107 protein-coding genes, 6 tRNA genes, 1 riboswitch and 1 other annotated feature (1 of these 115 running past the window's edge) are annotated in these 115,343 nt (G+C 46.8%); of the genes, 36 read left to right on the top strand and 77 right to left on the bottom strand.

From position 1 onward, the window contains the following. Together AC1DE7_RS00565 and AC1DE7_RS00560 are read left to right on the top strand one after the other, a co-directional pair. A protein-coding gene (locus tag AC1DE7_RS00565) for a DUF2621 domain-containing protein (protein ID WP_036610792.1) crosses the window boundary here: on the top strand, positions 1–57 show its 3' end. 411 nt of this gene lie to the left of the window's left edge; the window shows 57 of its 468 coding nt (coding positions 412–468); its start codon lies beyond the left edge, outside the window; its stop codon occupies positions 55–57. A 159-nt stretch (positions 58–216) separates the two neighbouring features. Then, the gene (locus AC1DE7_RS00560) at positions 217–1,128 is read left to right on the top strand and encodes a TIGR01777 family oxidoreductase (RefSeq protein ID WP_477533527.1); all 912 of its coding nucleotides are present in this window, start codon (positions 217–219) and stop codon (positions 1,126–1,128) included. Positions 1,129–1,140: 12 nt separating this feature from the next. On the opposite strand, the gene AC1DE7_RS00555 is transcribed toward AC1DE7_RS00560, so the two are convergent. The 16 genes from AC1DE7_RS00555 to AC1DE7_RS00480 form a co-directional block, all read right to left on the bottom strand. Beyond that, the gene (locus tag AC1DE7_RS00555; protein ID WP_477533526.1) at positions 1,141–2,868 is read right to left on the bottom strand and encodes a DUF6382 domain-containing protein; all 1,728 of its coding nucleotides are present in this window, start codon (positions 2,866–2,868) and stop codon (positions 1,141–1,143) included. Positions 2,869–2,962: 94 nt separating this feature from the next. Continuing rightward, the gene (locus AC1DE7_RS00550) at positions 2,963–3,478 is read right to left on the bottom strand and encodes an A24 family peptidase (RefSeq protein ID WP_339287114.1); all 516 of its coding nucleotides are present in this window, start codon (positions 3,476–3,478) and stop codon (positions 2,963–2,965) included. A gap of 11 nt (positions 3,479–3,489) precedes the next feature. After that, positions 3,490–4,521 carry a hypothetical protein gene (locus AC1DE7_RS00545; RefSeq protein WP_051447179.1) on the bottom strand — a complete coding sequence of 344 codons (1,032 nt, stop codon included), beginning with the start codon at positions 4,519–4,521 and terminating at the stop codon, positions 3,490–3,492. 29 nt (positions 4,522–4,550) lie between these two features. Continuing rightward, a complete protein-coding gene (locus AC1DE7_RS00540; protein WP_477533525.1) occupies positions 4,551–6,668 on the bottom strand; it encodes a hypothetical protein in 2,118 nt (705 codons plus the stop codon). Positions 6,669–6,759: 91 nt separating this feature from the next. Next, positions 6,760–7,437, bottom strand: coding sequence for a TadE/TadG family type IV pilus assembly protein (locus AC1DE7_RS00535; protein ID WP_282319038.1), 678 nt, complete (start codon positions 7,435–7,437; stop codon positions 6,760–6,762). Further along, complete coding sequence (locus AC1DE7_RS00530; RefSeq protein ID WP_282319039.1) at positions 7,418–7,609, bottom strand: Flp1 family type IVb pilin; 192 nt, start codon at positions 7,607–7,609, stop codon at positions 7,418–7,420. Before AC1DE7_RS00530 ends, AC1DE7_RS00535 begins: the two co-directional genes overlap by 20 nt. 11 nt (positions 7,610–7,620) lie before the next feature. Then, entirely contained in the window at positions 7,621–8,490 is an 870-nt protein-coding gene (locus tag AC1DE7_RS00525; RefSeq protein WP_282319040.1) for a type II secretion system F family protein, read from the bottom strand. A 12-nt stretch (positions 8,491–8,502) separates the two neighbouring features. Continuing rightward, positions 8,503–9,246: a type II secretion system F family protein gene (locus AC1DE7_RS00520; protein ID WP_051153986.1), complete on the bottom strand. Its 744-nt coding sequence runs from the start codon at positions 9,244–9,246 to the stop codon at positions 8,503–8,505. A gap of 40 nt (positions 9,247–9,286) precedes the next feature. Beyond that, a complete protein-coding gene (locus AC1DE7_RS00515; RefSeq protein ID WP_127544236.1) occupies positions 9,287–10,591 on the bottom strand; it encodes a TadA family conjugal transfer-associated ATPase in 1,305 nt (434 codons plus the stop codon). After that, complete coding sequence (locus tag AC1DE7_RS00510; RefSeq protein ID WP_477533524.1) at positions 10,588–11,805, bottom strand: nucleotide-binding protein; 1,218 nt, start codon at positions 11,803–11,805, stop codon at positions 10,588–10,590. The genes AC1DE7_RS00515 and AC1DE7_RS00510 overlap by 4 nt, the downstream gene beginning before the upstream one ends. A 160-nt stretch (positions 11,806–11,965) precedes the next feature. Beyond that, a complete protein-coding gene (locus tag AC1DE7_RS00505) occupies positions 11,966–12,349 on the bottom strand; it encodes a VOC family protein (protein WP_036610809.1) in 384 nt (127 codons plus the stop codon). Positions 12,350–12,559: 210 nt separating this feature from the next. Beyond that, positions 12,560–13,423, bottom strand: coding sequence for a DUF6612 family protein (locus AC1DE7_RS00500; protein ID WP_253506412.1), 864 nt, complete (start codon positions 13,421–13,423; stop codon positions 12,560–12,562). 99 nt (positions 13,424–13,522) lie between these two features. Further along, the gene (locus AC1DE7_RS00495) at positions 13,523–13,945 is read right to left on the bottom strand and encodes a thiol-disulfide oxidoreductase DCC family protein (protein WP_036610812.1); all 423 of its coding nucleotides are present in this window, start codon (positions 13,943–13,945) and stop codon (positions 13,523–13,525) included. Positions 13,946–14,132: 187 nt separating this feature from the next. After that, positions 14,133–14,411 carry a hypothetical protein gene (locus tag AC1DE7_RS00490; protein WP_036610814.1) on the bottom strand — a complete coding sequence of 93 codons (279 nt, stop codon included), beginning with the start codon at positions 14,409–14,411 and terminating at the stop codon, positions 14,133–14,135. A gap of 99 nt (positions 14,412–14,510) precedes the next feature. After that, on the bottom strand, positions 14,511–14,756 hold the full coding sequence (locus AC1DE7_RS00485; protein WP_036610816.1) for a zinc ribbon domain-containing protein: 246 nt from the start codon (positions 14,754–14,756) through the stop codon (positions 14,511–14,513). Positions 14,757–14,966: 210 nt separating this feature from the next. Further along, entirely contained in the window at positions 14,967–15,386 is a 420-nt protein-coding gene (locus AC1DE7_RS00480) for an organic hydroperoxide resistance protein (RefSeq protein ID WP_036610819.1), read from the bottom strand. A 400-nt stretch (positions 15,387–15,786) separates the two neighbouring features. Between AC1DE7_RS00480 and AC1DE7_RS00475 the strand changes: the two genes are divergently transcribed. After that, positions 15,787–17,082: an Nramp family divalent metal transporter gene (locus AC1DE7_RS00475; RefSeq protein WP_036611122.1), complete on the top strand. Its 1,296-nt coding sequence runs from the start codon at positions 15,787–15,789 to the stop codon at positions 17,080–17,082. Positions 17,083–17,186: 104 nt separating this feature from the next. Here AC1DE7_RS00475 and AC1DE7_RS00470 read toward each other — a convergent pair whose 3' ends face one another. Both AC1DE7_RS00470 and AC1DE7_RS00465 read right to left on the bottom strand, forming a co-directional pair. Further along, positions 17,187–17,870 (bottom strand): HAD family hydrolase, encoded by a 684-nt coding sequence (locus AC1DE7_RS00470; protein ID WP_076327258.1) that lies wholly within the window; start codon positions 17,868–17,870, stop codon positions 17,187–17,189. A 174-nt stretch (positions 17,871–18,044) separates the two neighbouring features. Beyond that, a complete protein-coding gene (locus tag AC1DE7_RS00465) occupies positions 18,045–18,440 on the bottom strand; it encodes an HAD family hydrolase (protein WP_017690008.1) in 396 nt (131 codons plus the stop codon). Positions 18,441–18,558: 118 nt separating this feature from the next. Continuing rightward, positions 18,559–18,734: riboswitch (cyclic di-AMP (ydaO/yuaA leader) on the bottom strand. 372 nt (positions 18,735–19,106) lie between these two features. On the opposite strand from AC1DE7_RS00465, the gene AC1DE7_RS00460 reads away from it, so the two are divergent. Beyond that, positions 19,107–19,586, top strand: coding sequence for a glutathione peroxidase (locus AC1DE7_RS00460; protein WP_036610823.1), 480 nt, complete (start codon positions 19,107–19,109; stop codon positions 19,584–19,586). A gap of 147 nt (positions 19,587–19,733) precedes the next feature. On the opposite strand, the gene AC1DE7_RS00455 is transcribed toward AC1DE7_RS00460, so the two are convergent. Beyond that, positions 19,734–19,816: transfer RNA gene (locus tag AC1DE7_RS00455), tRNA-Leu, on the bottom strand. 443 nt (positions 19,817–20,259) lie between these two features. Here AC1DE7_RS00455 and AC1DE7_RS00450 point away from each other — a divergent pair. From AC1DE7_RS00450 to AC1DE7_RS00440, 3 genes are all read left to right on the top strand, one after another. Beyond that, complete coding sequence (locus tag AC1DE7_RS00450; RefSeq protein ID WP_162158974.1) at positions 20,260–20,961, top strand: urease accessory protein UreF; 702 nt, start codon at positions 20,260–20,262, stop codon at positions 20,959–20,961. Between the two features lie 265 nt (positions 20,962–21,226). Next, a complete protein-coding gene (locus tag AC1DE7_RS00445) occupies positions 21,227–21,430 on the top strand; it encodes a hypothetical protein (protein ID WP_017690011.1) in 204 nt (67 codons plus the stop codon). A 27-nt stretch (positions 21,431–21,457) separates the two neighbouring features. Further along, on the top strand, positions 21,458–22,093 hold the full coding sequence (locus tag AC1DE7_RS00440) for a nitrogen regulation protein NR(II) (protein ID WP_253506406.1): 636 nt from the start codon (positions 21,458–21,460) through the stop codon (positions 22,091–22,093). A gap of 30 nt (positions 22,094–22,123) precedes the next feature. Here the strand turns inward: AC1DE7_RS00440 and urtE are convergent, their stop codons facing one another. From urtE to urtA, 5 genes are all read right to left on the bottom strand, one after another. Next, positions 22,124–22,819, bottom strand: coding sequence for an urea ABC transporter ATP-binding subunit UrtE (gene urtE, locus AC1DE7_RS00435; RefSeq protein WP_127544204.1), 696 nt, complete (start codon positions 22,817–22,819; stop codon positions 22,124–22,126). Beyond that, on the bottom strand, positions 22,797–23,606 hold the full coding sequence (urtD, locus tag AC1DE7_RS00430) for an urea ABC transporter ATP-binding protein UrtD (protein ID WP_477533523.1): 810 nt from the start codon (positions 23,604–23,606) through the stop codon (positions 22,797–22,799). Before urtD ends, urtE begins: the two co-directional genes overlap by 23 nt. Next, positions 23,569–24,660 carry an urea ABC transporter permease subunit UrtC gene (gene urtC, locus AC1DE7_RS00425; RefSeq protein ID WP_076319163.1) on the bottom strand — a complete coding sequence of 364 codons (1,092 nt, stop codon included), beginning with the start codon at positions 24,658–24,660 and terminating at the stop codon, positions 23,569–23,571. The genes urtD and urtC overlap by 38 nt, the downstream gene beginning before the upstream one ends. A gap of 21 nt (positions 24,661–24,681) precedes the next feature. Next, complete coding sequence (gene urtB / locus AC1DE7_RS00420) at positions 24,682–25,587, bottom strand: urea ABC transporter permease subunit UrtB (protein ID WP_101314096.1); 906 nt, start codon at positions 25,585–25,587, stop codon at positions 24,682–24,684. Positions 25,588–25,770: 183 nt separating this feature from the next. After that, complete coding sequence (urtA, locus tag AC1DE7_RS00415) at positions 25,771–27,021, bottom strand: urea ABC transporter substrate-binding protein (protein ID WP_282319054.1); 1,251 nt, start codon at positions 27,019–27,021, stop codon at positions 25,771–25,773. Positions 27,022–27,282: 261 nt separating this feature from the next. Between urtA and AC1DE7_RS00410 the strand changes: the two genes are divergently transcribed. The 6 genes from AC1DE7_RS00410 to AC1DE7_RS00385 are packed head-to-tail and all read left to right on the top strand — an operon-like array spanning position 27,283 to position 32,066. Then, positions 27,283–27,585 (top strand): urease subunit gamma, encoded by a 303-nt coding sequence (locus AC1DE7_RS00410; RefSeq protein WP_076209470.1) that lies wholly within the window; start codon positions 27,283–27,285, stop codon positions 27,583–27,585. Positions 27,586–27,602: 17 nt separating this feature from the next. Further along, positions 27,603–27,992: an urease subunit beta gene (locus AC1DE7_RS00405; protein ID WP_036610844.1), complete on the top strand. Its 390-nt coding sequence runs from the start codon at positions 27,603–27,605 to the stop codon at positions 27,990–27,992. Further along, on the top strand, positions 27,989–29,707 hold the full coding sequence (ureC, locus tag AC1DE7_RS00400; RefSeq protein WP_036610857.1) for an urease subunit alpha: 1,719 nt from the start codon (positions 27,989–27,991) through the stop codon (positions 29,705–29,707). Before AC1DE7_RS00405 ends, ureC begins: the two co-directional genes overlap by 4 nt. Before the next feature lie 36 nt (positions 29,708–29,743). Further along, positions 29,744–30,436, top strand: coding sequence for an urease accessory protein UreF (locus tag AC1DE7_RS00395; protein ID WP_477533522.1), 693 nt, complete (start codon positions 29,744–29,746; stop codon positions 30,434–30,436). Positions 30,437–30,469: 33 nt separating this feature from the next. Further along, complete coding sequence (gene ureG / locus AC1DE7_RS00390) at positions 30,470–31,189, top strand: urease accessory protein UreG (protein WP_017690021.1); 720 nt, start codon at positions 30,470–30,472, stop codon at positions 31,187–31,189. Then, positions 31,107–32,066 carry an urease accessory protein UreD gene (locus AC1DE7_RS00385; protein ID WP_155985074.1) on the top strand — a complete coding sequence of 320 codons (960 nt, stop codon included), beginning with the start codon at positions 31,107–31,109 and terminating at the stop codon, positions 32,064–32,066. Before ureG ends, AC1DE7_RS00385 begins: the two co-directional genes overlap by 83 nt. A gap of 108 nt (positions 32,067–32,174) precedes the next feature. Here AC1DE7_RS00385 and AC1DE7_RS00380 read toward each other — a convergent pair whose 3' ends face one another. The 4 genes from AC1DE7_RS00380 to AC1DE7_RS00365 all read right to left on the bottom strand — a co-directional run bounded on the left by AC1DE7_RS00380 (position 32,175) and on the right by AC1DE7_RS00365 (position 33,123). Further along, positions 32,175–32,600, bottom strand: coding sequence for a helix-turn-helix domain-containing protein (locus AC1DE7_RS00380; protein ID WP_036610863.1), 426 nt, complete (start codon positions 32,598–32,600; stop codon positions 32,175–32,177). Between the two features lie 169 nt (positions 32,601–32,769). After that, positions 32,770–32,852, bottom strand: a tRNA-Leu gene (locus tag AC1DE7_RS00375). Positions 32,853–32,869: 17 nt separating this feature from the next. Next, positions 32,870–32,945, bottom strand: a tRNA-Lys gene (locus AC1DE7_RS00370). A gap of 106 nt (positions 32,946–33,051) precedes the next feature. Beyond that, a tRNA-Glu gene (locus AC1DE7_RS00365) sits at positions 33,052–33,123 on the bottom strand. Positions 33,124–33,429: 306 nt separating this feature from the next. On the opposite strand from AC1DE7_RS00365, the gene AC1DE7_RS00360 reads away from it, so the two are divergent. Both AC1DE7_RS00360 and AC1DE7_RS00355 read left to right on the top strand, forming a co-directional pair. Continuing rightward, positions 33,430–34,206 (top strand): DeoR/GlpR family DNA-binding transcription regulator, encoded by a 777-nt coding sequence (locus AC1DE7_RS00360; protein ID WP_017690024.1) that lies wholly within the window; start codon positions 33,430–33,432, stop codon positions 34,204–34,206. A 4-nt stretch (positions 34,207–34,210) separates the two neighbouring features. Then, the gene (locus AC1DE7_RS00355) at positions 34,211–35,107 is read left to right on the top strand and encodes a Cof-type HAD-IIB family hydrolase (RefSeq protein ID WP_338708032.1); all 897 of its coding nucleotides are present in this window, start codon (positions 34,211–34,213) and stop codon (positions 35,105–35,107) included. A gap of 64 nt (positions 35,108–35,171) precedes the next feature. Here AC1DE7_RS00355 and AC1DE7_RS00350 read toward each other — a convergent pair whose 3' ends face one another. Next, a complete protein-coding gene (locus AC1DE7_RS00350; RefSeq protein WP_091033649.1) occupies positions 35,172–35,843 on the bottom strand; it encodes an MgtC/SapB family protein in 672 nt (223 codons plus the stop codon). Positions 35,844–35,936: 93 nt separating this feature from the next. Continuing rightward, positions 35,937–36,596: a flavin reductase family protein gene (locus tag AC1DE7_RS00345; protein WP_477533521.1), complete on the bottom strand. Its 660-nt coding sequence runs from the start codon at positions 36,594–36,596 to the stop codon at positions 35,937–35,939. A gap of 107 nt (positions 36,597–36,703) precedes the next feature. On the opposite strand from AC1DE7_RS00345, the gene AC1DE7_RS00340 reads away from it, so the two are divergent. Further along, entirely contained in the window at positions 36,704–37,402 is a 699-nt protein-coding gene (locus tag AC1DE7_RS00340) for an ArsR/SmtB family transcription factor (protein ID WP_282319061.1), read from the top strand. 222 nt (positions 37,403–37,624) lie between these two features. On the opposite strand, the gene AC1DE7_RS00335 is transcribed toward AC1DE7_RS00340, so the two are convergent. The 5 genes from AC1DE7_RS00335 to AC1DE7_RS00315 form a co-directional block, all read right to left on the bottom strand. Then, positions 37,625–37,713 (bottom strand) — tRNA-Ser (locus AC1DE7_RS00335). A gap of 6 nt (positions 37,714–37,719) precedes the next feature. Further along, positions 37,720–37,795: transfer RNA gene (locus tag AC1DE7_RS00330), tRNA-Asn, on the bottom strand. Positions 37,796–37,885: 90 nt separating this feature from the next. Then, positions 37,886–39,502 (bottom strand): sensor histidine kinase, encoded by a 1,617-nt coding sequence (locus tag AC1DE7_RS00325; RefSeq protein WP_477533520.1) that lies wholly within the window; start codon positions 39,500–39,502, stop codon positions 37,886–37,888. Further along, positions 39,480–40,187, bottom strand: coding sequence for a response regulator transcription factor (locus tag AC1DE7_RS00320; protein ID WP_127551303.1), 708 nt, complete (start codon positions 40,185–40,187; stop codon positions 39,480–39,482). The genes AC1DE7_RS00325 and AC1DE7_RS00320 overlap by 23 nt, the downstream gene beginning before the upstream one ends. 137 nt (positions 40,188–40,324) lie before the next feature. Continuing rightward, complete coding sequence (locus tag AC1DE7_RS00315) at positions 40,325–40,786, bottom strand: SprT family protein (RefSeq protein ID WP_017690031.1); 462 nt, start codon at positions 40,784–40,786, stop codon at positions 40,325–40,327. A gap of 119 nt (positions 40,787–40,905) precedes the next feature. Between AC1DE7_RS00315 and AC1DE7_RS00310 the strand changes: the two genes are divergently transcribed. Both AC1DE7_RS00310 and cmpA read left to right on the top strand, forming a co-directional pair. Next, complete coding sequence (locus AC1DE7_RS00310) at positions 40,906–41,262, top strand: hypothetical protein (RefSeq protein ID WP_047842018.1); 357 nt, start codon at positions 40,906–40,908, stop codon at positions 41,260–41,262. A gap of 182 nt (positions 41,263–41,444) precedes the next feature. After that, positions 41,445–41,588 carry a cortex morphogenetic protein CmpA gene (gene cmpA / locus AC1DE7_RS00305; RefSeq protein WP_017690033.1) on the top strand — a complete coding sequence of 48 codons (144 nt, stop codon included), beginning with the start codon at positions 41,445–41,447 and terminating at the stop codon, positions 41,586–41,588. Positions 41,589–41,768: 180 nt separating this feature from the next. Here the strand turns inward: cmpA and AC1DE7_RS00300 are convergent, their stop codons facing one another. The 6 genes from AC1DE7_RS00300 to AC1DE7_RS00275 form a co-directional block, all read right to left on the bottom strand. Beyond that, positions 41,769–43,991, bottom strand: a complete 2,223-nt coding sequence (locus AC1DE7_RS00300) for a Tex family protein (protein WP_036611182.1) — start codon at positions 43,989–43,991, stop codon at positions 41,769–41,771. A gap of 277 nt (positions 43,992–44,268) precedes the next feature. Then, complete coding sequence (locus tag AC1DE7_RS00295) at positions 44,269–46,458, bottom strand: alpha-galactosidase (protein WP_477533519.1); 2,190 nt, start codon at positions 46,456–46,458, stop codon at positions 44,269–44,271. 234 nt (positions 46,459–46,692) lie between these two features. Beyond that, positions 46,693–47,043, bottom strand: a complete 351-nt coding sequence (locus tag AC1DE7_RS00290; RefSeq protein ID WP_024630714.1) for a type II toxin-antitoxin system PemK/MazF family toxin — start codon at positions 47,041–47,043, stop codon at positions 46,693–46,695. A 3-nt stretch (positions 47,044–47,046) separates the two neighbouring features. Further along, complete coding sequence (locus AC1DE7_RS00285) at positions 47,047–47,328, bottom strand: CopG family ribbon-helix-helix protein (protein ID WP_017690037.1); 282 nt, start codon at positions 47,326–47,328, stop codon at positions 47,047–47,049. A gap of 260 nt (positions 47,329–47,588) precedes the next feature. Then, positions 47,589–48,776 (bottom strand): alanine racemase, encoded by a 1,188-nt coding sequence (alr, locus tag AC1DE7_RS00280; protein WP_477533518.1) that lies wholly within the window; start codon positions 48,774–48,776, stop codon positions 47,589–47,591. A gap of 394 nt (positions 48,777–49,170) precedes the next feature. Beyond that, a complete protein-coding gene (locus tag AC1DE7_RS00275; protein WP_477533517.1) occupies positions 49,171–50,367 on the bottom strand; it encodes an outer membrane lipoprotein-sorting protein in 1,197 nt (398 codons plus the stop codon). 248 nt (positions 50,368–50,615) lie between these two features. Between AC1DE7_RS00275 and AC1DE7_RS00270 the strand changes: the two genes are divergently transcribed. Beyond that, positions 50,616–52,109 (top strand): serine hydrolase, encoded by a 1,494-nt coding sequence (locus AC1DE7_RS00270; protein WP_076319103.1) that lies wholly within the window; start codon positions 50,616–50,618, stop codon positions 52,107–52,109. Positions 52,110–52,352: 243 nt separating this feature from the next. Here AC1DE7_RS00270 and AC1DE7_RS00265 read toward each other — a convergent pair whose 3' ends face one another. Then, positions 52,353–54,236: an ABC transporter substrate-binding protein gene (locus tag AC1DE7_RS00265; RefSeq protein WP_477533516.1), complete on the bottom strand. Its 1,884-nt coding sequence runs from the start codon at positions 54,234–54,236 to the stop codon at positions 52,353–52,355. A 123-nt stretch (positions 54,237–54,359) separates the two neighbouring features. On the opposite strand from AC1DE7_RS00265, the gene AC1DE7_RS00260 reads away from it, so the two are divergent. From AC1DE7_RS00260 to AC1DE7_RS00245, 4 genes are all read left to right on the top strand, one after another. After that, positions 54,360–55,610 (top strand): MDR family MFS transporter, encoded by a 1,251-nt coding sequence (locus tag AC1DE7_RS00260; RefSeq protein ID WP_477533515.1) that lies wholly within the window; start codon positions 54,360–54,362, stop codon positions 55,608–55,610. A 174-nt stretch (positions 55,611–55,784) separates the two neighbouring features. Next, positions 55,785–55,994, top strand: a complete 210-nt coding sequence (locus AC1DE7_RS00255; RefSeq protein ID WP_017690042.1) for a helix-turn-helix transcriptional regulator — start codon at positions 55,785–55,787, stop codon at positions 55,992–55,994. 1 nt (position 55,995) lies between these two features. Next, entirely contained in the window at positions 55,996–56,766 is a 771-nt protein-coding gene (locus AC1DE7_RS00250; RefSeq protein ID WP_076251515.1) for a DUF3169 family protein, read from the top strand. Between the two features lie 50 nt (positions 56,767–56,816). Continuing rightward, a complete protein-coding gene (locus tag AC1DE7_RS00245) occupies positions 56,817–59,024 on the top strand; it encodes a serine hydrolase domain-containing protein (protein ID WP_282319073.1) in 2,208 nt (735 codons plus the stop codon). Between the two features lie 152 nt (positions 59,025–59,176). On the opposite strand, the gene AC1DE7_RS00240 is transcribed toward AC1DE7_RS00245, so the two are convergent. Both AC1DE7_RS00240 and AC1DE7_RS00235 read right to left on the bottom strand, forming a co-directional pair. Then, a complete protein-coding gene (locus AC1DE7_RS00240; RefSeq protein WP_076319099.1) occupies positions 59,177–60,226 on the bottom strand; it encodes a hypothetical protein in 1,050 nt (349 codons plus the stop codon). Continuing rightward, entirely contained in the window at positions 60,226–62,061 is a 1,836-nt protein-coding gene (locus AC1DE7_RS00235; protein ID WP_282319075.1) for an HSP90 family protein, read from the bottom strand. The genes AC1DE7_RS00240 and AC1DE7_RS00235 overlap by 1 nt, the downstream gene beginning before the upstream one ends. Before the next feature lie 445 nt (positions 62,062–62,506). Between AC1DE7_RS00235 and AC1DE7_RS00230 the strand changes: the two genes are divergently transcribed. The 3 genes from AC1DE7_RS00230 (at position 62,507) to AC1DE7_RS00220 (ending at position 65,169) form a co-directional block, all read left to right on the top strand. Continuing rightward, positions 62,507–63,412: an ABC transporter ATP-binding protein gene (locus AC1DE7_RS00230; protein WP_338708022.1), complete on the top strand. Its 906-nt coding sequence runs from the start codon at positions 62,507–62,509 to the stop codon at positions 63,410–63,412. Continuing rightward, complete coding sequence (locus AC1DE7_RS00225) at positions 63,405–64,238, top strand: ABC transporter permease subunit (protein WP_127551326.1); 834 nt, start codon at positions 63,405–63,407, stop codon at positions 64,236–64,238. Before AC1DE7_RS00230 ends, AC1DE7_RS00225 begins: the two co-directional genes overlap by 8 nt. A 136-nt stretch (positions 64,239–64,374) precedes the next feature. Next, the gene (locus tag AC1DE7_RS00220; RefSeq protein WP_253506362.1) at positions 64,375–65,169 is read left to right on the top strand and encodes a MurR/RpiR family transcriptional regulator; all 795 of its coding nucleotides are present in this window, start codon (positions 64,375–64,377) and stop codon (positions 65,167–65,169) included. A 3-nt stretch (positions 65,170–65,172) separates the two neighbouring features. Here the strand turns inward: AC1DE7_RS00220 and AC1DE7_RS00215 are convergent, their stop codons facing one another. Next, positions 65,173–66,159 carry a Gfo/Idh/MocA family protein gene (locus tag AC1DE7_RS00215; RefSeq protein WP_477533881.1) on the bottom strand — a complete coding sequence of 329 codons (987 nt, stop codon included), beginning with the start codon at positions 66,157–66,159 and terminating at the stop codon, positions 65,173–65,175. Positions 66,160–66,438: 279 nt separating this feature from the next. Here AC1DE7_RS00215 and AC1DE7_RS00210 point away from each other — a divergent pair, with 279 nt between their 5' ends. Beyond that, the gene (locus AC1DE7_RS00210) at positions 66,439–67,725 is read left to right on the top strand and encodes a DUF5050 domain-containing protein (RefSeq protein ID WP_477533514.1); all 1,287 of its coding nucleotides are present in this window, start codon (positions 66,439–66,441) and stop codon (positions 67,723–67,725) included. A gap of 186 nt (positions 67,726–67,911) precedes the next feature. After that, a complete protein-coding gene (locus AC1DE7_RS00205; RefSeq protein ID WP_339189125.1) occupies positions 67,912–69,543 on the top strand; it encodes a helix-turn-helix domain-containing protein in 1,632 nt (543 codons plus the stop codon). Between the two features lie 128 nt (positions 69,544–69,671). Here the strand turns inward: AC1DE7_RS00205 and AC1DE7_RS00200 are convergent, their stop codons facing one another. After that, positions 69,672–70,247 (bottom strand): GbsR/MarR family transcriptional regulator, encoded by a 576-nt coding sequence (locus tag AC1DE7_RS00200; RefSeq protein ID WP_282319080.1) that lies wholly within the window; start codon positions 70,245–70,247, stop codon positions 69,672–69,674. Positions 70,248–70,748: 501 nt separating this feature from the next. Here AC1DE7_RS00200 and AC1DE7_RS00195 point away from each other — a divergent pair. Both AC1DE7_RS00195 and AC1DE7_RS00190 read left to right on the top strand, forming a co-directional pair. Further along, a complete protein-coding gene (locus AC1DE7_RS00195) occupies positions 70,749–71,978 on the top strand; it encodes a quaternary amine ABC transporter ATP-binding protein (RefSeq protein WP_074093962.1) in 1,230 nt (409 codons plus the stop codon). Next, positions 71,944–74,532 carry a glycine betaine ABC transporter substrate-binding protein gene (locus AC1DE7_RS00190; RefSeq protein ID WP_477533513.1) on the top strand — a complete coding sequence of 863 codons (2,589 nt, stop codon included), beginning with the start codon at positions 71,944–71,946 and terminating at the stop codon, positions 74,530–74,532. The genes AC1DE7_RS00195 and AC1DE7_RS00190 overlap by 35 nt, the downstream gene beginning before the upstream one ends. 253 nt (positions 74,533–74,785) lie before the next feature. On the opposite strand, the gene AC1DE7_RS00185 is transcribed toward AC1DE7_RS00190, so the two are convergent. The 6 genes from AC1DE7_RS00185 to rhaD form a co-directional block, all read right to left on the bottom strand. After that, positions 74,786–74,998 carry an immunity 17 family protein gene (locus AC1DE7_RS00185; RefSeq protein ID WP_047842001.1) on the bottom strand — a complete coding sequence of 71 codons (213 nt, stop codon included), beginning with the start codon at positions 74,996–74,998 and terminating at the stop codon, positions 74,786–74,788. 587 nt (positions 74,999–75,585) lie between these two features. Then, complete coding sequence (locus AC1DE7_RS00180) at positions 75,586–76,944, bottom strand: ABC transporter substrate-binding protein (RefSeq protein WP_477533512.1); 1,359 nt, start codon at positions 76,942–76,944, stop codon at positions 75,586–75,588. 378 nt (positions 76,945–77,322) lie between these two features. Beyond that, the gene (locus tag AC1DE7_RS00175; protein ID WP_336759487.1) at positions 77,323–78,144 is read right to left on the bottom strand and encodes a carbohydrate ABC transporter permease; all 822 of its coding nucleotides are present in this window, start codon (positions 78,142–78,144) and stop codon (positions 77,323–77,325) included. Further along, on the bottom strand, positions 78,141–79,103 hold the full coding sequence (locus AC1DE7_RS00170) for a carbohydrate ABC transporter permease (protein ID WP_076327280.1): 963 nt from the start codon (positions 79,101–79,103) through the stop codon (positions 78,141–78,143). Before AC1DE7_RS00170 ends, AC1DE7_RS00175 begins: the two co-directional genes overlap by 4 nt. Positions 79,104–79,446: 343 nt before the next feature. Next, the gene (locus tag AC1DE7_RS00165; RefSeq protein ID WP_282319086.1) at positions 79,447–81,264 is read right to left on the bottom strand and encodes an APC family permease; all 1,818 of its coding nucleotides are present in this window, start codon (positions 81,262–81,264) and stop codon (positions 79,447–79,449) included. Positions 81,265–81,525: 261 nt separating this feature from the next. Then, a complete protein-coding gene (gene rhaD, locus AC1DE7_RS00160) occupies positions 81,526–82,371 on the bottom strand; it encodes a rhamnulose-1-phosphate aldolase (protein WP_477533511.1) in 846 nt (281 codons plus the stop codon). A 438-nt stretch (positions 82,372–82,809) separates the two neighbouring features. Between rhaD and AC1DE7_RS00155 the strand changes: the two genes are divergently transcribed. Then, positions 82,810–83,160, top strand: a complete 351-nt coding sequence (locus tag AC1DE7_RS00155; RefSeq protein ID WP_076251498.1) for a hypothetical protein — start codon at positions 82,810–82,812, stop codon at positions 83,158–83,160. A 53-nt stretch (positions 83,161–83,213) separates the two neighbouring features. Here the strand turns inward: AC1DE7_RS00155 and AC1DE7_RS00150 are convergent, their stop codons facing one another. From AC1DE7_RS00150 to AC1DE7_RS00125, 6 genes are all read right to left on the bottom strand, one after another. Continuing rightward, a complete protein-coding gene (locus tag AC1DE7_RS00150) occupies positions 83,214–83,732 on the bottom strand; it encodes a GNAT family N-acetyltransferase (RefSeq protein ID WP_164783422.1) in 519 nt (172 codons plus the stop codon). Positions 83,733–83,912: 180 nt separating this feature from the next. Next, positions 83,913–84,200 carry a hypothetical protein gene (locus tag AC1DE7_RS00145; RefSeq protein WP_036611237.1) on the bottom strand — a complete coding sequence of 96 codons (288 nt, stop codon included), beginning with the start codon at positions 84,198–84,200 and terminating at the stop codon, positions 83,913–83,915. Between the two features lie 190 nt (positions 84,201–84,390). Beyond that, the gene (locus AC1DE7_RS00140; RefSeq protein ID WP_477533510.1) at positions 84,391–84,879 is read right to left on the bottom strand and encodes a DinB family protein; all 489 of its coding nucleotides are present in this window, start codon (positions 84,877–84,879) and stop codon (positions 84,391–84,393) included. Positions 84,880–84,906: 27 nt separating this feature from the next. Next, positions 84,907–85,842 (bottom strand): helix-turn-helix domain-containing protein, encoded by a 936-nt coding sequence (locus tag AC1DE7_RS00135; RefSeq protein WP_477533509.1) that lies wholly within the window; start codon positions 85,840–85,842, stop codon positions 84,907–84,909. Between the two features lie 256 nt (positions 85,843–86,098). Next, positions 86,099–87,265, bottom strand: coding sequence for a hypothetical protein (locus AC1DE7_RS00130; RefSeq protein WP_036611242.1), 1,167 nt, complete (start codon positions 87,263–87,265; stop codon positions 86,099–86,101). A gap of 61 nt (positions 87,266–87,326) precedes the next feature. Further along, positions 87,327–88,547, bottom strand: a complete 1,221-nt coding sequence (locus AC1DE7_RS00125) for a metal-dependent hydrolase family protein (RefSeq protein ID WP_036611244.1) — start codon at positions 88,545–88,547, stop codon at positions 87,327–87,329. Between the two features lie 496 nt (positions 88,548–89,043). Between AC1DE7_RS00125 and AC1DE7_RS00120 the strand changes: the two genes are divergently transcribed. Next, positions 89,044–91,098: a helix-turn-helix domain-containing protein gene (locus tag AC1DE7_RS00120; RefSeq protein ID WP_477533508.1), complete on the top strand. Its 2,055-nt coding sequence runs from the start codon at positions 89,044–89,046 to the stop codon at positions 91,096–91,098. Between the two features lie 5 nt (positions 91,099–91,103). Here AC1DE7_RS00120 and AC1DE7_RS00115 read toward each other — a convergent pair whose 3' ends face one another. Further along, positions 91,104–91,970 carry a helix-turn-helix transcriptional regulator gene (locus AC1DE7_RS00115; protein ID WP_477533507.1) on the bottom strand — a complete coding sequence of 289 codons (867 nt, stop codon included), beginning with the start codon at positions 91,968–91,970 and terminating at the stop codon, positions 91,104–91,106. 93 nt (positions 91,971–92,063) lie between these two features. On the opposite strand from AC1DE7_RS00115, the gene lacZ reads away from it, so the two are divergent. Next, the gene (gene lacZ / locus AC1DE7_RS00110) at positions 92,064–95,183 is read left to right on the top strand and encodes a beta-galactosidase, LacZ type (protein ID WP_477533506.1); all 3,120 of its coding nucleotides are present in this window, start codon (positions 92,064–92,066) and stop codon (positions 95,181–95,183) included. 94 nt (positions 95,184–95,277) lie between these two features. Further along, positions 95,278–96,066 carry a hypothetical protein gene (locus AC1DE7_RS00105; protein ID WP_477533505.1) on the top strand — a complete coding sequence of 263 codons (789 nt, stop codon included), beginning with the start codon at positions 95,278–95,280 and terminating at the stop codon, positions 96,064–96,066. Between the two features lie 282 nt (positions 96,067–96,348). Here AC1DE7_RS00105 and AC1DE7_RS00100 read toward each other — a convergent pair whose 3' ends face one another. From AC1DE7_RS00100 to AC1DE7_RS00050, 11 genes are all read right to left on the bottom strand, one after another. Further along, complete coding sequence (locus tag AC1DE7_RS00100) at positions 96,349–96,696, bottom strand: hypothetical protein (protein ID WP_477533504.1); 348 nt, start codon at positions 96,694–96,696, stop codon at positions 96,349–96,351. 87 nt (positions 96,697–96,783) lie between these two features. Beyond that, entirely contained in the window at positions 96,784–97,836 is a 1,053-nt protein-coding gene (locus tag AC1DE7_RS00095) for a flavin-containing monooxygenase (RefSeq protein WP_477533503.1), read from the bottom strand. A gap of 219 nt (positions 97,837–98,055) precedes the next feature. After that, positions 98,056–98,292: a hypothetical protein gene (locus AC1DE7_RS00090; protein ID WP_017690072.1), complete on the bottom strand. Its 237-nt coding sequence runs from the start codon at positions 98,290–98,292 to the stop codon at positions 98,056–98,058. A 122-nt stretch (positions 98,293–98,414) separates the two neighbouring features. Further along, the gene (locus AC1DE7_RS00085; RefSeq protein WP_477533502.1) at positions 98,415–98,855 is read right to left on the bottom strand and encodes a hypothetical protein; all 441 of its coding nucleotides are present in this window, start codon (positions 98,853–98,855) and stop codon (positions 98,415–98,417) included. Between the two features lie 198 nt (positions 98,856–99,053). Beyond that, on the bottom strand, positions 99,054–100,688 hold the full coding sequence (groL, locus tag AC1DE7_RS00080) for a chaperonin GroEL (RefSeq protein WP_036611259.1): 1,635 nt from the start codon (positions 100,686–100,688) through the stop codon (positions 99,054–99,056). A gap of 73 nt (positions 100,689–100,761) precedes the next feature. After that, entirely contained in the window at positions 100,762–101,043 is a 282-nt protein-coding gene (groES, locus tag AC1DE7_RS00075) for a co-chaperone GroES (protein WP_017690077.1), read from the bottom strand. A gap of 400 nt (positions 101,044–101,443) precedes the next feature. Then, positions 101,444–102,226, bottom strand: coding sequence for a twin-arginine translocase subunit TatC (tatC, locus tag AC1DE7_RS00070; protein ID WP_017690078.1), 783 nt, complete (start codon positions 102,224–102,226; stop codon positions 101,444–101,446). A gap of 78 nt (positions 102,227–102,304) precedes the next feature. Continuing rightward, entirely contained in the window at positions 102,305–102,553 is a 249-nt protein-coding gene (gene tatA, locus AC1DE7_RS00065) for a twin-arginine translocase TatA/TatE family subunit (RefSeq protein WP_036668966.1), read from the bottom strand. Positions 102,554–102,767: 214 nt separating this feature from the next. Then, positions 102,768–103,253, bottom strand: a complete 486-nt coding sequence (locus tag AC1DE7_RS00060; RefSeq protein ID WP_017690080.1) for a MogA/MoaB family molybdenum cofactor biosynthesis protein — start codon at positions 103,251–103,253, stop codon at positions 102,768–102,770. Positions 103,254–103,290: 37 nt separating this feature from the next. Then, the gene (gene moaC, locus AC1DE7_RS00055; RefSeq protein ID WP_288993406.1) at positions 103,291–103,782 is read right to left on the bottom strand and encodes a cyclic pyranopterin monophosphate synthase MoaC; all 492 of its coding nucleotides are present in this window, start codon (positions 103,780–103,782) and stop codon (positions 103,291–103,293) included. A 27-nt stretch (positions 103,783–103,809) separates the two neighbouring features. Further along, positions 103,810–104,448 carry a 5-formyltetrahydrofolate cyclo-ligase gene (locus AC1DE7_RS00050; RefSeq protein ID WP_076327290.1) on the bottom strand — a complete coding sequence of 213 codons (639 nt, stop codon included), beginning with the start codon at positions 104,446–104,448 and terminating at the stop codon, positions 103,810–103,812. 279 nt (positions 104,449–104,727) lie between these two features. Here AC1DE7_RS00050 and AC1DE7_RS00045 point away from each other — a divergent pair, with 279 nt between their 5' ends. Further along, positions 104,728–106,686, top strand: a complete 1,959-nt coding sequence (locus tag AC1DE7_RS00045; protein WP_477533501.1) for an ABC-F family ATP-binding cassette domain-containing protein — start codon at positions 104,728–104,730, stop codon at positions 106,684–106,686. A 651-nt stretch (positions 106,687–107,337) separates the two neighbouring features. Here AC1DE7_RS00045 and AC1DE7_RS00040 read toward each other — a convergent pair. The 7 genes from AC1DE7_RS00040 to AC1DE7_RS00010 all read right to left on the bottom strand — a co-directional run bounded on the left by AC1DE7_RS00040 (position 107,338) and on the right by AC1DE7_RS00010 (position 114,041). Next, positions 107,338–108,897 (bottom strand): 2-isopropylmalate synthase, encoded by a 1,560-nt coding sequence (locus AC1DE7_RS00040; RefSeq protein ID WP_036668956.1) that lies wholly within the window; start codon positions 108,895–108,897, stop codon positions 107,338–107,340. A gap of 334 nt (positions 108,898–109,231) precedes the next feature. Then, positions 109,232–109,567 (bottom strand) — a binding site (T-box leader). A gap of 708 nt (positions 109,568–110,275) precedes the next feature. Beyond that, complete coding sequence (gene tsaD / locus AC1DE7_RS00035) at positions 110,276–111,331, bottom strand: tRNA (adenosine(37)-N6)-threonylcarbamoyltransferase complex transferase subunit TsaD (protein ID WP_036611272.1); 1,056 nt, start codon at positions 111,329–111,331, stop codon at positions 110,276–110,278. Continuing rightward, complete coding sequence (gene rimI / locus AC1DE7_RS00030) at positions 111,328–111,849, bottom strand: ribosomal protein S18-alanine N-acetyltransferase (protein WP_036668955.1); 522 nt, start codon at positions 111,847–111,849, stop codon at positions 111,328–111,330. Before rimI ends, tsaD begins: the two co-directional genes overlap by 4 nt. An 18-nt stretch (positions 111,850–111,867) precedes the next feature. Beyond that, positions 111,868–112,716 (bottom strand): tRNA (adenosine(37)-N6)-threonylcarbamoyltransferase complex dimerization subunit type 1 TsaB, encoded by an 849-nt coding sequence (gene tsaB, locus AC1DE7_RS00025; RefSeq protein WP_036611559.1) that lies wholly within the window; start codon positions 112,714–112,716, stop codon positions 111,868–111,870. Positions 112,717–112,718: 2 nt separating this feature from the next. Next, positions 112,719–113,201: a tRNA (adenosine(37)-N6)-threonylcarbamoyltransferase complex ATPase subunit type 1 TsaE gene (gene tsaE / locus AC1DE7_RS00020; protein WP_477533500.1), complete on the bottom strand. Its 483-nt coding sequence runs from the start codon at positions 113,199–113,201 to the stop codon at positions 112,719–112,721. A gap of 266 nt (positions 113,202–113,467) precedes the next feature. Beyond that, positions 113,468–113,644 carry an H-type small acid-soluble spore protein gene (locus tag AC1DE7_RS00015; protein WP_026081228.1) on the bottom strand — a complete coding sequence of 59 codons (177 nt, stop codon included), beginning with the start codon at positions 113,642–113,644 and terminating at the stop codon, positions 113,468–113,470. Between the two features lie 4 nt (positions 113,645–113,648). Next, a complete protein-coding gene (locus tag AC1DE7_RS00010) occupies positions 113,649–114,041 on the bottom strand; it encodes a hypothetical protein (protein ID WP_218034884.1) in 393 nt (130 codons plus the stop codon). Positions 114,042–114,201: 160 nt separating this feature from the next. Between AC1DE7_RS00010 and ku the strand changes: the two genes are divergently transcribed. Continuing rightward, positions 114,202–115,116 carry a non-homologous end joining protein Ku gene (gene ku / locus AC1DE7_RS00005; RefSeq protein WP_076251464.1) on the top strand — a complete coding sequence of 305 codons (915 nt, stop codon included), beginning with the start codon at positions 114,202–114,204 and terminating at the stop codon, positions 115,114–115,116. The last annotated feature ends 227 nt before the right edge of the window (positions 115,117–115,343 follow it).

Raw genomic sequence — 115,343 nt, 5'->3', positions numbered from 1 at the left:
AAATTTTTGGAGAAAAACAAAATCGATTATTCCCCTTATCAACATTTGATTAAATAAAATAAAAGATGAGTTAAGTGGCATATAGATTTGGTTAATTAGATACAGATATGCTCCGTCAGGTAAGTTGTTCCCAACAGGCATTGCTTACCGTACGGGGCTGTTTGTCGATCCAACGGTATGTATCAGCGCAGTGAAAATACAGAGAGGATGTTTGATATGAAAATTGCCATTTGTGGGGGTACCGGATTTGTGGGAGGAGCACTTGTAGATTACTGGCTGCAAGCCGGGCACCATGTGAAAGTTATTACACGAAAACTGCCTGACTTGCATAATCCAAGTAAAAATCTTACATATATATCGTGGGAACAAGTCGAAGAACAACCTCACTTGCTGGAAGGTACGGACGCTCTCGTTAACCTTGCCGGAGAAACACTGAATCAACGTTGGACAACCAAGGCGAAGCTGGAAATTGTTGAATCCAGAGTCACGACCGTAGCGCGGGTAGCCCGATTGGTGGAATCCCTGGAACAAAAGCCGGAAGTCGTCGTTCAGGCTTCTGCCATGGCCATCTATGGAACCTCTCCTAACGAAACCTTTGACGAGAGCAGTCCGCAAAAATCAATGAATTTCCCGTCCCGGGTCTCGGAACAATGGGAAGTTGCTGCAGATGCAATCAAAAATGTAAGACTCGTTAAAATCCGGGTAAGTCTGGTTCTTGGACATAAAAGAGGTGCTTTTCCATTGATGAAACTTCCTTATATGCTGGGTGTTGGTGGCAAGATCGGCAGTGGCAAGCAATGGACTAGCTGGATTCACATTATGGATATCGTAAGACTCATTGATTTTAGCATTCAAAATAAACAAGTGTCAGGTCCGGTCAATGCTTCCTCACCGAACCCTGTTACCAATGATGAATTCGGTCGTACGGTCGGTAAAGTGTATCATCGCCCTCACTGGTTCCCCGTACCCAGCTTCCTGATTAAAACTTTGGTCGGAGAACTATCCGTTGTCGTGCTTCAGGGGCAGAGAGTCATTCCGCAAAAAGCTCTCGACCACGGATTCCAGTTCACCTTCCCAACCTTAACCCAGGCACTGGAAGATCTGAAACACCGCGGCTTATCTGACTGATTGAACTATGCCTTATCCAACCGACCGATAAGTGTAAACAGATTCTGCAAGTGTAAATGTGTCTCCATCCGCCAATGGATACTCCTTATACGGAGCAAGAATATTGCCCTGAAGAATGGTTCCATTGACGGAACCCAGATCCTTAATCACATAGCCCGATTTGTTCCGGCTCAATTCCACATGAGCACGGGACACCCCGGTCGCTGTGTCCACCCACTGAACCATGTCTGCTGATCTTCCGATGACGAAAGATGCTCCTTGCACATCCATCCGTTCATGTTGCTCACTGCTTCCCGATCTTCGTTCAAGATAATAAGACGCCATCACCGGGCCTGCCCCTGTAACATTACTTCCACTCAGATTCTGCAAATTCACGGTTGCCTCTGCAACTGCATCCTGTCGAATTAGCTCTGAAGTTGAAGCTACCGTTTCCACATGGCGTTGAACGAACGGTGGTTCGGAGTGTTCAGATGCCATATGCAAATTTTGAAAACGGGAATGCTCGCTACCACCTTCTGAGGCGGATGCAACCGTTTGGTTTATGCGTTCCACTGGCCTTTCAGCTGCATTCCAGCGCCAACTCTCCTGAAATTGCTCCTCTTCATCATCCGTCTGCTTACCTTTGTTCTTACCTAAATTGAATGAAAAAGACCGCTTATTCTCTGAGGCATTATGAGGGCTTCCCTTACGCTTCCAAGTCCATCCTGCTGCACCAAGCAAGCCAAGGCTGAGTACCATGCACAGGATCATCTGTGTCTGTCCCGGTTGCTCCATGTAAATAAATCTCCATACCACTGCCATGGCAACCATGCAGCCCAGTATGATATAAGTTACTTTGGAAGATCCGGGCTTCTCCTCCACTTCCATATCAACACGCTCTAGCGAATCATACGAGTTACTTCCTTTCTTATCCATACCGTTTGAACTCTCTAATGGAACTTGCTCAGGTGAACGCCTGCCTGGAAAGGTTCGAGATCTCACCGGAATGTCTTCAACCTCGAATTCACTTGTTTTCTGCGGCTGACGGAAATTTAGTTGCGGCCCCACAGGAGCATTTTGAACGGGAGCACCAAGTTGATATGGCCGAGAAGTACCAGTGGCTAGCCTGCTATCTCGCTCAGAAATCGACGAATGAAGATCACCTCTTGAATCATTGGGTGTGTCCAAAGTTCTGGACGAGAGAAATGCTGCGCCTCCTCCATTCTCTTGCTCGTCAGCGTATAACTCCAGCAGAAGCTCGCGCAACTGTCTGATATCCCAGCGTTCGTTGTCACATAACTGCAGAACACGCTGAATGCCTTCTCCCTGCAGTTCCTGTACATGTGCCATCAGCCTGATCACTAGCTCACGGAATTGCTGAGGCGTTGGATCAACTTCAACTGTATCCATGATTGGAACATATACTATCCCAAGCTCACCCTGTTCGAATGAACCGTTAATGAACAAAGACTCTTCCTGGATCAATAATTTACGAGGCTCCAACATATACTGTCGGCATTCCGTGAAGGCATCGGCTAGTTGGAACAACAAACCATACAGAACACGCAATTTGATTTTGCTTGACTTTAACATCTGAGATAACATCTTGTACCCTGATATGTCGTACTGCAAAGTTACATTTCGATCGACTTCCCGAATATGAACAGGAAGAAGTCGCGGAATCTGATTGGAGGACAACATCCCCATCTGTACACGGCTCAATTCCTCCATCCGTAACCCGTCTGCTTTCTCCAAAACCATGAAAGCCCCACCATTACGAATAAAATCTCTCGTTAGTCCATACATGCCAATCCTCTCTTTCCATTGTTATTCTCAAATTTCTCTACTCCTTCACTTAAGGGAAAAGTCCTGAGACAAGGACCGTGATAAACCCGGGCAATACGGCCAGCATAAACGGAAACTTCAATGTCTTCTCTTTGTTTACCAGCTTGAGCGAACCGAGCATAAAAAAACCTGCAAGACTACCTGCCATGCCTCGAATTCTCTTCGCTGAATCTTTACGGAATAGAAGTATCACTAGACCAATTGCGCCCGCGTACAAAACGGAGTAAATAATGACATGCATGCCAAAAGCAAGTCCCGTCCATGCGCCAATCCCACCAAACAATTTCACATCTCCTGCCCCTACGGCTCCAATCGCATACATCAGAAACAAAATGCCAAAACCTGCTGCAAATCCAGCGGCTGAAAACAAGAAACCATCCCAACCTCCCCATATGATATGGGCCAATACGCCAGCAACAGTCACGGGTAAAGTCAATCGATTTGGAATTTTCATTGAACGAATATCTGTAATAAAAGCTGCAATGACGTATATGCCACAGGCAATATAAAACCACTCCACCTCCATCATTCCCTTCCTTATTTTCTGGAGGCCACGGTAAACGTAGTCTCCGTCTTGGCACCGTCCCCTGTCTCGACAACAAAACTCCATGTTCCTTCTGTTGTCCGAGTACCAACAAACCAATTCCATTCAATAATTCCATTCTCATCTGCGGTGGCCCAGCCGATGTGCTTCGCAGAACTTTCACCTGACTTGTAAAATATCGTTAAGTTGGCTGTCGCTCCTGGTTCTACCTTCACCTTGATCGTTGCATTGTTGCCTATGTATGCCGGGTCAGGCTTCGACAGTACCGTTGCTGAACCCGCAGTATCCCCGTCTCCTGCGCTGCCATCTGATCCTTCTCCGGTATCTCCAATCCATACCCGTTCTGCCGCAGCAGCCTGAATCCGAAGTGGTTTACTGAGAAAGGGGACTTTTATAGGCAATTCATAACTCAGTTCAAGTCGGAAGTATGGATTTGTTTTGTTTTTGAGATCTGGTATCGAAATACCATTCACATGAACACGTTCCATATTAAGCAGCGTTGGCTCGATAAAAGGTTGAAGCAGCGGTTTTACCGTGGGATCAAGTACGGTTTCCAAGACGGATGTTTTGATCTCCTGTAGTGGCTGTTCACCACTGGCGGCCGCTGAACGTACCCAATCACTTAAAGGCTCGGGTAGAGAAGAAGCATAACCTTCTGCCCATTCCGTCAGTGATAACTCTGGTATCTTCCAGCCCCCTCCTGAACCTTCTCCGCCGGCAGAATCAGAAGGTGTGAATGCAAGGGATACGGGATATATTTTCGTTGACAATTGCTTCACCGCTTCACCCGCCGTGCTCTGTAACGCTGTGGAGATTAGAGTCATTTGCACTATGAAGATGAGAAACATGATAAAGAATAGAAAGACAGGTAACACCAGTGAAGCTTCCAGAACCATGCTACCCTGTTCCTTTTTTGGAGAACATATCTGCTTTTTGAGAGACTTCAAACGCTGCAATCTGATTATTCGTGTTAAACGAATCTGCTTTTGTGCGCTTTCTTTTTCATAATGTTGCTGCTTATCCATAATCCCTCCACCGAAACGATCCTAATTATTCAATAGGAATAATCCGCCTTCCGCTCAATGAAAAATCGCCCATCTTCAACCTGATCCTCACTACCCATAACTGCACCTATGCTTTTAACCACCCCTGGTAAAAACCACAGCTTGATGCTACTACGCATGTTACCCGAAGCATACGTCTGTTTCTCATCTGGATTCACACCGGTATTCAATCGAATTAGCGCCAGCATTCTGGACATTTTGCGTTCATTGTTGCTATGCATCAATAGGAACAATCGGAGATGGTCCCTGTACGTCAGTTTGACTTTGATATACTTGGACAATTCCACACTGCCCTCTTTTGCTAGTTTCACCATATCCGCGATGGCGTTTGTAATCCCATATAAGATTGCCGCCGATAAAACCAGAAGTGGATTCCCAAGCTTGCTGTGCTCAATTAACCCTTCTGCCGTCCGAATAGCCAGCCGCATACCAAATATCTCCGCATATGCCGCAGCGATGTTACCCGAAGGATTATGAAACCCGTAGACGATATACTCCAGTTCCTGATTCTCCAGTTTGAAAACATCACCAGCATCTCCACTACCTTCAGTCCAGGTAAATAACTGACCAAAATCCATGGAGTTGAAATAGGCTAAAGCATATTCATTCTGAAACAATTCGTCGCCAAGACTGTCCAGCAGACCGGACATCCCGCCAAACAAACTGTCCATCCCCTTCATGGCATCGCCACCAGAGTCATAGGGATCTCCAGCAATCTCTGCCTTTTTGGCTTCCTCACGACTAGCCTCGTTAAAAGCAATATTAGCGTTGTAATATTCCTCCAACTGTTTGAAAGCGTCCATGGAACCCGAGCTTCCATTCTGAATCTGCGACAAGATTCGTTTGACTTCCTTCAATTTCCCTTTGGATTCTTTGTCATTTGCTTTGCGCTGGGCATCCGACCCACGACCACTCTCCAGCTGCTGTTTACTCTGTTGGATGAGATTGGCAGGACCGCTACGTACATAGGTGTCCATATATCGTTCCGTAACCTGACTTGCCTGTCTGACCGTCGGTTTAATCGGAACACCGCTCATGGCCATGACACTGCGAAGCTGTGTATTCAATTCCATGTTGTCTCTTCTGACGTTAGAGAAGTCCGAATTCTGGGAAACAACCCGTGCCTTCAATTGATCAAATAGGCTATCTGCCCTCACAAGCTCCGAAGCAAGAGAACGTGTGCTTTTAGCTTCACTGCCTGATCCAGTAGATGCAGGACTCGTCCCAGGCAAATTCGAGTTGCCGACGTTGTCATAGCTCGCATTCTGCGAACGGTTCTCCCCCTCCGCGATCACAAGTTTCATTTCCTCATTGATCTTGCGCGCTTCTTCGATTTTGGACTGTGCTTTCTCCAGCTTCGTTTGATGGGCCTGTAACGCGGGCTGTATGATCATGCTGATGCCTGTCACCACATTACCAACACCAGTCCGATAACGAGCCAGTTCCAATATGTATTGTTGCTCTCTGAACGGCAGCCCCTCATCCGCCTGTTTCTTGTTCAGATAATCTGCATAACGTGCAGCTGCCTCGGCAGCTGTCTCTGGTGTATCTTCCAGCATCTCTTCATAGATGGCCGGTGAAGGCGGGTCCATGATCAACTTCGGAAGATTCTTCAGTTTCTCCGCGGATTCCGTCTGATTAGCAATGGCTTCATCCAGTAATTCTTCACGTTTGTCATATAACTTCTGTAATTTTTTCAGCAAGTCTACCGTGTGTGCAGCTTCCTTCATCTCGTCTGATATCGGTTTGAACCGATTGATCACTTCAAGGGTAAAATCAACCGGAGCCCGATACTTCATATCCTCCTGAATCTGGCGATTAAATATATCGTATCCGCCCAGTTCACGCTCCATGCTCAGCGAAGTTGTATCCCACTGGATATCCAGAATGGGAAATCCATCTTTTACAGCTGAAGGCTTCACGCTATCATTCAACACTTTAGCCATAATTGCATCCCCACCGCTGTCCCCATACCCGAATAAACCATACTCCCGGAGTGATGTGTCATAGGCTGACATGACGGATCTCATCGCAGCATGAGTCATGCGTTCGGTCTGCACCTTGAATGCCGCTATACGAGCGTAATCAATAAATATTGCGACAAACATATAAACTCCGGCCAATATTAATATTAAAAAAAGGGTTACGGCCCCCGACTCACCGTCTTTTTTTCTAAACAGCTCCGCCCTCCTCCTTTTCTCACTTTTTGCTTTTGCCAAAATGCTGCACAACCTGTCCGGCTTCTGCCGCTGTACTGGTCGCCGCACCGCCTTTCCCTTTAAACTTGGCTGCATAATACCGGATTAAATCTACCGTTCGAATGAATTCAACCGGTTCAACCACTGCGGACGATCCTTGAGTGAGGACACGGTTACCTGAATCGAACAAAAAAGAAGGAAGAGGCAAAGATATTACTTGTTCCAGCTTGGTTGTTACTTTCCGCTGAATCAGAGAATTCTGATACTCAATCGTTCCTTTCATAGCTGAGGGCATATGTTGCACCGCTTGTGCTAATTTCTGTTCCGAGAGATTGCCACCTTCACCACCAGGTATAGAGACGCTAACCTGATTATCCGCTCCCGCCCAACCAAACAGTGCTCCAAGCATACGATCGTCCGTCAGTCTCCAGTACAGATTGTCATGTTCTCCAACACCATATTCACCTGTCATCGCCTGTTTGTGGCTGTTGTCCCAGCTATAGGCTGAACGTTCGGAAGCCGCATAAGCATGTTGATTCAGGAATGTCTTTTGATACATGTACATGGTAAAGAAGAGCAACAACACAAGAATAAACAGCACGACAGGGAAGATCAGGGAGGCTTCAACGGTGAAGCTCCCTTCTTCCTTTTTCAGCCTGTTAACCCGGGAAAAAATCATTACTTTTTGTGTCCACCTTGTTAAGAAGACCCGTTACTATGCGTTCAATTTCCTTCCTGAATAACAGCGCAATAATGATAATAACCCCGATAATCAGAATCAGCTCCAACGTGCCGAGTCCGTCCTCTTCTTTCCAAAATGCGCTTACCTTGTTTTTTAACACTTCCATCATCCCAATTCCTCCTACATATTCATCATCATAAAAGCAGGTGCCCCGATCATGACCACAATCGTAAAAAAGATTAGTACCATCGGAAACACCAGTTTGGAAGAAGCCTGTTCTCCCTTCGACCGACTAACAGCCTTGCGTTTCTCCCACAACACATGTGACAGATCCCGCAGCGCCAATACAAAGTCACCTCCCCCACGCCGGAAATTCAGCAGTACCGTCGTCGTGAAAATCGTCACTTCCTGCACGCCACAGCGGCGGCTGAACTGTTCAAATGATTGTTGAAATGAGTAACCATTATTCCAATCTCCCACGGTCTTTCTGAGTTCGTTGTACAGCGGATGATCCCGTTCTCCCTGGCTTGTCACACAGTGAACGATGGCACGCTGAACGGTCTCCCCAGCGCCTACCAGCAGAACAATTCGATTCAATAGCTCGGGCAGCTCCATGAGGATGTCCTGATCTCTTCGTTGGACCTTGGTATTGAGGTCTTTATAGAGTGCAAAAGGTAACGCGATACCCAACGCAAGTCCACCTACCATGCCTCCAATGCCCATATCTCCAACGAGTGTTAACAGACAACCTATCAGCAACATGAGCCACGTATAGGTCAGCATTTCAGCACAATAGAGCATCGTTTTCTCCCCACTGTGCTGTATGCCATACATTTTCTGAATGGCATGTTGCATTCGAAACATGAGCACAGGCAATCTGCGTCCAATCTCGAACTTGTCCAATAGAAACAGGAAAGGTCCATGCAATTTCTTCAGTCGTAATCCTTCCATATCCAGCTTGCGCAGATGCCGGTAGGTCTGTCCCCGGGTTCGATCCAGCACCAGCCATCCCGCTCCGAGCATCCCTGCGACTATAACGGGAAGCAGCATCGTTTCAGCTCCTTATACTTTGATATCCATAATTCGAGTAACCCACAGATAACAGCAGGCCAGTACTGCCAATGCACCACTAGAGATGAGGTACCCCATCCCGCTATATAACGGCTCCATAAAGTCCTTGGCGGTCAGATTGAGGAATATCAGAAAAATAAATGGAGCGGCAAACATCACCTTTGATTCGAACTTTTTCTGCGATACCGCGACCATAATATCCTGCTGAATGTCCAGCTTCTCACCAATCACCGCAGAGGTACGACGCACAACCTCAACCAGATCCCCGCCAGTTCGTTTGCACGTAATGAACACATCTGCAAAGTTCGTAATATCTTCAATCTGCGCCCGATCCGAAAAATCCTGTAGTGCCTCTTCGATTGGTTGTCCATACTCCATCCGTGTCCGCAATATCGTGAACTCACGAATCAGATCGGTATCCGCTTCCGGGTTCAACATCCGCAGATCCTCTACGGATTCCTTGAATCCATTTTCCACCGATTTTCCTGCTGCCAGTGCCGAAGATAATGCATATAATGCTTGCTTAAAATGTAAACTGAGTGTCATTCTTTTTCGTTCCAACAGCACTTTAGTCCAATGTTTTGGTACCCATATGCAACCCGCAGCCAGGATCGCTCCAGCCAACCAGTGATGGTAGAACAGAATTCCGATGCCAAAAAACAGCAGACCACTAATCAGCATACAGACCATTCGTTGTCTCCGGGAAAGCGTATATACGGTGTAATCCGTCAACATCTGTCTGGCTTCACCCAACAGTAATCACCTTCCAATGGCTTTAATTCACGTTGTTATCTGATGAATCTATATCAACACTATATTGTTCTATGTATTCATCCAGCCATTCCCCGAGCCCAGCCATCTGAATTTTATCCACCTGATTCAACCTTCCAACCTGTACTAACCCGCCAATAATTTTGCCTTCACGCTCTTCTTGTTCCTGGAAACGAAACAGTGGATTCAGCATAACCTCACCGTCCTGCATGCCAATCACTTCACTAATCTCTGTCACCCGCCGTGAGCGGTCTCGTAGCCGGGACAGATGTACAAAAATATCGATTGCTGAACTAATCTGCTGCCTTACAACCGCAATAGGAAGATCGGCACCGCTAAGCACCATCGTTTCGAGTCTGCTAATCATGTCCGAGATGGTATTCGCGTGCCCTGTAGACAAAGATCCATCATGGCCAGTGTTCATGGCCTGTAACATATCCAGCGCTTCTGCGCCCCTGACTTCCCCAATCACAATCCGGTTCGGACGCATCCGTAAGGAAGATTTGATCAGATCCCGAATAGATATCTGTCCCTTGCCTTCGGTGTTTGCATTCCGCGTTTCCAGCGATACCAGATTGGGTACCGTAACAATCTGTAACTCAGCCGAATCCTCAATGGTAATAATCCGCTCATCGGCAGGGATGAACTGTGATAATGCGTTCAGAAAGGTCGTTTTTCCCGATCCGGTCCCGCCTCCAATGAAGATGTTGTATTTGCTCCTTACCAACTGCTGCAATAATTCTGCCGCTTCTTCATGCAGGGCTCCCTTTTCAATCAGATCGGACATCTTCATCGGTTCACTGGGAAATTTACGAATCGTCATCGTGGGGCCTTTCAAGGCAATAGGAGGCAACACGATATTGACCCGCGAACCATCCTTTAAACGGGCATCTACGATTGGAGAAGACTCATTCACAATCCGGTTTACCCCGGACACAATCATCTGGATGATATCCTCGAGCCGTTCCCTTGACTCAAATTCAAGGGTGATCTGGCTGACTTCACCTTCCTGCTCCACAAAAATCTCCTTGTGACTATTGATCATAATTTCCGTAATATCGGGATGATCCACAAGTGGCTGCAAAATATCCAATCCACGAAAGGAGTCAAATAATCGCTGTACCAGCGTATGACGCTCTCCTGAGGTCAGATCATCCAGCTTCGGGTCAGTAAGAACTTTGCGTTCTATCCCCTGCCACAGTTCATCATCTCCTGCGGAAGAGGTTAAATCGAGGCCAGCCCTGACTTCCCTGCGCATCATCTGAAACTGTTCTTCACGATCCAGTATTCTATTGGATGAATCCGTCATAGTGCCCACCGATCCTGCTTCTGAATTCGTCCCGTCTGCTTCAATTCTTCTTCGCCATCTTGTACCAGCATGGCACATAATCTCTTCACTTCACGTTGGAAGATCGGAGAACTAAGCATGACTTCCTCCTGACTGAGTTGCTTCCAAGAAGGAATATAGGGCAACACTGCATCCAGATGCAGATCAGGGCGTGGGAGTACATTGACGACATTGTCCCGATATTTGTTAACCACAAAGCGTGAACGCTCGAGCATACTTTCGTACAAATCTGGCTTCGTACGCTCAGCATGCTGTAACCATTGTCCCCATCGATGCATGGCAGATATATCATCCTCAACCAACCAGACAAATGCATCTGTTGCATCCAGCACCCCTTCACTGCGCCCATCCCAACCGGAATCCCCATCCAGAATCAGCACGTCATACTGTCCACAATCCGTTAAATAACGAAGCAGATTCGACGTATCCTCACGAGTCATTTGCAACAGTTCTTTCCGATTCGATAATGGCCAGAACACATCGGATTTCAGCGCTTCATGCCGGACCACATATCCGTCTACGCCCTTCGATTGTACCTGTAACTGCTTGCCGGATTCCTTCCTGCCCACCTTCAGATCGTATAACAAGCGGGACAATCCCGTCTCCGCATCCGGGTGGCGCTGCCCACTTCTAGTTAGTCCCTTTTCCAGAAACGGGAGCGTGCTGTCCAGCGTCTCCAGATTAAGATAAAGAACAGCATATCCTGCAAGTCCCAATTGCTTCGCCATATGCAAGGCCACTGCCGTTTTGCCACTTCCACCCGAAGCGGATACTACACCGATGGAGAGAGTCTCTTGCCCCGGATGGTGAACCTTCTTACGGCGTGGCTGCCGGCAAGCATGCATCACAGCATCCAGCAAAGCAGGCAAGGGTTGATATTTCATCAGCCGCTTGGCCTCATCCACCTCTTCCATCCCTTCACTAAGCATTAGCCAAGGTACACCTGATACTTCTCCCCCGTTATTCAGCCAGTCATTCAGAAACTCCGGTTCCGCAATAACCAGATCCGGTAATTCTCGACCTTCTTGCTCTTTCATGTGATCCTTGAACGAATCCCCTTGGGAGAATGCTGTGAAACGCACATGAAGACCAGCCGAATTTCCCTGTACATAATCAATCCAAGCGCTAATGTAATCCCTATCCTTTGAAACCAGAACAACCTTCAGTACAATCAATTTCTCCTTCCCTCCCTGTCAAAAAGCACAAAAAAGCACCGTCCAATAACCGCATGAATATGCAGTATATGGACGGTGCTTCCGTCACGTGCTATGAATGTATGGATAATATAGCATACAATTTCTGGGGGAGCAAGGGATTTATTCTAACCCTTTTTCCTTAAGAGTTGTACGGTGAATCGAACTCAATAATGTTACGGTCCGGATCAAGTACAAAAATCTGCGCGAATCCAGCTACACTGTCAGGTCTCGCTTCATACTCAATTCCCTGCTGCTCCAGCCAGGCTATAGTCTCTGAATAACTGGTGACCCAGATCGCAAAGTGACCGTCTGTAGTATCAATCCCAGCCTCACGTAACGTGTGACCCTCCGGATGCTGAAGCAGATGAAGCTGCTGGCTGCCGATAGCGTACCATGTACCCGTGGAGCGGAAGGCTGGACGTTCAATCTCCTGCATGCCTAATAACCCCGAGTAGAACTTCTTCGCGATTTCCAGATCACGTACAGCCAGACTAACATGGTGGATGTGTGCATATTCAATCATCTTTTATATCCCCCTCTCTACTTCAATATGACTATACTATAACACCTTGAACCCTGACCATAATCTCCGCTAAACAGAAAAACACCCCTGATTCTAATCCGGTAAACCTCTCGGCTCACACAGATCTAGTTCAGAGGTGCTCTGCAAACGGCATACATTGATGCTTGCTTACCGCATTAAATCATCTTCAGCACATTTGGCATAACCAAATTATTTAGCGCTATCCAATGCTTCTTGTGGAATCTTGATCTCTTCCACTTGATCGTGGTTAGAAAATGTACTGTTCATCTTCATGTCCATCGTCATTTTCTGTCCATTCTGTTCCATCTCCATGACCATGTTTACATCCGTACCTGCAGGCAGATAGGTTTCCTTGTTAATCATATATTTCATCTTCATGCTTGTAATATTCATTTGTTCAAGCATCGCTTGGGTCTGGGCATTCGATCCGTTTTGCTCCATCACGGCTTTGGCCAGTTCCTTTACGTTATCACCGGATACGTCAGCGTTAATCACATAATTGTCGCCTTCTTCGGTCACTTCAGTATCTTCTTCAATCTTTTTGAATTGCTCCAATTCACCTTCGGGATTCATGCTTGCTTTCATCTGCTCCACCAATTCTTTGGTTTGAGCTTCAGGAATTTTAACCCATTGTTCTCCCACTTGTGAATAGATCATATCTGAAGTGATGTATTGCTTTACATTCTGCGCTTCCTGCCCAGACATTTCCATTTTCATCTCTTGGTAGATCATCATTGGATCTTTGATGATATCCATTTTGAGCGATGTTTTAACCTGTTGATCCTGTGACTGTTCACCAGCATCCAGTTTCAGATTCTGATCAATGTTTGCTTCAGTTGTGAAGCTTTTCATTTCTTTGGTTGCTGCATTCGTTTTGGTAATCAACTCATCCAGGGTAGGGATCTTTGTTTCCTGCTCCGCAGGTGTATTACCCTCATTAGATGTTTCATTGTTGGTCGCTGGCGGCGTTGCCGTGTTGTCTGTGTCGTTTCCGCATGCTGCCAAGCTTACTGCTAATAATGCCCCGATAATTAATGTAGTCCACTTCTTCAAGTTGTTTTCCTCCCAAAATAGATATGATCTGTAGTCATTACCCAATTATTTCCGCTATTAATCATCAAATTTGGATACAATGTGTCGCACGAGACTTTTTCACAGAAATCGATCTTTGATCTCCGGTGTAGGCAACATACACGCTTCATCCTTGCCAAACCAGCGATAACGGTTGCGAGCAACCCAGTTATAGACTGCATTACGAATAAATTTCGGTATGATGATGAACACATATAACAACGGATAAGGAAACTTTAGACCCTTAGCCAATCGCAGTGCGGCGGTTGAACGTGTATAGTATTTTCCATTTTCAATCAGAACAAAGGTGTCCATACTGTCTGTCGACAAATTTCCCTTCGCCAGCAGTTCCTTGGCTACATCCGATTGAAGCGATGCAAAATGATATTTTCCTTCCGGGTCACGCTTGATAATCCATTTGGTTAAGCCCTGGCAGAAGTGACAGACACCATCCACCAGTACGATCGGATGTCCCTGATGCACATCTGTTTGATTTGCTGTCATATTGGCTGCCTCCTATTGTTGCGGTTAGAGTAACTTACCCAATCTGGGCCATCTTGTTCACTAATTCTAAATTTATTTCTAGAGGTAGTTCAAAAAGAATGAACACCGCTCTTTTTGAACACGCATTAATGGGAAATAAAAGAAAAAGAGCGCAGGCATTGTGCCCACGCTCGTATCTGTCCGACAATTACTCCGTAACTGCCTTTTCCATCCATTGGTCATCGATCATCTGTTGATGCAGGTCACTTGCCCACTGGTCCATACATTTGCAAATGAAATCTTTGCGACATACTGGACAAGGGGTTTTCTGCAGACGGCTGATATTGGTCATCTTCCATTCCGGGGAACGGGTGTAGAATACACGGCATTTTGTACCGTCTACCAAATTCATTTTGAATTCATACAATCCGTCTTCCTTGTTACCATAAGCTAATTCTAAATCTGCAATACGCGGTCTATAAGACATGGATATCACCTGTTTAATTCAAATTTGGTTCATGCAATGACACTACTCAGTACTAAGTTATATTAAAGAAAATTCAGATCAATGTCAACTCGCGCATGTCTACCCGCCAAACAGAATATCCAGAATCGTCCCTACCTGTCCCTGTTTTTTCCCTTTCAAGACATCCGGATCAAATACTTCAACATACCCGCAGGAAGCACAAGCCACGAACAAGTAGTGATTATGCTGTATATCAAACATCTTACTCAGGCCTGCTCCTGACATGGAAACTTCCTTAATGTTACAATCCGTACCCCTGCATTTTGTGCACACAAATCGCCGCTCGATCATCTCTTCAATACTCATCTTCGTTCCCCCTTTATGGAATGTGTAGCATGAAGTGAGAGTGCAATTATGTAAAATAGTACGCGATCTGGCATCTAATCTCCTGCATCATGTCCTTATATGATAATCAACACAAAACCCTGCCGATTGCCAGCAGGGCTTTGTAGTCGAACATCAGGTATCTGGGATACCCTGCTCTATATGTTCCCTTTACTTACCAGGAGTCAAATCTTAAACTACGTTTAATACAACATCAATGTTGCCGCGTGTTGCTTTGGAATATGGACAGAAATCATGCGCCTTGCGGGCCAGTTCCTCTGCTTGACTGTGATCTACACCAGGCATGCTAACGTCCAGACGAACAGACAGCTGGAAACCGTCATCCGCAGGGTCTTTACCAATGGATACGTTACTTGTAACGACCACATCCTCCAATTTCACACCTGCTTTGCGTGCTACATTGGCAAGGGCACTTTCATAACATGCTCCATATCCAGCGGCAAAAAGTTGCTCAGGGTTAGTACCTTCACCACCGGAGCCACCAAGCTCTTTTGGCATTTTCAGATCATGCTTAAGCACGCCATCCGAAGAAGTCACCGAACCTGTACGTCCACCTTTAACTGTCGCTACTGCTGTATATAAAGCTTCCATTCAGAATCTCTCCCTTATCCATATAGTTTTTTACTGCCTTCCTTTCAATTTAAACTTCTGGCTCATTTTGAAACGCAATTTTGTATCTTTATCAGCTTTTACAACTTTATTATTTTCATGCATTTCAATGCCATGGCTGTATTTTCCCTAAGGTTGGGTAATATACGAAGGGGCATATTCAAGCTACAACCGAAATTTTGTGCTGATACATAAAAGTTGCACTAGACAAAAATAATTGAAGGAGTACAATGTAACAATAAACATAAAAATTTAGATATATCATGAGCGGTTTGTACCGCATCAATATCTCCAAATCAATAATTCAAAGTCAGGTGATTATCGTATGAGTAAAAAAAATCCGTTCAACGCTCCTTCAAGAGAATCATTGTCTACTGCGGGCATGACCCCTTCCCTTGGAGAAGCACATAGTTCCATGAAAGTTCCGCAGAATGCTGCATGGTGGAAGAAATTCCTCGCCTTTGTAGGCCCAGGATACCTTGTTGCCGTAGGTTACATGGACCCGGGGAACTGGGCAACAGATATCGCAGGCGGCTCGCAGTTCGGGTATACCTTGTTATCCGTTATCCTGTTATCGAACCTGATGGCCGTTGTCCTTCAGTCGCTGGCTGGCAAGCTCGGTATCGTCACTGGACGGGATCTGGCTCAAGCCTGTCGTGAACGATTTAGCATGCCTGTTGTTATGATGTTATGGATTCTGTGTGAGCTTGCCATTGCAGCTACCGATCTGGCTGAAGTCATTGGTTCTGCCATCGCATTAAAACTGTTATTTAACATCCCCATGTTATACGGCGTTATCATCACCGCAGTTGATGTACTCCTGATTCTTGTTCTGCAAAACAAAGGCTTCCGCGCTTTGGAAACTCTCGTCATTGTGCTGATGGCAACCATCGCCCTCTGCTTCGGGATTGATCTGTTTCTGGCAAAACCGGATATGGGCGGTGTTCTCCATGGTTTTGTACCAAATGTTGAGATTCTGCAAAACCCGGCCATGCTCTATATTGCCATTGGTATTATCGGAGCAACCGTGATGCCGCATAATCTGTACCTGCATTCTTCCATTGTGCAGACCCGTCAGATCGAACAGACACCACAGGGCAAAAAAGAAGCCATTCGGTACTCGACCATGGATTCTACGATTGCGCTGACACTGGCCCTGTTCATCAATGCAGCCATCCTGATTGTATCTGCTGCTGTATTCCACAGTGCTGGTATGACGCAGGTTGCTGAGATCGCTGATGCCTATCATCTGCTGACACCTCTATTAGGTACTACGGTTGCAAGTATTCTGTTCGGTGTGGCGCTGTTAGCATCAGGTCAGAACTCTACCCTTACAGGTACACTCGCTGGACAGATCGTTATGGAAGGTTTCCTGAACATTCGAATTCCGGCTTGGCTGCGCAGACTGGTCACACGTCTGATCGCCATCATCCCGGCGGTAATTGTGACAGCCATTGCAGGAGAACATGGCACAGAAGAACTGCTCATTTTGAGCCAGGTCGTGCTGTCGCTTCAATTGCCCTTTGCTGTAATTCCCCTGGTGATGTTCACAAGTGATAAAAAAAGCATGGGTGCATTCGCCAACAAATTGTGGCTCAAAATCATCTCATGGGTCATTGCCGCGATTATCGTTGTGCTGAATGTATATCTGATCATTCAGACGATCCGGTTGTTCTAATCTCATTTTAATTGGCTAAATACTAAAAGGCTGATCAACTCCGGTATGCTATACCCAAGTTGATCAGCCTTTATTGTTGCAATCCAATAAACAACCATCTGAATCTAATCCTGATTTGGCATCAGTAACGGCAGGAGTTGATCCAATGAATCAACAGTCCAATCCGCACGTTGGTCATCCGATAGCTCTGGCTGGAATCTTCCGTAACCCTGCATAATTCGAATCGTACGCATGCCCAGCTTCCGAGCAGGTATAATGTCGTTATCGATCCGATCTCCGATCATGACGGCTTCCTCCGGTTCACAACCGGCCTGCTTCAAGGCCACAGCGTATAACTCAGGGTCTGGCTTGGACACTCCTTCTTCAGCTGAACATGCCAGAACATCAACATACTTCCGCAAGCCGTAACTCTCCAGTCTCTCTTCCGTTCCAGGACTCTGATTGGCAATAATGCCAATGCGATAATGCCGTGACAACTGCTGAAGAACAAAATCTGCTGAAGGAAAAGGACGTTCAAGATCTTTTTGAAACTTCAGCTTGTCCTGAATCTGTTTCTGATGCCCCTCGTCTTCAACAAATGTGCGAATTGCCACTCTCATAGGCCATTGCTCATATTTTCGGTAACAGTTCGCGAACAGTTCGCGTACCGCCTCAATCTTCACCGGATACCCCAAAGCACAAGCTTCACGGACAAACTGTCCGATAATATCATCAACCGGCTCCCATTCATCCACCAGCGTATCTCCAACATCAAAAAACAACCATTTCAATCCACCTACATCCGGCACGCCAATTCCTCCTTGTAAGCATAAAAAAGAAGACTCACCATCCTGCATGAGTCTCCTCAAACTTCCGTTTATCGATGAATCAATTTCATAATACCTTGAGTAAATTCTGAAATTGATTCTAATACATTCAATTATAACAGGCACCTTACACCTGAGCAATCACAAGCTATGGCATTAACCATTGAGGAGAAAGCCAACTTCCCCATTGAGCGAATATACAATTCGGTCTGCGCCCATGCCCCGATAGATGCCCTTAGGATGACTCTGCTCCGTAATGACGCACAGGGATTTCGATGTCCATGAACGGCAGATCTGTAAATAACGACAGGTCAGATTCAGGCTGTTCTCGAAAATAAACACGTTGCCTACGCTGCCCTGCGGCAAAAACCATTTTTGAGCTGCAGCCGTATTCATGCGAATGACATGTTCTACTCCGATTCTACGGAGTCTTCGCTCTTCCCCTGCACTGTTGGTTAGAACGGCAAACGGCATTTTTTTGTACATCAGCAATTTGATAAATTTACGTCCTGCTTCATTTGGAGCAGTCACTAAGATCATCTCAGTATCCATCATTCGTTCCTCCCTTGGCGTGAAAAGACAACAAAAAAGAAGCGTGGGGGACCAAGGCCTCCCGAACGCTTCTTAAATAACCCATGGCGAAAACACCATGAACCAGCGTACGGCTTGTTGCCTCTCCCTTTAACGCTTACGAGGTTAGCTGACGGATTCGGGCGCGAGAGTCGCCCTATTTCCGGCTGTCACCGGAAAATTCACCCCATGAATGCCCACTGTCCTGGACAGCGCATTCCGTTGGTTCCCCCGTTTCCCATTCATTAATGAATGGAAACTCAGCGATTAAAACATCGTTCGTATATCTTAAGGATAAGATCGAGCGATATTATCGTTTGTTTCGTTTTTCAAGTACATTTTAGTTTAAATTGAAATTACGTTATGAATCATACACCCGTGCCATGTCGGTGTAAAGTCCGCCCAGATCACCAAATCGGCAGATTTTTGCCAATTCCTATCCATAATAACGCTTACAACAAAGTTATACTCTATCTATCTCTTCAAGGCTATCTAATTCTCACTCTGGCGTAAATCACTTCGCAATTCATTCACGTATTCTGCACAACTTGCCTGTTTTGATTCTTTTAACACCATATTAGTTTTGCAATATTTAATTGCAACCAATATAATAGAAGATATAAGAGTAAATAAATGGAGGCGATTTAGATGACAGTCTACGATTACAAAGTGAATACCCTTCGCGGTCAAGAAGTTGAAATGTCCGACTACCGTGACAAAGTGCTCCTGATTGTGAATACGGCAAGCTCATGCGGCCTTACCCCTCAATTCAAAGGTCTGCAAGAATTGCAAGACAAGTTTCAAGATGCTCCATTTGAAGTGCTTGGTTTCCCAAGCAACCAGTTTGCACAGGAAAAAGGATCTTCCGACGATATTGCCGAGTTCTGTCAGATGAATTATGGCGTGAGCTTCCCCATGTTTGAGAAAATTGATGTGAACGGTTCAAGCGCCCACCCTCTTTTCCAACACCTTAGCACAGAGGCTCCTGGCCTGCTCGGCTCCAAAGCAATCAAATGGAATTTCACCAAATTCCTCGTGGATCAGAACGGACAGGTCATTAAACGTTATGCTCCCAAAACAACACCGGACAAGATTGAAGAAGATATCAAGAACTTACTTCAAAAATAATACACAGGCCACCCGTAGCCGGAAGGTAGAGCAACATTCCTCCGGTAATGGATGGCCTTTTTTCAACCCAGATGTCATACTGTTCGAAAAAGACAAAAAAAAGAAGCTTCCCATTAATGGAAAGCTTCTTTTTAATCGTTCATATGATGCGGTCGAGAGGACTCGAACCTCCACGGGCATACGCCCACTACCCCCTCAAGATAGCGTGTCTGCCATTCCACCACGACCGCATGTCGTAAATAATCGGCAACAGAATTGATTATACCGGATTCAGAACTAAAAGTAAAGTATTTTTTAATACTTCTTTTTCAGCTAGGCATTTTCATCAAAAATCGCATAATCTCGTCATCTTTACCCATGAACTGCATATGATTAGATTTGATCCCCTCTTTTTCGGTAAGAGCCGATCTTGTTGATTCATTTATATATAGTCCTTCCTTATATATAGTCCTCCATGAACTTCACCACATAAATAACACAATAAGTTATATAAAATAACACAAATATTAAATTCCAGATTTAATCCATTAATTTCACGGATACTATTGACAAAAAGCGGACATTTATGGGATGATAACTATCATATAATTCGGATTTTTAAACATAAAGCAAACAAAAAGGAATATAAATGTCACTTTAAGTGACATTTAACGAACACAGGAGGCGAATGATTGTGAACCGTGGGAATAAGCTGCTCGATTATGTCAAACTGCTTGATTCCTCTATTCAGGTTGGAGGGTTCACCCATTCCTTCGGCATGGATATCCATATCAGGGAGGGTACCATTCGTAATGCTGAAGATCTCGAATCATTCATGCGTTGTCAGTTGCATCCGAGCATCGTTCGTCTTGAAGGTATGGCCATCAAAGGCATCTATACCGCAGCAGATCACAAGGATACATGGCGGATAGCTCTGATCGACAAGCTTGTCCATGTTCAGCGAACCCCTGGAGATCTCAGAGAACAAGCTGCCGCCATGGGTAAACGATTGATCAGACTCGCACGCGCTCTGCACCCCTGGATTGAATTCAGCCAGCTCGAACAGATCTTTGCCAAATATGATTCGGTTGGCTGCCTCTCCACTGTTCACGCCTGGATTAACCACCACCTCGACATCCCGGTCGAGGAGGCGGTCCTTGGTTACCTGCATTCAGCCATGAATGCCTGCATAACCGAAGCCTCCAAAGTCATTCCCCTGAACAACGATACAACCAAGGATCTGATGGTCCGCCTGGCCACAGATCTGGAGAATGAATGGAAGACCGTCAGCGCCTCGGCTGCGGATGGACTGGCACAGCCAACCTCGATGTCCATGAAATCGTTTTTCCCCAGTTTCCATATGCTTGGAGCTGGACTTCATGCCTACAGGGCCTAATCCTCTTCCTCCTCATATCTACTACCCTTCATTCAGACAAACTAAAAACACGCGGCAACCTCCTTGCCGACGTGTTTTTTGTCATTTTATTTGTTTTATTTTCGCATTTACGCCATTTATGATCACAAAATACACTTTTTTCCGTCTTTTTTAATTGTTAGATGACGAATTTACGTATATAATGAAACATACAGCTCGCATTTCTATATATTCTACATGAAGAAAGGGCGGCTGAATACTACATTCTAACCAGGGGTGAACCCTTTTGAACAAGAAAAAACCAGTTACTCCGTTCGGATGGGCCATCAAACGACGGCTAACCGAACTTCAAGTGGACCAGAAGACCTTTTGTGAACAGCATGGCATCCCACCCTATCGTTTATCCAATCTCATTCACGGCACACGCAAAGCAACCCGATTCAGGCACCTGGTCGCTGATATTTTGGACATTCCAGATGAACTGAGATAAGATTTCTGCCAAAGGAGGGTCTCATCCATGAGACATGTTACATCCGATCTGGAGAGGCTATCGTTCCAGTCCATACGTCACCAGCTCATCATCGTTGATGACAATTGGATTATCCAAAGTTGTAACCGTGCCTGGCAACAGGGACTCGGTCAATGCTCACCAAACCCGGATATACACAGTAGTCATAGACATTACCTGCATCTGACGGAAGCCTGGGCAAAACGAGGCAAGAACGCTAACATGGCACTTGTCGCACAGAATTTGAAAGAACGCGGAATACCCTTTAATCGAAATCATACATATGACATCTGCGTGTATACTGTATACAACGAAAAGAGGTGGTTTCGTGTAGAACTCACCCCTCTATCTTATGCAAATTCAATTCTGGATACCGATCTCGCTTTAATTGCACACATGGATATTACCGAACAAAGAAAGACAGAACACCAATTGAAGAAGGCATTGTCTGAAGTGCGCACATTGCGCGGACTGTTGCCTATTTGCGCCGTCTGCAAACAAATCAAGGACGAAGAGGAACACTGGAACTCCGTTGAGAGTTATCTGGAGAAGCATACCCACGCCGAATTCACCCATGACATCTGTCCGGAATGCATCCGGCGGTTATATCCGAAATACTCGAATATCCTGGACAAGCGTTCCTGAAACCTCTCTCCACTCGCCGACTAACTACAACTATACGGAGAGATGATGTTCAAACTGCGACATATCCAGTTCTTGCGGTGTCCCATGCAGGGTTATGGTTCCTTTGTCCATGATATAGATGTAATCTGCGGCACTTCGTACAAAATCAATACTCTGCTCTACCAGCAGAACCGAGAGGTTCCCCTTTGCCTTGAGCTGCAAAATAACCTGCCGAATGTCCTCCACGATAGAAGGCTGGATGCCTTCTGTCGGCTCATCCAGTAGCAACAACCCCGGACGCGAAGCCAATGCCCGGGCGAATGCCAACTGTTGCTGCTGTCCACCACTCAGATCCCCGCCCTGCCGTCCATACATCGTAGCAAGCACTGGGAACATCGCCAGTACATCCTCCGGGAACGTTTTTACTCCCGGTGCACTTGTCTCCAGACCGAGCAATAAGTTTTCTTTCACCGTAAGCTGCGGGAAAATCTCCCGCCCCTGCGGTACATAACCAATCCCTGCCCTTGCCCGCTTGGCTGAGTCCAAGGTGGATAACTCCTGATTTTGCCACTGAATACTGCCCTTGCGTGATTTGAGCAACCCCATTAATGTTTTCATCAACGTTGTTTTCCCTACACCGTTACGACCCATCAGACACACCACCTGTCCGGGCTGTACATCCAGGTTCACACCACGAAGCACATTGCTTTCCCCGTAGCCGGATTCAATTCGTTGCAACGACAGCATGGTCATCCCTCCTTTTGCCCAGATACACTTCTGCCACTTTCGGGTCTGCCTGTACCTCCGCCATCGTACCTTCCTTCAGTAGTTTCCCTTCATGCATCACCGTTACCTTGGCTGCGAACTCTCGCACAAACTCCATATCATGCTCCACCACCACAACCGAGCGTTCACGCGCAATCTCTTGCAGAAGTCGCCCGGTCTTGTGTGTTTCTTCATCCGTCATGCCTGCGGCTGGTTCGTCCAGCAACAACACCCGTGGCTCCTGCAGAAGCAACATGCCAATCTCCAGCCACTGCTTCTCCCCATGTGATAACGCTCCTGCACGAGCATCAACGCGGTCTTGCAGACCAATCTGGAGGGTAACATGCTCCATGGCAGCACTCATTTTCCCATATCGACGAATACCGATGGCTTGCAAAGGGGAACGGCGAGTCTCCGCCGCCAGCGTCAGATTCTCCTGCACCGTCAGACCTGCAAAGATCGATGGCGCCTGGAATTTTCGTCCCACACCTTTGCGAACAATCTGGTGCTCCTTCAGTCGTGTTAATTCTGTGCCATCCGCCATCTTCACCGAGCCGGACACGGGTTTTGTTTTGCCACATATCACATCCAGCATCGTTGTTTTCCCTGCACCATTGGGTCCGATTAAAAAATGCAGGTCATGTTCATGCAACTTCAGGTTCATGCCTTTGACAGCAACGAACCCACCAAAAGCCACCGTAATATCCTCGGCTACCAACACCGCTGATTCTTCAGTAGACTTTAGGTTTTTCCCGAGTGACTTGGACATGCGCACTCTCTCCTCTCCGCTTCAGCAAGCGAACGACATGACGATATACACCTACAATACCGTTTGGCATGAACAAAACTACCGTTACAAAGAGCCCACCAATGACAAACAGCCACCCTTCAGGGTAAGCCTCGCTTATGCCTGTTTTGGCTGCATTCAGCACCACTGCTCCGATGACCGCTCCAATAAGCGTACCGCGACCACCCAATGCAACCCACAGGACCATCTCAATGGAGGGTACAATCCCCATCATCGATGGCGAGATAATACCCACCTGAAGAACAAACAACATGCCCGCGATGCCTGCAAGCGCACCGGAAAAAGCAAAAGCCAGCGTTTTATATCCTGCCGGATCATATCCGAGGAATCGCACCCGATTCTCTCCATCACGCGCAGCTTCGAGCACTTGGCCGAACCGACTGTTCACCATTCGACGACAGAGCACATACGCGATCACCAGAACAGCAAGCGTTATATAGTAGAGAGCAATCGTCGTTCCAGCGGAATGAAGTGTAAAACCAAAGATCGAATTATATCCGGTGATGCCATTTGTCCCACCCGTCCATTCCTGTTTACCAACAAAGAGTGTTACCATAATAAGAACCAAAGCTTGAGTCAGGATGGTAAAATAAACACCGGTGATCCGGTTGCGGAACGTAAACCACCCCAGAGCAAAGGCAAGCAATGCTGGAAGGGCTATCCCCAATAACAGCGCCACCGGGAAAGAGCGAAATGGTTCCCAGAACCACGGCAGACCACTGAGACCACTCCATCCCATGAAGTCAGGAAGCGTTGCTCCACTAGCCTGAAGCTTCAGATACATCGCCATCGCGTACCCACCCAGACCAAAGAACACCCCATGCCCAAGACTTAGCACACCCCCATATCCCCAGATCAGATCGAGACCGATGGCCAGGATTGCTAGCGCCAAAAACTTGGCTAACAGACTCAGACGAAACTCCGTGGAGATTAGTGGAGCAAGACACATCATGATCAGTACAACCGCCCAGATGATTCTCATTTTCAGACTGCCAGTCTTGAGTAATGCCGACATGAACTAACCCCCTTTTTCACGTTAATCGAGACTCCGTGTGCGCATCGCGACCAATCCGCGTGGTTTCCATTGCAGGAAAGCAACGATACATACAAACACAAGCACCTTGCCAATGGAGGCCGAGGTATAGGTTTCGAACAGCGTGTTGAACATACCAATCCCCAATGCACCACACACGGTTCCAACCAATTTCCCAACGCCACCCAGAACAACGACCATGAACGCATCCACAATATAATACGTACCAAGCGAAGGACCAATCGGACCAATGAGCGTTAATGCACAGCCAGCAATTCCGGCAATGCCCGAACCAATCGCAAAGGTCATGCCATCCACCCGCCGGGTCGAAATCCCAAGACACCCCGCCATGCTCCGATTCTGCATCACAGCCCTCATTCGTCTTCCGGAAGATGTTCGATAGATATAGAGATACATACACAGCAGCACCACCGCAACCAGTGCGATAATGAAAATTCGTTTATACGGAAATACAATACCATCCGAGATCGCCAATCCCCCATTGAGCCAAGCCGGACTGGATACTCCCACGTTTGGCGCTCCGAATATCGTACGGGCCAGTTGTTGCAGCATCATGCCTACACCCCATGTCGCAAGCAGACTATCAAGCGGCCTGCCATACAGATGCCTGATCAGAACCACTTCAAGCAACCAGCCAATTAGAGCCGCTACAATGAACGCAATCGGCAGAGCCACAACAAAATAGGCACCAAACCACGTTGCTGGAGCATAGGACATGAACAGATTTTGTGTTACATATGTTGCATATGCACCGATCATGATCAGTTCACCGTGAGCCATATTGATGACATTCATCAGCCCAAACGTTACTGCAAGCCCCAATGCAATCAACAACAGAATTGAACTGATACTCAGACCATTGAACATCTGCAGGATAAACATATCCATCGCTATCCCCTCCTCCATACCGTGACTCTCGATATTTCACATGAATTCAATTAGCGGCAGTAACATTTTTTAACATCACAGTAACGCTTTACCGCGATACGGTAAGAGGATGTGTTGTCACACCCTCGTTTATGTTTCGGCTGCTTTGAAGCGAGTTGCCTGTTTTATTGCGAGGTTTCTATGTTATTTAGCGCTGAGGGTTGCTCCCCATTCATACGTTTTCAGATAAGGGTCCGGCTTGACAGGCTCACCAGAATTCCACAATTCCTTGAACTGCCCATCCTCCTGCACCTCACCGATCCGTACGGTTTTGTAGATATGCTGATTCTCTCCATCCACGGTTACCTTACCTTCCGGGGCATCAAACTCCAGACCCTTGGCAGCTGCCTTCACCTTCTCCACGTCGGTTGATCCTGCTTTTTCCACCGCCGCCTTCCAGAGATAAACCGCCACATATCCCGCTTCAATCGGATCAGCTGTCACTCGATCAGCACCGTATTTTTCTTTATACTTGGCAACAAATGTTGCATTCTCAGGTGTATCCGTTGTCTGATAATAATTCCACGAAGCCAGATGCCCCTTCAATACGTCTGCGCCAATACCACGGATTTCTTCCTCCGCCACACTTACCGAGAGGGTCGTCATCTGATCCGAGGAGATTCCGGCATCCTTCAATTGTTTGAAGAAGGCCACATTGCTATCTCCGTTCAGCGTATTGTATACAATATCCGGCTTCGCAGCTTTGATTTTGCTAATGATGGTACTGTAATCGGTATGGCCCAGCGGTGTGTATTCTTCACCCACTACTTGGCCGCCTTCTGCTGCGAGTTGTGCCTTAATGACCTGATTGGCCGTTTTTGGGAATACATAATCTGAACCGAGCAGATAAAATGTCTTGCCCCTGTTCTCCAGTAACCAGGTTACGGATGGAACGATCTGCTGATTGGTTGTTGCTCCTGTATAAAAAATATTTGGCGACGATTCCAATCCCTCATATTGCACCGGGTAAAATAATAGACCTTTATTCTGTTCAAACACCGGGAGCATAGCCTTCCGACTTGCAGAGGTCCATCCACCAAATACAGCAGCGACCTTATCCTGTTGCAGTAACTTTCCAGCCTTCTCCGCAAAAGTAGGCCAATCCGAAGCGCCATCCTCAATTACAGGCTCAATCTGTTTACCCAAAACTCCGCCCGCGGCGTTAATCTCTTCAATGGCAAGCATCTCCGCATCTTTAACAGATACTTCACTGATCGCCATCGTTCCGCTGAGAGAGTGAAGAATGCCAACTTTAATCGGTTCACCGGATGCAGCCGGCTCTCCTGTACCACCTGAACCCGAAGCTTCAGGCGGCGCAGTGCCCTCCACACATCCTGTCATCACAATGACCGCACCCAGCAAAATACTCCATAACTTGACCGACCTCTTCTTCAATAGCCTACACTCCCTTTTTTTAGTCTATTGACGAACATTAAGGTCATTTGCGTCCGAAATGTTCGTTGATCCAAATTATGGAGGGTTCCTCTCTCCATGTCAATATAGCTTACATAATTTTTTTTCATGCCTACTCGTTTCATGCATACTGCTAATATGCCTTGAAGCTTATTGACAAAGGATTCACCCTGTGTGAGTATATTTAACATACAATATGATCCATGAACATATCAGACATTATAAGCGAAAGGTCGGATTGCCTTGCACTGGACTGAGCAGGAAAAGGAAAAACTCCTGATTACCGTGGCCGCTAACCTCGCCCGTGAACGAAGAGCACGCGGACTCAAGTTGAATGTTCCCGAAGCCATCGCCTTGTTGACCTCCGAACTGATGGAACGAGCACGGGATGGAATGAGTGTTGCCGAATTAATGAGATACGGAGGCACCATCCTGACACGTGAAGACTGTATGGATGGTGTTCCCGATATGATTCCTGAAGTACAGGTAGAAGCCACATTTCCTGACGGTACAAAACTGGTTACTGTACATGAACCTATACGCTGAGAAAGGCAGGAGAAAACATGATTCCTGGTGAATACCGTTTGAAGCCAGATGACGACATCATCTGTCATCCGGATCGTTTAACCCTACGACTCCTTGTCCTTAACCGCGGCGACCGCCCCGTCCAAGTCGGCTCTCACGTTCACTTCTATGAAGTTAATGCAGCACTGGACTTTGATCGCACGTCAGCTTTTGGACATCGCCTGCACATTCCGGCAGGCACCGCAGTTCGCTTCGAACCCGGTGAAGAGAAACCTGTTGAACTCACGACCTTTGGCGGCAAACGCCAGATTCACGGGTTCAACGGATTAACCGAAGGCTCTGCGGATCAAGCCCCCGATCCAGTGAAACTGGAGGCATTCCTGAAGACGTTCTCCCCTCCCATACAAGATGGAGGTGAACCCTCATGAAACGAATGAGCCGTGAACAATACGCGTCCATGTTTGGACCAACAACCGGCGATGCCGTAAGACTTGCGGATACCGAACTATGGGCAGAGATTGAACATGATTATGCCGTATATGGAGATGAGAGCAAGTTTGGGGGCGGCAAGGTTATCCGCGATGGGATGGGCCAGTCTACTACTGCTCTGCGAAGCGACGGCACCCCTGATACTGTCATCACCAACGCTATCATTATCGATCATTGGGGCATTGTAAAAGCGGATATCGGCATTCGAGATGGTCACATCTGCGCCATTGGCAAATCCGGCAACCCGGATACAATGGATGGTGTTCATCCCGCACTGGTCATCGGTGCTTCCACCGAAATCATCGCTGGTGAAGGCATGATTGTAACCGCTGGCGGCATTGATACCCATATTCATTTCATCTGCCCACAGCAGATTCAGACTGCGTTATCCTCCGGGGTCACGACCATGATCGGCGGGGGAACAGGACCAGCAACAGGAACCAAAGCCACCACCTGCACACCAGGAGCCTGGCACATCCACCGGATGCTGGAGTCCGCAGAAGCTTTTCCCATGAACATCGGTTACCTTGGCAAAGGCAACAGTTCCAGTACCGCACCTTTAATTGAACAGATTGAAGCTGGGGTAATCGGCCTGAAGCTACATGAAGATTGGGGCACTACCCCGAGCGCTATCGACGCTTGTCTGACTGCCGCCGGGGAACATGATGTTCAAGTGGCTATCCATACCGATACATTGAACGAAACCGGATTTCTCGAAAACACCTTGGCTGCAATCAACGGCCGGACGATCCACACGTACCATACGGAAGGCGCTGGTGGCGGACACGCACCGGATATTATCCGGGCCGCTGGGGAGTCCTACGTTATCCCCTCATCAACCAACCCAACACGACCGTACACACGCAACACTGTAGAAGAGCATCTCGATATGTTGATGGTGTGTCATCACCTGGACCCTTCCATCCCGGAAGATGTCGCTTTTGCGGATTCGCGGATTCGTCCCGAAACAATCGCAGCCGAAGACATTTTGCATGATCTTGGCGTGTTCAGCATCATCAGTTCCGATTCTCAAGCCATGGGCCGAGTGGGCGAAGTCATTATCCGCACCTGGCAGACAGCCGACAAAATGAAAAAACAGCGCGGCAAACTTGAGCTCAACCCGAATTCTCCCTCCGATAACGATCGGATCAAGCGATATGTCGCCAAGTACACTATCAATCCAGCTATCGCTCACGGAATCGGTCACCTCGTCGGTTCGGTGGAAGTTGGCAAGCTGGCAGATCTAATCATATGGAAACCGGCTTACTTCGGTGTTAAACCCGAGATTGTCATTAAGGGTGGCATGATCACATTTGCCCAGATGGGTGATCCCAATGCGTCCATCCCGACACCTCAGCCGGTATTTGGCAGACCGATGTTCGGAGCCTATGGTAGCGCCATTGCCAGCGGATCGATCACCTTTGTCTCCCAAGCCGCAGCAGAAGCAGGGATCAAAGAGTCATTGGGCCTGAAAAAGCGGGTTGAACCCGTTAAAGGCTGTCGCTCAGTCAGCAAAAAAGACATGATTCATAACGACGTCACCCCTGTCATTGAAGTCGATCCTGAAACCTACGAGGTACGCGCCGACGGCGAGCTACTCACCTGTGAACCCGCAGACGAGTTGCCTATGGCACAGCGGTACTTTATGTTCTGATAGGAATACGGATTAGCTGATAAGGGGGCACTCATGATGAACAGTGGCACGAAGCTACTCCGTTATGTTCAGCTGCTGGATTCGGCCCTGCCCATCGGTGGTTTCTCCCATTCCTTCGGTCTGGAAGCTTACACGCATGATGGCACCGTGCAAAATACCGCGCAGCTTGAACAGTTTATTCGCAGCCAGCTTCATTCCAGTCTTGTACGACTAGATGGTCTTGCCATCAAAGGCGTCTATCAGGCGATAAAACAGCAAGATGCCGCTCTACTTGCCCTGTATGACAAACGTGTCCACGCCCAGCGCTCCCCTCGGGAACTCAGGGAAAGCGGCCACAAGATGGGAAAACGACTGCTCAAGCTGGCCCGTTCACTCTATCCATGGATGGACTTTTCCCTAATTGATGAGGCTATCCGGGAACATGGCGCGTATTGCGGCATCACGACCATTCACGGTTATATTAACTATCAATTGGAGATTGAATTGGATGAAGCCGTTACCGGGCATCTGTATACCTCAGTGAACGCTTATGTGAACAGCGCACTTCGCCTGCTGCCCATCGGACAAACCGAAGCGCAGATGTTGATTCAGAAACTGCTTGATGATATCGAAGCGGAATGGGCTCTCATGCGGGACAATGACCCGGAAGATATGCACAGCTTCGGAATCGCCCAGGAAATCTACGCCATGCGGCATGAGACCTTACCCGCGCGGCTGTTTATGTCTTAACATCAACTTTTATATAACCAAGGAGGAATTGTTATGTGTGGAGGAGCTAATCATACGCATCATCCGGAGTGGGAACGTAAGGCATTTGATCGGAGTCGTCCGATGCGAATTGGAATTGGTGGACCGGTAGGTTCAGGTAAAACAGCCCTTGTGGAGAAGCTGTCCAAGGCACTACGTACACGTTATAGCCTTGCTGTCATCACGAATGACATTTATACCAAGGAAGATGCCGAAATCTTGCTGCGTCAGAATGCACTGGCACCAGAGCGTATTATTGGCGTCGAGACAGGCGGATGCCCGCACACGGCTATTCGTGAGGATGCCTCCATGAATTTCGAAGCAGTTGACGAGTTGATTGAACGCTTCCCGGATCTGCAACTGATCTTCATCGAGAGCGGCGGCGACAATCTCTCCGCTGCATTCAGTCCGGAACTGGCTGATGTGTTCATCTACATTATCGACGTTGCTCAAGGAGAGAAACTCCCCCGCAAAGGCGGTCCCGGCATAACGCGTTCAGATCTGCTGTTAATCAACAAAACCGACCTCGCCCCTTACGTTGGTGCAAGCCTGGAAGTTATGAAAAATGATACCGAACGGGTACGCGAAGGCCGCCCTTATGTCATGTCTAATCTAATGAGCGGTGAAGGTGTATCCGAGATTGTCCACTGGCTTGAACATCAATATATGGATGACGATGCTTCCGCTGCACATCTGCATTCACACAGCCATGAACATGGCACTCACTCGCATTAATTCATCTTCTGTCCCCACGGGAACAGAGATAAATGGGAATGAAAGTGCAGGTGCGCCCGTCACACGCCGCAGCGAGCTTCGGGCCACCTTTGCCTTTCAAGGCGACCGGACTGTCATGACTGATCGTTATTACAGCGCACCACTCCGGTTTAGCCGATCCTTTCGACCTCCCGGAGGAGGAACCGAATTATGTGTGTACACGTCAGACGTCTCGCCTGGAGTCCTTAACGGGGATCTTTATCATTCCGAGTGGGAATTAGGCGAAGGCACCCATGTCATGCTGAGCAGCACATCTGCTACCAGACTTCATCCTACACCTTCCATTCCCTCATCCGTTAATCATCACTTTCGGTTGGGAAAAGGGGCCACGCTGGAATACTTCCCTGAATGCGTCATTCCCTTCAAGGGAAGTTCTTCTTCGCTCACTGTAACCTTTGAGCTGGAAGAACAGGCAATCCTGGCCTATGCAGATATCTGGTCTGCCGGACGGATTCATCGGGGAGAAGCGTTCCAATTCGAGCGTTACCGCAGCTTGACGGAGATATGGCAAGGTGAACAACTGGCTGTCTGGGATCGATTCGGACTCGAACCGGATACCGATGATCCCAAACACTCAGCGTCTCTCCTTCACTACACACATACCGCTGCGTTATGGATGATTGCCCCAGGTCTTGGTACTGCGGAGTTGGAGCAAGTCAGATCTGCGCTGCCACCAGATGGGCGAATGCTCGCAGGTGCAAGTTTGCTGGCAACCGGAGGCATCGGCGTACGACTCCTTGGCATGGCAGCTTGGGAACTTCAGGAGCAGTGTCTTCAGATCTGGAACACACTCCGCCCACATCTGCTGGGCAAAGAAACTCTTGTCTTTCGTAAATAAGGGCATCAAGCATAGTTAACACCAAAAAACCTCTGAACTGTCTCCGAGTGTGTTCGGATTAGTCCAGAGGTTTTTGTACATTCAGTCTATGGATGTTGCTCATATCACTTACGCTTCGTTTTCCTCAGAATCGTTCTCTGATTTGTTCTCAGGTTTATAGCGATAGTCGCCAGCATCCTTACTTTCCTTGGATTTACGGTAACGGGTGAACTCAATATATTCGCTGATAAAAGACTGTTCCACAGTCGATAATTCACTTTCTTGGCAATTCAATTGCCGCAAAACGTCAAAAAAATAATCCTCCCGTTTTTCCCGAACCATCGCTTCCTTCGATGGACGTCCAATCATGAGCCAGTCAAGGCTCACATCAAAAAACGAAGCAATCTCAATTAATTTATTCGTACTCGGAATAGACTTGCCACGTTTCCAATCACCCAGATTGCCTGTGCTAATCTTCAGCTGTTGGCAGAAAGCCTTCTTGGTCATTCCTCGTTCGGCAATCAGGTGTTCAATTCGCTCATAGATCGACTGCATACAAGAACCGCCTTCCAACCGTAATAATCAACTCATCTGCTTGAATTATACCACATTATTCCTGAATGCTCAGCCTTTATATGCCTGGAATAGGATGAGATATATCGTATAACACAAAGATAGACTCCCATGAATGATCATAGAAGTCTATCTTATGTTGTTGCTGTGATGCGGTCGAGAGGACTCGAACCTCCACGGGTATACACCCACTACCCCCTCAAGATAGCGTGTCTGCCATTCCACCACGACCGCATATTCAATTGTAAAAATGGTGAGCCATGAAGGGCTCGAACCTTCGACACCCTGATTAAAAGTCAGGTGCTCTACCAACTGAGCTAATGGCTCTTGCTGTAAACTTCACCGGATGTGCCATGCTTCATTTTTGTCTATAAGAGCAATGACTTTGAGGATTACTCATCGAAAATGTAGATCTCATGAGGTGGTGAAGATATGACCCGTAGGGGATTCGAACCCCTGTTACCTCCGTGAAAGGGAGGTGTCTTAACCCCTTGACCAACGGGCCTTAATAACAAGTTGTCTTTCTTGGCGACAAGAATGAGTATACCACAGGACAATTTGAACTTGCAATACTTTTTTTAAAATTTATTTTTCAAGCCTTTTTGCCCATTGCATACTCTTCTTCAGAGCCCCGTTATTAGCCACCTCCCGTTCATGCCAATGTCATCCCCGTGCAGGAACAATGTAAACCATCTATCAAAACACTTATAAAAACTTACGTTCACTTATAATATTGCAAATCACATTAAGAATACTTATAATTAAAGTATCAGTATAAGTACGGTCATCCATATACTCGGAGGTGACATGTTTGTTTCAAGAAGAACGAATGCAGCTCATTGTTGAACATCTACGCAAACACAATCGCATCTCAGCCGATGATATTGTCGCCTTGTTTGATGTATCACGGGATACTGCACGCAGGGATCTGATTAAGCTTGAGGAACAGGATGCCATTATCCGAACACGTGGCGGCGCGATTCTCCCCCCTCCTCCGCAAGAATTCAGATCCTACAAAGACCGTTTACTCGATGTATCTGAGGAAAAGAGGGCCATCGGCAAACTCGCTGCGGCCATTGTAAGGCAAGGCGAGATCATTATTCTGGACTCTTCCACGACTGTGCAGGCCTGTGCCGAGAACTTAAACGGCAAATCCTGTACCGTCATTACCAATTCGATTCATTCCGCTGATCTTCTCTCCAATCACACTGCTGTCCAGATTCGTTTGCTCGGAGGCAAAGTAGATAAGGAACAACGTTATGTCTACGGTACCTCTGTTATCGAGACCCTCTCCCACTATTATGTAGATAAAGCCTTTATCGGAATTGGCGGTATCACCATGGATGGCTTCAGTGCTTCCGAAGAGGAAGGGAAAATTAAACACCAAATGATGAAAGCTGCCAAGAAAGTTGTTGTTCTTGCAGATCAATCCAAGTTTGATAGACGTTATGGTTATCGTTTTGCCGACTGGTCGTTGGTGGATGTATTGATTACGGATCAATGGCCAACCAAAGAATGGCTTGTTTTTCTAGCCGAACAACAGGTTGAGATTCTCATTCCTGAACCAACAGATGATAAGGAGTTGTAAATATATGAAATTATTTGCCACAGATTTAGATGGAACTTTGTTGAACATAGATAGCCAGATTAGCCCGGAGAATGCCGCAGCCATCCAAAAGGCCCAGCAATCCGGTATGAAAGTTACCATCGCAACAGGACGTGTCTATTCCGATGTTGTGACCATCAGCCGCGAAGGCGGAATCAAAACCCCAATTATCGGCTCCAACGGAGCGACAATTCATGACGCAGACGGTGAACGTTTATTCCATCTTCCGCTCGAGCGTGACACAGCAGCTTCCGTCATGCAGTGGCTGGAAGATCATGATGTCTATTATGAGGCTTCAACACAACAAGGCATCTATGCCCCGCGTAGCAGTCATGAGACCTTGCTCGCCGAAATGGAACGTGTTCTTGGTTCAAACCCTGGTGAGGACATTGCACGCATGATTCGCTCCATCAAGAAACACTATGACAAAAAAGACTACCACCGCGTAAACAGCCATCTCGAAATTCCAGCAGAAGCCTACATCTATAATATTATGGCCTTCTCCATGAATCCGGACAAAGTAAAGACAGGACGAGAATACTTCTCTTCCCGATCTGATGTCGCCATGGTTGTATCCTTTGAGCATAACTTCGAAATGCAGCACCCGGACGTATCCAAAGGTAATGCCCTAACCAAACTGGCGGCTCACCTGAACATATCCATGGAGGATACCGTAGCTATTGGCGATAACTTCAACGATGTCTCCATGTTAAAAATGGCAGGACTCGGCATCGCCATGGGTAATGGCGAACCCGAAATCCAGGCATTAGCCAAAGCCATAACGCTGACCAATGTGGAGCATGGTGTTGCCCATGCCATCGAGTGCCTGCTTGAAGGTAAACCGGTATCCCGCCCAGAAACGATTGTCGGGGAAGGTCAGTAATTGGACCCATACTGAATTAAGTACTGAACCTGCATGATCACCTGTTGATCCATGCAGGTTCTCTTCATTTTAACTCCGCAGATCGAACGTGAGGCACGTCCTGTAACAAAATAATCAGTTGCTCGCCCCGGTATGAACCCGGTAGTTGCAACGTGAACTCAAGCACAGTCTCTTCCACGGAGTCTGTGCTTGTTTGCTGTTCAGTCTTAAATCCGATGACCGAGATCTTCTCCTGTCCCAGCAGTGCCAAAACAGTCTTCAGGGCCTCTCCCTCATTTTGCAGATGGATGGTTAACGTCTCTGTTCGAGCGGATACCAGCCAGCGTGTAGGTCTATGCAGTAACATCTGTGCCACGACAATAAGCAGTGTCACGCCCGCACCCGTCCAATACAGACCTGAACCCACAGCAAGTCCCATGCCTGCCGTAGCCCATATGCCAGCCGCTGTGGTCAATCCCCTGACCGTGTGACGCTGTGTGAAGATCATCCCGGCTCCAATGAACCCCACACCGCTAACGACTTGTGCAGCAATCCTTGACGGATCAAGAGACAGATTGGCCCAGCCAGCCTGATCCTGAAATCCGTACTTCGATACAATCATCATCAGGGCAGCACCAACGGCGACCACAAAATGAGTACGGATACCCGCTTCTTTCATTCGATTCTTGCGCTCATATCCGATTAGCACACCACATATTCCAGCTATGAGTACACGCATCAAATATTCCACTTCCATGCACATCACCTCTTTCATTATGTATATGCTTACATGAGTCTATCTTTACTATTACCCAATCTTTACATGACTAATAAAGAACTTCTACTCAGGTCAATTCTCTGCCCGGAAATTTTCCCCTTGTCTCTTGCCCAATCCGAAATAATGTCTGAAATTATATATCAGCGGATGCCATTCCTCCGGATTAATCTTGTTCGGTCCAGATATTAGTCTGGTGTGTGCGTGCACCTTCAACGCTTTCACTTCAACAATCGCCATGAACGGTGTATGTTCGGGAATACGTATGTGTTGTACAGCTGCTTCAACCTGGAGCGGACATTCAACTATTTTATCTGGAGCCACCTGAACCGAGCATTCAGATGTCAGTCCAGCTACAGTGAATTTATCATGACAATATTCATAGCCCATCTGCCTTTTCTCCTCAGGAACCGGGTTAACTCCCGTATAACGACCCAATGCCTCAACCTGTCTCCACATGGTCGCATCTGGTAAATTAATCACACACTCCGGGTGTCGACTCAGATTTTCATAGGCTTTGCCCTGTGTCCCTAGACCGAGAACCAGACAATCCCCCAGTGCCCAAGACGAGGATAATGGTGACAGGTTGGTTGATCCATCCTCATTTAATGTGCTTAGCAGCACTACAGGCGTACCATAATATAAAATACTGGGATTCATCGTCTCATGTTGAATCACTTCTGGACTCGCGGACAACTGCTCTGTAGCAAAGTCCTGTTTCGTTATCTTTTTCATCCTGTACCTCTCCTGTTCCCATTCCAATAATTTATAAGCTCAATCTGACCCATATGGGACGATACAACTCGATTGTAATACAGTAATAGTTCAGGTATGATCGAAGTATGAATGTATATCCGAATATTACTGTTATTGCGTCGTTAATCGCTGATCCAAGCCGCGCTATTTTTCTGTCATCCTTACTTGATGGCCGTGCGTTGCCTGCAGGAGAGCTTGCTCATATGGCAAGTGTCACTCCCCAGACGGCAAGCAGCCATCTAGCTAAACTCGTAGAGGGAGGATTACTCGAAGTTGAACAACAAGGACGCCACCGATACTACCGTCTTGCAAACAAAGAAATTGCTAATCTGATTGAAAGCATGGCCAGTATTGCTCCGCCTGTACAGATCCGCTCTCTCAAACAATCCGATCAGCTTCAACAACTGAGTCATGCACGGACCTGTTATGGTCATCTGGCCGGGAAATTGGGAATCTCGCTCTGTGAAGCCTTAGTACAAAAGGGGTATCTTTCAGACCCCGAAGAGGCACACAGCAAGGATTATCAAGTTACAGAGAAAGGAATACAGTGGTTCACTACGTTTGGAATTGAACTTCAGATGAAGCCGGGATCACGCCGTGCCATCGCTCGCAAATGTCTGGATTGGAGCGAACGCCGTCATCATCTCTCAGGTATGCTTGGGGAACAACTCAGACATCGATTAGCGGAACTGGACTGGATTCGTCAAAAAACAGGAAGTCGCTCTGTCGAAGTAACGGAAGCAGGCAAGAAAGGTTTATACGAGGTGTTGAGCATCACACTTTAAGCAGAAGCATATACAAGGGATAACCAAAGATCAGTAAACGCAAAAAATCCCCTTCACACTGACCGTTAACCGGTCTAATGTGAAGAGGATTTTTTGTGCAATCAGAACGGAGAAAGAGGAGTACTCTCACTTCGTTCGAGACTGCGAAGTATTGCTAACGAAGCTTATGCTCCGACGAACCTTTAGGGTTCTCATCCCTTTGCAGAGAAGTTTAATTCAGAACGGAGAGAGAGGGATTCGAACCCTCGCACCGCTTACGCAGTCTAACCCCTTAGCAGAGGGTCCCCTTATAGCCACTTGGGTATCTCTCCAAGAAATGGCTCCCCGAACAGGGCTCGAACCTGTGACAACTCGATTAACAGTCGAGTGCTCTACCAACTGAGCTATCAGGGAAAATTAACTTGAATAAGATTAATCTATCATGATTAATAATCCAAGTCAACAGACCTGTCAAGATTTCCTAATTGTATTGCTTTCTTCCTCTCAGAAGGAAGAGATCATCGCCAGTTGGGTAGTATTTTGGATCATGTCCCTGTCTACTCGTGGAAGGCAAACACTTACTTTGAATACGTCTCCATCCACTTGTATTCCCATAGAACCTTCATGCAATTCAACAATGCTTCTGGCGATGGACAAGCCTAGACCTGAACCCTCCGTTGAACGGGAACGGTCCCCACGCTTAAAACGTTCAAAAATCTCATCCGATGAGAACTCCATCTCGTATGCGGATACATTTTTGATCGTGAACTCCAGTTGATTTCCTTGTTCGATCAGTTCAATATAGACCCTGGATTGGGGCAGACCATATTTCAAAACGTTTCCCAACATATTCTCCATAACACGCCACATCCGGCTGCCGTCCACCATTGCGTATAAAGGCTCAGTCTCCTCTCGAATCCTTATCTGTAACTCTGCCTGCTCGAACGAATCAATATATTCTGCTACAGCCTGTCGAAGTAACTCCCCCATGTCTATCTGTTTTAAATGAAGTTCCACATCTCCGCTCGCCATTTTCGCTGCTTCAAATAAGTCCTCCACCAACAAACACAGACGCTGCGTTTTCCGCTCCAGAACTTGAATGTATCCAGCCTTCTCCTCCTCTGTGCCCTCATCGCGCTTAAGCAGATCGATATAACTAACCAAAGAGGTTACAGGTGTTTTCAGATCATGAGAAACGTTAGCGATCAACTCGGATTTCATACGCTGGCTCGTAACCTGTTCTTTCATTGCATTCTGGAGCCCTTGTCTCATTCCGCTCATCTGTGTCACCAATGGTTGCATTATGCCTGTTACATGCTCTGGGAACTGCACATTGAACCGGCCTTCTCCCATTTCCTTAGCCGCTTGCGTAAGTTGCTGCGCCACATGAATCAGTTGAAACATACTATATACCAAGAAAACACTAATCAGAACTGTCAAAAACACAAATGGAATGACCATTGAAGACTTAATGGACGCGAGAGAAATAACCGCTAATTGCATAAGACATTGCACCATACATAATAAGATTAAACGCTGAATTCTTTTTTTGTCAGTCGGCTCGCCTTGCTCCAAAATCTTTTTCACCAAACTGTACCATTTCCATACCCATATCTCGTTTCGTATTGGCCTATGGCTGGACATATTCCCGATATACCGGACAGCCCCCCTTACATGCACACCAACAAACCACACTCCGAGACCAGCGATGAACATGCCTATAAAATAAACAAAAATATCATTTATCCATCGACGAGTGAAAAAGTAAGGAGTTATCCCATAATCTGAAGTCACCCCGTTTAGTACTTTTAACAGTAGAAAGGACCCTATACATAAGGTAATAAAATGTGCATCCAAGGAAAGTTTTTCACTCCACCAGATTGTCACCTTCCGATATTTGCTATTCTCAGGCAAAGGTATACGATTTGCAGTCACAAGTAACGCCGTACCAATGACTAAGAGCAGGATCAAAGGTATAACACCAGATACATTCCAATCTTTATAAATGAATCGAATCTCATACCTCAATGAAGCAAGCTTCATAAACACCAGTGTAAAACAAATCATCGCTGCTATCCGAACTCCGTAAGCCAGCATATTATTCTTCCAGTTTGTAACCAATACCCCACACCACCTTTATATATTTGGGCTCTCTGGGATTAAATTCAATCTTCTCACGGATTCTGCGGATGTGAACAGCGACTGTATTTTCCGGTTGAAAGGCAGGCTCTTTCCATACACGTTCATAGATTTCATCAATAGCAAAGATCCGGCCCTTATTCTCCATAAAAAGCCTAAGTATGTGAAATTCGGTTGGCGTCAGCCTAACATCTTCTCCTTCCAAGGTCATTGTTTTCTTCTGTTTGTTATATACCAGGCCACGAACCTGAATCTCCTGTTCTGCATCTTCGGAACTTTGATGTATCTGCGCACCCAGGCCGGTGAAGCGTCGTAACTGGGACTTTACCCTTGCCATAAGCTCCAATGGGTTGAATGGCTTGGCTATGTAATCATCCGCACCGATGTTCAAACCTACGATTTTATCATAATCCTCTGTTCTGGCAGACAACATTATAATTGGCACATTAGAGGTTTCACGAATTTCCAGTGTCGTCTGCAGTCCATCCAATCCAGGCATCATAATATCCATAATAATGAGCTGAACAGAATGAGCCTGGAGCTTTTGCAATGCCTCTTCCCCATTCGACGCCTTGTAGACCCCGATTCCTTCACTACGCAAAAAAATTTCGATCGCATTGCTGATATCGGGATCATCATCAACAACTAATACACTGTGGGCCTTCAAAGGGTCACTCCTCCTTTTCATTTAAACTGGATTATGTGGACTGATGAACAGTTTACATCAGATAAATGACAGGAAATCCAACAAAAGATTTACAAATTTCTTAAGATCCATCCGCTCTATACTCCAAAACAAAATTACTATATGTCGTGAAGCCCCAGTTTTCCCGCGCAACGGCCACAACGATAACGCTTCGGATCTATTTTCCGCTTGCGCAAATATTCCGTACCACAGCTCTTGCACACCAGCTTATAACGATATGGCAGCGGCTTTCTGCCTTTGCCGTCAGGAAGTGATTGGCAGTAACGCGAACCGCCTACCTTCTGCAATAAAGCCTTGAATTCCGGGTCACGATGCTGATAGCCGCGCCCACGAATATGCAGATGATAGTGACACAGCTCATGCTTGATGATTTTCTCAACCTCATCTCGCCCATAGGCTTCGAGTTGATGCGGATTGATCTCAATCCGGTGACTTTTAAGCATATAACGCCCACCCGTCGTGGTCAGGCGACTGTTAAACAACGCTTCATGGGTGAACGGCACTCCGAAATGATCCAGTGATACCTGTTCAATCCATTGTTGCAATTCCTCATTTTCCATCGATATCCTCTCCTTGCACCCCCTCGGAGCATTTGTTTTTCCGGTATAATACTTGAATTTTAACCGTTTCGTAGGCTACACTGTCAAGTAGAATGTATGAGGGGAGATTATTACTCGTTATGCCTACAATGCGCTATGTCATCCTGCAGCAGGAACAACACTTGCAGTTCGTGGAAATGCCCGCAGATTACGCCTATCAACTCAGTGCGCTCAACCTGCGCCTGCACAAGGAAATTGATAAACTCACTGCAGCAGATGTCCCTGTCCTGCCTTGGGCGATCGCCGAATGTGACAGCCTCGATCTCCTAAACGAAAATCTTACTATCATCGGTGGCCTTGATTATATCAATGCGCTTGAAGAATCTTTTGCAGTATTACGTGAAAGCCATTATCCCTTGATTTCTCTGCTTACCGAAATCCGAGCTCTTCAGGCCCAATTGGAACAATGGTATGAAGAAGAGATGGAAGCTCTCTAATTCACCACAGTTATCATTTTATAATGATGAGAACAAAAAGCACATCTCCCTGAATTGGGATTTGTGCTTTTTTTTGAGTGAACAAGATTGATTTGCCGGAGGCCTCCACTTATCCCGCACAGTCCAGGCTATTGCCACATATGCTAACGTACAGATGAATTATGCAAGAGGAGGAGATACCCTTGCCTCAATGGCTTTGCAATCAACTGATGCGTGCATTTCACAAAAAGGACAGCCGGCAAATCAAGTTGCTGAACGAATGCTGGTTCTTTTATCGTAACAAACCAGCAAATGGCACACCACGCAGCGCGGAGAACGAACTTTAAGAGGTAGTTCATAAAAGTCTGCATCGGATTACGAAGGATGGCCTTTTGAACACGCACTTTAAGAAAATGCACATATTGCCCACCGTACTTACTAGAGGAATTAGAACGGATAACGGGACTATTACTGTCGACAACAAACAGCCTTCCTGGTTAGGGAAGGCTGTTCTCCAATCCTACTATTTAAGAAGACTGTTGCGCAGAAGCAGGCTTCTTCATCGTCAGGCCGACACGGCCTTTTTTGGTATCCACACTCATAACCCAGACCGTTACATTATCCCCGACAGACACAACGTCCATCGGATGTTTAACATACCCATTGCTGAGCTGTGAAATATGGACAAGCCCATCACTCTTGATCCCAATATCAACAAAGGCACCAAAATCAATAACGTTCCGAACCGTACCTTGCAGCTCCATGCCTTCCACCAGATCCTCAATTTTCAATACATCTGTACGGAAGATTGGCAACGGCATTTCTTCACGCGGGTCACGCCCCGGACGCTGCAAGCTGTCCAGAATGTCACGCAATGTAGGCACACCTACGTCCAGTTTCACAGCCAATTGTTCTGGCTGTTGCTCTGACAGTAATACCGACAGTTCCTTGCTGCCCAGCTTGTCCAGTGCAACCTGAAGCTCCTTGAACAGCTGATCCACTACCTTGTAAGACTCAGGGTGAATAGGTGTACGGTCCAGCGGGTTCTCTCCCTCACCAATACGCATAAATCCTACGCACTGCTCATAGGTTTTGGCACCCAGACGTGGCACCTTCTGAAGCTGACGGCGGTTCGTAAACCGGCCATTTTCTTCACGGTACTTCACAATGTTTTTGGCAATCGTAGCGTTAACTCCGGCAACATATGACAGCAACGAAGGTGATGCTGTATTCACATCCACACCCACATGGTTAACTGCGGATTCCACGACAGCCTTCAGGCTTTCTTCGAGAATCTTCTGGGATACGTCATGCTGATATTGACCCACGCCAATGGCTTTTGGATCAATCTTAACCAACTCCGCCAGCGGGTCTTGTACCCGGCGAGCAATGGAAGCTGCACTGCGCTCCGCAACATCCAGATCAGGGAATTCTTCCTGGGCCAGCTTGGATGCAGAATATACACTCGCGCCTGCTTCGTTAACAATCAGATACACAAGACTTTCATCACCGTTCTCCTGAATGATCTCGGCAACAAATTGCTCCGTCTCACGTGATCCGGTACCATTACCAATGACGATCAGTCCGATATCATATTGCTTGATCATCCGATGGAATACTTCCGCAGCTTCACGTTTCTTGTTGTGTGGTGGCGTTGGGTAGGTCACAGCCACTTCCAGCAGTTTGCCCGTATCATCTACTACAGCCAGTTTACAACCGGTACGATAGGCAGGATCGACACCAAGCACACGTTTGCCGTGAATCGGCGGTTGAAGCAACAGGTTACGCAGATTGGCCGAGAATACCGATATGGCCTGATTTTCACCTTTTTCCGTAAGTTCTCCACGAACTTCACGCTCGATGGAAGGCGCAATCAGCCGCTTGTATGCATCTTCAATCACATCACGCAGGATATCCTGCACGGCAGAAGCACCACGAATGATCTGTCCTTCCATATGGCGATGGGCCGGTTCTGCCTGTACGTCCAGGCCGACTTTCAGAATACTCTCACGTTCACCGCGATTAATCGCGAGAATACGGTGTGGAGGCATCTTTTTGGCTAATTCGCGGTAATCATAATAATTCTCGTATACGGACTCTTCTTGAGCATCCTTCGCTTCTGAAGTCAGCATCCCGTGATCCAAGGTGTACCGACGAATCCAGGCACGAATGGCAGCATCGTCTGCGATATTCTCCGCGAGAATGTCTTTGGCTCCCTGAAGCGCCGACTCCGCATCTTCTACACCCAATTCAGCATTGATATATTTCGCAGCTTCCTGAAGTACATCTCCTTGTTTCGGTTGACCCCAGATCCATACAGCAAGGGGCTCAAGACCTTTTTCTTTTGCCACACTGGCACGCGTTTTCCGCTTCTGACGGTAAGGTCGATACAAGTCTTCCACTTCCTGCAGCTTCACAGCTTGCGTAATGGATTGCTTCAGTTCTCCGGTCAGTTTGCCCTGTTCCTCTATAATACGGATGACTTCCAATTTGCGATCCTCAAGATTGCGCAGATAAACAATGCGTTCTTCAATCGATCGCAGCTGGTTCTCATCCAGCTCTCCAGTCATTTCTTTACGGTAGCGGGCGATAAATGGAATCGTATTGCCTTCGTCCAGAAGCTCCGACGTTGTGCGGACCTGCTTCAAGGACAGTGACAGTTCCTTGGCTACCTGTTTGATGATTCGTTCATGGCGTTCTGCCTTTATTGTTTCTTCATTGGGTTCCAGAACCGTTTCCTGTTCAGACAAAATAAATCCCTCTTTCCTTCCTGAATCGTTCGTTACAATCATTTCAGGGCAGCTTTGCTGCTGTAATTACAGTATAGTTGAACCATTTGTTTCTTCCACTCTACCCTATATTATCACAGAATCACGTCCAGATTTCCATCAATCCGCAAGCATACAAGTTCTGACAGAACGATGTCATCCTCCAGCCTTCCCCATTACGTCAAAAAAAGACCGAAAATCGTCATCACGACGCTCCTCGGTCTTTCCTTTTTTTTAAAACTTTATATGCGATTGCACTCTAGACGCGCTCGAACCGGAACATTTCGCTCAGATAGTCTCCTGATGTGCTGCCTACCGAAATACCGCCATACATGAGGGCATCGCCGGTAAAGGTCTCCGAGCCGCCTTTCAGACGGTAATCCGCATTAGGGTCCAATCCTTTCAGCTTCAGGCGCTGAAGTGGCGCATTGGGCTCAGAGAGCACACGGAAGTAGAATACAACAGCTTCGCTTCCGTCCGGTGCAATAAACATCCACGCCGTCTCATTGCCTTCAAACGGACTGAGCAAACGGCGGAATGTTCCATATTGAACCGTTCCACGAATCTCCTTGTACAGCTCAATCTGGGCTTTCACGATGTCGTTCTCTTCCTCCGTGAATTTTGTCAGGTCCAGCTCATACCCGAAGTTGCCCGACATCGCAACATGTCCCCGAATCTCAAGAGAAGTGATCCGGTTGACCTGATGATTCGGTACCGCTGAGATATGCGATCCCATCGAACTTACCGGGTATACAAGACTCGTACCGTATTGAATCCGCAGGCGGGATATAGCATCCGTGTTATCACTTGTCCACGTCTGTGGCATGTAATACAGCATACCTGGATCGAAGCGGCCACCACCACCTGAACAACTCTCGAACAGAATGTTCGGGAACGCCGAAGTGATTCGTTCCATAACATCATACAGTCCGAGCATGTAACGATGCGCGGTCTCACGCTGTCTATCTGCCGGAAGCAATGCAGAACCCACTTCCGTCATATTCCGGTTCATGTCCCATTTCACATAAGTGATTGGTGCAGAACCAAGTACGTCTGTTAACATGCGCACAATCTCATCACGTACATCCTGACGAGAGAAGTCGAGTACCAGTTGCTGACGTCCTTCTGTGCGGCGACGATCAGGCACATGCAGACACCAGTCCGGATGCGCTCGGTACAGCTCACTGTCTGGTGAGATCATCTCAGGCTCAAACCACAATCCGAACTGCATATCCAGACCTGTTACGCGGTTAGCCAGATCATCCAATCCCTGTGGCAATTTGTTCTTATCTACAATCCAGTCGCCCAGCGAGGAGTTGTCGCTGTCCCGATGTCCAAACCAGCCATCATCCAAGACAAACAACTCAATACCCAGCTTCTGTCCGGCGCGAGCGATCTGCTCAATCTTGTCTGCATTGAATCCAAAGTAGGTTGCTTCCCAGTTATTGACCAGAACCGGACGTTCCGCATTGCGGAATTTTCCGCGTGCCAGACGCTCCCGATACAATTCGTGGTAGGACTGTGACATGCCGTCCAAACCTGCAGCCGAGTACACCATAACCGTCTCAGGTGTCTGGAACGCTTCTTGTGGCTCCAGCTTCCAGCTGAACTCGAACGGATTGATTCCGAGTGACACACGGGTGGTGTGGAACTGATCCACTTCAGCCTGTGCGGTGAAGCTGCCACTATAGACGAGACTGAATCCGTAAACTTCACCTTGGTCTTCATCCGTGCCTGGTGTCATCAGCGCAATAAATGGATTCTGCTGGTGACTGCTTGAACCGCGACGGCTCTCAATCCCTTGCAGGCCTGACGCAAGCGGTCTGCGAACGATATCACGTTCCCGTGTCCATGCACCTGACAACTGCAACAATTCATAATCCGCGTGCGGGAAATCAACAGAAGAACTGAGCGCACGCGCCACATTCACTGAGGTAGCGCTCTCATTAACGATACGCATGGAGCGTGTAATCGCATTAAATGCCGTAAAGGCTGTATAGGAAAGCTCGATTTTGATACCCGCAACGCGGTCTTCCAACTCAATAACCAGCGTCTCTGCTTCTTCATCGGATTCAACATACGTTGCTGGCAAACCAGTAAGCGCTGTCTTTCCTTTGACCAATCGATGGCCTGTATACGTAAACTCCGAAACCGTTGAGCCATTCTCAAGTTCCAATTGGATTGCCGGATTACGGAAATCACTTGTGCCATACACGGGTAGTTCCACTGCCAATGTATCAAATGAAATCGTACGGTCCTCTGGTACCGGGTTCGGACTGAAAGATGCTCGTTCTGTACGAACATGCAACCAGCTCAGATCGGTGTCGCGTAATTTTTTGCCATAATACAAATGCACCAAATATCCTGAAGGCAGTACCTGAAATACGTAACTGGCCTCGCGGGTCTGTAAATGAAATTGAAGTTTCTCCTGATTGATGTAAATGCTCATATGTCTCCTCCACCTCTATATATAGGTCTTTCGGTAAACGGTTTCTCAGGTTTCATTATAGCGAAAAGATCGCCAATGTTCTACGCTTTCATCAAGCTTTAATCAAAAGAGCGCATAACAGCCCGAAGGTTGTCATACGCTCTTTTGGTTACAGTCTGAATTCAGTGTGTTCCCTTACAGGAACATCCATTGCCAACGGACGGCAGGGCAGCGTACAAGACGCTGGTTGCTGCCTTAAAAATCGATTAAACCAAGGCTGATCTGTAAGGCTTCGTTGACCAATTTCATGGTCTCCTCGTCCAGATGGGTAATCTTGTCAGTCAGCCTCTGTTTATCAATCGTCCGTATTTGTTCGAGCAAAATAACCGAGTCCCGGTCAAAGCCGTGTGCCGCCGCATCAATTTCAACATGCGTTGGCAGCTTTGCCTTCTGGATTTGGGCGGTGATAGCCGCCACAATACAAGTTGGACTGAACCGGTTGCCGATATCATTCTGGATCACCAGAACCGGCCTGACTCCACCTTGCTCGGAACCGACAACGGGAGAAAGATCCGCAAAAAAAACGTCACCACGTTTTACGATCAATGTCTACACCCCGCTAACTAAGCGGTCCAGAGTGCTGTCCGCATCTTCCTCCGCATGAAAGGCTTCGGATGCCATGGTCAGATTAATTTTTGCCATCTCCATGTACCCTCGCTGCATCGTTTCACGGATGTAACGTTTCTTACGCTCCGTTAAATACAGCTTCATAGCCTGCCTAATCAATTCGCTGCGGTTGGAATTCTCCAGCGCTACGATGCCATCCACTTCCTGCAAAAGATAATCAGGTAAACTGATCATGATCCGCTTGGTGTTCTGCAAGTTGGCCACCTTTCTTCCACCCCCACAAACCTTTCGCCATTGTGAACCAGTATTACTTTTTCCCAGAACTTTTATACAAAGGAATATATATGCCCCGAGTATATCAAGTATGCTGTACTCCATTATAAACACGGGGAACAATATTCGTACAGACCAAACATCTCAATTCAGGAATTAAACCCTTACTGTCATACATAATTCGAGATGCTCCGACAGTTTTCCTTCTGTTCTGAAAAAAAGTTTATTGGGAATGACGTCCAGTTTACCTGTCAGGATGTCAAAAGTGGATTGATTCTGGCGACTACTGCTCCCCCGCGGGTATATACCCGCGGAATGCGGTGCGCCATCATGCAGATCACTTCATAAGCAATCGTACCGAGCTGAGATGCCACCTCGTCTGCGGTTATTACGCCACCAGACTGATGACCGATGAGGACAACCTCTTCGCCGACTTGAATTTCTTCCGCCTCTTCCGCGAAAGATTGTAACGACACCATACACTGATCCATGCAGATTGTACCGACGACAGGGACGCGGCGTCCGCGTACAAGCACTTCTGCTTTACCTGTCAGCATTCTGGAGAATCCGTCTGCATATCCGATCGGCAGGGTCGCTATTCGTTCGTAACCTTGCGTAAAATAACGGGTTCCGTAACTGATCCCCCAATGGGGTGGCAGTGTTTTGATCAGAACCGCTTTTGTCTTCAGCGTCAATACCGGGGACAGCTTCACCACCTGATGATTCACCTCAGCCGAAGGATACAGTCCGTACAGGCTTATTCCCACACGTACCATGTCATAGGACAATTCCGGTGTATCAATGGCAGCGGCGCTGTTCGCCGTATGTATAATCGGGATGGAACATCCCTGATCCCTGAGCGCATGAACTACGCTTTGGAACCGTCTATACTGCTCCAGTGTATAGGTTTTGTCTTCTTCATCTGCTCTGGCAAAATGGGTAAACATACCTTCCAGCATCACCTGATTGAGCGAAGCTACTTCCTGAATGAAAGCCAATGCCTCATCGCCAGGCAACAGACCTAATCGGCCCATGCCGCTGTCGATTTTAATATGAACCTTCAGTTGGTTAGCGAATGTGCTCGCATCCAGATGTCGAATGGCGTCAAGCACTTCCCTGCTGAACAGTGTGACGGTCACATCATGTTGCCATGCAACAGCGATCCCTTCAGGCGGCGTATATCCCAGTACCAGGATTGGAATCGTAATCCCATGTTGTCGCAGTTCCAGAGCTTCGTCAAGAAAAGCCACACTTAAGTAATCCACACCCACTCGTTCCAGTTCCCTAGCCGTCTCCACCGCTCCATGTCCATAGGCATTGGCCTTCACACAGGCGAGGAATTTCATGCCCTGAGGCAATGCCTCGCGGAAAGCTTCTACGTTAGTACACAAATGATCCAAATTGATCTCCGCTTGGGTCGGCCGATATTGTCCTTGCACGTTAAGTCACCTTCTCTAATCATCTTAATCCGGCTCACGTCAGACTCCATCGTAATGCTCCAGCATGTGACTGTCAAATGAACCGAAGTTTCGCATCCAAAAACAGATGTAAGGTGCGCCTTTTGAAGAACAAATGCGAACACAGAAGAAGACCGATAAGCGAGATTAGCAGGGCAAAATCCCACTTTTCACCCAAGCAAAATCTGCTTATATCGATTATTTACCCGGTTCCCTCTGCGTAGAAGCGCATTTTGCTTTATTGAGTGTATCGGGTAAGAAAAACAGCGCTAAATGAATACCTTTCTTACATCAAAGCAAAGCACCGGAGAACAGGTCTCCGATGCTTCTTAGCATTCCTTATGTTTATGCTACTATTCGTTCATTTGTTCAAAAATCATTTGCCTGACTCTTCCTGCATCGATGTTGCAATGCGTACCATTTCGTTCTGAGGCAGGTCGGCACTGGTGATCCGATATTCTATGCCATCTGTCATCCATGTCAGAGTCTTCAATGCATCTCCGCTGATCATCCCCAGTGTGAATCCAAGATCTACTACACTGGATGGAGCAAGTGATACAGCTCGATCCTGTGGTCTGGCTTCGAATATCGTGTAATTATATGTTCCTTCATAACGAAGCATAACCGAATAGTCTCCCGCTTCTTCCAGAATCTGATCGTCCTTGAGCTGCACGCCTTCCGGCGCATAGGTCGGCTGAATCACGCCGAAGCTGTCTGCCTCTTCCGGTTCTGCAAGTGTCGGCTCTTCGCCTTCCTGACCTGTCGCAGCACCTTCTGTACCTTGCTGCTCTGTGTCACCACCTACACCCGACTGTCCATCAGTAACGGCTCCATCAGGTTCAGGCGCAGTCTGAGGATTGGCAGGTTCTTTACCGCCCTCACCTGTTTGCTCCGCAGGAGTTACACCAGAATCCGTTCCTGTTTGGCCGCCCTCTTTTGTAGCTGCTGTCATGTTACGTTGCATGTCAAAGGCGTCTTTCTCAAATGCAGCACCAAATTTGAAGGAATCAAACTTCACATCCACGACCACATTGGCATTGGAGTCGGATACCTCAACCTGTTTCGGTGCGTAATCACTTTTGTTCAGCCAGATCTTCTGTCTGACGAGTGCATGTGTATTATAATTGGCAGCTACATCAAAAACATAGCTCTCCTTCTCATCCGCAAACTGACGGGTTGTATCCCCCGTAATGCTCCGAATCAATGTTTCATAGAGATATACCTGTCCTTGATTATCTGGCCAATTGCTCTGAAAACGGAAGCTTTTGTTCTGGCTCGGTGTCAAAACAAACACGCCTTCATCGTTACGCAGTACAATCTGTGTTACATCCTTTTTTGCATTCGTTAACGCAATACGATAATAGGAAGGCTTCTGATGCCATACCTCGACCTTGTACTGCTGCGGCGTATCTCCGGTATGCAGCGTCATCACGCCTGCCCCCTGGTAACTTTCCATCTCTCCTACGACTTCGTTCAGATCTTTGACCACAGCTGCCGCATCCTTCTTCCCGCAGGCGGCAAGTAAGGCCGATAAGACCAATACCATGGCAAGCATCCATGATATTCGGCGCATGACATCATCCCCTTTAGCACATGTTTTCACTTCAGGATTGTGCTTGCAGCAGAACCCCTACTTGATTAGTACATGTTATGAGGGACTTGTTCGATATATGCGGACTAGTTTGACAAGCAATCGGTGAAGTCCGTTAATACGGCATTGCTACGCAAAATCAGTCTCAGGGAGGATGTTAACTTTATCCAGAAAAGGCATAGTGAATTGTAGGAGATTATTCTTTTTATTGAATATTAGGAGGAAAAGGTATGACGACAACAAAGCTTCGCACATCACTGGAAGGACTGGATGAATTCATCGACGAGCAGCTTCAATTATGGAATGGTGTCGGCACAGCGGTGGCGGTGGTCCATAAGGATGAAGTCGTCTGGCAAAAAGGCTACGGTTATCGTGACCTGGAGTCCAAACTTGAAGTTACCCCTAATACGTTGTTTGCCATCGGTTCAAGTACCAAAGCCTTTACCGCAGCAACTGCTGCTCTGCTTGTGGATCAGGGGATACTGGACTGGGATACTCCTGTGAAGTCGTATATGAAAGACTTCCAGATGTTTGATCCGGTCGCAACAGAACGTATAACTATTCGCGACATGCTGTGTCATCGTTCGGGTCTTCCAAGGCATGAGTTGGTATGGTACAACTCCCCGCGTACAAGAGAAGAACTTGTTCGAACATTACAGTATCTGGAGCCAAATCAGGATTTCCGAAACAAATGGCAGTATCAGAACCTGATGTACATGACGGCAGGTTATCTGGTTGGACAGCTCAATGAAACTTCGTGGGAGCAGATGGTTCAGAAGACTCTATTTAATCCGCTGGGTATGAACTCAAGTCTGTTCTCTGTTGAAAAAATGCAACTTCAGCCTGACTATGCTTACCCTTATATGGAGAAGGATGGTCAGAATACGAGAATACCTTTTCGAGCCATTGATGCCATAGGACCTGCTGGTTCCATTAACAGCAATCTAATCGATATGATTGCATGGCTTCAATTCCAGTTGCATCAAGGTCAATGGGAAGGAACGTCATTGATATCTAAGGAACAGATGAAGATTATGCATAGTCCTCAGATGCCCAGTGATTCGCCGTTTATAAGCCAAGAACTGCCTATGAGTACATATGGTCTGGGTTGGATGATTGAGCCTTATCGTGGACATGCCATGATTCATCATGGTGGGGCTATTGATGGCTTTGCATCACAAGTTGCCTTTTTGCCAGAGGAGCAGATTGGAATCGTGGTTCTGAGTAATACCAACGGAAGTATAATTCCCTATACGGTTGCTTTTCATATCATGGACCGACTGCTTGGATTAGAGCCCGTCAATTGGAGTTTCAAATTGAGAAAATTAATGGGGAAAGAATCAACAGAAACGGAGGCTAATCCGGAGAATCCTCTGGAAGTGCCTATTCAAGCAGACACTGCCGTTGAGGAAAATATTGAAGAACCTCACATCATACCTTGTGATCGCCCTTACACCGCTTATGCGGGTATTTACACGCATCCTGGTTATGGCGAGATGTCGATTCAAGAGACAACGGACGGGTTGCAAGCAACCTTTAACGCCATTGAAATGCCCATGGAATACACCGGGAAAGATACGTTTTCCGTCGAATTTGTGTTATTCGGTCTGAAGATCACGTATACGTTTACCCTCAATGAATCTTCAGAAGTTGCTCAATCCATCTCCATTCCTTTGTTGCTTGAACCGGGTACAAAGCCTATTGAATTCATCAGGGTTTCGTAAATGATCTGAAACTATATAAATTGAACTAATGAATATATTTACACTGGTCACTCCGATGACAGAACAACCTTCTGATCGCTGTTATCCCCAGATTTTTTTGATTTCTTTTCATAAAGTGAAAATCCGGGGATAAAGGCGAACGCTCTGCTTCCTCAGGTTATTTCTGTCCTCTCCGTTTTGTATAAATGTTTAGTTCAATTTATATAGAAAACGCCTGATTCATTTCCGTTGTGGCAGCTAATCCTACCACAACGGAATATACACCGGATAACTCGTATCCTCTTCAGCGGCCCCAGGGCTTCTCTTCACCCACAATCTGCGCAGATCAGGCAGACCATACCCCGCAAGACGATAATCTCTCAGCGAATCATGATGGGCGTGTTCTTCCTTGAAGCTGTATGTGGGCAGAAGCAATGCCTCCTGAATCAGTCGATCTTCTAGCCGAATCAATCTATTCAACCGCTCCGCAGCTTCCTGGATCATGACCACTCGTCCACATTCCTGTTCCAGTTCATGTCTCCAGTAATCATTCATCGCAATCAGGAATAACGTGTTCTGGAAGGTGTACATCGTCACGAGACTCAGCACGACATTATCATTGAAGATTTCTCCTGTATAGATCAGATCACAATCCCCAAACCCATCTTGATAGACTGCATGGACCGGATCTCCCGGCATAATGTTGATATGTAGGCCAATCTGTTTACATCTCTCTGCAAACCAGACCATATCCATCTCCATCTTCTCGCCTTCTTCCACCCACAGACTTATACTCTGCCCTTGGTAAGAGCTATGACGCAATAATGCTGAGGCCCGCGCCAGTGAGGTCTCCACGGAAAGGTCAGGAACAGGTGTGACCGAACCATCCGGTTGTTCCGATTGCTGTTTCCCTGGCTCCCCTTGATCTGAACCCACCTTTAAAGGTTGCTGTACTCGTCCTCGAATCAGACTATAGGCAGCCTGCGTGTTCGTGCTTCCGAGCGCTTGCGACAACTCCTGCGCATTCAATAGCTGTTGAACAGCCCGGCGAAAATTCACATCATGCTGCGGCCCTTCCTTTTGCATATTAAACGTCATATACATGCCACCCTGCATCTCATGCTGCACGGCACGAGGCTCCGCATCCGGAAATATATTATGCTTGATGACGGACTCCACCCTCCCAGAATGGGGAAGTTGCCATATTTCAACGCGGTCAATATAGGCTCGGCCTCGGAAGTAGGAAGGGAATACTTCCAACACAAGCAGCTTGGAATCATGACGCGTCAACCGATAAGGTCCTGTTCCAATCGGATGGAGCGGATTCATCTCCACATCTCTCGGCAAGATCGATGCAGACATACTACTCATCAGATCCGGGAACATGAAGTTAGGCTTGTTTAACACAAAACGTACAGTCAATTCGTCCAACGTCTCTATGCGCTCAATAGATCCAAACAGAGGCCTGCACGGGTTACTCTTGTCAGAGATGATGCGATCAAAGGTAAACTTCACGTCCTCTGCATCCAGTATCCTTCCATGATGAAAAGGTATGCCTTTGTGCAGATAAAAGGTCCATTCCCTTCCGTCCTCATGACTCTCCCATGCTATAGCCAGACTCGGCTCACATACTTGGCGTTCAGCATTATAACGAACTAAACGATCAAAGACTTCTGCAATGATGAAAACTTCTCCCCACATCCCCGTCTGTGTTGGGTCGAGAGTCTTAAAAGGTGTATTCTGCGGAATCCGCAATGTATCCACTCGTCCTCTGTCCCCTCCATTCGAACGCAGACCGAATTGATGCTGCATTTGCTGCATCAGATGTTCTCTCATCGTAATTGGCAAGGTGGTGGCCAGTTCATAGGCGCCCTCCATCCTGTTCCCATCCAGGAGATGGTCAAACCGTTCACACGCCACTTCAAGCAACGGGACACAAAATACCAGCATCGATTTTTTGCCTCTTCCGCGTTGCGGGTTCCACCTGACCCATCCGTTCTCCTTGAATTTGTTCATAATGAGGTTCATATTGCGCATGGTACAACATAATAGATCGGCAAGTTCACCTACCGTTGTAAGTACTTCTTGTTCATCATGTACATGTGGAAAGTTTAATCGCAGTTGAATGTAATGTTCTGATACGTCCATATATACCCTACCTTCTGCTAAAATACGAAATCCATCCGGATGCTTCTACAGTTTTTCTTCAGGTTTTCCTCCATTATACTCAGTAACATCAACATGACCAGCGGGAAGGAAGAAAAACGACTTATGAAATACGCCGATTTGCACCCGAACATCAGGATACGTATCATTACTGATTTTTTCACCGATCTGACCCAAAAGTCCATCATTCCATTCATGGCGATCTATCTGAGTATTCAGATTGGCGCAGGTTTGGCGGGGTTATTGCTGACGGTCAATATTGTGGCTTCCATGATTGTCGGATTGTGGGCAGGATATTGGTCTGATCGAATTGGACGGAAGAAGTTAATGGTGATTGCACAAAGTCTCCAAGTCATGGCTCTACTCGGCTTGGCCATCGCCAATTCGCCGTGGATGGATTCAATCATCGTCACTTGCCTCATGTTTCTGCTCAGCAGTCTCAGTTCAGGGATCACCGTGCCGATTGCTAATGCTATGATTGTCGACGTGAGCAGTGAACATGAACGTCATTATGTATATGGGTTGCAATATTGGACAACAAACGTTGCTGTAACTTTTGGTGCACTGATGGGCGGGCTATTTTTCGAATCATTTCGTTTCCTATTGTTCAGTCTGGTATGCCTTGAAAGCCTAGCCACCCTGTTTATTTTGATCTTTATGATTCGTGAAACAATGGATAAACGTGCATTAGATTATGGTGAGGCTCCCATCCAGAAGAACATATTGAAAACGTACGGGGCGGTCTTTCAGGACAAACGTTTCATGATATTTTTCACGGCCACTGTACTTGCAGTCTCCCTGGAATTTCAATTGGATAAATACATCGCTGTTCGTCTAAAAAATGAATTCACCGCCCAACTGCTCGGCTCAGATATCTCAGGTCTGCATATGTTCAGCCTGATCATGGTCATCAACACCGTAATGATTGCCTTGGTTGCCATTCCATTCACCAGATGGATAGGTCGCTTCCAGTCCCGATCTATTATGACTGTTGGTATGCTCCTCTACACCGCAGGTTTCACCGTACTTGCTTTCAGCAACTGGGCCTGGTTACTCATCTCATCCGCTATATTGCTAACCATTGGAGAGTTGATGTATGCCCCTGTTCGTCAGGTCATGCTCGCGGGTATGATTCCAGATTCGGACCGTGCTGCCTATATGGCTGCTGACGGGTTGAGTTACAACGCTGCTGCCCTTCTCGGCAGTCTCGGGTTAACCATTGGAGCCTTTCTGCCCTCCTATGCGATGGCTGGTCTGTATATCCTGATGGGGCTTGGAGCGCTCATCTTTTTCCGAATGTTACTTCGGAAGGCAGAGGAACAGAATCAACATCTGCCGTGTGCAGATGCATCTTGATTTCACTTTTCTGGCAACTTTTCGGACAACAAAATAATCATCCTAGGGAGCCCAACTGGCTCTCTTTTTCATGTCCATGATCAACGTTTAGAAGTAAATTATCTTTAACATTTTGTATATTATAGTTTACATTTAGTCAAATATCATGTACATTAGGTTCATGGAGGTGAGCAAGTGGAAGAATTACACAATCACGTTCGGGAGTTACGAGCCAGAGACCGGCTATCCCAAGCAGAACTGGCCAAACTCATTGGTGCATCCCGTCAAACCATTGCCCTGATTGAGCGTGGAGATTACTCTCCGTCGGTCGTTCTGGCACTAAAAATAGCACATGTATTTCGTGAACCTGTCGAAAAAATCTTTGAACTGAAAGGTGGAGATTAAAATGAAAAATTCATCATCCTCGTCCATTAAAAAGCGGTTGCGTCTTCCCTTGTATGCAGCCGGTGGCGCTGTAGTTGGTTTTCTCGGCGCTAGCGGAGTCAGTAAACTCCCTTCTGACTTGAACTGGACGCTGTCCGTGTATTATGACTATGATCTTTTATTCGCAATCCTGGCGGCTCTTGTGGTAGTTATGACGGTGTGGAACATCTTCAGTCTCTCCCGCACGCCATCTGTCCCTCCCATGGAAGATGATGCTTATGGAGATTCCGATTCACTCATCTCACCCGCAGAGCGCTCCCTCGGAAAAGCGATGATCCTCAGCGGATTCAGCGTTATTCTTACGTTTACCTGGGCAGCACTTGCCTTGTCCTTGTATGCATCCAACCGAACCATGCCGAATTCTCCAGAACTGTTCAACCTCTTGAATTTTGTTGCTTCGTGTATCTCTATTATCATCGTCGTGGTCGTGCAAACTCTGACTGTGAAGCGATACAACCGTTATTATCCTGAACGCACTCTGGATCTGAACTCGCGCAATATGAAGAAAGATCATTTTGAGAAGCTGGATGAAGGCGAGAAATGGATTGTCTATCGCGCAGCCTATCGTTCTTTTCAGATGATGAATGTACTTCTTGGTGTTGGAATGGTCTCTATGGTTCTATATTCGATGCTCTTTACCTTTGCTCCATTCCCGATTGTAATGCTCTCTGTGATCTGGATTGCCAACATCGGAATCTATTATCGTGAAACCTATCGTGCGAGTAATCAGTAATACATGGTTAGGTAACTATTTTGTAAATATTTTCATAAAGGAGTGTTTGCATGCATTTATCCAAACGAAAGACTCGTTTCAGGTTCACCTCCCTAACAGGAGCTTTTATGGCAGTGGTTCTGTCTCTCAGTCTGTGGGTACCCGCAGTTCAGGCGGAGACCGCAACTCCAGTAGCTGCTGAACAAGGAAAGACGAAAGCGCTGACAACCGAATCAGCTACAGCATTTCTGGATTCATTCTTCGATTCACCTGAGGCAAAAGCCCATTATGTGGGAGCCTCCGTTGTTGTTGTGAAGGATGGCAAAGTTCTGGCGGAAAAAGGATATGGCTTCTCCGATGTGGAGAGTAAAACAGCGATCGATCCCAAAAATACCGCTTTCCGTGTAGCCTCTGTCTCCAAAACATTCACGTCAGCAGCTGTAATGCAGCTGGTAGAGCAAGGCAAGGTTGATCTGCAAGCTGACTTTCAGACCTATGTGAAAGGGCTCGAATTTGATAATCCTTTTGACAAACCTGTAACTGTGGAGAACCTGCTCACACACACGACCGGATTCGAGATCCGTGATCCGCAACAGGAAGACATCCATACTGATTTTGATAAGTACATAGCGATGGAGGATTACGCACAGCAACACATGCCTCCTGTCGTTCGCGAGCCTGGTAGCGCCTATATGTACGATAATTTCTCGTTTTTGCTGCTTGGTATGATTGTTGAAAATGTAAGCGGCGAACCCTTTGAATCCTATATGCAACAACATATCTTCAAACCGCTAGGAATGGATAACAGCAGTTTCATGCTGGACAAAAAGTTCCAAAAGCAGCTGGCCACAGGCTATGATGCGGCACACAATCCGCTTGATCTGTACACCATCTCTCCAACACCAATGCCTCAAGGTGGCATGTTGTCTACCGCTGAGGACATCGGGAAGTTCATGATTGCATTCCTGAATGATGGCGTGAAGGACAACAAACGAATTTTCAAGGAATCCACAGTGAAAAGCATGGAACAGTACCGTTCTTCCATTCATCCACTGTTACCAAACACCACGTATGGATTCGAAGCTGCATTCCAGCTTCCCGGAGCAGGAAGTAGTCCAAGTATCATTACAAAAGGAGGCGACCTGACCGGATTCAGCTCTTATCTCTTCCTTATTCCCGAGCAAAATACAGGCGTTTTCCTGACATATAATCAAAATGGAGCACTTCGTAATCTGTTCTACCCTGCATTCATTCAGAGCTTCTTCCCACAATATGCAGAGCCTGTACAGTTCAAGGATTACACGCCGCAATCCGCAGCTGAGCTGCAACGCTTCACCGGATTGTACGCCGATCTTCGACTTAGCACGATTGTAAGTTCCCTGAAAGGTGGCGGGGATAAGCCAGGACAACTGAGCATTAACGATGTATTCCTAGGTCAACGCAACCTGATTCAGGTGGAAGATAATCTCTTCAAAGATGAATTGACTGGTCAATTCACAGCATTCAAAGAATATGCAGATGGCACCACATACATGAAAGAACCTTACCTCAACCCTATGGGTTATGAGAAAAAAGGTCAAAAGCCTATGGGCTTCCAGGATGTTCGTGAGAACAGTCCTTATGCTGAAGCCATCTACGCCATACAATCTCTTGGATATTATGAGAATGATGGCAACAAGTCTTTCCAACCAAAAACAGGTGTAACACGAGCTGAATTTATTGAGAACACCCTTAAACTGAGTGGATTGAAGCCCAGCAAAACTACGCCTCCTGCTGACACCGACTGGGCAGACCATACAGCGGCCGGATATATTCAACTCGGATATGAGTTGGGTATGATTACTGGCACGGACGAACAGCAGTTTAAGCCGGATCAAGTGATTATCCGACAGGAAGCAATGGTCATGATGTGGAGAATTATGCAACTGCAATATCCTAGCGAACTGTTCAATGATGTGAAACTTGCGGGGCACACAGATGCATGGGCTGTACCAGCCATTCAGATGATGGCGAAGCTTGGTATCCATGGACCCGAGGTGAAGGTAATGGAGGATGGTTCTGTTGATTTCCTTTCCCGCAAACCTCTGATTCGTCAGGAAGAGGCTGCGATCATGTATGCGCTGCTTACCCAACCAACAGATCAAATCGTCGCTGAACTGATGGCTGCTCAGCAGCCGCAAGCAGAACCTGCTGAAGAAGCCGAAGCTCCAGCGGAGGCATCTGAAACTGCACCGGTTCCAGTACCAGCGCCGGTCCCTTCTGTGACTTCAGCACAATAAAAATAAAATATCTTCATACCGATTAGATTGATCATGCTTATAATGCAAGAAAAAACAGGCTTGTTCAGAAGGATACGATCCTTCTTGAACAAGCCTGTTTCGTTACTTTTCATAACTTATTATAGCGATCTGTTACTCAGTTATATCCGTCTCTATTCGATCAACGAAGATACATGGAGGTTCCCGTTGCGCTGATCAAACTTGGCTGCAGCGGTCTGAGCATGCTCCGCAAAGTAATCGGCCAGCTTGAGCAGGTCGCCCGGGTCACCTTCATACGGGAAGGATGCTGGCAGACGCAATCGGTATTCTGGAGAGTCTTCCACCCAGCGGCGAAGCAACGATGCTGCTCTGGCATAAAACAACATTTTGGCGTAAGGATCTTCATGATCAGCAGCAAACACCAGTGTTTCCTCCAGCACATCAATGCCTTTTGCCGGATTTGTACGTGTGAGATAATCCATCTGCTCCGCAAAACTCTGCACAAAATCGTTCTGGCCTTTAATCAGGCGATATCCTTTGGTCTGATGTTTATCTGCTTCCGCAGTCCGTCCCAGTCGATATAGCGGCATCAAAATTTCAGACAAAGTCAGATGCGGAATCTCTGCACAGCTCATACGCCCTTTCAGGATAGGCTGTGCCGCCTCCAACACCTTCTCATCGTCTCCTTTTAACAAGAAATATCGCATAATCTCATCCTGCTCACAGGCTTCGCAGTCACTCATAAAGTCACGATCCATCGTTCTGAATCGATCATAACTACGTCCCGCTTCCTCCAGCTCCCCAAAATCCATAAAGATCCGGAACCGATAATACCAGTAGGAGCGTTCGCTGTAACCGTAGGACTTGAAACGTCGTCCGAAATCCTCCAACAGCTCTAGGATCTTCTCGCGTGATATTTCCGGGAAGTCGGGCATCTTGCCCAATATCCATTTGTACGACCACATTAACGTTTCTTCATCATATTCTTCGGGCTGTTGGTCGAACTTGCCCAGCTGCCAGGAAAAAGCAATCAGTGCTTTCATCGGATAACCACAGAATGTTGCTGTCTCCACAATCTCCGATCTTGCTTCATATGCCTCTTCCTCCATGCCGTTCACATCGGCGACTCTTGCTGCTTCCTCCAGCATACCAAGTTTCGCCGGACCATTGGGCAAACCATAGGCTTCGTCCATCAGTTCTTCAAAATCCATCTCTGTCTTCATCAGGCATCCCCCTTACGATCTGTATTGGCACGCAAACCCCAATCAATAAAACGAACAATGCCCTGATTTAACACTTCAAGCTCCTGCTTGCTCATGGCATAATGCCCCATCATCAGTGCATTGACGTATAACATTTCGATGGCAATCGGTGTCATCTGGTCATCCGGTGATGTCAGTACCCGCTGAATGATCGGATTACTCACGTTCAAATACAAAGTTGAGTACCCTGCTGAACTCATGCCAGAAGACAATGAACCCAGAACAGACGAGAACAATTCCGTGCTCTCCTCGCTTGCTTTTTCAAGCGCACGAAGTGTTGAGGATTCCTGAGACAGCGTGAACAACACCGGCAGATCCGAAGGTTTAAAACCTTTCACCTCAGCCCGACAACGGAAGCGCTGTAAGGCAGAATCGGCCAGTCGCAACGCATCATAATACTGATTACGCTCAGCGGGTGGCACATCGGTGAAACTCATCGAGACCTGATCCGGCTGTAACCGCTCTGTGTGTACGTTGTGCACGGTCATCGGCAGTGTCGCCATCAACTCGCTGTCATAGATGTAACCACCATTAATCACCAGCATCGATTGTGCGGATGCCACATGATGAATCTGACGGTACTCATCAACAGAGGACGTGAAATACAATGTCTCTCCTTCATCAATTAACTCACCCAGTTCACGGTGACCCCTCGTACTCTCAAATGGCAACCAGCGATGAATCATCGCGTAGAATGCTTGATCCTGCACAGCCAATGCCTTCATGGACAGAGCATGCAGACGAATCAGCTTCTGTAGCCGTTCCGTCTGGCTCTCAGCCATGTCGGCCAGTCCCTTGCGAAGTGTATCTCCGAGCTCGGAGCGAACTTCCTCCAGCTTCTCATTTTCATAGAAATGTTCCCGTGATGCCGTCGGTTGAAGCTCATCTGTCCAGATCAGACATTTCACGAAGAAAGCCCACTCTGGCAAAATGTTCTCAGCCTTCTCCGAAATCAGCATTCGCTTCAGGTAAACCCGGTGAGAACGCTTGGCATTCAGATTAACCGCGTGTGGCAGTACAAAAGCAATACCTCCGGTACGGCCTGAAGCTGTCGTCAACGGAATGAAGTCTTGGAACTGCTCGCCAAGCAGACGTTCACCAAATGCCAATACCTCTGATCTGCGTGAACGTGCGAGTGCAGGGTCCATCAGCCAGATCGGGGTCTCGCTATTCACCACATGTTGCACGCCGTCATGATACAGCGTGACCGGATACGGCAATAATGCTCCGTAATAGAACAGAGCTTCTTTCACATAATCCGGTTCAAAGTAGTGCGCCGCGTCCGGTGTGCAACGCAGATATACTTTGGTCCCCGGGGACAGCTGTGTGTCCAATTGTCGAATCGTATAGGTGCCATCCGGCTTGCCCCGCCATTCCATCGAAGGGCCGCCCTTCGCGGATTGCGTCAGCATGACAATTTCGTGACTCACCATGAAACAGGATAACAACCCAATCCCGAAACGCCCGATAAACGAAGTCTCTCCATCCAGCAGCGCTTGTTGCCCCCTCTTCGAGGATTGTCCAATCATCGCTAGGAATTCATGGATGTCAGCTTCGGTCAAGCCGATTCCGTTGTCCTCCACCATCATGGTCAATTGCTCACCTGTTCCCGTCAGTTCAACACGAACTTCACCCTGATACCCTGGCTCCGCCTCCGTTCGTGCGGTAATCGCATCCGTCGCATTCTGCATCAGTTCGCGCAAGAACACTTTAGGACTGCTATATAGATGGTTGGATAAAATCTGGATCATCCCGCTCAGGTTCACTTGAAAACGATATTCATTGGATGCTGTCATGACTCACTCACCTTCCTCTACGTCCAAACACAATATGTACCCATACGATGTATTCATATGGATGTGTTAGACGAATTCATTATGTAATCGTTAGAAACAGACGTTCCCCGTGACAGGCACGCCAAAACATCACGTCAAGCCGGCCCTGGATAACCAAGACCGGCGTTATATGCATATTTCAGGCATTCATGAGACGTAAGGCCTTATCTTCCATTACCACGTTATGAATAGCAATGAAACGGATGTTCTACCCTAAAATAAGGATACATGTTACAAGGCAGAGTGAAAACAAACCTGAGACCCGATTTCAGACAGACTTCAGGGTAAATGTGCATCTTACATTCGGGACTATTGAAGGAGGAATAGATCTTTTTTGTCGTCCATTTGAACGATATCAGCCTACCACACGTATAATCTCCAAACTCAGATCGGACGGTGAATATACATGATCGAAGTACGCAACATATCCAAGCAATTCAAAGTGCATCAAGCACTGCATGATGTCAGTTTTACAGTTAAACAAGGCAGTGTCACCGGGTTGATTGGACCCAACGGTTCGGGCAAAACCACACTGATCCGTATCATGAATGGAGTCTTGGGCGCTTCCGGTGGACAGGTAACCATTAACGGATTGGACACCGCTCGTGAGGCGGAGAAAGTACTGGCCATGTGTGGCACTCTTACCGAGCAAAGTGGATTATATGAAAATATGAGCGGGCGTGACAATCTGACTTTCTTCGCAGATGTTTTTGGCCTGAAGCATGCCAAGAAACGAATCGACGAGCTTGTAACTCTGTTCGAGTTGCAGGATTATCAGCATCGAAAAGTCGGCACCTATAGTACAGGCATGAAGAAACGCTTGGGCCTTGCACGAGTACTCTTGCACCGTCCTTCCATCCTGTTTCTGGATGAGCCCACCAATGGCCTGGATCCGGATGGAATTCAGATGGTGCTACGCATTATCCGTCAGTTAAATAAGGAAGAAAAGATGACAATCCTGGTCTCATCCCATGTGCTGTCCCAACTGTCAGCCGTCTGTGATCATTATATTTTCATGGAAAAGGGGCGCATCGTGGAGGAAGGCACGGAACAGGAGATTGTTAGCCGGTACCTGTCCACTCCGAAACTCGAAGTAGAAGCCGACATACCCGATGGATGGCACACGGCAACCGACTTTACACCTGAAATAATCTCCGCACATCAAGCAGTATTTCAGCTTACATCGCGTGAAGATATTCCATTACTGCTAAGGCAATTAACGGAGCATGGTCAAGTCTATCAGGCCCGCATCACGGGCAGTGATCTGGAAAGTATCTATTTTGCCATAAGGGAGGCACACCACCATGAATAACCGCCAAGCCATACGTGCACTGGTACGTAAAGATATCCGGTCCGTCACAGCCAGCGTTCAGCTCTGGTTGCCCATGTTGATCGTTCCACTGATTATCGGAATCATTATGCCCTCTGCTCTCCTGTGGGCGGCCTCCAGAATGGAACTTCGTTCTCTGGGCAACATCAGCTTTCTGCTCGAATCATTGGATGCGTTAACCCATGGTGGACAGATTCCTCAGCTTGCTTCCATGCCTACAGATAATCATCGTATTGTCTATTACTTGGCCATGTATATGTTCGCTCCCTTGTTTCTCATCATTCCGGTAATGGCCTCCAGTATTCTGACGGCCAATAGTTTCGCTGGTGAGAAGGAACGTAAGACGCTGGAAGGATTGTTGTTCACACCGATCAGCATGGACACTCTTTTTAAAGGTAAAGTGCTAGCTGCCCTGATCCCTTCCATTTTATTATCCTGGGTTACTTTCCTGATCTACGGAATCATTGCCAATATTCTGATGTACCCCATGTTTGGAACGTTGATGTTTCCCAATCTGAACTGGATAATACTTGTCGTGTGGGTTGTTCCCGCTTGCAGTCTTATGGTCATTTTATTAAACGTCCTGATCTCGGCCAAGGTCCGTGGGTTCCAGGAAGCCTATCAACTCGGCGGATTAATTGTCCTTCCCCTCATCGCCTTAGTCGCTGGTCAAGCCAGTGGCATGCTGCTGATTGGTCCTTGGATGTTAGTCATGATTGGAGCAGTGCTCCTGCTCATAAGTGTGGTTCTTCTTCGTCTGGTCACGTCGTGGAATAGTCGTCAGCAACTGGCGGAAAGTCAGATCTGAATGATGTGGAGTGTAGCGACGAAAATCAACAAACTACACTGTCGCTCCGCTATACAGATTGAGAAATAAATAAGTGCAGGTTATGATGTGGAGATATATGCTATGGGATGATTTTAGAGAGGAATGGAACAACTGTATGGAATCCAAACTACTTCAAAAATTAAAATATGCTTCACAATTAACGGCACAGGAGAAGCATATTGTGGACTATATCCTAAGCAATCCCGAAGTTGTATTTGATTCTACAGCCCATGAACTGGCTCAGCAGACCTATACAAGCTCATCCACCATTGTTCGCTTATGCAAAAAGCTGGGTACCAAGGGGTACCCAGACTTTCAGTTAAAACTTGCTCTTGAATATCAACAGATACCTTCCGCGTTGCAGACGCAGGATCATGCAATTGCAGAACAAGGCAACGTGCTGGCTGCCATCGACTCAGTTCCTTACCTGTATCAGCAGGCGCTAGATGATACGCGCCGGATGTTAAATGCTCCTGTTTTGCTACGAATCGCGAACTGGGTCAAAGAATCCGGACGTATCGATATCTATGGCAGTGATATGAATTATTATCTGGCTCAGCAGGCTTGTGCCAAGTGGAATGAACTCGGCATATCTGCGATTGCTCATAATAGTCCCAACATGCATTACTTGAACACGATGAATCCCAACAGCCTGACGTTGTCTTTTGTTATCTCGCACACAGGTGAGAATCAATCCATGATTGAAGCCGCTAAAGTGCTCAGCAACAAACAGATGAAAGTCATCGCGGTCACGGGCAACAACCATTCAACCCTGTCCAGACATTGTGATGAAACGCTGCTGGCTTACGGATACAATGAACAGTTAAGACTGTCCAAAATGTCTTCGATGGTCTCGGTACTCTACATTTTCGACATGTTGTACATGGGGAGCATTAGCGATACGTATTAACGATTAACGCTGGTCTGCTGTAAATACAATCCCGGCATCCTTACGTGCACTCATAAGTACACTCATTACAGACTGGCTGTGTTCGAGCAGTTCGAAACACCGTTTGTGATCACCACTTGCATGGATGTCCCTGAACGCTTCCCACTCATAGTACAGCCAATTCAATTTGGTCTGCGCATTATACGCCACAGCAGGCTCATTCCCGATCTGAAGCTTGATCTCCCGGCAACCGTTAGCTCCTCCTACAACCTGAAGATAACCTTTCTCGCCCTGAATAAGCACAAAGTTCATGCTGTTTGTGTCTTTGGCACCTACACATTCCGCAATAAACTCCGGATAGTGGAGAACCACTACACCTGACGTATCAATGCCGTTTGCATGCTTGTTCGCGGTATACGATACGGTATTCGGACTGCCAAACAGATTCATGACCAGATGCAGATTATAAATATTGATATCCATCAGCGCGCCACCAGAGAAATGTGGATTGAATACGTTCGGTGTTTCCCCTGCAAGCAGATCATTGTATTTGCGCGAGTATTGACTGTAGTTACACTGGATGAGTTTGATCGGACCAAGCTTTGGTAGTTGCTCCTGTATGACTTTAATATTGGGCAGATGAATGTTGGAGATGGCTTCAAACAGCAACAGATTCTTTTCTTTTGCAAGTGCAATCAGCGTTTCTGCTTCCTGAAGCGTGGACGTGAACGGTTTTTCGCAGACGACATGTTTGCCATGTTGAAGTGCCTGATAGGCCTGTTCGTAATGCATGCTGTTTGGTGAAGCAATATATACGAGATCTACATTTGTATCTGAAAATAGGGATTCCAGGTCCGTATAGATGGTATCGACCCCATACTTACCCGCAAGCTCCTGTGCTGTCTCTCTCTTCCGGGAGTACATCGCTGTACACGTAACATCTTCCAGCTCATTGATCGCAGACAAAATGGCATCCACAATGGACCCTGTACCAATCGTTGCTATATTCATCATATCGTTTCGCTCCTGTCGTTGGTTGTTTGTCAGTTGGCTCTCTTCGCTGCTCTGGTTGAGTGTAATGTTATCACGATCAAGTCAGGCGGAGTATGCTTTGGGACGGGATTGGCAGCATCATGCGCAATTCGATTTCAGGTTTGAATGACTATGAAATTCAATTTCATTCTCTTCTTTTTTTCATGTTTGAGAGCTAACATATCTTTCATAGTTTACCGATATAACATAAGGAATTAACGACATACATATAGAAGAACGAAGGGGACCGATGAACGAATGAAAACAGGGTATACATACGTACAACGCACCATCTGTACATTGCTGTTATTTACACTCATTGCAGCAGTGACATTGGGAGGTGGAACCGCAGCCGAGGCAGCTTCACTTAGCCAATCCACAGTGTATTATGAGTCCGACGGAGTTTTGTACAAAGTATCGGCGGATGGCAGCAATACAACAGAAGTATTAATTGATTTCCAAGGGGTGGACTTGCTCGCGGCAGGCTCTTATCTCTACTACACGCAGACTGCTTCTTCCACAACCTTGCTTCGGGTTCCGAATGACGGGTCCAGCGATGCGGCAGAGACATTTGCTACAGATGTACTCAGCTATTACACGGATAACGGATTCATCTATTATCTGGATGCTACAGGTACCATTTATCGTGCGAATGGCAATAGTGACGCTTCATCTGTCACCAAGATTGCTGACAAGGCTGATACCGACTTCCCATTCCTCCTGGTAACCAAAGGGCGCGCCTACTATAATGCGTTAGTTAATGGAAACACGTGGATCGTGTCCAAAACGTCCAACGGTGCTGGAGCTGTGCAGCGGATTGCCGCAGGCGCAGTGGAAGGACGTTATTTTACGAATCAAGCCAAAAACGAACTGCAACTGATGGTAAATACAGACCCCTACGAGGAGTTTTACTCCACCAATGCTGTTGTCATGTATAAGGTGAAATACAACACTGGCAAAGCAACCGCGGTTAATCCCAAAGCCAAACTGGATGTGAATGCTGTATATTCCGGTGGTTGGGGAAACAATCTTTACGTGTATAACAAAGGAATCGTTCTCGACAGCAATAAGGATTATAATTATGCCAAAGGCAAAGCGTTTGCGTTAACCACTTCAGCCAAAACACTTCAACTTCATAATAAGAGCGTTCGTGAAATAAGTGCCTTAGGTACAGACAAGGTTGTCCTTATTGATGCCGACAAAAAGGCTTATGCCAAAACGGTCTCGGGCAACAAAGTGACCAAGTCTGCCAACCTGAACCTGAACAATGTAACGTATGTTGCGAATCAATTGACCAATGGTACATCTACGGCTGCATACATCTCGGGCAACAATGGACTCTATTCGGTTAATACAGCCCTCAAGGTAACGAAACTTACCGGGGACGAATGGGATGCATTCCATATCAGAGATGATGTTGCGGGCCTCTTCTACATCAATGCCAAAGATCAATTTCGCTTGTATCACGTGCAAACGGGTGGAACAGGGAAAAAAGTTATGAGTGACGTTTTCCTCGACAATATTCTATTGGTGACACCGTACTAACATATCATGTTGATTCAGGCGTATAGCCCATTCAACGGACATGTCCATAACAAAAAGGATTACCATGTAGCCATAACGGCTCTTGGTAGTCCTTTTTTGGTTGTCGAAAACTATTTTTCAAAAATATCTTCCATATGAGAATGATAATTGTTATCATTAAGAAAATAAGACAAAAGGATGGTCCGTATGACTGAACAGTTTCCCTTCATTGCTGAAACCTCATCTCTACCGCTCCTCTCCTCCATGTGCCGTGTGCGTCGTGGGGAGAATTTCCGTGTGCAAGGCAAGACGGTGTCACGGCCCATGCTCTGTCTTATTTTGCAAGGAGACGGTGTTCTGGTCCTGAATGATACAGTCTATACGGCGCAAGCGGGCAGCTTGTTTGTACTGAAGCCAGGAACAACCATCGAGGCCGCTGTACGCTCGAACGTTACCGAATGTATATTGCTAAGCATGGATACGGTTTGTTTGCAGCAAGTGCGCGGTGAATGGAAAATGACCTCATCACCCGCCTTCCCGCTGGATTGGGAGACAGGCAGGTTGCTGGTTCGTCATGAGCAGCAGGCTGTATTACGTTTGGAACAACTGTATGAAACCTATCGCGGTCTTCAACCGGATCACTTTATCAGCATACATAGCCAGCTGCATGAGCTGTTGCAATTTCTCTCAGAGAACAGGCTAGAAGCCAATCATGAGAAAGTGGACCCTGCCTTGGAACGCAGCATTATGCATATGCGACGTTACATGAGTGAAGGAATCAGCATGGATCAGCTTGCCAAGATTGCTGGACTCACCCCCAGCTCTTATTCACGCAGTTTCAAGAAGGCAAAAGGCATGTCACCGACCGATTACCTGAATCGTTTACGTATAAACGAAGCAAAAAAACAGCTGACAGAGGAACCCTGTATCCTCAAAGACGTCGCGGTATCTGTCGGGTATGGTAATGAGTATTATTTTAGCCGCAAATTCAAACAAACCTTGGGGATTGCTCCCAGCGTATATATGAAAAGAGATCAACTTCGCGTAGCTACGGCATCCATTATGGGATTCCATGAGAACTTGGCCTCGCTTGGACTGCGCCCGGTAGCTGTGCTGGAAGGTGAAGGTGTGTTTGACCGAGAATCGGATGAATATGAACAAGAACGCCGATTAACCAGACAATTCGATCAACTTCGGCAGGCGAAGCCAGACTTGATCATCGGTGATTATTACCACAAGCCCTATTACGATCGCCTGAAAAGTATTGCACCCACCATCATCTTGGAGTCTACTGAGGACTGGAAAGAGAACCATATTCGCATAGCCGAACTGGTCGGACGTGAGAAACAAGCGTTGCTGAATTTCAAAGAACTTGAGTTTCGCAAGCTTGAAGCAAGCCTGAACCTGCAACCCTATTTCGGACAAAAACGGTTGGCTCTGATGGAGGTTACGAATCAGTCCATTCGCTTAAAAGGGACTGGCGAGCATCCATTAAATCACTTGTTGTATGCTGAATTGGGACTTCAGCCTGCTCAGCTTGTATCTCCCCAAAGTTCCAGAAATGAGTATGTAGCGGATAGTATTCCCGTGCTGGACACGGATTACCTGTTAATTCATCGTGCTTCGCTTCAACCTGCCAGTGAAAAGGTGTTCCGACGCATGAAACAAACGGCATCATGGAATCGATCTCCTGCTGTATTGTATGGTAACGTTCACGATATTTCGAACTGGCAACGGTTATGCTGGACCCCGGGTGGCCGGTTGCAGATTCTGAACGAACTGGAACAGATTACTCAGCAGTCTGTAGTCTTTCCTCAGGCAGGTCTGATCGGACATTAGATGTGAACATAGGTCGATACGATGGGCAAGATTATCTTTTACATCGTGTTCCTTCATTAATAATTCAGTAAGATATTGCACAGGCCAAAGGGCCCTCTCCTATAACGGAAAGGGCCCTTTGCATGTAATTATGAATGTTCCTTAATCTCTTCCTTCGGAACAAGCTTGTATATCTCTTCATTTTCCATGGTATCAATCAACCGATCCAACCATTTGTAATATGCTTCCGCTTGCAAAACTTTGTGTTTGTCTTCCATCAGGATGTGGATAAGTTCAGCATCCGCCTCTTCATCCAGAACTTCGACTAGTCGATTCAGTTCTTCAATTGATTTGCGTAGAATCTGAAGGTTACTCTCCACGGCTTTTCTCCATTTAATCGCAAAATAATCCGTAAACGTCTGATGCCAGTCATATTCCACTTCATATAGGTCTTTTCTGGAGCCCTTGCTCCACACTTTATTTACCATTTTCAAATCCAGCAGTGTTCGTACACCTGTACTCATACTCGTTTTGCTCATTTCCATTTCCCGTCCCATATCGTCAAGGGTCATTGGTTTGTCTGCAAAAAATAGCAATCCATATAAGTGTCCCGTCGACAGCGTAACGCCGTAAAGATCCATATTACGTCCAATGGCTTCAATGACGCGCTTACGAATCTTCAGCACGGTTGCCTGCTGTTCCTCTTGTAAATGGTCCAAGCCCATGCTTGCAACCTCCATTCTGAACATTCCACAGTCTTTGGCGAAATAATTGCAACACTTTAAAAGTCCTGCTTACATGGGAAAGCACTCAGCCGGACATCATATATGCCAGAGGGCTTTCATTCACCCAATGTATGAAAATGGGAACTTTACCAGGCTACAATTGCCTATGACTATCTTTTAACCAAAAAATTCAGCTTCAATTCAGCTCATTTTCTATTGTAGGAAAAGCAATGTCAAATGTAAAGCTACCTTATTAGCCAGAATAAGGAGAATGACGGAGCATATGGGAGGAAAACTTTGTACAGTTTTTACTGTACAAACATTATGTACTGTTTATTCGGTTGATATACTGGTTAAGTATTGTTAGACTTAAAAACGTTACCCAGAAAGACGGGAAGCGAAGCAACAATTACCGGATTTCGTGGCTGGGCGCATAAGTGTATGGGCTTATGGATGCTGAAAGCCGTTCGAAGTGCACAACACATCAGAAGGGGTGAAAACATGACCATACTTGAAGTGAAAAACGTAAGTAAATTGTTTGGACCCCAAACCGAGCAAGGTCTGCAATTACTGGAGCAAGGTTGGGGTAAAGAAAAGTTGGCCAAAGAAAAACAGATAACGGTTGGTGTCAACCGGGTCAACATGGACATTAAGGAAGGCGAGATTTTCGTTATTATGGGACTGTCCGGGAGTGGTAAATCCACACTGGTTCGGATGTTCAATCGTCTGATTGAACCAACATCCGGAGAAATTCTGGTCCATGGTAAGGATCTACGCAAGATGAACAAAGAACAATTGCGCGAAGTGCGCCGGAAAACGATTAGCATGGTCTTCCAGAAGTTTGCGTTGTTCCCGCACCGTACCGTTCTTGATAATGTGGAGTATGGATTGGAAATACAAAAAGTAGATAAGGAAGTACGCCGGGAGAAGGCAAAAACCTCACTTGAGCTGGTTGGCCTTAAGGGCTGGGAAGACAAAATGCCAGATGAACTCAGTGGCGGGATGCAGCAACGTGTCGGCTTGGCGCGTGCACTTGCCAATGACCCGGAAGTACTACTGATGGATGAAGCCTTCAGTGCACTTGATCCATTGATTCGCCGTGATATGCAAGATGAGTTGATCGAGCTTCAGGATAAAATGAAAAAGACCATCATTTTCATTACCCATGACTTGGACGAAGCGCTGCGCATCGGCGATCGTATTGCCCTCATGAAAGACGGCGCAGTTGTGCAGATCGGTACACCGGAAGAAATCATGATTCAACCGGCCAACTCATATGTGGCCCGCTTCGTCGAAGACGTGGATCTGTCCAAGGTCCTTACAGCATCTCACGTAATGCGTCGCCCTGAAACAATTACGCTTGATCGTGGTCCTCGTGTTGCCCTCGAATTAATGCGCGAACGTGGTATTTCCAACCTGTTTGTCATTGACCGTTCGATCAAACTGCTGGGTGTTATTACAGCTGAAGATGCAACCCGTGCTATGCGCGAAAACAAATTATTGAACGACATTCTGATCACGGACGGGCCGACGGTGTCGCCTGAAACCCTGATTCATGAATTGTTCGAGATTGTAAGTTCTGCCCATGTGCCGCTCGCTGTAGTTGGTGAGAATGGCCGTCTGCAAGGTGTTATCGTCCGCGGTGCCCTGCTGGGTGCACTTAGCGGTGAAGTTGCAGTAAAGGAGGAACTTGCGAATGATTCCCAAAATACCACTAGCATCGTGGATTGAATCCATCGTTGACTGGATGAGCTCCTCGCTCTCCGGATTGTTTAATGTAATCTCTATTGTTATTCAGGCAGTAGTTGGATTCTTCTCCGGGCTGTTCATGCTGCCCCATCCACTCCTGTTCATTGCCATATTGGGTGTTCTTGCGTTCCTCGTAGGACGACTCCCACTGACACTATTTACGGTTATCGGATTCTTGCTCGTAGATAACTTGGGATACTGGTCCCAATCGATGGACACACTCGGTCTGGTTATCACTTCAGGATTGGTTTCGATCCTGCTTGGTGTACCTGTCGGAATCTGGCTCGCATACAGTAAAACTGCGGCGCGTATCATTACACCGCTGCTTGACTTCATGCAGACGATGCCTGCATTTGTCTACTTGCTGCCTGCGGTCACATTCTTTAGTCTCGGTGTCGTTCCAGGTGTTATCGCTTCTGTTATATTTGCGATTCCGCCAACGATTCGTCTGACTCATCTGGGGATCAGACAGGTATCTAGTGAATTGGTTGAAGCAGCTGATGCATTCGGCTCAACTTCCATGCAAAAGTTGTTCAAAGTACAGCTTCCACTCGCTTTGCCTACCGTGATGTCCGGTATTAACCAGACCATCATGCTATCACTGTCCATGGTTGTTATTGCATCCATGATTGGTGCACAAGGTATTGGTGCGGAAGTCTATCGTGCTGTAACACAGCTTCAAATCGGTAAAGGTTTCGAAGCCGGTCTGGCCGTTGTTGTACTCGCGATTGTTCTGGACCGTTTTACACAAAATGTATTTATGCCAGGTCGCAAAAAAACCTCACGCATTACAGCCAAGCAAAAAGCATGGATCACTGCTGCAGCAACATTCCTTGTGCTTGTAGCTGGTTTCTCACAATACTTCGTTGGTGGCACAACTTCGGCTGGTGGCAACAATTCAGCAGCCAATGCTGTAGGTCAAGAAGTAAACTATCAGATTATCGGTATCGATCCAGGGGCTGGTATCATGAAGTCTGCTGCAAAAGCGATCGAAGACTATAAATTAACTGACTGGACTCTGATTGAAGGCTCTGGTGCAGCCATGACAGCCACGCTGGACAAAGCGATCAAAAATGAAGATCCAATCATTATTACAGGTTGGACTCCGCACTGGATGTTCAACAAATATGATCTGAAATATCTGGAAGATCCAGAAAAATCTTTCGGTGATGCTGAAGAAATTCACACCATCGCCCGTAAAGGTCTGAAAGAAGATCACCCTGTTGCGTTTGAATTCCTGTCCCGTTTCCAATGGACATCGGATGAAATGGGTGAAATGATGACTGCTATCCAAGATGGCACATCTGCAGAAGAAGCAGCTAAAGCTTATGCTGAGAAACATGCCGATCAGATTGCTGAGTGGACCAAAGGTCTGACTCCAGTGAACGGTGATGCATTCAAACTCAGCTATGTGGCTTGGGATTCCGAAATCGCAAGTACGAACTTGCTAAAATATGTGATGGAAAACAAATTGGGTTATAAAGTTAACGCTCTGCAAGTCGAAGCCGGACCAATGTGGACGGGTGTTGCCTCAGGCGACGTAGATGCCTCTCCAGCAGCTTGGCTGCCATTGACACACGCAGACTACTGGGAACGTTACAAAGACCAGGTGGACGATCTGGGGGCTAATATGACAGGTGTACGTACAGGCCTCGTGGTTCCTAAGTACATGACTGAAGTAAACTCTATTGCAGATCTGGAGACAGGTGCCGCTTCTTCCACTCCATCGGCAAGTGCTAATGTGGGCGAAGAGGTTAATCACCAAATCGTTGGTATTGACCCGGGTGCAGGTCTGATGAAGGCCACAGCAAACGCCATTAAACATTATGAATTGTCTAACTGGAATCTGATTGAAGGCTCCGGAGCAGCAATGACTGCATCGTTGGACAAAGCTTATAAAAATGAAGAACCCATCATCGTTACGGGTTGGACTCCACACTGGATGTTCAATCAGTATGATCTGAAGTATTTGGATGATCCCGACTTAATTTTCGGCGATGCAGAGGAAGTTCACACGGTTGGACGTAAGGGAATCAAGGAAGATCATCCCGTTGCCTATGAGTTCTTCTCTCGTTTTAATTGGACTGCAGATCAAATGAGTGAAATCATGGTAGACATTCAAAAGGGCGTTTCGCCTGAAAAAGCTGCCAAGACTTATGCGGAAAAACATCCGGACCAAATTGAAGAATGGACCAAGGGGTTAACCCCGGTTAAAGGTGACAATTTACGTCTCGGTTATGTTGCATGGGACTCTGAAATTGCGAGTACCAACCTGATGAAGTATGTGCTTGAGACGGATCTGGGTTACACAGTCAAAGCACTGCAAGTCGAAGCTGGCCCCATGTGGGCAGGCTTGGCAGCAGGTGATATCGATGCTTCTCCAGCCGTATGGCTCCCGCTCACACATGGGGACTACTGGAAGACATATGGAGACAAGATTGAAGATATCGCTGTCAGCATGACAGGAGTTAAACAAGGTCTGGTTGTTCCAACGTACATGGAGATCAACTCTGTTGAAGACTTAAAAGATAATTAAACCAGATTGAGATGGATAAACCTGAATTTGGTAAAAGACCACCGAAATTTTTCGGTGGTCTTTTTGTTATGGCTATGTTTTTTTCAGGCATGCTATTTGATTTGATATTCTATCCTGGTCTTACTGCATACTGCTGTTTTAAGCATTCAAACGCTTTTTCCATTTGACTCTTCTCACATATCCTCTTACTTTGCCTTAAATCATAAACATCGTATGTAGATGATACTTAGTGAGTTCGTTTATTTCCCAATAACTATCCGATCAGTAACAGTAGTACACCAATGACAATCATGACGACACCTAGAATACCATATACCACCCTTGCACCCTGCCGTCCAATAGTCTTTACAAAAATTCCTGCTCTAAAGCTCTTCATAAACCAATCCCAATTGTTGATACCACCGAGCAAACTAAAAATTCCTGCCGCTATGGCAAATAGTGCGATTAAAACGGGTTGATCTTGCATTTCGTCAACACTCCTTCAATATAATCCTGTCTACTATACCTTCACTTGGTGAAAATTAACAGGCATTAATTAGAAAAAAAACAGCTTGCAGATGGGAGGCTGCAAGCTGTTTTAGGGAGCTAAACATATTATATTCATTTGCCCATAGAGAACTAATTTCTACAATACCCGCTGATTTTCGCGAAATCTTTCTAAGCTATATCTTGTCTGGAGAATGAGTACATTCTGCAATTATTCGTAGGTTTTGCCGATTGTTAGCGCGTAGGAGGTTTTTTTACATAAATCGTCATCTCGACTTTAGGCCTATCCGTGGTATATAAAATCGAACTACTGACACATGTTAATTAAATATCTTTTATTTTGACATACAATCCCTCATTCTTTTAAGCCATACTTTTGTTACTTGGCCTATGATCAGACATAACCTGTTAATGTTCATCATGTTATCAATGTTGCAATCATTTGTTCAATCAGGTTGTACATTAAGAAAAATCCGTCTTAGGTCTCAGAGGATATCATAAAATTACAACAATGCGACGATCATTGATGAACGCCGCATCTGGTTGTAATGTGAGATTAGCCTACAATTATTTCTTCACCGTACTATTATATTGCGCAATCTTGTCTGTAATTTGTTTAGCTGCTACATCCAATGCTTCCTGTGGTGTACCTTGTCCATTCAGGACCGTTTCAATCGCTCCTTCGACAAGTTGTCTGGCTTCCGGGAATACACCCATTAATGCCCCGGATGTTGCTGTCGAATCGGCGGAAGCGTGCAATTGATCGACTGCTGTCTGGAATTGCGGGTACTTCGCCATATTATCCTTTAATACTTGCTCATTGTAGGCTGCTGTCGTAATAGGGAAGTATCCTGTCGCAACACTCCAGTTCGCTTGTACCTCTGGTGTAGCCAAGTACTTGATGAATTCCCATGCCGCTTGTTGTTGTGCTTCGGATTTGTTGTTCATGATGTACAAGCTCGCTCCACCCACTACAACGCCGCCTTCTTTGGCATCCGCTGGACGAGGCAGGAAGCCTGTTCCCAGTTCAAACTTGCCACCTGAACCTTCTACAATTTTACGCAGGCCAGCTGTGGAATCAAGAGTCATACCGATTTGCTGAGCGGTAAATGCTGCTGTTGTATCGTCTGTGCTACGTCCCAGATTGGAGAGGGTCTTCTCATCAATCATCTTTTTCCACCACGTTAAAGTCTTCACTCCAGCTTCGGAGTTCAGCAGAGACTCTGTAGCTGCTTCATTTCTTCCGTTTCCATTGTTTACATAATCTGCATTCTGGTTTGCAAAGAACTGTTCCATAAACCAGCCGTAGATCGCCATGGATGCACCTGGCTTACCGTCTTTCGCCAGTGCTTTTGCTGCTTGCTCAAACTCTTCATACGTCTTCGGCGGGTTCTCCGGGTCCAGACCTGCTGCTTTGAACATATCCTTGTTGTAATACAGGATCGGGTTGGATGTGTTAAACGGCATGGCGTTCAATTTGCCATCGATGGTGTAGTATCGGATGATGTTTGGCTCCAGTTGGGACAGGTCGAACTGATCCTTGTCGATGAACTGTTGTACTGGCGTAATCATGCCCGAATCGATCATGAACTTGCTACCAATCTCATAGACTTGGATAATGTCTGGACCGCTGTCTGAGCCCATGGATGCTTTGAGTTTGTTCAGACTTTCATCGTACTTCCCTTGATAGATGGGTTTCACCTGAATGTCGGGATGGCTAGCGTTAAAATCGAAAGCGAGTTGGTTAATGGCTTTCTCCCCAGCGCCAGACATGGAATGCCACCACGTCAATTGTGTTGTTTCAGCTGCGGCCGCTTCTGCTTGTGCTCCACTTGCCGGGCTGCTTGTTTCAGCTTTTGTTCCGCAAGCGGAAATGACAAACATGAGTGCAGCCAGCATTAATGCGAATGTTCCTCTTTTTTTCAAACGAAATCGCTCTCCTTTTATATGGCTCGCGTACAATAAAATCTTGGGGATGACGCGGTGTGGCCGTTACGGTTACGAATCGTTCTTTTGATCGCTGTTATTCCCGGATTTTTCTCATTCCCCCTCTCAAAGGGGAAAATCCGGGGATAAAGGCGAACGCTTTGCTTCTTCAGAATCGATTTCGTCCCCTCCACTACTACCGTCGTTCATTTCAACATTTTATTTGAAGCACGAGCCTCATTTTATTCGCTCCTGGTATCCAAACCGTGGACCTTGTAAGAAGATACAAGGTTTAATTCAAAACCTCTAAATTAAAATCTTTAGATCAAAACCTTCAGAGCTTCCACTTCAATTAAATAGTTGTAAAACTTTCTCTCCCTACCCCTTTAGCGCGCCTGCGGCCATTCCGCGGACAAGCTGTTTCAACCCGAAAATCAATAGCAGTAAGGATGGTAGAATGACCATGGCTGTTCCGGCAAATACAAGATTCCACGCTGTGGATTCCTGGAACTCCAGCATCGAGATTCCGATCTGTGCGGTTCTCATTTCCGGTGTGTTTGTCACCAGCAGCGGCCAGAGATACGAATTGTACATGCTTAAGAATGAATAGATTGCCAGTGTTCCAAGTGCCGGACGGGACAAAGGCAAGACATGCGATATGAAATAGCGAATATGACCACAACCGTCGATCTTCGCCGCCTCGAACAATTCCTTGGGTAGCTGCATGAAGAACTGTCTTAGCAGGAATGTACCAAACGCCGTTGCCAGAAACGGCACGGTAAGCCCCTGGTAACTATCTAGCCAGCCCCAACTGCGAACCGTTAGGTAGTTGGGGATCATCGTCACTTCCCATGGAATCATCATCGTTGCGACAAACATGCTGAAGATGACGTTTTTGCCTTTGAACTGCATTTTCGCAAAAGCATAGGCTGCCATACTCGCTGTAATCAATTGACCAAGCGTTGTCAGTCCTGCGACAAGAAAGGTATTGCCGATAAATCGACCGATCGGAACAATATCAAATACTTCGCTAAAGTTGGACAGATCGATTGAATTTGGAATGATATGCGGCGGATAAGCACTCGCATCTTCCGGCGTCATCACGGCCATGAAAAAGGTGTACATCACCGGATACAGCACAAGCGCTGCACAGATCGTCAGTAATACATACAACAGCGTTTTGGTCCATGTCGCACTCATTGGTAATGCACTTTCCTTTCTACCCATTTGAACTGGATCAGGGTCAGCAACATAATCACCACGAACAGGATCAGTGCCTGTGCACTACCTGTACCAAAGCGGAAATTAACGAAGGCTTCCTGATAGATGGAATATACAAAAACATTTGTACTGTCCATCGGACCACCCCGGGTTAGAATGTTGATCTGACCGAACGATTGAAAAGCACCAATGATTGATACAACCGTGACAAAGAACAACGTTGGTGACAGTAGCGGCATCGAAATTTTGCGAAACGTCAGCAATGGTCCTGCACCGTCAATCTTGGCGCTCTCGTAGATCTCATCCGGGATGCCCGCCAAACCACTGGATAGAATAATGTAGTTGAATCCAAGGTTCATCCAAATTGTCATGATGGAAATTGAGATCAATGCCCAATCCGGGCTGGTGAGCCAGGGAATTGGATCCATACCTACTTTGCCAAGCAGATAATTCAGCATGCCAAGGGTCGGGTGGAATAGAAACTTCCAGATCACCGCTGACGAACCGACGGATAACACCACGGGCAGAGAGAATACAAATTGGAACACACGCATTCCCTTGAACCGGTTGTGGGTCAGTGCAGCCAGAATCAGAGCAGCCAGCATGCCCGTAGGCACTGTAAACAGTACAAATAGTAATGTCACTTTCATCCCTTGCATAAACAGTCCTGATTGGAACACGGCCTTGAAGTTATCCAGTCCTACATAAGCCGCAATCTGCCCCGTCGGATCTGTGGAATGCAGACTCAGGTACACGGACTTAAACATCGGGTAAAACAGAAACACTGCAAACAAAAGCAGCGATGGTGCCAGGAAACCATAGGCCAGCAGATTCTCCCGCATTCGCTGCACACGCAGCGAGGCTGTCCGGCGCTCACTCGTACCGGATACGCGCCGTTTGGCGGCGGGCAAGCTGATCCGGTTATCAAGCTCACTCATCGGATTTTCTTCCCCCTTGTTTCACGCATTCAGTGTGTCTGAAATGTTAGATCAACTTCAGCACCACGTTATCTAGTGTAAGAGTCGAATGTCACAGCAAAATTCATTCTGAATCAACGTAACGTTAATCATGGACAAGGGACTTTACGGAAATGTGCATCCATTCGAAAGCGGTATCCAAACCGGATTTCATGACAAAAAACCGCAAGAACTCCCCTGTTTGGAGATGTCCCTGCGGTTTGATGTGTAAATGGAATATGAACGTTTGCTTATTAATAAAAGCGACTCATTTTACAATAATCTGTAAATCTTCCAAACGAGGTAAAGCGATTAACCGTTCGAGTTAACGATTAAGATGATATGGCACCGTGGTGACAATCACGTCTTTGTAATTGATCAGATAGGCTCGGATCATGAAGCTGGTCTGGTTGTGCAGTACATTTTGCCACCAGTGCTTGGTGATGAATTGCGGGATTAATATAGTGATGTGATCGGTCTCGGCCGTTTTCCACTCTACAGTATCAATGAATTTCTTCAGCGGCCCCATAATGCTACGGTATCTCGATTTGATTACAACCAGACGAACGCCTGGATTCCACTCTTCCCACTTCTGCTCCATCTTGCGTATCGCCTCATCATCAAATCCAATGTACAGCGCGACGACGTGATCCGACATCGTCTGGGCGTAACTGATCGTATTCATAACGACCCGGGTAATGCCCGCAACAGGAATGACTATCGTATTGCCTTTTTTGGCTGGCTTATCAACCTGAATATCAATCCGTAGCTCATCTGCAATGTTGCAATAGTGACGGTGAATACGCATGAACACATACACAACGAACGGCAAAAAGATAAAGATGACCCATGTCTGCGTGAACTTGGTGAAAATAAAAATCAGGGTAATCGATAGTGTAGTCAGCATACCGACGGTATTGACCAGCAACTTCATCTGCCAGCCAGACGGCTTGACTTTGATCCAGCGAATCATCATACCGAGCTGTGACAGGGTAAATGGAATGAACACCCCAACCGCATAGAGCGGAATCAGGCTTTCCGTATTCCCTTTGAACCCGACCACCAGCAGCGCAGACATCACACTGAGGAAAATGATCCCGTTTGAGAAACCAAGGCGGTCTCCTCTGACCATAAATGCATGCGGCATGTATTTATCCTTTGCCATCATGAAGGATAACAGCGGAAAAGCCGAATAAGCTGTGTTGGCTGCGAGGAACAGGATCAGTGCCGTTACACCCTGGATGATAAAATACATCGTGCCCCTGCCAAACGTCGCTTCAGCAATCTGGGAGATGACCGTTGCTTTGGGATCAGGCTTCACTCCGTACCCATAAGCCAGTAAGGTGATACCGATGAACATGGCTCCCAAAATACAACCCATGAGCAGTAATGTACCCGCGGCATTTTTCTCAGCAGGCTGCTTGAAGTTTGGGATCGCGTTACTTACCGCTTCCACGCCAGTCAAGGCCGAACAACCGGAGCTAAATGCTTTTAATAACAGAAACATACTCACATGGGATAGACTAGTTCCGAATTCTGGTGCAGCTGCTTCCATCCCCCCGGCAAGAAATTTGATTCCACCCGAGATAATCAGAACCGCAATCGAAAAGATAAATAGATAAATGGGGATCGCCAGCACAGACGCTGACTCCGTCACTCCCCGCAAATTCATAATGGTTAGAAAAACAATCATAATCAGAGCAATCACAACACTGTAGTCATGCAGCATAGGAAAAGCCGACGTAATCGCATCCGTCCCTGCCGACGAACTTACCGCAACGGTCAAAATATAATCGACCAGCAGAGATCCTCCGGCAATCAGACTGGATGTTGTACCCAGGTTATCCTTGGCTACGATATAAGCGCCGCCTCCTGTTGGATAAGCAAATATCGTCTGGCGATAGGAAAAAATTAAAATGACGAGTAATCCCAGCACGGCGATGGAAATCGGAACAGAATACCACAGGGCGGCGAATCCGGCCGCAACGAGCACCAGCAAGATCTGTTCCGTACCGTAGGCAACGGACGATAGGGCATCCGAGGACAGGATGGCGAGTGCCTTCCATTTCCCCAATTTTTCTCCATCCAGTTCAGCCGATTTCATTGGCTTGCCTATTAAGATTCTCTTCATTTTGCCAAGCATGATCATAACTTCCTTCCGTCTCTCATCTGTGAAGCATTGTTATTATGCAAAATCGCAGAGCCGTTGACAATACGTCATTTCACCCGAATTTCGCCAGCGCGTGATAATGCATTCTACGATTCAATAATCGATAACAAAGCCATTCTTGTTCAGCAATTTGAACTTTTTTGAACCAAAATGACGATTGTTCGTCAAAAAAAAGGAAATGGCCTTTGGTTCAATGAACCAAAGACCACTTCCTTGATCTATGCGTTAACTATTTTAACTGCCCAGAATTCCGGGACGAGGAGTAACACCAAACGCTTGTGCCAGTGTGGTCAGCTGCTCATCCGTAATTCTCTGCCGGATCTCGTGACCAGCAACCAGCATATACACTTGGGCTGCCTTCTCGATGGTCTCAATCAGACCAAATGCCTCGTCAATCGTTGTTCCTGTTCCAAAGATGCCATGTTGCGGCCAGATGACTGCGTGGTATTCTTTCATTTTCTCAGCCGTTTCGCGTCCAATCTCGTTTGATCCAGGAATCATCCATGGAATAATACCGATCCCATCCGGGAATACAACCACACACTCCGTGCACATCTGCCACAGCGTCTTCGTGAATTTTGCTTCATCCAATTCGTGGATAAACGTCATAGCCAATACATGAGTGGCATGGTTGTGCATGACAACCCGGTGGTTCGGATCCAATTTCAAACGTTCGATATGGCTCATGAAATGTGTAGGCAACTCACTTGTTGGATTCGCGCCCGACTTCAATCCCCAGAGCACTTCCAGCTCCTGTCCATCCTGCGATACACGCAGCAATCCTAGATTGCTCTCCGGATCAGCGAGTACATTTTTGAAATATTTGCCCGATGCGGTCACGATAAAATACTTGCCTGCCAGCTCATGCACCGAAAATGCCGGTTTGATCTTGCGAATCACATGATGGATATCGATATATTGGGCAACTTCCTCTTCCTCCAGCAGATAGCTGACATTACCGCCATTGCGCTCATCCCAGCCATTTTTCCACATATGTTGTGTAATCTCAGCCATCTCACGGACAAATGGGATATGGAAACCTGCAGCCTGCGTTGTTTCATTGCTAAGGGTCACGTTCATGATCAATCTCTCCTTATATTGAAAATCAAATGGCTTGCCACGTACATAGTAAGTTCTTTATTTCACATTCATTATACCTTTGTTTATCTTTGGTAGTCAATAATAAACACAGATATATTCTTTTATTTATTTTTGTTTAGTTTTGTTTATTTGAAAATAAAACAAAAAAATACCCCACCGGCGCCCGGCGGGGTCAGTCACACATCTATTTAACACGAGAAGGGGTTTACAAGACTTATCTTACCTCTGCTACCTTAATAGAAGCTGAAAGCGAAATAAAAAAAGCATGAAAACATATATCTCCTTGGGACAGAAGATTCAGTTCCTCCTTTTCATTCAGTACATATATCTCTCTGTCCAAACGCTTTTGTGGATTCTAACATATGCTATTCTAGCTTTTCTCAGGAAAAGATATTCATAAAAAAAGGAGATGGACCTATGGCAGTCCTTTCTACAGGCCCGATCGAGAACAACCTCTCCGGTGGTAGCAGGCCTACACAACAGGTCACCATCAAAATGGTCAACACCGATTCCATCAATACGTCCAATGTACTCATTGAAGGTTATTTCCTGAATGGAACGAGAACCTTATATGTGCTGCAATCCGTTAATCTGACCCCCGGGCAAGTCTTCTCTCAAACCTACTATGCCAACCTGGATGGATACGAATATGTATTCACAACGGGTGGAGGCGCAGCTGCATTAACTGAAATTTCAGTGTGGGGAAAAGACAGCACCGGGCAAATCGTCACCGCACATCGTATTGTTTCGAATGAACTAGTTCTATAAAAAAGAGGAAACCAGATGCCCTCAATCCCTGTCCTTCATTGGTCGGGGGTTTCTTATTTTCGCAGCACATACGATGGATGCTTCTTTCCTGTTGGTTCATAACGTTCATCACCTGTATACTCAAATCCCAGCTTGATCAAGATGTGACGTGACACTTCATTATCCGGATGATGCCCGGCAAACAGTGCCTTCGCCTTCATTTCGTCAAAGGCATACGTAATCACCGCACGCGCTGCTTCCTGGGCATACCCTTTGCCCCAGTGATCCCGGGTTAGATGGAATCCCAGTTCATACATATCCTCTTCTGGAGAATACGGACGCAGGCCACAACAACCGACAAACACCTCCGACTCTTTCTCAAAAAGGGGCCAATATTGCACACCCGCTTCCTTCTGCCTTTGAATCTCCTGTGTCAATCGTGCCTCTACCTCATCCTCGCTCAGAAATCCCTTGCTGCTAATCCACTTGGCAACCTCATGATCGCCCCACAATGCAAACGCCAGCGCACGATCTCCTTCGTTCCAAGTCGCACATTCCAACCGTTCCGTTTCAAATAAGATTGTTCTATTCATCATCCACTAACCTCCTGTATGCCAACACCAATCTGCGTGCCGCCTATACCTTAAATTAATCGAATGAATGCCAAAGTAAACAAGCCACTTAATTAATTTAAATCTATGTATATCCATAAAAAAGAAAACCCCTGCCGACAAGATGTCCGACAGAGGCCGTTCCAATCCAGTTCACATCAATTACAAATCTGCTACGGCGAATTGAATTGTTCCGGAAGCTGCGCCTCCAAGGTTAGCTAACAAGGCAAACACCAGAACTCCACCTGCAGAAATGGTAAGGCTGCTGTTTACAGGAACAACGTAAGTGACTACTGGTGCATTAACACGTGTGATCACGAGAGATACCGGAAAAGGTCCAAAGTTGTTCACTGTAGCGCTGGCATTTGTGCCTCCAGCCAAATTTTCGTAGTAGGACTTGCCTACTCCGGCAGGAAGGTTGTAATTTTGTATCGGTAAAAGGATGGCCATTGAAATCACCTCCTTTTTGCTTTGATACGGTATTCTATGCTTGAAATCTATTAAAGCAACGGTGAATTACCAGGGTCATAATGTCCAATTTTGATAGACTTCATAGATTGATAGACGAATGTACGCAAAAAAAGCCCCACCGGACCATCCGGTGGAGCCAACTAAGCTTACTTTAATATTACAGGTTTAATTACGCATACAGCATGAAAAAGTTCAGTTCATGGCCCTGCTGCTTGAGATAGTTATACAGCTGCGAACGGTGATGGAATACATGCGTTACGGTTTCAATCTGCCATTGAACCTGCAAGTGACCATGTTCCATATAAAAAGCTTTTGTTGAACGATTTAAAAAGTCGTCTTCGCTCAATCCTTTGATATAGGCTTTGTAGGATTCGAAATTGCTCCATAATGTTGCTTCAAGCTTCTCGATATCCTGAATCCCCGACAGACTATTCTCCACCAGCCCAACCTCAGCTTCACCTTTTTCCTGCATAATGGCAAGATCCGATGCGGTAATCTGGATAAAATGATGTACAAGCTCCACCAATGAACGCATATTCTCCTGTGGACGATACGACCAATCCTCCGAACGGATCAAGCGAATTAACGAAGCCCCCGTCCGTACGCCTGTTTCCAATTCATTTAACAAGTGATCCCGAATCTGCAATGTTCCATTCATATATGATGTCTCCCTTATCTTTTATTCTCACGACTTCAGTATAACCGAAGGTGCTACAGATCTATTGTACAAATCGGACAACATTCTGCCATGCTCCCTGGCTGCCGTCAACGGAGTCTCTCCATAAAACTTGCGAAATTGCCGAATTAGATGGGCTTGGTCAAAAAATCCATGATTCTGGGCAAGCATTGCCCAGTCTGCCGTGTTCCCTTGATGAATATCACTCAGCACACGATGAAAACGAACCACCTCACTGAATCGCTTGGGGCTGATTCCTACCCATTCCGAGAACTTGCGATGCAACTGCCGCTCACTGATCACTTCACGCATCGCCAGCTCTTGGACACTCATACGTCCCCCATCCATAAAGATGCGGTGCAGCACGTTTTTCATCACATTGTTCTCCGATGTGCTTGCCTGCACGGTAAACGGACTCAAGTACGCATTCATAACCTCTACTCGCTCTGCAAAATGATTCGTTTCGGCCATCCGTTCCTGAAGCCCGTTCAGCTTCTCCGGCCAACATTCCTGAAGTGCAATTCGCTTATCCGTAAACCACTCCAGAGGCATGCCATGGAAGACATGCGCTCCACCCGGGAAGAACCGGACACCAAAGGTGTAGTCTCCAGCAGGGGAGCCATCATCGGATGGCTCAGGTACAGCGAACGGATGTGTATAATTGCCACAGTAAGCATAGGAGTGCTTTGAACAGACCGGGTCGTATGTAATCAGCATGTCCGTGCAACCATCCGGTAATACCCGGGCAGGTACCGTCATCATCGATCGCTCTGGACCTTCTCTCTTAGCAACATCCGCATGTGTGTTCGGAAGAGATCCTGATTCCCAATAACAGGCCACATAAGCCATCAGACCAGCAGCAGGTACTTTCTCAACATAATAACTGTTAGGGTACGTTCCATTCATCTGAATAGGCTTAAACAACGGGTGCAAACTGTGATCCACAATTCCATCCTCCGGTCACTAGAGTTGGTTACACATTATGTATTCATCTATCATACCACCAACCGCAGAAATGAAGAAAAAAAAGTGCCCTACCGGAGGACAATCCGATAGGGCCAGTCACACATCTATTTAACACGAGAAGGGGTTTACAAGACTTATCTTACCTTCCCAACCTTAATGGAAACTGAAATTGGGATGAAAAGAACATCAATTTTTCTTATAGTGCGTGTTCAAAAAGACCGTTTTTGACAACCTCTTAAAGTGTCTTGATCAGTATGGACGCAATTAACACGGATGCTGTTGTGACCGTTGTGAATCCACCTACCAGCATTGGCGTTAAAATCTCATCGAGGATGGCTTTGCGTTCATTTTCATCACGTCCAACTGAACGGCTTACTTCCTCACAGATAATGTAGTCCCCCGGAAAACCGAATAGTGCAGTCAGTGCCACAGGCAGACCTTTGAGCGGGTCCCATTTGAACAGCTTGGAGCCAACAAATCCACCGATCAGCACCCCAATTACACCGATTACGATAATGAACAACACTGGAATAATGGAACTAACCACCGCATCGAAAGTGATCGACTCCATACTTGTCATAACGACTACGATCAGACCTATCATGGCAATTCCCGATGTACTTGCTTTATCCAGAATACGAGATGGGAACAGTCCGATCAGATGTCCGAGAACCCCCAGCAACAGAGCCCAGATACTGTAGCTAAGTCCGGTTACATTACCTAGATAAATGGAGAGACTACCCATAATGAACAAGAGCAACAGCAGAATAGGTGCGGTCTGGAATCGTTGCGGAAGGAATGTTTTGGCATTCGCTTCTTTAATGTTCACATGGCCTTCCCCTGCAACCTTGTTCTCAAAAGCGCCCTGCTTCTGCAGTTTTAACGCATATCTGCGCAACATATTGGTTGCAATCGGCATCCCCACGAGGGAATGAATACCCAGAATAACAGCCGGAATTGTAATCAGATGACCCAGATTCATCTCCTGCAACTTCGTGGTTGTGATCAGATAAGAGATAATGCCACCAACAACCGGACTTGATCCGGCAACAGCTGTAGGATAACCATAGAACGGTGATACGATTAACAGGATAAGGCCTGTCGCCGTGAGTGATGCGAACAATGAGATCAGTATTGCTTTATATTGGGAACGTATTAATTTCAGCGGTATTAATGTCCCCATGTGTACAATCAGCGGAGCCACCATGAGAGCCCCGAACGCCGTCAGAGCAGAGCTGGATACCACTCCTTTAGGAAATAACCCCGCCCAGTTCAGCAGCAAATATCCGATCAGAATAACAAGCAAGGAAGGAATTCGCGCTTTGGACCAGATCGAAACCAGTTCCCCTATAGCTAAAATAACAAGCAATACTGTGGCGATATATATCGGTTGACTAAACATGGTGACTTCTCCCCATTCTCTATGTTGTCAGTGCAGTTCAGTTCACGTAGAACCATCGTTCTTATTTCAAGCGTTCACCTGATAAATAGACCTGTTCGATATTCTCTGTGTTTTCGAGCAGTCCAATATCCGTCAACGGATTCACATTCAATACCAGCAGATCAGCAGCTTTGCCAGGTTCAATCGTACCGATCTCCGCTTCCATCTGCATCGCTCTCGCCGCATCTCTTGTTGCGGCTACGATCGCTTCCATCGGCGTAAATCCAACATCTTCAACAAGCAATCGAAGTTCGAGTGCATTCCCGCCATGCTCAACAGGTGCACACGTGCAGAAGTCTGTCCCTACTGCAATGGTTACGCCTGCCTTACGCGCGATAATCATGTTCTCAATATGCTCCTGATATACACTTTTGGCTTTGCGGATACCAAATTCGGGAACACCGTATTTATGCCCTTCTTTGATGATCCGATGTACAATGGCCAGCGTTGGAACCAGAACCGCCTTTTGATCCAGCATCATGCCAATGCCTTCTTCATCAATGTAGATCCCGTGTTCAATGGTGCGTACGCCCGCTTCCAACGCATTTTTGATCCCCTGTGCACCTTGCGCATGTGCAGCCACATAAGACTGTACCGCTTCCGCTTCATACACGATCGCCTTCAGCTCATCCATGCGGAATTGCGACCAGCGAGGGTCATCTTTCTCCGAAAGTACCCCGCCTGTAGAACACACTTTAATGAAATCCGCCCCTTCACGGAACTGCGTGCGTGTTGCCTTAATGACTTCCGGAACGCCGTCACACACGGTGAAGATATTCAGTTCCGTTGGAATCATATGGATATCTGCATGTCCACCCGTCTGAGAGAGCATATGACGGGAAGTTTTAATCCGCGGCCCCTTCACCACACCTTCCTTGATCAGATCGCGAATGTATACAGCAACATGGCTACCGACATCCCTGACGGTTGTAAATCCGGCGTTGATCAGCTTCGGCAGATCCTGAAGTGCTCTCCCCATCTGGAGTTCATTGGCTTCCAGCGCCACCGCAGCCATATTCAGATTTTTGGCCCCGTGTACATGGACATGGGCATCGATTAATCCTGGCATCACCGTTTTGCCTGTTACATCAACAAGCTCGGCATTTTCCGGAATTGGAACGGTTGCTTTTGCACCCGCTGCTATGAATTTCCCGTTCTCAACCAGGACCACACTATCGGAAACAGGTTCTCCACCTTGTCCATCAATCAACAATGCACCTACAAAAGCAGTAATTTGACTCATCTGTACTCCACCTCATTTTCAGACTTGGTTGTAAGTTCAACTAAAGAATATTTACACTGACCACTCCGATGACAGAATAACCTTCCGATCGCTGTTATCCCCAGATTTTTTTTGATTCCCTTCTCCAAAGGGAAAATCCGGGGATAGCGTATGCTTCCGAAGTAGCTTTCTTGCGAAAGCTTTTAGGCGAACGCTTTGCTTCTTCACGTTATTTCTGTCCTCTCCGTTCTCGTGTAAAAAGTTAAGTTGAACTTAAATATTACGTGTACATGTTCGATTTACAGCTCTACTGTTGTACTACAATGAAATTGTATCGTGTTAAAGTTAATGACATTATATAAGTTGCATATGTATAATGTCATTGTTGATAGCAACAGCATTCTAATATTAATTATGGTGATATACACAATATAAAATATAAATCACACAGCATAGTGAAGATCATGTTATATATGTAAGCATTTTGCCATGTGAACACAAAAGGAGTACGTTTGCTATGATTCATGAAGCGGTTCGCTCATTTATGGTTCAAGTCTTTGGGTCTGTTCCGTACGGAATCTGGATCAAGGATGAATATGATTTCCAGTGGAATAACTGGCTGCGTGAAGGAGAGTTACCTGAATGTACAGATCAAGAACAGATTGAGTCATCCTGGAAGATTCTCAGGTATACGTTTGTTTTTTTGTCTAACATCAACATTCGTGTGGTTATCGATACCCAGAAGCAACTTACCCTGCTACAGAGTGAACGTCTGGAGTCTTTGATTCGGGAAGGACTGCTGAAGCAGCAGATTGAGATGGAACGTGCACACAATGATCGATGGTTGACCGGACTGCGGGAGCTGACCTGTTCCCTGGAGCTGAACGACTTGTTACTCAAAATCATGGAGAATGCGCTCCATGTCATCCCCTCCCTTTCCTGCGGACTGTTCATGATGGTTGATCCGGACTCTGGCAAGATGATTCCTAGAGCCAAAGTCGGTTTTCAGGATAGCGTGTATCAATATCAGGGCGAGCTGGATGAGGGCATTACGGGAAAAGTATACGAGGAAGGCATTGGCCGAATGTATAGCACACCGGATGATGCCTTTAAAGATATGGGCAATGTTAGTCAGGAGAATGCGGATATCATTGTAAGTTCACTGCCTGACGGTATTATGGCAAAAGGACTTATCGCCGTTCCCGTGACAATGAATACTCACAAAATCGGTGTAATGCTGGTATACCAATTTGAACAAAACAGACGATTTGCCCCACATGATCTGAATGTGATGCAGGGATTTGCGGATCAGGCAGCCATTGCCATCTCCAACGCCACCATGTATTCAGAACTGCTGGAAACGAACCGATATCTCGTTAGCCGCAATGAAATTCATAATCAATTCACGGCACTTTCCATTGAACATGTGAGCCTCGGACATATCATTGAGACGGTTGGGTCAATGCTGAAACTTCCCACCTATTATGTGGACATGGCGAGAAATGACTGGTACCCGCTCATCCCGGAAAGTGTCTTGCTAAGTGAGCTCGATATCTATACCGCTCTGGACAGTCAGTTTAACCCCATCACCTTATCCGGTGGAACGGATCATAGCGATTATTACCTCTATCCCATTGTGAACGGATCTCTGGTGCTTGGCTGTTTTGCCATCCAATTAGATCATCCGTTAGGTCAGTTGGATCATGTGATTTTGGAACAAGGCGGAGCTATTGTGATGCTGGAGATGGTGAATACCTACTCACTCACCGAGATGTCCTATCGGAAAAACCATGATTTCTTCAGCGATCTCGTGCAATATAGAGAACCACAGCAGTTGGAGGCACGACTTTCCAGCTTTCGGTTGCCAGCCCATCAGTCCTTGTTCGTCGCTCAATTGCAGCTCTATGGGGAACATCCCGATATGAAAACAACTGAAAATTGGGTGCGCAAGTTGATTGGATTTATCGAAAAGGAGCTGGGCACCCGCGAACATCTATTGTTCAGCGCACATCACAAAATTACGATTCTGGCTGCTGCATCCGAGCCCAAGGTCAGACACTGGATCATCAGCAGGCTGGAAACGGCTGTGGAGAAATGGACCACCCCTAAGACTCCTGCCCTATCCATTGGTATCGGTGGACTTTATCAAGGGCTTGAGTATGTGTGCAAAAGCAATGACGAGGCTACACGCTCGTTGTCCTTTTTGCTTAAACAAAACAAAGCGGGCCTGATGCTCTACGAAGAAATCGGGATCAATCGGCTGTTTCTGAATCAGGAACCTTCCGATATCGAGAACTACATTCACGAAATTCTGTCCCCTCTTCAACAGCAAAAATCAGGAGAGCTTGAACTCACACTCAAAACCTACATTGCCGCGAATCGATCTGTGCAAGCCACAGCCGAACGTCTGCACATTCATACCAATACGTTGTATCTGCGCCTGCGCAAAATAGAGGAGATTCTAGGTGTTGATCTGAACGATTCCGAGGGTTGGATGAAGGTGTATCTGGCATGTCATTTAAGCGAAGTATACTCTGTTGCTCCTACCGCGAGTGGAGCACTAAAATTGTAACTCCATCAATTCAGTCCGTGCAGTTTGCGAAAACGCTCTGGACTCATGCCTGTATGCCTTTTGAACATCGCACAGAAATAACTGGCATTCTCGTAACCCACCCGATCAGCCACTTCATATATTCGAAGCTCTCTCTCACTGAACATGAGTTGTTTGCTTCGATTGATCCGTTCTTGGTTCACGTAAAATACAGGTCTGGTATGGAGTGCCCTCTGAAACAGCCTGCACAAATATTGGGGAGATACCACAGCCACATCGGCCAGTTCCTTCAGCGACAGTGAACGATCCAGATGCGATGCGATATAACGCAGCACAGGCTTCAAGCGCTCCAATTCATCATTATAATTGGCGGATGCGATGAGCAGTGGCTTCAGATCCAGCAGCAGGGCATATAATTGTTTGGAACACTCCACATCGTAATCTGCGTAATCCGTATCACCGCCATTCTCTCCTCTAACCAGAAGTTGCTCCAGGCCACGTAGCAGCGTTGCTGTCCTGAGTCTGCATACGCGTGAACCGGTTATCCCCGCATAAGATAATAACTGGCTAGCCTCTCTCCCCTGAAACGAGACCCAAGCCAGTTCCCAACGGTCACTGATGGGCATATATCGATGCGGAACATCGGGATACAGAAAGAAAACGTCACCCGGTCCGACGATATACTCGTCCTCTTGTATAATCAGTCTCCCCTGACCATGAATAATCTGGTGGATCTGATAATCCGGGAATCCCTCTGGACGCTCAGTTTCATATTGGTGTTCCCAGTAACCAACCGTGGTCATATAGATCGGCAGGCGAGCAGCTTCTTCTGTTTTACCAAAAAAAATCCGGGTATCCATCCAGTACACCACTTTCTCCATCGTTAGTTTCATATTGTGATATATATGGGCAATATTCTTTATTCTCTAAGTCATCATTCAATTCTATAATGACAATATTATAACATTTCAGAAGGAGTTGCTGTTATGCGAAAGAAACTGGTACACACCCCTCCGGCAAATGGATACCCGGAATGGAACAATAATCCCGAGACTTTTCAAGTAAACCGTCTACCCGCACATGCTTCTATGGTAGCGTTTCCATCTATAACAGAAGCATTGTCCAATGATTCCAGCGCATCGCCATGGTACGAATCACTGAATGGTCAATGGAAGTTTGCCTTTGCGGAGACACCGGAGCAACGGATTACATCCTTTTATGAGAACAACTATGATGCCAGTGACTGGGACGAGATCGCTGTTCCTTCCAACTGGCAGTTGCAAGGTTACGATTATCCCCACTATACAAATATGACGTATCCGTGGGTCGAGCGTGAGCCTGAATTGAAGCCACCATTTGCACCAACAACTTATAATCCGGTGGGTTCGTACATCCGCACGTTTACTGTTCCTGCTGACTGGAAAGGTCGGCCTGTCCTGCTACACTTTGAGGGCGTTGAATCAGCCTTTTATGTATGGGTGAACGGGGAGCTGGTCGGTTATAGCGAAGATACGTTCACGCCCGCAGAATTTGATATCACTTCGTATCTAACGGAAGGTGAGAACAAGCTCGCTGTGGAGGTATATCGCTGGTGTGATGCGAGCTGGCTGGAGAATCAGGACTTCTGGCGGTTAAGCGGAATCTTCCGTGGTGTATACCTGCATTCACCTTCACCGGTTCAGATCGCCGATTTCTTTGTTCGTACTGAACTGGATGACGCGTATCAGGATGCGGAGCTACTGCTGGATTTGAAATTATTTAATCATAATGACGCGCAGACCCCTGCCGGATTGTCCGTTCAGGCGCAGCTCTATGATGCACATCAGCAGACAGTGCTGAAGCAACCACTTACTGCGGCCGTTACTTTCCAGGGCGAGGATGAACTTTCATTACAGTTGTCAGCAGAGGTTATGAAGCCGCTACTATGGAGCGCTGAGTCCCCTAACCTGTATACACTTGTGCTGTCCATTCAGGACGAATCAGGCGAAACACTGGAAGCAGTCCGTAGCCGGATCGGATTCCGCAAGTTTGAACTGAAGGACGGCCTGATGCAAATCAATGGCAAACGCATTGTGTTCAAAGGCGTGAATCGTCATGAATTTTCCCCGGATAAGGGTCGAGCCATTGGACGGGAAGACATGATCCGTGACATCGAGTTGATGAAGTCCTATAACGTTAACGCCGTGCGCACATCCCATTATCCAAATCAGTCTCTCTGGTACGAACTGTGTGATGAATATGGCCTTTATGTCATTGACGAAACGAATCTGGAAACTCACGGCACCTGGGAATATGGGCAAAAGGAAATGAACGAGAACAATATTCCCGCGAGCAAGCCGGAATGGCGTAATAACGTAATAGATCGCTGTAACTCGATGTTCCAGCGGGACAAAAACCATGCATCCGTTGTTATCTGGTCTCTGGGTAATGAATCCTTCGGCGGCGATAACTTCATTGCCATGTACGATTATCTGAAGCAGGTCGATCCAACCCGTCTCGTTCATTATGAAGGCACCTTCCATTATCGCCCCTCCGATTCGGCAAGTGACATTGAATCGACGATGTATATCAGCCCACAAGATGTGGAGCAATACGCGCGCATGAAGGGTCCGAAGAAACCTTATATTATCTGCGAATACAGCCATGCCATGGGTAATTCTTGTGGAGGTCTGCATCTGTATTGGGATTTGTTCGATAAATATGATGTGTTGCAGGGTGCATTCATCTGGGACTGGGTTGATCAGTCCATTCGTACCACTACGGTAGACGGTGTAGAATATTTTGCTTATGGTGGCGATTTCGGTGAATCTCCTCATGATGGCAATTTCTGCGGGAACGGATTGATTCTGGCGGATAAGACGGTTACACCGAAGCTGGAAGAAGTGAAGAAATGTTATCAGAACGTTCGTATGGAAACCGTTGATGTCAAAGACGGCCTGCTGCGCATCAAAAACCAGTTCCTGTTCACGGATCTGAGCGAATATTCGCTCGTATGGACAGTAACACACGATGGTAAGTCCGTAGAGAACGGTACGTTGGATATCGCGGTACCTCCTGGCGAATCGGTTGAAGTCCGAATCCCTTATACGCCATCTTCCGATCTGTTCCAGGAAGCGGTGCTGACTGTATCTCTGGTTACGAAAGTCGCAACCAAATGGGCAGGAGTAGGTCACGAAATTGCCTGGGATCAGTTCGTGGTATCTCCGAGATTGCGTCCAATCCAACCGGTACACCAAGGGCAAGGCAATACACCGCAGGTACAAGAGCTGCAAGATGAATTGAAAGTGACTACAAGCCAAGTCACGTTGAGCTTCAATTCATCTACTGGCGCGTTAACGTCCTATCAGATCAACAATCAGGAGCAATTGCTCGCACCTGTCCGGCCGAATTTCTGGAGAGCCATGACAGACAACGATATGGGGAACCGCCTGAATGAGCGTTCTGCGTTCTGGAGAGATGCTCACGCTACCAGCAGATTAATTCGCTTTGAGCACCATGCAGACGAGCAAGGTATTCTCGTAACGACCGATTATACGTGGGATCAACATCCGGGATGTACGCTGTCCATCACATACCGAATTGATGCGGATGGTGTATTGGAAATCAGTCAAACCCTTATTCCAGGCATAGGCTTACCTGATCTACCGGAATTCGGTATGCTGTTACAACTGAATAACCGCTTGGATACAATCTCTTGGTACGGCAGAGGCCCGCATGATAATTATGCAGACCGTCTGACCAGTGCACGTCTCGGTTATTACACAGGTGCGGTTCGAGATCAATTTGTTCCATATCTGAAACCACAAGAGTGTGGTAACAAAACGGATGTACGTTTTGCAGAAATTACGTCAGCAAATGGTCAGCTTGGGCTTCATGTTGAAGCCACTATACCCTTTGAAATTAATGCGTTGCCGTGGACACCGGAGGAACTGGAAGCAAACGACCATGTGTACAAATTACCTCAGAGCACACAGACTGTCGCCCGCATCAATTACAAACAAATGGGTGTTGGTGGAGATGACAGCTGGAGCGCACGTACCCATGTCGAATACACCTTGCCAGCCAACCGCGCGTATCACTTCACCTTTACGGTAAGACCTGTATAACATCAAGCAAGCACTGCTGGCAGCATGCCGGCAGTGCTTTTTTTGTTGGGGCAGTGAATAGTGGGAGTTTGAACTTTGTCATGGGAACATTATAATGAATGAGGTGCAAGAAAGATTTGTACCAGCTATTACTCTATTACGAGGTGAGACTTTGCAATATCTGTTTACCATTCTCTTCATTTTTGGCTTGATCGCTTTCTTGGGATTTGTAGTTGGGATGATCTTATCTATTCGCAAAGGCAATAGGTTGCCAATCAGATTTATTTTTCTAACAACGGCCTGTTTTGCGATTGCTTCAATAGGTTTGTATGGGATGCTGAATTTATCTTCGAACTCTACTCAGCCTGAAATTGATCAGGCGGTGGAACACGAATCAAGTGACGCTACAACAGAAAAAAATCCGGCAACTTCACCCCAGATTAAACTTTCTGGCCTCCACATGACTGCCGATGAATTTAAAAACAAGTTTAATGGCGCCGTAGGCAAATACCGACTGAATGGGTTGAGTATTACCCGCTTGAATATACAAGACTCTTCCGAGCAGGGCACTGGCACTTTCGAGTATGTATTCAATGACGAATTACGCTTGGTTGGTGCAGTGAATGCAGATGAGAGCATACAGGAAGTCAGGTTGTACGGAACTGGTGATACGCGTAAACCAACAGGTGGAATTTTTTTGACTGCTATCGCCACACTCATTCTCACAACCAATAGTGAGTACACGTATAACGATGCACAAGATGTCATCCAGGATATCAGTCTATTGGATCGTGATGTGAATCAGTCTGATTTTGATGGAGCGACTATTCGCAACGGATTAGAATATCGCTTCAGCGTACAGGATTCTGAGCACTCTACTTTTGAAATAACTGTTGCGAGATAAGATGCGATTGTGCAAAAAGGCCGCTCCATGAAGGAACGGCCTAACCTGTGGTATGTACTTTTTTTGGATAATTCAGTAGTCACAGTCTCTGATCTAACATTTTCCTATTTTATTGATTAGTAAGCCAAAAAATTAAAGTAATCACTATACAAAAAAGCGATACAGGGTACAGTATCCATTTACTGATCTTATCTTTGTAAGTGACAATCCAACAAACAATGCATACCCAGGCGATTAATAGTTGCCATAAGTCCAATGATGAACACCTCCCGCATGCAAGAGTTACTCAAAAGTTACAATCTCGCTTTGATTGTTCCAACTCATTTTAAAGGTAATCGGGTCTTTCGTTTTCTCCGCCTCAGTAACCGTTCCCGACATACTGAATGGTACCCCTTGTTCTTCAAGCGCTTTCCCCTGTTGTTCTATATTATTGCCGGTAAGGTCAAACACAAAATCCTTTATACGCTTTTCATCACCTATATAAGTAATACTATAGTTCCCTGTTGATCTCTGTAGAGAAACATCCCAGTTATCGCTCTTTCCGTGTAACCTATCATCCGCACCACAAGCTGACAAAATAGATACAATTAATATAATACAAAGAATCAATGGCAATTTAAATATTTTCATAAAATCCCTCCTTTTAGTAATATACCCAAAAATGTGAGTTGTGATATCCGCTAATCATCCCTAGCATCTATTTTAGTATAATGTGTCTTAACTTTGAATGATATGATTAACGATTTTCTGAGCATCGTATTTAACCCATCCCAACAGTGCTGAACCCCGTGATGTTTGCCAAGGTAGCCCTACAAAGTACAGTCCAGCAACCGGTGATACGCCTCTCTCGTGTATAATTACACCTTGGGCATCAAAAGCAGTATTGATATCGATCCAACTATCATTTCGCTTAAACCCAGTCGCCCAGATAATATTGTCTATTCGTGTCTCACTACCTTCCTCATATAGGATGCGGTCATCTATTGCATTAATGGCACGTGGGCGCAGGTTAACTTTTCCCTGGGTCATCAAGTCTTTTAACTCATAGCCATATACGTACTCAGGCTGATTTCTCAACCATTTTCCAACCATACGATCTGCACTTGCACGTAATATTCCGAGCTTTTCAAAATACCAGAATATACTTCGTCTCATAATATGCAAAGGCCTAAAGGTAATATTTCGAGCTATGGATATGTATACGGTTTGTTTATCATCTGATGTCAACTCTACTGCGATTTGGGCACCTGAATTCCCTCCGCCTACAACTACTGTTGTTCCAGGAAGCAATTGAGAGATATTTTTATATTCTGATGAGTGAAGCTGAATCACATTCTCGGATAATGCTTTCGCAAAATGAGGAACATTTTTGGTCTGGAAAGGCCCCGTGGCAACGATAATATTGCGCGCTTCAATCGTTCCATCATTGGTTTCAGCATAGTACACCTCATCTTGCTTCGAGAGACGGGAGATTTTACAGTTTAACTTTATTGGAAGCTCCATTTGTTTAGCATAGTTTTCAAAATAATCTGCAATTTCATCTTTGCTTGGCAGGCTATTTTCATTTCCACTAAGCGGCATTCCCGGCAACCCATCATACATTCGTGGGGTAAAAAGACGCAAGGAATCGTACCGTTTACGCCAAGATTCCCCGATAGATGAGGCAGCATCAACGATTAAAAAGGTTAACCCCGACTGTTGAAGATAGTAACCTGCTGCCAAGCCTGCTTGCCCAGCTCCGATAACCAATACATCGTACATATGTATCATCCCCAATATCGTTTTATGTATTAATATATGAGCACTTGTTCATATGTTTATTTTACTTAACAACTGTCTGTTTAGCAATAGAAGAAAACATCACTACTTCCTTTTACAAGATCAGCCATTAAAAAGACTCCCTCACGGGAGCCTTTTAATCATTTCAGTGCAAGTTTCTTATAACTTCTCATGTATGCTACGTGCTAAGTATGATAGGTTGGTTGAATTCTACCTGGTGTATCTATCGATGTCATCGTTCGCAGACTGATGCTCTCTTCTATGGTAATCTTCATGCTGACGAACGTCGTTCTTTAATTTCGCTAAGAAACCCCACCCCATAAAGGCAAGTATAAGCACAGTAATCAGTGCATAAGCAAAGCTATATAGATTCATAAAAAAGTTGATAAATATTGCAGCGAGCATCAAGCCCAGAATCCATAATGTCCACTTTGTACCCTTTCTCAAATCATTTCCTCCTCAAGTCGTTACTGATAAGCTCTCTATGTATCACAGTACATACGAAACCATAGGAACGAGGTTTCAATCACAGGGCTTCAAATCTACATTTAGAGCGAATTACCGAATCTTTAATTAACATCAGTTCCAAGAGAAACATCCAATATGCCCGACATCCCTTGCGCAGAAGAGGTACTTACATAATACGAACCCGTCGACAATGCTTTGTCACTATAATATGTATGCTCTTTTCCGTCTGCCGGGACCCTGCCATACAATGTTTCAGTTCCACTAGGTGATCCTTCATTGATCGTGAACGTGAAGTGTTTCGAACCCGTGTTTTTAAAACTCACTTTAACATAACTAAATCCTGCCCGAATATCAAACCGATGCGTATTTGTAGTACCTGCGAAATTCTCATTATTAATTACTGTGAATGTAGTTAATATAGTATCACTAGCTTCATTTACTTTTACAAATTTTCGTTCGGAATCAGAAGTGAAATTATAGATTAAGATGATAACAGCAGCAGACACTAAACCTGCCACTATCATTTTTCTAATATGTTTCATGATATATGCCCTCCATATCTCTTGATACTAACTTTGATTATACAAATACTCAACAACACAAAAACCACTCCTTAATTAAGAAGTGGTTTTTGTATTATTTATAATTTCTAGCAGTGGCCGCCTCACAAATTCTTGTCACATCGTAACGAGAATCCACTCTGCCAGGCACATGATGCTTTAAAGGTTTTTACACCTTTATTACATCATGCCGCCCATTCCACCCATACCGCCCATGTCAGGCATTCCGCCACCAGCACCTGCTGGTTCTGGTTTGTCAGCGATAACCGCTTCTGTAGTCAAGAACATTGCCGCTACGGAAGCCGCGTTTTGCAATGCATAACGAGTTACTTTCGCAGGGTCAACGATACCTGCTTCGATCATGTTAACCCACTCGCCAGTTGCAGCGTTGAAGCCGATTCCTGTTTGTTCTTTTTTCAGACGTTCCACGATTACGGAACCTTCTTCGCCAGCGTTAGCTGCGATTGTACGAATTGGTGCTTCCAGAGCACGCAGGACGATGTTTACGCCTGTTTGCTCGTCACCGGACAGAGCTACAGCCGCAACCGCGCTATATACGTTCATGAGCGCTGTACCACCACCGGATACGATACCTTCTTCAACCGCTGCGCGAGTTGCGTTCAGGGCATCTTCGATGCGAAGTTTGCGTTCTTTCAATTCTGTTTCAGTAGCCGCACCAACTTTGATTACTGCTACACCGCCGGACAATTTAGCCAGACGCTCTTGCAGTTTCTCTTTGTCGAACTCGGAAGTTGTTTCTTCCAATTGTGTACGGATTTGGCTAACACGTGCATCGATATCGGATTTGTTACCAGCACCGTCAACGATGATTGTGTTTTCTTTAGTTACGCGGATTTGACGAGCTGTACCCAGTTGTTCCACAACAGCGGATTTCAGGTCCAGACCCAGTTCTTCCGTGATCAATTGGCCACCAGTGAGGGCAGCGATGTCTTGCAGCATTGCTTTACGGCGGTCACCGAATCCTGGAGCTTTAACAGCTACAGCATTGAATGTACCACGCAATTTGTTCACAACCAGCATAGCCAGTGCTTCGCCTTCGATATCTTCAGCGATCAATACCAGCGGTTTGCCTTGTTGAACGATTTTCTCAAGCAATGGCAAGATATCTTGCGTGCTGGAGATTTTTTTGTCTGTGATCAAGATGTACGGATTGTCCAAAACAGCTTCCATTTTGTCCGTATCAGTGATCATGTAAGGAGAGATGTATCCACGGTCGAATTGCATACCTTCAACCACTTCAAGCTCTGTAGCGAATCCTTTGGATTCTTCTACAGTGATTACGCCATCCTTACCTACTTTTTCCATAGCTTCAGCGATCAGTTCGCCTACTTCTTCGTCAGCTGCAGAGATTGCTGCAACTTGTGCGATGGATTGTTTGGAATCAATTGGTTTGGAGATGGATTGCAATTCAGCAACCGCAGCTTTAACCGCTTTGTCGATCCCTTTACGGATACCGATTGGACTAGCGCCTGCAGTTACGTTTTTCAGACCTTCTGTGATCAGCGCTTGCGCCAATACAGTTGCTGTTGTAGTACCGTCACCGGCAACATCGTTGGTTTTTGTTGCTACTTCTTTAACCAGTTGTGCACCCATGTTCTCGAATGCATCTTCCAGTTCGATTTCTTTAGCAATGGTTACACCATCGTTAGTGATGAGCGGGCTTCCGAATTTTTTCTCCAGAACCACGTTGCGGCCTTTAGGACCGAGTGTTACTTTTACTGCATTAGCCAATGCGTCCACACCACGAAGCATGGAGCGACGAGCGTCTTCACTGAATTTAATGTCTTTAGCCATGTTAAGAAAACCTCCCTAGTTTTTGTTGGAAAATGGTAGTGCTATATGGTTCGGTTATCCGATTAAATTTGAATTAGTCGAGAATCGCGTGAATATCGCTTTCTTTCATAATCAAATATTCTTTACCTTCGAATTTGATTTCTGTACCGGCATATTTGGAGAAAATAACGCGATCTCCTTCTTTCACTTCCAGAGCTACACGTACGCCGTCTTTCAATACTCCAGCACCAACTGCAATGATTCTACCCTCTTGCGGTTTTTCTTTGGCGGAGTCCGGGAGTACGATCCCGAAAGAAGTTGTTTGTTCTTGCTCCAGTGGTTCTACCAATACGCGTTCACCTAAAGGTCTGATCATGAAAAATAGCCTCCTTTTGAAATTATATAACGTTACATTGTAGGTTGTAGCCATATGTATTAGCACTCGACAGTGTTCAGTGCTAACAACCAACTTTATGATACTCAACTTGAAGCATGATTTCAAGTCCTTTTGACGAATTCCTGCGAGAATTTACGTTGAATTTACACAAACATAGCCAAATTACACCCGCTGTGCCTGGTTCTATGTTGCAATTCACTAATCTTATTCTACGAAATTGTTTAACCCTTCTGCAACGTTAACAGACAGTCCCTTCCCCATTGTATCCATTGTTGAACATAATATGCCTGCTTGTCCTGTCGTGGTGGTCGGCAGTCTACAGAAATAGCCCGGATAAGAACAGAACGTCTTTTCCGGGCACAGTGAAGCTCGTCTTCATTCAGCCCGCATGTTTCTTATCCTCGGCACGAACGTAGCGGGATTCGATCTCTTCATCGGCTGCAAGCTGCTTGCGATATACGATTGCGGATAATAACACACTGATCTCATATAACAAGAGCAAGGGAATCATCACCAGAAGGTCGGAAATAAAGTCTGGAGGTGTAATGACCACTGCAATGAAGATCAGAACAAAATAAGAGACTCTGCGCATCTTGCGAAGACGAATTGGATTCAGAATCCGCAGTCCTGTCAGAAACATAATAAGTAAAGGAAGTTCAAATAACAGGGACACAGGCAGCACAATGCCAAACAGGAAGCTGAAATACTGTTTCATCCCATAGGTCTCCACAAGCCCCATCTTCTCCGTTATCGCTGTTGTGAAGGCAAGTGCCATCGGAAAAATAACATAATACGAGAAAGCCATACCTGTCAGAAATAAAAGAAACACATAGGGCACATACTTCAGCGTCGCTTTTCGTTCGCGCGGCTTTAGCCCTGGACTAACAAACTTCCAGATCTGATACACCGTAAACGGCAGTGTAATAATAAGTGAGAACAACCCTGCAATCTTCATATAGATGCCAATCCCGTCCCAGAACGAGAAGGCATGTAATACAAAACCTTTTGCCGACTCTGCCTTGGTCAGATATTGGTATACCGGGTCCGCCACAAAAAATCCTGCAATCAGTCCCAGCACAAAAATACTTAATACGTAGATCAGCCGCTTCCGCAGCTCGCTCAGATGTTCCGTAATCGACATTTCTTCCATTTGCTGCGTCATGCCTGCCCCCCATTATTGCCAGCTTAAAATACAAAACCCTTCCGGCAGGAAGGGATTTCTCTTTCATTGCCGTCAAGATTATTCCGGCAGGCGTTTATCAGCAGGCTTGTCTGCAGGTGTGCTCTCAGCCGCCAGCGGTTTCGCCTTCTCCTGCTCTTTGCGATTGGACGAGTCATCCTCAGAGATAATCTCGCGAGCGCCCTCTTTGAATTCACGGAAGGTACGCCCAACTGCACGTCCCAGTTCCGGAAGTTTGTTGGGTCCAAACAACAACAATGCAATCACGGCCAGCAAAATAAAGCCCGTTGGTCCAATGGAACTAAACATTGATATTCCTCCTCGTCTCAAGCCTCGAAGATGCGCATACTCGGCCAGATGTTCATAGATGTCTCTGCTGCGTTCTTAATTTAAGCCCATCATACCATAGATGTAACCACTTACATAACCCGCAAAATTCACAAATAAGATAAGAGATGTCACTAGAACAATCTAACACCGGTTCATGGCTAATCGGATATCTTGCCCCAGAGTCCGTGCTCGATTATTGCTTGAACTGACCCGTAACCATCAGCAGCGCTTCCGGAAGCTGATCCATAATGGCCGCCAGATGTTCATGCACACCCTTTGGTGTACCTGGCAGATTAACAATCAGCGTGCGTCCACGAATGCCACATACCCCGCGGAACAGCATTGCAGAACGGTTTTTGCTCATTACACTGTACCGCATGGCCTCCGCCATCCCGGGAACTTCCCGCTCAATTACGCGCCGGGTCGCTTCCGGAGTAATATCACGAATGGCCAGCTCCGTGCCACCGGTAGTCAGCACCAGATCGGCGTGAAAATAATCCGTCATCTCAATCAAAGCCGCAATAATCTCATCGGGTTCATCCGGAACGATACGGTACTCCACGATTTGACCACCCAGCTCTTCTTCCACCAGCTCCCGAATGACTTGTGCACTCGTATCCTCACGTTCCCCGCGGGCTCCTTTGTCACTGGCTGTCAGGATTGCTGTTCTCCACACCATAAAGATCACCCTTCTCCTCTATGAAAATAAATATTGCCTATCGGCTGTAATCACCGTTTTTGCCACCACTCTTGGAATTCAACATGGTTGGACCGATAATCATATCTTTTTGCATGGCCTTGCACATGTCATAGACCGTCAGTGCTGCAGCTGAGGCAGCCGTGAGCGCCTCCATCTCAACACCCGTTTTGCCTTCGGTTTTGACAGTAACTTCAATGTGTAATTCATCCACTCCGTTATCATGAAAACGAATATCCACACCCGTCAGTGCCAGCGGATGGCACATCGGAATCCAGTCCGACGTTTTCTTCGCGCCTTGAATCCCGGCAATCTGAGCCACAGCCAGAACATCACCTTTGCCGATTCGGCCCTCCCGAATCGCTTCCAGTGTATCTGGATTCATCGTCACTTTCGTTACAGCCACAGCCGTACGTACGGTAATTTCCTTACCTGAGATATCAACCATCCGGGCCCGTCCCTGTTCATTAAAATGGGTCAGTTTACCACCGGAAGCCTGGCGGTTGTTCACTTCTGAACTCAATCACATCACAACCCTTTATTCGATATGTAATATACCTTCGGTTGTTATCAACAGATCAATCCGCAGATCGAGCAGGTCCATCGGGATCTCCTCCTGTAACTGACCCGGCAACACCATCGCAGCCATCAATGGTTTCTTGCCCGTCATCACACATGTTGCTGCAAGCGTCTCGGCAAAACGATCATAATAACCGCCACCATAACCAATACGCCCGCCGTGGAGATCATAACCAAGCCCCGGTACCAATACGAGATCGATATCCGGCCAATCATCAGGCGTCAGGACTTCACAGGAATCCTTAGGTTCGGGTATCCCCCATATGCCTGGCTCCAGATCCTGTTCTCCGGTCACTCGCCGTAGCTCCATTCGGGGTGGATTCGCCAACACTTTAGGTGCAAACATCACATCTCCATGATTCCAGCCCTCTTGAAACAGAAAAGCTGTGGACGCTTCGCTTCCATAGGACAAATAACTGAATATAACGAGTGGTTTGTTCACAACCTTGCTCTTGGCCTGTCTAAGGCGCTCCAGCTCCCGCTTCACTCCAGCGTTAATCTTAGTCATCGCCTGCTGATGCATGTTTGCATCCATCAGATCACGGCTCTGTCTTAGTCTGGATCGAAGCTGACTTTTCAGTTCCGCATGATCCTGCATATCCTTGAATAACCTCCTGTTGATAGGGAAGGTAGAAAAAAGCTCTCATTAAAAATGATTTATATGTTATGACCAGTTGTCATCTTGTTGAAATGGTTAAAATGATTCATTTTCTGCAAAATCCTCATGTAATAACATGCCTTCTTTCAGTTTATCATTGATTGATCAAAAAGACTACATACCCCATGCGTTCCCAATCGGTGCAATTGCTCTGTATTTCATGTAAACTGGGATATAGTTGTCATATCAAGAACTGGACCTATGGAGGAACTTAATTTTATGCTGCTGCAAGTATCCGGAATTATCAAACGTTTTGGTGTCGATCCAATCCTGGACGGCGTGAACTTACAAATATTAGAACGCGAGCGCATCGGCCTCGTTGGTGTAAACGGTGCAGGGAAATCCACTTTGCTCAAAATTGTAGCCGGTGAAATGTCCTATGACGGAGGACAGATTTTCAAGTCCAAAGAAACAACGCTCGGTTACCTCGCTCAGAACAGCGGGCTGCAATCCGACCGTAACATCTGGGAAGAAATGATGAACGTATTCGCTCACCTGACACAGGCTGAAGCCGATTTGCGTCAGATGGAACGCGATATTGCCGATCCTGCCCAGATGGAAGACGAGAAAAAGTATGCTGACCTGCTGGAACGTTATGCGAAACGCTCCGACTGGTTCAAGGACCATGGCGGTTATGAGATGGAAACCCGCATTCGCAGCGTACTGCACGGGATGGGATTCGGCGAATTTTCGCCAGACACTCCCATTGCTACTCTGAGCGGCGGGCAGAAGACACGCCTTGCGCTTGCTCGTATTTTGCTTCAGGCACCTGATCTGCTCATGCTGGACGAGCCTACCAACTATCTCGATATCGCCACCCTTACTTGGTTGGAAGATTATCTGAGAGGTTATTCAGGCGCACTGCTCGTGGTATCCCATGACCGGTACTTCCTTGATCGACTCGTAACAACCATCGTTGAGATCGAACGTCACCGCTCCAAAAAATATACGGGAAATTACAGCCGTTATATGGAGCTCAAAACTGCCGAATATGAAACTCAGATGAAGCAATATGAGAAACAACAGGGTGAAATCTCCAAGATGGAGGATTTTGTCCAGAAAAACATTGTACGTGCTTCGACGACCAAACGGGCGCAAAGCCGGCGCAAAGCCCTCGACAAAATGGAGCGCCTTGATAAACCAATGGGAGATTTGAAAAAAGCCCATTTTTCCTTCGAAACCGCCGTTATGTCAGGCAAGGAAGTGCTTCGAGTGGATCAGCTGTCTGTCGCTTATGACGAGGCTTCTCCATTGTTCCGCAACGTATCCTTCGATCTGCGACGCGGGGAAACGGTTGCTCTGATTGGACCAAACGGTATTGGTAAATCCACCATGCTGAAGTGTCTTACGGGAAGTTTACGTCCGGTAAGCGGGGAGATCCAATGGGGAACAAAAGTGCAGATTGGCTATTATGATCAGGAACAGACTGGGCTCAATCCGTCCAACACGGTTCTGGAAGAACTGTGGAGTGCCTATCCCGGGATGGAAGAAGCACGCATTCGGACCGTACTGGGGAACTTTTTGTTCAGCGGTGACGATGTGCTCAAGAAAATCTCCTCCCTCAGCGGCGGTGAGAAGGCACGTGTGTCTCTCTCCAAGCTGATGCTGAAGGAAGCCAACATGCTCATTCTGGATGAGCCTACGAACCATCTCGACCTGTTTGCCAAAGAAGTGCTGGAAGCGGCATTAATGGATTATGAAGGCACCCTGCTGTTCATCTCCCATGACCGGTACTTCCTCAACAAAATGGCTGAACGCATTGTTGAGCTTCATCCAGGCGGCACAGAACAATATCTCGGTAATTACGATGATTATGTGGAGAAAAAACAGGAGCTTGAGGACATCGCACGTGAAGCTGCTGAGGCACGTCAGGCTTCGTCCAAGAACTCGTCCAAATCCGATCTGAACACAGCCACAACCGAAAAATCCGGAGCGGCTTCATTCGAAGCGGAAAAACAGGCGAAGCGTGAAGAGCGTAACCGGCAACGCAAGCAGGAAGCTCTGGAACAACAGATTGCGGAGTTGGAAACAAAGATTACCGAACTTGAGGCACAGATGGCTCTGCCTGAAATCTATCAGGATTATATGAAGCTGCAAGAACTCCAGCAACAATCGGAGGAACACAAAGCAGAACTCACCAAAGCCTACGAGGACTGGGAAGAACTGGCTATGGAATAGTACGAATAGTACAGACTCAGACCATGGCTTGATCGCGTCATACAATTATAGTAGTACCACCGGCTGATTCCTTATTGGGATCAGCTTTTTGTTTGTTGAGGATGCGTATTGAAGCTATGCACCCTATCTTCTTTATGTTCCTTGAGATTGAACTCTAACATACGGAGGTTAGGGGAGCTGTTTTGACTTTTGTCAAATTTACTCGAATGAAGAGAAATATTTTTATCCCCCTGTCCCTCACACTTATCCACAAGAAAGCAAGATAGCAAGCACATTAATAAGCTTAATTATACAGCGGTAGAATAGCCTTTTGCACACAAAAACCATATTTATCCACCAAGTTATCCACTTTATCCACAACTTTGTGGATAGTAAGGAGTCATTCTATCCCCTAAACCCTTTTCGTTTCGAAAACTATGCTGGTTTGGCTTTGGGATAGTTACCCACAAATTACACTGGATATGTGGATAACTATAATAACACCTTGACAAATGCATCATTCCACTCCTCAATGTACCTCCATAATAAGACAAAAGCAGACCTTTGTCGTTCAAGGCCTGCCCGTCATTTATTTACTATATGCCATGCATATTTACAACGAATTGCAATTGCTACTATTGCCGCTGTAGATGCGATCTGGCAAAAGATGTTTTACGCATGTGCTTCTTGTTCATGATGTTCGGAAGACTCGGCCTTCAGCCCAGCAGCATTACAAGCCGCTACATAAGCCAAACCGGCAGCCATGACGATATCATTATGTGTTGCTGTTCCCCGGAACTCACGTCCTGCACGCTCCACGGTAACTACAGCTTCTGCACTTGCACCCTCTCCACCACTCAAGGCATGCATCTCCATATCTACAAATGCAATATCATCGGAAATGCTCTGACCAATCGCACGGATAGTTGCATCCACGGGTCCACCGCCAACAGCGGAGTAAGATTGTTCTCCAGCGCTTGTGCGAATACGCACGGCGGCCATTCGATCCGTCATGCTGCCGGCCGTCACCTGCAATTCAACCAGTTCATAGTCCTGTGCAGGAATATTCATGGTCTGGCTAACCATCTGTAATAACTGGTCGTCACTGACCACTTTTTGCTGGTCTGCGGTTTCTTTGAACACCTCATACAATTGCTCCATCTGTTGCTCATCCGGCTCAAAACCGTATTTGCGAACCCGATCCTTCAGGGCGTGACGACCGGAGTGTTTGCCCAAAATAATCATGCTGCGCGGAATACCCAGCGCTTCCGGGTCCATAATTTCATAGGTGCTCCGATTCTTCAGCAGACCATCCTGATGGATGCCGGATTCATGCTGGAATGCATTACGTCCCACCACTGGTTTGTTGTACGCAATCGGGAAGTGCATCGCACGGCTAATCTGACGTGAAGTCTCATACAGCTGATTCAGCTTAATGTTCGTCGTTGCACCAATTGCGTCTCCCCGAGTCTCCAGCGCCATAATCAGCTCTTCCAGTGCACAGTTCCCCGTCCGTTCTCCAATACCATTGATAGTCACTTCAATCTGGGTAGCTCCATTGGCAATCGCAGCCAAACTATTGGCTACGGCCAGGCCCAGATCATTATGACAGTGAGCACTATAACGAACCTGATCGCCACCTCTTGCACCCTCACGCACCCGACGGAACATCTCGCCATACTCATGTGGCAGGGCATAACCGACCGTATCCGGCAGATTGATAATGCTCGCTCCAGCTTCAATGGCGACTTCAACCATTTCAATCAAATCGTCCATCTTGGTACGAGCAGCGTCCATGGCTGTGAACTCTACGATGTCCGTGAACTGGCGTGCATAAGATACCATCTCACGAGCGGTAGCCACCACTTCACTGCGCGGACGCCGCAGTTGATGCTCAATATGAATATCAGAGGAAGAGATAAACAGGTGAATTCGGCGACGTGCTGCATCCGCTGTTGCTTGAACAGCTGCATCGATATCACCTTTGACCGCACGCGCGAATCCACAGATCTCCACGTTCTGCAACTGTCTCGAAATCGCCTGAACCGCCGCGAACTCACCTGGACTGGAGATCGGGAATCCAGGCTCAATGACGTCGATACCCAGAGAAGCCAGTTGGTGTGCCAGTTCAATCTTTTGCTCGGGCTGCAGACTTGCTCCCGGTGCCTGTTCTCCATCACGCAGCGTTGTATCAAAAATTTCAATCATGCGTTTGTTATTAGTTGTTGTCATATCCATCAACCTCCATCAAATTTTTATAAATATTTTCGTTACGATCCACGTGCCACAGAACACCCGCTGATCGCCGTCCCTGTTGTTATATGTTTTGTTTGTAAACGCGTATGTTGTTTGTAGCTTAGTCCTTGGTGATCAGTAATACCTGTTGAATGTTTCGTGCCTATACTTGTTGTTCAATGTTCGTTACTCGTTCGTTGTATATCCGCTTACCCTCATGACAGAGTGTACGTCGACTTACACCCTGATCCTCTGACTTTTCAATCCCCATATGGTTCTTCCCATGCCCACCCTGCTGCCGGCAGCAAACACAAATAACCCGCCATCTCATATAAGAGACGGCGGGTTATTATCCCCTCCGCGGTACCACTCTCGCTTGATGGGCCAGGCTTGCGCCGGACTCCATCCACCTCGTCGTCTCCGATCCGCTGGATGTACGTACACGCACGACACCACTGGAATTCGGAGAAACACCCTATAACGGGGGTTAACCGTTGCTGTGTAACACATGTTGTTGTCCATCAGGACAACTGGGCGATTGATATCATCCCAAGCTTCCACAGCTCCGTTCCCGGGCGAGATTCGAATGATTCCAGCCACTGCGTCGCACCACCCCGCAGCTCTCTGAGCGCTTTGTCATTCTACTGCTCCCGTTCATCACATTTATAATATGACCTAACTTCATTCAGCCTTATTTTGAAAATCAAAAAAACCTGCCACCTCATGCAATAATGCAAGAGACGACAGGCTGTTCACCTTCGCGGTACCACTCTTGTTGACTTCCTTCCTGTTCATTCAAGACAACCCCTGAATGCTTTCGCATATCCGGATCACTTAAAGCAGCCTAAAAGCCCCCTCAGTTATCGTCAGTTGATCCTTGTAATAACGGCCTACCGACAACGGCCCATTCACGGAGGCAACCCGTAACCATGTACTTTGGGCCATAATCGGCCTTCGGATTCTCCCAGGGAGTCACCGTGTTCCATCGTTCCGCTTCCAGGTGAGTTTCAGGTTTCCTTCGACTGCGTTGCACCATACCGCAGCTCTCTAAGACCGGGAATGACCTTACTATTCCTGTTCATCGCGTTTATCAGTTCAGGAATCTGAATTCCTGTTTAAATTTGTAACTAAATATACATTCTTTACATCCCTGCTGTCAACTCTTAATCTCAAACTGCCTGTTTATATAAACTATAAGTGCGTGTTCAAAAAGATCGGTTTTCAGTACCGAGAAGATGGGATGAAGCTAGAAATGGAGTAGCGGAGCGTAGTCAAAACTACGTGAGCAACGGACATTTCGGCTGAATCCCATATTCGATGCTGATGATGCCGCTAGGCATCATTCGTAATCAAAAGCGGGCTTTTTGAACAACCTCTATAAGGACTGAACGGACCATTCCTCCAGAGAAAGTCCCGGATCTGCCTTCGCATCAAATTCAGCAATTTCTCCCCGCTGCCATTTCAGATACGCAGCCGCTCCAATCATGGCCGCATTATCTGTACAATACTCCATTGGCGGGATCAACAGTTCAAGCCCTTCCTTCGTGCATCGCTCCTGTAATGCCGAGCGTAACCCCCGGTTAGCTGCAACACCACCACATAATAACAGTTGACGTGAACCATATTCACGAACTGCTCTAACGGCTTTCTCCACCAACACTTCAACAACAGCTTCCTGGAAACCACGTGCAACCGCAGACGGCTCCAAGGTTTCTCCGCGCATTTTGGCCTGGTTGAGCACATTCAGTACAGCAGACTTCAGACCACTGAGACTGAAATCGTACGAACCTGCTTCCAGCCATACCCGTGGTAATGGCACTACATCCTCCGCTTCAGACGCCATCCGGTCCACATGCGGGCCTCCCGGATAAGGACAACCCAGTGCACGTGCTACTTTGTCATACGCTTCGCCTACAGCATCATCACGTGTACGACCAATCAGTTTGAACTTACCCTCGGATTCCATATGCACGAGTTCTGTATGTCCACCAGATACGACCAATGCCATCGCTGGATATTGCAGTTCATGAGTAAGTCGGTTGGCATAGATATGCCCGGCAATATGATGTGTGCCAATGAGCGGTTTGCCCAGTGCCATCGCCATCGTTTTGGCCGCAACGATACCCACCAGCAGTGCTCCGACCAGCCCCGGACCTTGCGTCACGGCGATTGCACTTAGATCACGTGGACGAATGCCGGACTGTTCGATCGCCTGTTCCAGCATCAACGTAATGACTTCAACGTGTTTGCGTGAAGCCACTTCAGGTACAACACCACCAAATGCCTTATGGGTCTCGATCTGACTTGAGATCAGATTGGACAGCACTTCCCGTCCATCTTTGACTACTGCTACCGATGTTTCATCACAGCTTGTCTCCACCGCCAAAATGTAGGATGGTGCAGAATTTATTTTTTCATTAAGTTCGTTCATGAATCCAGTACGCTTCCTTCCTCTTCGCCGCTCCGGCCTGCAGACGGCAAGTTCGCCCACATAATCATCGCATCTTCCCCATTATCGGAGTAATATCCTTTACGAAGACCCGCCGATTCAAACCCTTTTTTCTGATATAAACGCTGAGCAATGCTGTTCGAGACTCTGACCTCCAGCGTCATTCGTTCCATCCCGAGATAAGCCGCTGTGCTCATTAATTCATCCAGTAACTTTTCGCCAAGCTTGCGTCCACGGTACGCGCCTCTGACTGCAATATTGGTAATATGGGCTTCATCCATGATTGTCCACATACCTGCATAGCCGATGGCTTTTCCTTCTAATTCCATCACCATATATTTAGCAAAATGATTGTGTGTCAATTCATTTTGAAATGCTTCTTCCGTCCAGGGCAGGGTAAAGGCCTCATGTTCAATCTCCATCACATCGGGAATATCCGCGAGTGTCATGAACCTGAACTGAAGCGTTGCTTCCTGCTTATTATTCGCCACATTGTCCATCTGCTTCCCCTCCCCCCTTTAGCCTTTGCGCAGCAGATTGGCTTCCGCTTCAGACAGCTGGGTGTAGTTCGGCACCAGCGCATGCACGTCATCACGCTGACCTGCAAGCAACGCGGCGGCGCCAAGGCGCCCAACCCAGCGGCCTTCCAGTTCATAAGGTACGAGCTGGAGCGCCGTTCCTGCGGGGCAGCGAAGCTCCGCCGCTGCCGCAGCATGAGGGCCCGTCTCGCCGACGATCCAGACGGCTACGGGCCGCTCTTCCGGCGCCGCCTCCGCCATGCGGGCGGCGAGGGCTTCCAGCCATCCGTCCATCTTGCGGATGGCATCAGGCGCCAGACGCCGGGGCGCATCGCTCCCGGCGGAGGCAAACAGCGCGGTGCACGCTTGACCGCGCCGTGCATCCACAAGCGGAACGATCCAGTGGACAGGGGCAGCACCTGTGCTGCCCTGGTCCGCGGATGGCGTTCCGCCAGCCCCTGCTGCGGCATCTTCTGCCGCAGCTTCCGCCTTGGCGGCAAGGCCGCTGTGCCAGCCGCCCCAGGCGATGGCCTGAAGGCTGGACACCCCGGCTACGGGGATGTCCCACGCCCAGGCCAGTGTCTTCGCCGCGGTCACCGCAATGCGGATGCCCGTGTACGAGCCTGGGCCAACGCCAACGGCAATGCCGTCAAGTTGCCCAGGCTGTGTGTTGCTGGCGGCCAGCAGCTGCTCCATCACCGGTACGACGTGTACCGAATGGTTACGCTCAGCCCGTTCATTGCGTTCTTCCAGAAGCGCATGATCTTCCATCATCGCAGCTGCCATCACTGCGGTCGATGTATCCAACGCCAAAAACCGCTGACGCGGCTCTTTTTGTAAATCTTCCATCATCATTTGACCCCATTCTGTCTGAACTGTCGGCACATGGCTGCATAAGTCTCGCCGTACCCATCCAGTGTAATCGTTCGATTCTCCAGGCCCGTTGTTTCAATCTGCACATGCAAATGCTCTTGCGGTAGCAATTCGGGAATGATACTCGACCACTCCACCAGACTGACTCCGGCTCCATAGAAATATTCATCAAGTCCAAGCTCATCCGCTTCTTCCAGCGATATGCGATATACATCCATGTGATATAAAGGCAAACGCCCTTCGTACTCCTTAATTAGCGTGAATGTGGGACTGCTTACCACATCACGTACACCCAAATGCCAGGCAAATTTCTGTGAAAATGCCGTTTTTCCCGCGCCCAGATCACCATCCAAAGCAATCACCATGCCGGCGTTTGCCTGACTGGCGAGTGCGGAAGCGAGTGCTTCTGTATCTGCAATGCCATGGGATTGATACACCCACTGCTCGTGCGTCTGATTCAATATTCGCCCCACCTTTGGCGGTCCAGCCGCCTGAGTTCACTTTGAACCTTATTATATCGGTCCCTTTCTTCCCCCGCAACATCCAAGGAGGCAAGCGGAAATATAACATGCATTATTAGACATGTCTCAAAACTTGCTTCCTTCGAAGTTTCAGACTCCTATTAGGAAAAACCAAAAACCGGCACCTCTCGGTACCGGCCGTGTTATGCATATATTTCTGCGTTTATTCATTCTCTAATTCCTCTATAACGATATGCTACTTGTATCTACTCCTCCAAGCGATCCACACGAACCGTCTGGGTATTTCCCGGTCTGCTGCCAACCTGAACGGTTGCCATACCATTGGCTTCATCCACATTCTCGATCCAGACTGGATCTCCCTCCAGCGTAACGGCAATGGTATCCTTCGAATCATAGATCGCTTTGGCGCGCTTTGCATCCATCATCTTATTCATACTCCCCTTCCGGATCATCATGTGATTCTCGAACCATGCTATCTGTTGTACTTTCACCAATATAACCGTTATCTTCCGTAACCTGTCCCCCGCCTAACCCTTCATTCACCATCCGGTCAATGTCGAGCATGAACGACTCCCGATCAAGGGGCAATTCTTCTGAAGTGACCGCTTCCCAGTTTACAGCTGTAGCAGGTGTATAGAATTCTTCAGCACTTTCGGCTTTGGCAAGAGGATACGGAGAAAATGCATGCTTGTGTGCTTCTTCCTCATCACGTCTGTTCTTCAATAGTGCACCTCCCGGCATATGTGCTGCGAGAATAACTACTTTACTTATCCCATGCTCATCTTCCTGTTGGAATCCGAAGCATGTTTCTGTTATCATCCCCGAGTCTCGCCGAACCATACGAATTCGTTCGTCTACAAGACGATTATCCCTCGCGCCAGATGCCCATACTATTAAATATAAATCCGTGTTCAAAAAGTCCGGAGATTCGTAATCAAAAGCGGAAATTTTTGAACAACCTTTTGAAAGGAGCCGATCTATGCATACCGTCTGGAAAGGCGCAATCAGTTTTGGCCTTGTGCATGTCCCTGTCAAAATGTTTTCGGCTACCGAAGACAAAGACATCTCGATGCGCTATATCCATAAAGTTTGCGGCAGCCCGCTCGCTTATGTTCGTCAATGTCCCTCCTGTGAAGTGGACGTGAAGTGGGAAGAGATCACCAAAGGTTATGAATATGAAAAAGGAAAGTTTGTTCTCTTCGAGAAAGATGAATTGGAAGCGTTAAACGACTCCACCAGTAAAACCATTACCATACTGGATTTTGTCGACTTGACTGAGATTGATCCGATTTATTTTCAGAAAACATATTACCTATCGCCCGATCAGGCTGGTGGAAATGCCTACCAGCTCTTGATGAACGCCATGCGGGATACCGGAAAAATTGGCATCGCCAAAATCTCCATTCGCTCGAAGAGTAGCCTGGCTGCCATACGCGTGCTGGAAGATTGCCTCTCCATGGAGACGATTTTCTATCCGGACGAGATTCGTCCTGTCTCCCAGGTGCCCAACTTGCCGGAAGTGCAGAACGTGAATGAAAAGGAACTCACGATGGCAAAGTTGCTGATTGATCAATTGTCCACGCCTTTTGAACCCGGTAAATACACCGATGACTATCGCAGCAAACTGCTGGACCTTATCCAGCACAAAGTGGCGGGCGAGGAAATCAAAATTGCTCCAGCCAAACCTGAAGCTAATGTGATGGATTTGATGGCTGCCTTGCAGGCAAGTATCGAGGCCGTGAAGCCTATTCCGGCTGACCCTGGGACAACAACGGCCAAGCCTAAGAAACGTGCACCGCGAAAAACGCCTGCTCAAGCGGTTGCCGGAGGAGAATCCGATACACCTGCTGCACCAGCCAAAAGAAAAAAGGCGACAACCAAACCAAAAGTTTGAATGTCGCTAAGGCAAGACCGATTCCGTTATATGCTTGTGTAATGCGTTCAACTCAAGTCCGGCTTTACAGTCGGATTTTTCGTATTATCAGGTTAGCCAGTAATTACTGGTTGGCCTTTTTTTGTGGTCGTTTTACGATGGGGGAAGCCGGGAGAACGTGGCGGTTTTAGGGGCTAGGACCTCGTAACAAAAACAGTTCTCCCACGACCTTCCAAAAGACCATGTGT

The organism is Paenibacillus sp. 10L310 (assembly GCF_056395745.1).
This window is presented reverse-complemented; position numbering and strand designations above follow the sequence as displayed.

What these genes read in the sequence shown, in the direction of transcription:
- AC1DE7_RS00095 (WP_477533503.1), bottom strand. Translation starts at nt 97,836, where the DNA reads ATGATACATATGTACGATGTATTGGTTATCGGAGCTGGGCAAGCAGGC.
- AC1DE7_RS00145 (WP_036611237.1), bottom strand. Translation starts at nt 84,200, where the DNA reads ATGGCCATCCTTTTACCGATACAAAATTACAACCTTCCTGCCGGAGTA.
- AC1DE7_RS00140 (WP_477533510.1), bottom strand. Translation starts at nt 84,879, where the DNA reads ATGAATGGAACATTGCAGATTCGGGATCACTTGTTAAATGAATTGGAA.
- AC1DE7_RS00225 (WP_127551326.1), top strand. Translation starts at nt 63,405, where the DNA reads ATGAATAACCGCCAAGCCATACGTGCACTGGTACGTAAAGATATCCGG.
- AC1DE7_RS00550 (WP_339287114.1), bottom strand. Translation starts at nt 3,478, where the DNA reads ATGGAGGTGGAGTGGTTTTATATTGCCTGTGGCATATACGTCATTGCA.
- AC1DE7_RS00010 (WP_218034884.1), bottom strand. Translation starts at nt 114,041, where the DNA reads ATGATAACAGAAACATGCTTCGGATTCCAACAGGAAGATGAGCATGGG.
- AC1DE7_RS00205 (WP_339189125.1), top strand. Translation starts at nt 67,912, where the DNA reads ATGACTGAACAGTTTCCCTTCATTGCTGAAACCTCATCTCTACCGCTC.
- AC1DE7_RS00165 (WP_282319086.1), bottom strand. Translation starts at nt 81,264, where the DNA reads ATGCTTGGCAAAATGAAGAGAATCTTAATAGGCAAGCCAATGAAATCG.
- AC1DE7_RS00175 (WP_336759487.1), bottom strand. Translation starts at nt 78,144, where the DNA reads ATGAGTGCGACATGGACCAAAACGCTGTTGTATGTATTACTGACGATC.
- AC1DE7_RS00515 (WP_127544236.1), bottom strand. Translation starts at nt 10,591, where the DNA reads ATGACGGATTCATCCAATAGAATACTGGATCGTGAAGAACAGTTTCAG.
- AC1DE7_RS00480 (WP_036610819.1), bottom strand. Translation starts at nt 15,386, where the DNA reads ATGGAAGCTTTATATACAGCAGTAGCGACAGTTAAAGGTGGACGTACA.
- rimI (WP_036668955.1), bottom strand. Translation starts at nt 111,849, where the DNA reads ATGGACAATGTGGCGAATAATAAGCAGGAAGCAACGCTTCAGTTCAGG.
- AC1DE7_RS00100 (WP_477533504.1), bottom strand. Translation starts at nt 96,696, where the DNA reads ATGAAAATATTTAAATTGCCATTGATTCTTTGTATTATATTAATTGTA.
- AC1DE7_RS00555 (WP_477533526.1), bottom strand. Translation starts at nt 2,868, where the DNA reads ATGGTTTTGGAGAAAGCAGACGGGTTACGGATGGAGGAATTGAGCCGT.
- AC1DE7_RS00045 (WP_477533501.1), top strand. Translation starts at nt 104,728, where the DNA reads ATGCTGCTGCAAGTATCCGGAATTATCAAACGTTTTGGTGTCGATCCA.
- AC1DE7_RS00490 (WP_036610814.1), bottom strand. Translation starts at nt 14,411, where the DNA reads ATGTCTTATAGACCGCGTATTGCAGATTTAGAATTAGCTTATGGTAAC.
- tatC (WP_017690078.1), bottom strand. Translation starts at nt 102,226, where the DNA reads ATGACGCAGCAAATGGAAGAAATGTCGATTACGGAACATCTGAGCGAG.
- AC1DE7_RS00345 (WP_477533521.1), bottom strand. Translation starts at nt 36,596, where the DNA reads ATGAAAAAGATAACGAAACAGGACTTTGCTACAGAGCAGTTGTCCGCG.
- AC1DE7_RS00270 (WP_076319103.1), top strand. Translation starts at nt 50,616, where the DNA reads ATGACGACAACAAAGCTTCGCACATCACTGGAAGGACTGGATGAATTC.
- AC1DE7_RS00530 (WP_282319039.1), bottom strand. Translation starts at nt 7,609, where the DNA reads ATGATGGAAGTGTTAAAAAACAAGGTAAGCGCATTTTGGAAAGAAGAG.
- AC1DE7_RS00380 (WP_036610863.1), bottom strand. Translation starts at nt 32,600, where the DNA reads ATGCAGTCGATCTATGAGCGAATTGAACACCTGATTGCCGAACGAGGA.
- AC1DE7_RS00060 (WP_017690080.1), bottom strand. Translation starts at nt 103,253, where the DNA reads ATGGTGTGGAGAACAGCAATCCTGACAGCCAGTGACAAAGGAGCCCGC.
- groES (WP_017690077.1), bottom strand. Translation starts at nt 101,043, where the DNA reads ATGATCAGACCTTTAGGTGAACGCGTATTGGTAGAACCACTGGAGCAA.
- AC1DE7_RS00350 (WP_091033649.1), bottom strand. Translation starts at nt 35,843, where the DNA reads ATGGAAGTGGAATATTTGATGCGTGTACTCATAGCTGGAATATGTGGT.
- AC1DE7_RS00195 (WP_074093962.1), top strand. Translation starts at nt 70,749, where the DNA reads ATGACCATACTTGAAGTGAAAAACGTAAGTAAATTGTTTGGACCCCAA.
- AC1DE7_RS00440 (WP_253506406.1), top strand. Translation starts at nt 21,458, where the DNA reads ATGAGACATGTTACATCCGATCTGGAGAGGCTATCGTTCCAGTCCATA.
- AC1DE7_RS00540 (WP_477533525.1), bottom strand. Translation starts at nt 6,668, where the DNA reads ATGTTTGTCGCAATATTTATTGATTACGCTCGTATAGCGGCATTCAAG.
- AC1DE7_RS00245 (WP_282319073.1), top strand. Translation starts at nt 56,817, where the DNA reads ATGCATTTATCCAAACGAAAGACTCGTTTCAGGTTCACCTCCCTAACA.
- AC1DE7_RS00495 (WP_036610812.1), bottom strand. Translation starts at nt 13,945, where the DNA reads ATGACAGCAAATCAAACAGATGTGCATCAGGGACATCCGATCGTACTG.
- AC1DE7_RS00265 (WP_477533516.1), bottom strand. Translation starts at nt 54,236, where the DNA reads ATGGACGTATCAGAACATTACATTCAACTGCGATTAAACTTTCCACAT.
- AC1DE7_RS00170 (WP_076327280.1), bottom strand. Translation starts at nt 79,103, where the DNA reads ATGAGTGAGCTTGATAACCGGATCAGCTTGCCCGCCGCCAAACGGCGC.
- tatA (WP_036668966.1), bottom strand. Translation starts at nt 102,553, where the DNA reads ATGTTTAGTTCCATTGGACCAACGGGCTTTATTTTGCTGGCCGTGATT.
- tsaB (WP_036611559.1), bottom strand. Translation starts at nt 112,716, where the DNA reads ATGGAAGATTTACAAAAAGAGCCGCGTCAGCGGTTTTTGGCGTTGGAT.
- urtE (WP_127544204.1), bottom strand. Translation starts at nt 22,819, where the DNA reads ATGCTGTCGTTGCAACGAATTGAATCCGGCTACGGGGAAAGCAATGTG.
- AC1DE7_RS00355 (WP_338708032.1), top strand. Translation starts at nt 34,211, where the DNA reads ATGAAATTATTTGCCACAGATTTAGATGGAACTTTGTTGAACATAGAT.
- AC1DE7_RS00130 (WP_036611242.1), bottom strand. Translation starts at nt 87,265, where the DNA reads ATGTTTAGTCAACCGATATATATCGCCACAGTATTGCTTGTTATTTTA.
- urtD (WP_477533523.1), bottom strand. Translation starts at nt 23,606, where the DNA reads ATGTCCAAGTCACTCGGGAAAAACCTAAAGTCTACTGAAGAATCAGCG.
- tsaD (WP_036611272.1), bottom strand. Translation starts at nt 111,331, where the DNA reads ATGAACGAACTTAATGAAAAAATAAATTCTGCACCATCCTACATTTTG.
- AC1DE7_RS00215 (WP_477533881.1), bottom strand. Translation starts at nt 66,159, where the DNA reads ATGAATATAGCAACGATTGGTACAGGGTCCATTGTGGATGCCATTTTG.
- AC1DE7_RS00040 (WP_036668956.1), bottom strand. Translation starts at nt 108,897, where the DNA reads ATGACAACAACTAATAACAAACGCATGATTGAAATTTTTGATACAACG.
- AC1DE7_RS00460 (WP_036610823.1), top strand. Translation starts at nt 19,107, where the DNA reads ATGACAGTCTACGATTACAAAGTGAATACCCTTCGCGGTCAAGAAGTT.
- AC1DE7_RS00155 (WP_076251498.1), top strand. Translation starts at nt 82,810, where the DNA reads ATGGCAGTCCTTTCTACAGGCCCGATCGAGAACAACCTCTCCGGTGGT.
- AC1DE7_RS00250 (WP_076251515.1), top strand. Translation starts at nt 55,996, where the DNA reads ATGAAAAATTCATCATCCTCGTCCATTAAAAAGCGGTTGCGTCTTCCC.
- AC1DE7_RS00015 (WP_026081228.1), bottom strand. Translation starts at nt 113,644, where the DNA reads ATGGATGCAAAGCGCGCCAAAGCGATCTATGATTCGAAGGATACCATT.
- AC1DE7_RS00200 (WP_282319080.1), bottom strand. Translation starts at nt 70,247, where the DNA reads ATGGGCTTGGACCATTTACAAGAGGAACAGCAGGCAACCGTGCTGAAG.
- lacZ (WP_477533506.1), top strand. Translation starts at nt 92,064, where the DNA reads ATGCGAAAGAAACTGGTACACACCCCTCCGGCAAATGGATACCCGGAA.
- AC1DE7_RS00475 (WP_036611122.1), top strand. Translation starts at nt 15,787, where the DNA reads ATGACCCCTTCCCTTGGAGAAGCACATAGTTCCATGAAAGTTCCGCAG.
- AC1DE7_RS00535 (WP_282319038.1), bottom strand. Translation starts at nt 7,437, where the DNA reads ATGATTTTTTCCCGGGTTAACAGGCTGAAAAAGGAAGAAGGGAGCTTC.
- AC1DE7_RS00275 (WP_477533517.1), bottom strand. Translation starts at nt 50,367, where the DNA reads ATGCGCCGAATATCATGGATGCTTGCCATGGTATTGGTCTTATCGGCC.
- ku (WP_076251464.1), top strand. Translation starts at nt 114,202, where the DNA reads ATGCATACCGTCTGGAAAGGCGCAATCAGTTTTGGCCTTGTGCATGTC.
- AC1DE7_RS00120 (WP_477533508.1), top strand. Translation starts at nt 89,044, where the DNA reads ATGATTCATGAAGCGGTTCGCTCATTTATGGTTCAAGTCTTTGGGTCT.
- AC1DE7_RS00185 (WP_047842001.1), bottom strand. Translation starts at nt 74,998, where the DNA reads ATGCAAGATCAACCCGTTTTAATCGCACTATTTGCCATAGCGGCAGGA.
- AC1DE7_RS00485 (WP_036610816.1), bottom strand. Translation starts at nt 14,756, where the DNA reads ATGAGTATTGAAGAGATGATCGAGCGGCGATTTGTGTGCACAAAATGC.
- urtC (WP_076319163.1), bottom strand. Translation starts at nt 24,660, where the DNA reads ATGTCGGCATTACTCAAGACTGGCAGTCTGAAAATGAGAATCATCTGG.
- AC1DE7_RS00190 (WP_477533513.1), top strand. Translation starts at nt 71,944, where the DNA reads ATGATTCCCAAAATACCACTAGCATCGTGGATTGAATCCATCGTTGAC.
- AC1DE7_RS00260 (WP_477533515.1), top strand. Translation starts at nt 54,360, where the DNA reads ATGAAATACGCCGATTTGCACCCGAACATCAGGATACGTATCATTACT.
- AC1DE7_RS00520 (WP_051153986.1), bottom strand. Translation starts at nt 9,246, where the DNA reads ATGTTGACGGATTACACCGTATATACGCTTTCCCGGAGACAACGAATG.
- AC1DE7_RS00240 (WP_076319099.1), bottom strand. Translation starts at nt 60,226, where the DNA reads ATGAAGACAGAGATGGATTTTGAAGAACTGATGGACGAAGCCTATGGT.
- AC1DE7_RS00235 (WP_282319075.1), bottom strand. Translation starts at nt 62,061, where the DNA reads ATGACAGCATCCAATGAATATCGTTTTCAAGTGAACCTGAGCGGGATG.
- AC1DE7_RS00395 (WP_477533522.1), top strand. Translation starts at nt 29,744, where the DNA reads ATGAACAGTGGCACGAAGCTACTCCGTTATGTTCAGCTGCTGGATTCG.
- rhaD (WP_477533511.1), bottom strand. Translation starts at nt 82,371, where the DNA reads ATGAACGTGACCCTTAGCAATGAAACAACGCAGGCTGCAGGTTTCCAT.
- AC1DE7_RS00230 (WP_338708022.1), top strand. Translation starts at nt 62,507, where the DNA reads ATGATCGAAGTACGCAACATATCCAAGCAATTCAAAGTGCATCAAGCA.
- AC1DE7_RS00085 (WP_477533502.1), bottom strand. Translation starts at nt 98,855, where the DNA reads ATGAAACATATTAGAAAAATGATAGTGGCAGGTTTAGTGTCTGCTGCT.
- AC1DE7_RS00315 (WP_017690031.1), bottom strand. Translation starts at nt 40,786, where the DNA reads ATGGAAAATGAGGAATTGCAACAATGGATTGAACAGGTATCACTGGAT.
- ureG (WP_017690021.1), top strand. Translation starts at nt 30,470, where the DNA reads ATGTGTGGAGGAGCTAATCATACGCATCATCCGGAGTGGGAACGTAAG.
- AC1DE7_RS00465 (WP_017690008.1), bottom strand. Translation starts at nt 18,440, where the DNA reads ATGGATACTGAGATGATCTTAGTGACTGCTCCAAATGAAGCAGGACGT.
- AC1DE7_RS00105 (WP_477533505.1), top strand. Translation starts at nt 95,278, where the DNA reads ATGAATGAGGTGCAAGAAAGATTTGTACCAGCTATTACTCTATTACGA.
- AC1DE7_RS00220 (WP_253506362.1), top strand. Translation starts at nt 64,375, where the DNA reads ATGGAATCCAAACTACTTCAAAAATTAAAATATGCTTCACAATTAACG.
- AC1DE7_RS00295 (WP_477533519.1), bottom strand. Translation starts at nt 46,458, where the DNA reads ATGAGCATTTACATCAATCAGGAGAAACTTCAATTTCATTTACAGACC.
- AC1DE7_RS00560 (WP_477533527.1), top strand. Translation starts at nt 217, where the DNA reads ATGAAAATTGCCATTTGTGGGGGTACCGGATTTGTGGGAGGAGCACTT.
- AC1DE7_RS00505 (WP_036610809.1), bottom strand. Translation starts at nt 12,349, where the DNA reads ATGATTGAATATGCACACATCCACCATGTTAGTCTGGCTGTACGTGAT.
- AC1DE7_RS00405 (WP_036610844.1), top strand. Translation starts at nt 27,603, where the DNA reads ATGATTCCTGGTGAATACCGTTTGAAGCCAGATGACGACATCATCTGT.
- AC1DE7_RS00115 (WP_477533507.1), bottom strand. Translation starts at nt 91,970, where the DNA reads ATGAAACTAACGATGGAGAAAGTGGTGTACTGGATGGATACCCGGATT.
- ureC (WP_036610857.1), top strand. Translation starts at nt 27,989, where the DNA reads ATGAAACGAATGAGCCGTGAACAATACGCGTCCATGTTTGGACCAACA.
- AC1DE7_RS00310 (WP_047842018.1), top strand. Translation starts at nt 40,906, where the DNA reads ATGCCTACAATGCGCTATGTCATCCTGCAGCAGGAACAACACTTGCAG.
- AC1DE7_RS00545 (WP_051447179.1), bottom strand. Translation starts at nt 4,521, where the DNA reads ATGGATAAGCAGCAACATTATGAAAAAGAAAGCGCACAAAAGCAGATT.
- groL (WP_036611259.1), bottom strand. Translation starts at nt 100,688, where the DNA reads ATGGCTAAAGACATTAAATTCAGTGAAGACGCTCGTCGCTCCATGCTT.
- AC1DE7_RS00050 (WP_076327290.1), bottom strand. Translation starts at nt 104,448, where the DNA reads ATGCAGGATCATGCGGAACTGAAAAGTCAGCTTCGATCCAGACTAAGA.
- urtB (WP_101314096.1), bottom strand. Translation starts at nt 25,587, where the DNA reads ATGGATATGTTTATCCTGCAGATGTTCAATGGTCTGAGTATCAGTTCA.
- AC1DE7_RS00340 (WP_282319061.1), top strand. Translation starts at nt 36,704, where the DNA reads ATGAATGTATATCCGAATATTACTGTTATTGCGTCGTTAATCGCTGAT.
- AC1DE7_RS00210 (WP_477533514.1), top strand. Translation starts at nt 66,439, where the DNA reads ATGAAAACAGGGTATACATACGTACAACGCACCATCTGTACATTGCTG.
- AC1DE7_RS00150 (WP_164783422.1), bottom strand. Translation starts at nt 83,732, where the DNA reads ATGAATAGAACAATCTTATTTGAAACGGAACGGTTGGAATGTGCGACT.
- AC1DE7_RS00525 (WP_282319040.1), bottom strand. Translation starts at nt 8,490, where the DNA reads ATGCTGCTTCCCGTTATAGTCGCAGGGATGCTCGGAGCGGGATGGCTG.
- AC1DE7_RS00125 (WP_036611244.1), bottom strand. Translation starts at nt 88,547, where the DNA reads ATGAGTCAAATTACTGCTTTTGTAGGTGCATTGTTGATTGATGGACAA.